104 protein-coding genes, 1 pseudogene and 2 riboswitches (2 of these 107 cut by a window edge) are annotated in these 112,926 nt (G+C 64.6%); of the genes and pseudogenes, 52 read left to right on the forward strand and 53 right to left on the reverse strand.

Annotated features, from left to right (window positions below):
- On the reverse strand, positions 1–82 hold the 5' portion of the coding sequence (locus BLV92_RS06650) for a glycine zipper 2TM domain-containing protein (protein ID WP_090543361.1). Its footprint begins 140 nt before the window's first position; only the first 82 of its 222 coding nucleotides appear in the window; the start codon lies at positions 80–82; its stop codon lies off the left edge, out of view.
- Between BLV92_RS06650 and BLV92_RS32000 the strand changes: the two genes are divergently transcribed.
- Entirely contained in the window at positions 81–221 is a 141-nt protein-coding gene (locus BLV92_RS32000; RefSeq protein ID WP_166676534.1) for a hypothetical protein, read from the forward strand. The genes BLV92_RS06650 and BLV92_RS32000 overlap by 2 nt on opposite strands.
- A 48-nt stretch (positions 222–269) precedes the next feature.
- Here BLV92_RS32000 and thiC read toward each other — a convergent pair whose 3' ends face one another.
- Both thiC and BLV92_RS06660 read right to left on the reverse strand, forming a co-directional pair.
- Positions 270–2,201 (reverse strand): phosphomethylpyrimidine synthase ThiC, encoded by a 1,932-nt coding sequence (gene thiC / locus BLV92_RS06655; protein ID WP_090543363.1) that lies wholly within the window; start codon positions 2,199–2,201, stop codon positions 270–272.
- Between the two features lie 141 nt (positions 2,202–2,342).
- A riboswitch (TPP riboswitch) is annotated at positions 2,343–2,461 on the reverse strand.
- A gap of 180 nt (positions 2,462–2,641) precedes the next feature.
- A complete protein-coding gene (locus tag BLV92_RS06660) occupies positions 2,642–3,049 on the reverse strand; it encodes a GreA/GreB family elongation factor (RefSeq protein WP_090543365.1) in 408 nt (135 codons plus the stop codon).
- A 561-nt stretch (positions 3,050–3,610) separates the two neighbouring features.
- Here BLV92_RS06660 and BLV92_RS06665 point away from each other — a divergent pair.
- A complete protein-coding gene (locus BLV92_RS06665; RefSeq protein WP_090543367.1) occupies positions 3,611–4,570 on the forward strand; it encodes an EamA family transporter in 960 nt (319 codons plus the stop codon).
- Between the two features lie 122 nt (positions 4,571–4,692).
- Here the strand turns inward: BLV92_RS06665 and BLV92_RS06670 are convergent, their stop codons facing one another.
- Positions 4,693–4,827 carry an entericidin A/B family lipoprotein gene (locus BLV92_RS06670; protein WP_090543369.1) on the reverse strand — a complete coding sequence of 45 codons (135 nt, stop codon included), beginning with the start codon at positions 4,825–4,827 and terminating at the stop codon, positions 4,693–4,695.
- 254 nt (positions 4,828–5,081) lie between these two features.
- Between BLV92_RS06670 and BLV92_RS06675 the strand changes: the two genes are divergently transcribed.
- The gene (locus BLV92_RS06675) at positions 5,082–5,243 is read left to right on the forward strand and encodes a DUF1328 domain-containing protein (protein WP_090543371.1); all 162 of its coding nucleotides are present in this window, start codon (positions 5,082–5,084) and stop codon (positions 5,241–5,243) included.
- A gap of 72 nt (positions 5,244–5,315) precedes the next feature.
- Positions 5,316–5,852, forward strand: coding sequence for a ferritin-like domain-containing protein (locus BLV92_RS06680; RefSeq protein WP_090543373.1), 537 nt, complete (start codon positions 5,316–5,318; stop codon positions 5,850–5,852).
- Positions 5,853–5,978: 126 nt separating this feature from the next.
- On the opposite strand, the gene BLV92_RS06685 is transcribed toward BLV92_RS06680, so the two are convergent.
- The 7 genes from BLV92_RS06685 to BLV92_RS06715 form a co-directional block, all read right to left on the reverse strand.
- The gene (locus tag BLV92_RS06685; RefSeq protein WP_090543375.1) at positions 5,979–7,187 is read right to left on the reverse strand and encodes an MFS transporter; all 1,209 of its coding nucleotides are present in this window, start codon (positions 7,185–7,187) and stop codon (positions 5,979–5,981) included.
- Between the two features lie 131 nt (positions 7,188–7,318).
- Positions 7,319–8,146 carry a phosphodiesterase gene (locus BLV92_RS06690; protein WP_090543377.1) on the reverse strand — a complete coding sequence of 276 codons (828 nt, stop codon included), beginning with the start codon at positions 8,144–8,146 and terminating at the stop codon, positions 7,319–7,321.
- Between the two features lie 49 nt (positions 8,147–8,195).
- Entirely contained in the window at positions 8,196–9,251 is a 1,056-nt protein-coding gene (locus BLV92_RS06695) for an ABC transporter ATP-binding protein (RefSeq protein WP_090543379.1), read from the reverse strand.
- Positions 9,248–10,195, reverse strand: a complete 948-nt coding sequence (locus BLV92_RS06700; RefSeq protein ID WP_090543381.1) for an ABC transporter permease — start codon at positions 10,193–10,195, stop codon at positions 9,248–9,250. The genes BLV92_RS06695 and BLV92_RS06700 overlap by 4 nt, the downstream gene beginning before the upstream one ends.
- A 124-nt stretch (positions 10,196–10,319) precedes the next feature.
- The gene (locus tag BLV92_RS06705) at positions 10,320–11,144 is read right to left on the reverse strand and encodes an ABC transporter permease (protein WP_090543382.1); all 825 of its coding nucleotides are present in this window, start codon (positions 11,142–11,144) and stop codon (positions 10,320–10,322) included.
- A 30-nt stretch (positions 11,145–11,174) separates the two neighbouring features.
- Positions 11,175–12,248, reverse strand: a complete 1,074-nt coding sequence (locus tag BLV92_RS06710) for an ABC transporter substrate-binding protein (RefSeq protein ID WP_090546881.1) — start codon at positions 12,246–12,248, stop codon at positions 11,175–11,177.
- 175 nt (positions 12,249–12,423) lie between these two features.
- Positions 12,424–13,536, reverse strand: a complete 1,113-nt coding sequence (locus BLV92_RS06715; protein ID WP_090543384.1) for a LacI family DNA-binding transcriptional regulator — start codon at positions 13,534–13,536, stop codon at positions 12,424–12,426.
- A gap of 785 nt (positions 13,537–14,321) precedes the next feature.
- On the opposite strand from BLV92_RS06715, the gene BLV92_RS06725 reads away from it, so the two are divergent.
- The 5 genes from BLV92_RS06725 to BLV92_RS31420 all read left to right on the forward strand — a co-directional run bounded on the left by BLV92_RS06725 (position 14,322) and on the right by BLV92_RS31420 (position 19,294).
- Positions 14,322–15,536 carry a tyrosine-type recombinase/integrase gene (locus BLV92_RS06725; protein WP_090543386.1) on the forward strand — a complete coding sequence of 405 codons (1,215 nt, stop codon included), beginning with the start codon at positions 14,322–14,324 and terminating at the stop codon, positions 15,534–15,536.
- Positions 15,537–15,962: 426 nt separating this feature from the next.
- Entirely contained in the window at positions 15,963–16,217 is a 255-nt protein-coding gene (locus BLV92_RS06730) for a helix-turn-helix transcriptional regulator (protein ID WP_090546882.1), read from the forward strand.
- Positions 16,210–16,551, forward strand: coding sequence for a hypothetical protein (locus tag BLV92_RS31415; protein WP_143040652.1), 342 nt, complete (start codon positions 16,210–16,212; stop codon positions 16,549–16,551). Before BLV92_RS06730 ends, BLV92_RS31415 begins: the two co-directional genes overlap by 8 nt.
- Positions 16,551–17,954 carry a DUF3987 domain-containing protein gene (locus BLV92_RS06735; RefSeq protein WP_090543388.1) on the forward strand — a complete coding sequence of 468 codons (1,404 nt, stop codon included), beginning with the start codon at positions 16,551–16,553 and terminating at the stop codon, positions 17,952–17,954. Before BLV92_RS31415 ends, BLV92_RS06735 begins: the two co-directional genes overlap by 1 nt.
- Before the next feature lie 260 nt (positions 17,955–18,214).
- Positions 18,215–19,294, forward strand: coding sequence for a hypothetical protein (locus tag BLV92_RS31420; RefSeq protein ID WP_143040653.1), 1,080 nt, complete (start codon positions 18,215–18,217; stop codon positions 19,292–19,294).
- Between the two features lie 308 nt (positions 19,295–19,602).
- Here the strand turns inward: BLV92_RS31420 and BLV92_RS06750 are convergent, their stop codons facing one another.
- The 5 genes from BLV92_RS06750 to BLV92_RS06765 all read right to left on the reverse strand — a co-directional run bounded on the left by BLV92_RS06750 (position 19,603) and on the right by BLV92_RS06765 (position 24,654).
- Positions 19,603–20,322, reverse strand: coding sequence for a MobA/MobL family protein (locus tag BLV92_RS06750; protein ID WP_090543394.1), 720 nt, complete (start codon positions 20,320–20,322; stop codon positions 19,603–19,605).
- Between the two features lie 335 nt (positions 20,323–20,657).
- The gene (locus tag BLV92_RS33065; RefSeq protein WP_110332477.1) at positions 20,658–20,876 is read right to left on the reverse strand and encodes a DUF4087 domain-containing protein; all 219 of its coding nucleotides are present in this window, start codon (positions 20,874–20,876) and stop codon (positions 20,658–20,660) included.
- A 113-nt stretch (positions 20,877–20,989) separates the two neighbouring features.
- Positions 20,990–22,093 carry a toxin-antitoxin system YwqK family antitoxin gene (locus tag BLV92_RS06755; RefSeq protein WP_090543396.1) on the reverse strand — a complete coding sequence of 368 codons (1,104 nt, stop codon included), beginning with the start codon at positions 22,091–22,093 and terminating at the stop codon, positions 20,990–20,992.
- 228 nt (positions 22,094–22,321) lie between these two features.
- Entirely contained in the window at positions 22,322–24,322 is a 2,001-nt protein-coding gene (locus BLV92_RS06760) for a hypothetical protein (protein ID WP_090543398.1), read from the reverse strand.
- A gap of 23 nt (positions 24,323–24,345) precedes the next feature.
- A complete protein-coding gene (locus BLV92_RS06765) occupies positions 24,346–24,654 on the reverse strand; it encodes a GntR family transcriptional regulator (protein WP_090543400.1) in 309 nt (102 codons plus the stop codon).
- Positions 24,655–24,788: 134 nt separating this feature from the next.
- Between BLV92_RS06765 and BLV92_RS06770 the strand changes: the two genes are divergently transcribed.
- Positions 24,789–25,169 carry a helix-turn-helix domain-containing protein gene (locus BLV92_RS06770; protein WP_373681833.1) on the forward strand — a complete coding sequence of 127 codons (381 nt, stop codon included), beginning with the start codon at positions 24,789–24,791 and terminating at the stop codon, positions 25,167–25,169.
- 428 nt (positions 25,170–25,597) lie between these two features.
- On the opposite strand, the gene BLV92_RS06775 is transcribed toward BLV92_RS06770, so the two are convergent.
- The 7 genes from BLV92_RS06775 to hisN all read right to left on the reverse strand — a co-directional run bounded on the left by BLV92_RS06775 (position 25,598) and on the right by hisN (position 32,616).
- On the reverse strand, positions 25,598–26,275 hold the full coding sequence (locus tag BLV92_RS06775; protein ID WP_090543403.1) for an MgtC/SapB family protein: 678 nt from the start codon (positions 26,273–26,275) through the stop codon (positions 25,598–25,600).
- 428 nt (positions 26,276–26,703) lie between these two features.
- Positions 26,704–26,973, reverse strand: coding sequence for a hypothetical protein (locus BLV92_RS31430; protein ID WP_143040654.1), 270 nt, complete (start codon positions 26,971–26,973; stop codon positions 26,704–26,706).
- 118 nt (positions 26,974–27,091) lie between these two features.
- Positions 27,092–28,597 (reverse strand): ABC transporter permease, encoded by a 1,506-nt coding sequence (locus BLV92_RS06780; RefSeq protein ID WP_208862115.1) that lies wholly within the window; start codon positions 28,595–28,597, stop codon positions 27,092–27,094.
- An 86-nt stretch (positions 28,598–28,683) separates the two neighbouring features.
- Positions 28,684–29,688: an iron ABC transporter substrate-binding protein gene (locus BLV92_RS06785; protein ID WP_090543405.1), complete on the reverse strand. Its 1,005-nt coding sequence runs from the start codon at positions 29,686–29,688 to the stop codon at positions 28,684–28,686.
- Between the two features lie 35 nt (positions 29,689–29,723).
- The gene (locus tag BLV92_RS06790) at positions 29,724–30,902 is read right to left on the reverse strand and encodes an ABC transporter ATP-binding protein (RefSeq protein ID WP_342029110.1); all 1,179 of its coding nucleotides are present in this window, start codon (positions 30,900–30,902) and stop codon (positions 29,724–29,726) included.
- Positions 30,903–31,012: 110 nt separating this feature from the next.
- The gene (locus BLV92_RS06795) at positions 31,013–31,783 is read right to left on the reverse strand and encodes a DeoR/GlpR family DNA-binding transcription regulator (RefSeq protein ID WP_090543407.1); all 771 of its coding nucleotides are present in this window, start codon (positions 31,781–31,783) and stop codon (positions 31,013–31,015) included.
- Positions 31,784–31,824: 41 nt separating this feature from the next.
- On the reverse strand, positions 31,825–32,616 hold the full coding sequence (gene hisN / locus BLV92_RS06800; protein WP_090543409.1) for a histidinol-phosphatase: 792 nt from the start codon (positions 32,614–32,616) through the stop codon (positions 31,825–31,827).
- 251 nt (positions 32,617–32,867) lie between these two features.
- Between hisN and BLV92_RS06805 the strand changes: the two genes are divergently transcribed.
- The 3 genes from BLV92_RS06805 (at position 32,868) to BLV92_RS06815 (ending at position 36,656) form a co-directional block, all read left to right on the forward strand.
- Positions 32,868–33,884 carry an ABC transporter substrate-binding protein gene (locus tag BLV92_RS06805; protein WP_090543411.1) on the forward strand — a complete coding sequence of 339 codons (1,017 nt, stop codon included), beginning with the start codon at positions 32,868–32,870 and terminating at the stop codon, positions 33,882–33,884.
- Between the two features lie 79 nt (positions 33,885–33,963).
- Positions 33,964–34,986 (forward strand): ABC transporter ATP-binding protein, encoded by a 1,023-nt coding sequence (locus tag BLV92_RS06810; protein ID WP_090546888.1) that lies wholly within the window; start codon positions 33,964–33,966, stop codon positions 34,984–34,986.
- Positions 34,983–36,656 carry an ABC transporter permease subunit gene (locus BLV92_RS06815; RefSeq protein WP_090543413.1) on the forward strand — a complete coding sequence of 558 codons (1,674 nt, stop codon included), beginning with the start codon at positions 34,983–34,985 and terminating at the stop codon, positions 36,654–36,656. The genes BLV92_RS06810 and BLV92_RS06815 overlap by 4 nt, the downstream gene beginning before the upstream one ends.
- Before the next feature lie 127 nt (positions 36,657–36,783).
- Here BLV92_RS06815 and BLV92_RS06820 read toward each other — a convergent pair whose 3' ends face one another.
- The 11 genes from BLV92_RS06820 to hxsA2 form a co-directional block, all read right to left on the reverse strand.
- Positions 36,784–37,074 (reverse strand): SH3 domain-containing protein, encoded by a 291-nt coding sequence (locus BLV92_RS06820; RefSeq protein ID WP_090543415.1) that lies wholly within the window; start codon positions 37,072–37,074, stop codon positions 36,784–36,786.
- Positions 37,071–37,454, reverse strand: coding sequence for a hypothetical protein (locus tag BLV92_RS06825; protein ID WP_090543417.1), 384 nt, complete (start codon positions 37,452–37,454; stop codon positions 37,071–37,073). Before BLV92_RS06825 ends, BLV92_RS06820 begins: the two co-directional genes overlap by 4 nt.
- Before the next feature lie 101 nt (positions 37,455–37,555).
- Positions 37,556–38,479 (reverse strand): hypothetical protein, encoded by a 924-nt coding sequence (locus tag BLV92_RS06830; RefSeq protein WP_090543419.1) that lies wholly within the window; start codon positions 38,477–38,479, stop codon positions 37,556–37,558.
- Entirely contained in the window at positions 38,476–39,384 is a 909-nt protein-coding gene (locus tag BLV92_RS06835; protein ID WP_090543422.1) for a recombination directionality factor, read from the reverse strand. Before BLV92_RS06835 ends, BLV92_RS06830 begins: the two co-directional genes overlap by 4 nt.
- A 35-nt stretch (positions 39,385–39,419) precedes the next feature.
- Positions 39,420–40,415 (reverse strand): YqaJ viral recombinase family nuclease, encoded by a 996-nt coding sequence (locus BLV92_RS06840; protein WP_090543424.1) that lies wholly within the window; start codon positions 40,413–40,415, stop codon positions 39,420–39,422.
- 69 nt (positions 40,416–40,484) lie between these two features.
- Positions 40,485–41,447, reverse strand: coding sequence for a DUF932 domain-containing protein (locus BLV92_RS06845; protein ID WP_090543426.1), 963 nt, complete (start codon positions 41,445–41,447; stop codon positions 40,485–40,487).
- Between the two features lie 104 nt (positions 41,448–41,551).
- Positions 41,552–41,968 carry a hypothetical protein gene (locus BLV92_RS06850; protein ID WP_244283754.1) on the reverse strand — a complete coding sequence of 139 codons (417 nt, stop codon included), beginning with the start codon at positions 41,966–41,968 and terminating at the stop codon, positions 41,552–41,554.
- A gap of 362 nt (positions 41,969–42,330) precedes the next feature.
- Positions 42,331–43,530: a His-Xaa-Ser system radical SAM maturase HxsC gene (gene hxsC, locus BLV92_RS06855; protein WP_090543428.1), complete on the reverse strand. Its 1,200-nt coding sequence runs from the start codon at positions 43,528–43,530 to the stop codon at positions 42,331–42,333.
- Entirely contained in the window at positions 43,524–44,981 is a 1,458-nt protein-coding gene (hxsB, locus tag BLV92_RS06860; RefSeq protein ID WP_090543429.1) for a His-Xaa-Ser system radical SAM maturase HxsB, read from the reverse strand. Before hxsB ends, hxsC begins: the two co-directional genes overlap by 7 nt.
- Positions 44,982–44,990: 9 nt before the next feature.
- On the reverse strand, positions 44,991–45,287 hold the full coding sequence (gene hxsD, locus BLV92_RS06865; protein ID WP_090543431.1) for a His-Xaa-Ser system protein HxsD: 297 nt from the start codon (positions 45,285–45,287) through the stop codon (positions 44,991–44,993).
- Complete coding sequence (gene hxsA2 / locus BLV92_RS06870) at positions 45,284–45,571, reverse strand: His-Xaa-Ser repeat protein HxsA2 (protein WP_090543433.1); 288 nt, start codon at positions 45,569–45,571, stop codon at positions 45,284–45,286. Before hxsA2 ends, hxsD begins: the two co-directional genes overlap by 4 nt.
- Before the next feature lie 535 nt (positions 45,572–46,106).
- Here hxsA2 and BLV92_RS06875 point away from each other — a divergent pair.
- The 4 genes from BLV92_RS06875 to BLV92_RS06890 all read left to right on the forward strand — a co-directional run bounded on the left by BLV92_RS06875 (position 46,107) and on the right by BLV92_RS06890 (position 51,507).
- A complete protein-coding gene (locus tag BLV92_RS06875) occupies positions 46,107–46,604 on the forward strand; it encodes a YciE/YciF ferroxidase family protein (RefSeq protein ID WP_090543434.1) in 498 nt (165 codons plus the stop codon).
- A 40-nt stretch (positions 46,605–46,644) separates the two neighbouring features.
- Positions 46,645–47,814 carry a zinc-dependent alcohol dehydrogenase gene (locus BLV92_RS06880; RefSeq protein ID WP_090543436.1) on the forward strand — a complete coding sequence of 390 codons (1,170 nt, stop codon included), beginning with the start codon at positions 46,645–46,647 and terminating at the stop codon, positions 47,812–47,814.
- Between the two features lie 184 nt (positions 47,815–47,998).
- A complete protein-coding gene (fdhF, locus tag BLV92_RS06885) occupies positions 47,999–51,007 on the forward strand; it encodes a formate dehydrogenase subunit alpha (RefSeq protein WP_090543438.1) in 3,009 nt (1,002 codons plus the stop codon).
- Positions 51,007–51,507: a helical membrane plugin domain-containing protein gene (locus BLV92_RS06890; protein WP_090546891.1), complete on the forward strand. Its 501-nt coding sequence runs from the start codon at positions 51,007–51,009 to the stop codon at positions 51,505–51,507. The genes fdhF and BLV92_RS06890 overlap by 1 nt, the downstream gene beginning before the upstream one ends.
- Before the next feature lie 18 nt (positions 51,508–51,525).
- Here the strand turns inward: BLV92_RS06890 and BLV92_RS06895 are convergent, their stop codons facing one another.
- From BLV92_RS06895 to BLV92_RS06915, 5 genes are read right to left on the reverse strand one after another with little or no spacing between them, the layout of a single operon-like run.
- Positions 51,526–52,821: a cytochrome c gene (locus BLV92_RS06895; RefSeq protein ID WP_090543442.1), complete on the reverse strand. Its 1,296-nt coding sequence runs from the start codon at positions 52,819–52,821 to the stop codon at positions 51,526–51,528.
- Positions 52,818–53,762, reverse strand: coding sequence for a cytochrome c oxidase assembly protein (locus BLV92_RS06900; protein ID WP_090543444.1), 945 nt, complete (start codon positions 53,760–53,762; stop codon positions 52,818–52,820). The genes BLV92_RS06895 and BLV92_RS06900 overlap by 4 nt, the downstream gene beginning before the upstream one ends.
- The gene (locus BLV92_RS06905) at positions 53,738–54,064 is read right to left on the reverse strand and encodes a hypothetical protein (RefSeq protein ID WP_090543446.1); all 327 of its coding nucleotides are present in this window, start codon (positions 54,062–54,064) and stop codon (positions 53,738–53,740) included. The genes BLV92_RS06900 and BLV92_RS06905 overlap by 25 nt, the downstream gene beginning before the upstream one ends.
- Before the next feature lie 18 nt (positions 54,065–54,082).
- Positions 54,083–56,677, reverse strand: coding sequence for a cytochrome c oxidase subunit I (gene ctaD, locus BLV92_RS06910; protein WP_090543448.1), 2,595 nt, complete (start codon positions 56,675–56,677; stop codon positions 54,083–54,085).
- Positions 56,656–57,639: a cytochrome c oxidase subunit II gene (locus tag BLV92_RS06915; RefSeq protein ID WP_090543450.1), complete on the reverse strand. Its 984-nt coding sequence runs from the start codon at positions 57,637–57,639 to the stop codon at positions 56,656–56,658. Before BLV92_RS06915 ends, ctaD begins: the two co-directional genes overlap by 22 nt.
- Before the next feature lie 405 nt (positions 57,640–58,044).
- On the opposite strand from BLV92_RS06915, the gene BLV92_RS06920 reads away from it, so the two are divergent.
- The gene (locus BLV92_RS06920; RefSeq protein ID WP_090543452.1) at positions 58,045–59,175 is read left to right on the forward strand and encodes a sensor histidine kinase; all 1,131 of its coding nucleotides are present in this window, start codon (positions 58,045–58,047) and stop codon (positions 59,173–59,175) included.
- A 910-nt stretch (positions 59,176–60,085) separates the two neighbouring features.
- Here the strand turns inward: BLV92_RS06920 and BLV92_RS06925 are convergent.
- Positions 60,086–60,598, reverse strand: coding sequence for a PRC-barrel domain-containing protein (locus BLV92_RS06925; RefSeq protein ID WP_090543454.1), 513 nt, complete (start codon positions 60,596–60,598; stop codon positions 60,086–60,088).
- Between the two features lie 974 nt (positions 60,599–61,572).
- On the opposite strand from BLV92_RS06925, the gene gad reads away from it, so the two are divergent.
- From gad to BLV92_RS06950, 5 genes are all read left to right on the forward strand, one after another.
- Positions 61,573–62,958, forward strand: a complete 1,386-nt coding sequence (gad, locus tag BLV92_RS06930; protein ID WP_090543457.1) for a glutamate decarboxylase — start codon at positions 61,573–61,575, stop codon at positions 62,956–62,958.
- Between the two features lie 25 nt (positions 62,959–62,983).
- Positions 62,984–64,507: an amino acid permease gene (locus tag BLV92_RS06935; RefSeq protein ID WP_090543458.1), complete on the forward strand. Its 1,524-nt coding sequence runs from the start codon at positions 62,984–62,986 to the stop codon at positions 64,505–64,507.
- A 242-nt stretch (positions 64,508–64,749) separates the two neighbouring features.
- Positions 64,750–65,619: a sensor histidine kinase gene (locus BLV92_RS06940; RefSeq protein WP_090543460.1), complete on the forward strand. Its 870-nt coding sequence runs from the start codon at positions 64,750–64,752 to the stop codon at positions 65,617–65,619.
- Between the two features lie 237 nt (positions 65,620–65,856).
- The gene (locus tag BLV92_RS06945; protein WP_090543463.1) at positions 65,857–66,576 is read left to right on the forward strand and encodes a Crp/Fnr family transcriptional regulator; all 720 of its coding nucleotides are present in this window, start codon (positions 65,857–65,859) and stop codon (positions 66,574–66,576) included.
- 1,468 nt (positions 66,577–68,044) lie between these two features.
- A complete protein-coding gene (locus BLV92_RS06950; RefSeq protein ID WP_090543465.1) occupies positions 68,045–68,764 on the forward strand; it encodes a Crp/Fnr family transcriptional regulator in 720 nt (239 codons plus the stop codon).
- 112 nt (positions 68,765–68,876) lie between these two features.
- Here BLV92_RS06950 and gnd read toward each other — a convergent pair whose 3' ends face one another.
- On the reverse strand, positions 68,877–69,905 hold the full coding sequence (gnd, locus tag BLV92_RS06955; protein WP_090543467.1) for a phosphogluconate dehydrogenase (NAD(+)-dependent, decarboxylating): 1,029 nt from the start codon (positions 69,903–69,905) through the stop codon (positions 68,877–68,879).
- Between the two features lie 1,186 nt (positions 69,906–71,091).
- Between gnd and BLV92_RS06960 the strand changes: the two genes are divergently transcribed.
- Positions 71,092–71,307 (forward strand): glycine zipper 2TM domain-containing protein, encoded by a 216-nt coding sequence (locus tag BLV92_RS06960; RefSeq protein WP_090543469.1) that lies wholly within the window; start codon positions 71,092–71,094, stop codon positions 71,305–71,307.
- A gap of 64 nt (positions 71,308–71,371) precedes the next feature.
- Here the strand turns inward: BLV92_RS06960 and BLV92_RS06965 are convergent, their stop codons facing one another.
- Entirely contained in the window at positions 71,372–71,530 is a 159-nt protein-coding gene (locus BLV92_RS06965) for a DUF3309 domain-containing protein (protein WP_090543471.1), read from the reverse strand.
- Positions 71,531–71,857: 327 nt separating this feature from the next.
- Between BLV92_RS06965 and BLV92_RS32005 the strand changes: the two genes are divergently transcribed.
- Positions 71,858–72,007: a hypothetical protein gene (locus BLV92_RS32005; RefSeq protein WP_167627002.1), complete on the forward strand. Its 150-nt coding sequence runs from the start codon at positions 71,858–71,860 to the stop codon at positions 72,005–72,007.
- A 150-nt stretch (positions 72,008–72,157) separates the two neighbouring features.
- On the forward strand, positions 72,158–73,813 hold the full coding sequence (pgm, locus tag BLV92_RS06970; protein WP_090543473.1) for a phosphoglucomutase (alpha-D-glucose-1,6-bisphosphate-dependent): 1,656 nt from the start codon (positions 72,158–72,160) through the stop codon (positions 73,811–73,813).
- 333 nt (positions 73,814–74,146) lie between these two features.
- Here the strand turns inward: pgm and BLV92_RS06975 are convergent, their stop codons facing one another.
- Positions 74,147–74,971 carry a PRC-barrel domain-containing protein gene (locus tag BLV92_RS06975; protein ID WP_090546893.1) on the reverse strand — a complete coding sequence of 275 codons (825 nt, stop codon included), beginning with the start codon at positions 74,969–74,971 and terminating at the stop codon, positions 74,147–74,149.
- Positions 74,972–75,033: 62 nt separating this feature from the next.
- A complete protein-coding gene (locus BLV92_RS06980) occupies positions 75,034–75,621 on the reverse strand; it encodes a BPSL1445 family SYLF domain-containing lipoprotein (RefSeq protein ID WP_090543475.1) in 588 nt (195 codons plus the stop codon).
- A 225-nt stretch (positions 75,622–75,846) separates the two neighbouring features.
- On the opposite strand from BLV92_RS06980, the gene BLV92_RS06985 reads away from it, so the two are divergent.
- Together BLV92_RS06985 and BLV92_RS32010 are read left to right on the forward strand one after the other, a co-directional pair.
- Entirely contained in the window at positions 75,847–76,287 is a 441-nt protein-coding gene (locus BLV92_RS06985; protein ID WP_090546895.1) for a type II toxin-antitoxin system HicB family antitoxin, read from the forward strand.
- 80 nt (positions 76,288–76,367) lie between these two features.
- Positions 76,368–76,505 carry a hypothetical protein gene (locus BLV92_RS32010; protein ID WP_167627003.1) on the forward strand — a complete coding sequence of 46 codons (138 nt, stop codon included), beginning with the start codon at positions 76,368–76,370 and terminating at the stop codon, positions 76,503–76,505.
- A gap of 66 nt (positions 76,506–76,571) precedes the next feature.
- On the opposite strand, the gene BLV92_RS06990 is transcribed toward BLV92_RS32010, so the two are convergent.
- From BLV92_RS06990 to BLV92_RS31435, 3 genes are all read right to left on the reverse strand, one after another.
- Positions 76,572–76,874: a hypothetical protein gene (locus tag BLV92_RS06990; protein ID WP_090543477.1), complete on the reverse strand. Its 303-nt coding sequence runs from the start codon at positions 76,872–76,874 to the stop codon at positions 76,572–76,574.
- 79 nt (positions 76,875–76,953) lie between these two features.
- The gene (locus BLV92_RS06995) at positions 76,954–77,394 is read right to left on the reverse strand and encodes a Spy/CpxP family protein refolding chaperone (protein WP_090543479.1); all 441 of its coding nucleotides are present in this window, start codon (positions 77,392–77,394) and stop codon (positions 76,954–76,956) included.
- A gap of 430 nt (positions 77,395–77,824) precedes the next feature.
- Positions 77,825–78,037: a hypothetical protein gene (locus tag BLV92_RS31435; RefSeq protein ID WP_111549420.1), complete on the reverse strand. Its 213-nt coding sequence runs from the start codon at positions 78,035–78,037 to the stop codon at positions 77,825–77,827.
- Between the two features lie 345 nt (positions 78,038–78,382).
- On the opposite strand from BLV92_RS31435, the gene BLV92_RS07000 reads away from it, so the two are divergent.
- The gene (locus tag BLV92_RS07000; protein WP_090543481.1) at positions 78,383–78,859 is read left to right on the forward strand and encodes an Lrp/AsnC family transcriptional regulator; all 477 of its coding nucleotides are present in this window, start codon (positions 78,383–78,385) and stop codon (positions 78,857–78,859) included.
- Positions 78,860–78,958: 99 nt separating this feature from the next.
- Here BLV92_RS07000 and BLV92_RS07005 read toward each other — a convergent pair whose 3' ends face one another.
- Positions 78,959–80,185, reverse strand: a complete 1,227-nt coding sequence (locus tag BLV92_RS07005; protein WP_090543483.1) for a diaminopropionate ammonia-lyase — start codon at positions 80,183–80,185, stop codon at positions 78,959–78,961.
- A 640-nt stretch (positions 80,186–80,825) separates the two neighbouring features.
- On the opposite strand from BLV92_RS07005, the gene BLV92_RS07010 reads away from it, so the two are divergent.
- The 3 genes and pseudogenes from BLV92_RS07010 to BLV92_RS07020 all read left to right on the forward strand — a co-directional run bounded on the left by BLV92_RS07010 (position 80,826) and on the right by BLV92_RS07020 (position 84,003).
- Positions 80,826–81,971: a branched-chain amino acid ABC transporter substrate-binding protein gene (locus tag BLV92_RS07010; RefSeq protein WP_090543485.1), complete on the forward strand. Its 1,146-nt coding sequence runs from the start codon at positions 80,826–80,828 to the stop codon at positions 81,969–81,971.
- A gap of 170 nt (positions 81,972–82,141) precedes the next feature.
- Positions 82,142–82,792 (forward strand): annotated as a pseudogene (locus BLV92_RS07015) (GNAT family N-acetyltransferase); the annotation flags it as partial.
- Between the two features lie 152 nt (positions 82,793–82,944).
- Positions 82,945–84,003: a DMT family transporter gene (locus BLV92_RS07020; RefSeq protein ID WP_090543489.1), complete on the forward strand. Its 1,059-nt coding sequence runs from the start codon at positions 82,945–82,947 to the stop codon at positions 84,001–84,003.
- A gap of 51 nt (positions 84,004–84,054) precedes the next feature.
- On the opposite strand, the gene BLV92_RS07025 is transcribed toward BLV92_RS07020, so the two are convergent.
- Positions 84,055–84,975 (reverse strand): LysR family transcriptional regulator, encoded by a 921-nt coding sequence (locus BLV92_RS07025; RefSeq protein ID WP_090543491.1) that lies wholly within the window; start codon positions 84,973–84,975, stop codon positions 84,055–84,057.
- A 123-nt stretch (positions 84,976–85,098) separates the two neighbouring features.
- Here BLV92_RS07025 and BLV92_RS07030 point away from each other — a divergent pair, with 123 nt between their 5' ends.
- The 8 genes from BLV92_RS07030 to BLV92_RS07065 all read left to right on the forward strand — a co-directional run bounded on the left by BLV92_RS07030 (position 85,099) and on the right by BLV92_RS07065 (position 94,947).
- A complete protein-coding gene (locus tag BLV92_RS07030; RefSeq protein ID WP_090546897.1) occupies positions 85,099–86,265 on the forward strand; it encodes a mandelate racemase/muconate lactonizing enzyme family protein in 1,167 nt (388 codons plus the stop codon).
- Between the two features lie 246 nt (positions 86,266–86,511).
- Entirely contained in the window at positions 86,512–87,360 is an 849-nt protein-coding gene (locus tag BLV92_RS07035) for a PTS sugar transporter subunit IIA (RefSeq protein ID WP_090543493.1), read from the forward strand.
- A 295-nt stretch (positions 87,361–87,655) separates the two neighbouring features.
- Complete coding sequence (locus BLV92_RS07040; RefSeq protein WP_090543495.1) at positions 87,656–89,047, forward strand: dihydrolipoyl dehydrogenase; 1,392 nt, start codon at positions 87,656–87,658, stop codon at positions 89,045–89,047.
- A gap of 206 nt (positions 89,048–89,253) precedes the next feature.
- Complete coding sequence (locus BLV92_RS07045) at positions 89,254–89,871, forward strand: glutathione S-transferase family protein (RefSeq protein ID WP_090543497.1); 618 nt, start codon at positions 89,254–89,256, stop codon at positions 89,869–89,871.
- Positions 89,872–89,934: 63 nt separating this feature from the next.
- Positions 89,935–92,013: a 2Fe-2S iron-sulfur cluster-binding protein gene (locus BLV92_RS07050; protein ID WP_090543498.1), complete on the forward strand. Its 2,079-nt coding sequence runs from the start codon at positions 89,935–89,937 to the stop codon at positions 92,011–92,013.
- 128 nt (positions 92,014–92,141) lie between these two features.
- The gene (locus tag BLV92_RS07055; protein ID WP_090543501.1) at positions 92,142–93,050 is read left to right on the forward strand and encodes a LysR family transcriptional regulator; all 909 of its coding nucleotides are present in this window, start codon (positions 92,142–92,144) and stop codon (positions 93,048–93,050) included.
- Between the two features lie 165 nt (positions 93,051–93,215).
- Positions 93,216–93,479 carry an AraC family transcriptional regulator gene (locus tag BLV92_RS07060; RefSeq protein WP_143040655.1) on the forward strand — a complete coding sequence of 88 codons (264 nt, stop codon included), beginning with the start codon at positions 93,216–93,218 and terminating at the stop codon, positions 93,477–93,479.
- A gap of 6 nt (positions 93,480–93,485) precedes the next feature.
- Positions 93,486–93,559, forward strand: a riboswitch (Fluoride riboswitch).
- A 77-nt stretch (positions 93,560–93,636) separates the two neighbouring features.
- Positions 93,637–94,947, forward strand: coding sequence for a voltage-gated chloride channel family protein (locus tag BLV92_RS07065; protein WP_090543505.1), 1,311 nt, complete (start codon positions 93,637–93,639; stop codon positions 94,945–94,947).
- A 171-nt stretch (positions 94,948–95,118) separates the two neighbouring features.
- Here BLV92_RS07065 and BLV92_RS07070 read toward each other — a convergent pair whose 3' ends face one another.
- The 3 genes from BLV92_RS07070 to BLV92_RS07080 all read right to left on the reverse strand — a co-directional run bounded on the left by BLV92_RS07070 (position 95,119) and on the right by BLV92_RS07080 (position 97,632).
- Positions 95,119–96,678 (reverse strand): sensor domain-containing diguanylate cyclase, encoded by a 1,560-nt coding sequence (locus BLV92_RS07070; RefSeq protein ID WP_090543507.1) that lies wholly within the window; start codon positions 96,676–96,678, stop codon positions 95,119–95,121.
- Between the two features lie 260 nt (positions 96,679–96,938).
- Positions 96,939–97,175 (reverse strand): hypothetical protein, encoded by a 237-nt coding sequence (locus tag BLV92_RS07075; RefSeq protein ID WP_373681837.1) that lies wholly within the window; start codon positions 97,173–97,175, stop codon positions 96,939–96,941.
- A gap of 157 nt (positions 97,176–97,332) precedes the next feature.
- The gene (locus BLV92_RS07080; RefSeq protein WP_090543509.1) at positions 97,333–97,632 is read right to left on the reverse strand and encodes a hypothetical protein; all 300 of its coding nucleotides are present in this window, start codon (positions 97,630–97,632) and stop codon (positions 97,333–97,335) included.
- A 513-nt stretch (positions 97,633–98,145) separates the two neighbouring features.
- Between BLV92_RS07080 and BLV92_RS07085 the strand changes: the two genes are divergently transcribed.
- From BLV92_RS07085 to BLV92_RS07095, 3 genes are all read left to right on the forward strand, one after another.
- Entirely contained in the window at positions 98,146–99,990 is a 1,845-nt protein-coding gene (locus BLV92_RS07085) for a phospholipase C (RefSeq protein WP_090543511.1), read from the forward strand.
- Between the two features lie 171 nt (positions 99,991–100,161).
- Positions 100,162–101,607, forward strand: coding sequence for a cytochrome-c peroxidase (locus tag BLV92_RS07090; protein ID WP_090543513.1), 1,446 nt, complete (start codon positions 100,162–100,164; stop codon positions 101,605–101,607).
- 431 nt (positions 101,608–102,038) lie between these two features.
- On the forward strand, positions 102,039–103,523 hold the full coding sequence (locus tag BLV92_RS07095) for a metal-dependent hydrolase family protein (protein WP_244283755.1): 1,485 nt from the start codon (positions 102,039–102,041) through the stop codon (positions 103,521–103,523).
- A gap of 82 nt (positions 103,524–103,605) precedes the next feature.
- Here the strand turns inward: BLV92_RS07095 and BLV92_RS07100 are convergent, their stop codons facing one another.
- The gene (locus tag BLV92_RS07100) at positions 103,606–104,796 is read right to left on the reverse strand and encodes a porin (RefSeq protein ID WP_090543515.1); all 1,191 of its coding nucleotides are present in this window, start codon (positions 104,794–104,796) and stop codon (positions 103,606–103,608) included.
- A gap of 510 nt (positions 104,797–105,306) precedes the next feature.
- On the opposite strand from BLV92_RS07100, the gene BLV92_RS07105 reads away from it, so the two are divergent.
- The 9 genes in view from BLV92_RS07105 to BLV92_RS07145 are tightly spaced (at most 20 nt apart) and all read left to right on the forward strand, a layout consistent with a single transcriptional unit that may run on beyond the window.
- Positions 105,307–106,101 carry a GntR family transcriptional regulator gene (locus tag BLV92_RS07105; protein ID WP_090543517.1) on the forward strand — a complete coding sequence of 265 codons (795 nt, stop codon included), beginning with the start codon at positions 105,307–105,309 and terminating at the stop codon, positions 106,099–106,101.
- A gap of 20 nt (positions 106,102–106,121) precedes the next feature.
- Positions 106,122–107,327 (forward strand): ABC transporter substrate-binding protein, encoded by a 1,206-nt coding sequence (locus tag BLV92_RS07110; RefSeq protein ID WP_090543520.1) that lies wholly within the window; start codon positions 106,122–106,124, stop codon positions 107,325–107,327.
- 10 nt (positions 107,328–107,337) lie between these two features.
- The gene (locus BLV92_RS07115; protein ID WP_090543522.1) at positions 107,338–108,210 is read left to right on the forward strand and encodes a branched-chain amino acid ABC transporter permease; all 873 of its coding nucleotides are present in this window, start codon (positions 107,338–107,340) and stop codon (positions 108,208–108,210) included.
- A gap of 3 nt (positions 108,211–108,213) precedes the next feature.
- Positions 108,214–109,206 (forward strand): branched-chain amino acid ABC transporter permease, encoded by a 993-nt coding sequence (locus tag BLV92_RS07120; protein WP_090543525.1) that lies wholly within the window; start codon positions 108,214–108,216, stop codon positions 109,204–109,206.
- Positions 109,199–109,954 carry an ABC transporter ATP-binding protein gene (locus tag BLV92_RS07125; RefSeq protein WP_090543527.1) on the forward strand — a complete coding sequence of 252 codons (756 nt, stop codon included), beginning with the start codon at positions 109,199–109,201 and terminating at the stop codon, positions 109,952–109,954. Before BLV92_RS07120 ends, BLV92_RS07125 begins: the two co-directional genes overlap by 8 nt.
- Positions 109,951–110,661 (forward strand): ABC transporter ATP-binding protein, encoded by a 711-nt coding sequence (locus BLV92_RS07130; protein ID WP_090543529.1) that lies wholly within the window; start codon positions 109,951–109,953, stop codon positions 110,659–110,661. Before BLV92_RS07125 ends, BLV92_RS07130 begins: the two co-directional genes overlap by 4 nt.
- A gap of 3 nt (positions 110,662–110,664) precedes the next feature.
- The gene (locus BLV92_RS07135) at positions 110,665–111,933 is read left to right on the forward strand and encodes a 3-isopropylmalate dehydratase large subunit (RefSeq protein WP_090543531.1); all 1,269 of its coding nucleotides are present in this window, start codon (positions 110,665–110,667) and stop codon (positions 111,931–111,933) included.
- Positions 111,930–112,463: a LeuD/DmdB family oxidoreductase small subunit gene (locus BLV92_RS07140; RefSeq protein ID WP_090543533.1), complete on the forward strand. Its 534-nt coding sequence runs from the start codon at positions 111,930–111,932 to the stop codon at positions 112,461–112,463. The genes BLV92_RS07135 and BLV92_RS07140 overlap by 4 nt, the downstream gene beginning before the upstream one ends.
- Positions 112,457–112,926 carry the 5' end (the start) of a hydantoinase B/oxoprolinase family protein gene (locus tag BLV92_RS07145; protein WP_244283756.1) on the forward strand. 1,258 nt of this gene lie beyond the right edge of the window, so 470 of the gene's 1,728 nt are visible here — the first part of the coding sequence; it begins with the start codon at positions 112,457–112,459; its stop codon lies off the right edge, out of view. The genes BLV92_RS07140 and BLV92_RS07145 overlap by 7 nt, the downstream gene beginning before the upstream one ends.

Genomic DNA, 112,926 nt, shown 5'->3' on the forward strand with positions numbered 1-112,926 from the left:
TGTCGCACGCGGAGAGGCTGGACACGGCGGTCACGAGCGCCGCGACGGTCAGCACGACCCTGGCTTGCCGGATGGTCTTCATGATGTTCGACTCCTCGTGGATGGCGGCGCGGTTCGCGCATCGCGATGAACGATGCGAACCGCGCGTCGATATCCACGATGGTATCGACGCAAACGGTATCCGGTTGTGTGCGCTTGTCAGCGGAGTGCAGGTTTCGTAAAGAAGTGTTTCTTCGCTGGTCTCGCGCACACGGTCCTGCATGGACGCGTTACTGGCGCTGATAGATCTCCGCGCCTTGCTTCACGAACTCGACCGCCTTCACTTCCATGCCTTTTTTCAGGGCCTCTTCGTCGCTGACGCCCTGTTTCGCGGCGAATTCACGCACGTCCTGCGTGATCTTCATCGAGCAGAAGTGCGGTCCGCACATCGAGCAGAAATGCGCGACCTTCGCGGAGTCCTTCGGCAGCGTCTCGTCGTGGAATTCGCGCGCCTTGTCCGGATCGAGGCCGAGGTTGAACTGGTCGTCCCAGCGGAACTCGAAGCGCGCCTTCGACAGCGCGTTGTCGCGCACCTGCGCGCCCGGATGCCCCTTCGCGAGATCGGCCGCGTGCGCCGCGAGCTTGTACGTGATGATGCCCGTCTTCACGTCGTCCTTGTCCGGCAGCCCGAGGTGTTCCTTCGGCGTCACGTAGCAGAGCATCGCGGTGCCGAACCAGCCGATCATCGCCGCGCCGATGCCCGACGTGATGTGGTCGTAGCCCGGCGCGATGTCGGTGGTGAGCGGCCCGAGCGTGTAGAACGGCGCTTCCTTGCACCATTCCAGCTGCAGGTCCATGTTTTCCTTGATGAGTTGCATCGGCACGTGGCCCGGGCCTTCGATCATCACCTGCACGTCGTGCTTCCACGCGATCTGCGTGAGTTCGCCGAGCGTCTTCAGTTCGCCCAGTTGCGCCTCGTCGTTCGCGTCGTAGATCGAGCCGGGGCGCAGGCCGTCGCCGAGCGAGAAGCTCACGTCGTACGCCTTCATGATCTCGCAGATGTCCTCGAAGTGCTCGTACAGGAAGCTCTCCTTGTGATGCGCGAGACACCACTTCGCCATGATCGAGCCGCCGCGCGACACGATGCCGGTCATCCGCTTCGCGGTCAGCGGCACGTATTGCAGGCGCACGCCCGCGTGGATCGTGAAGTAGTCGACGCCCTGTTCGGCCTGCTCGATCAACGTGTCGCGGAAGATTTCCCACGTCAGGTCCTCGGCCTTGCCGTTGACCTTTTCGAGCGCCTGATAAATCGGCACCGTGCCGATCGGCACCGGGCTGTTGCGGATGATCCACTCGCGCGTTTCGTGGATGTGCTTGCCGGTCGACAGGTCCATCACCGTGTCGCCGCCCCAGCGGATCGCCCACGTCATCTTGTCCACTTCCTCGCCGATCGACGACGTGACAGCCGAGTTGCCGATGTTCGCGTTGACCTTCACGAGGAAGTTGCGGCCGATGATCATCGGCTCGCTTTCCGGATGGTTGATGTTCGCCGGAATGATCGCGCGGCCGCGCGCGATTTCCTCGCGCACGAACTCCGGCGTGATCTCGTTCAGCGCGTTCGCGCCGAACGCCGCCGCGCCGAATGCCTGGCCCGCGTGCTGGCGCGCCATCATCTCCGCGAGTTTCGCGCCGGCCGGACCGCTCGTCTTCAGGCTTTCGACGTATTCGGCGCGGCGCTGGTTCTCGCGGATCGCGATGAACTCCATCTCCGGCGTCACGATGCCCTGCCGCGCGTAGTGCATCTGCGTGACGTTGCGGCCGCTCTGCGCGCGGCGCGGCGTGCGGTGCAGGCCCGGAAAACGCAGTTCGGCGGTCGCCGCATCGGCCGCGCGCTCGCGGCCGTATTCGCTCGTGAGACCTTGCAGCGCCTCGGTGTCGCCGCGCGCCTCGATCCAGTTCTGACGCAGCGCCGGCAGGCCCGCGCGGATGTCGATCGTGGCCGTCGGGTCGGTGTACGGACCCGACGTGTCGTACACGTAGATCGGCGGATTCTTCTCGCCGCCGAACGCGGTCGACGTGTCGGCCTGCGTGATCTCGCGCATCGGCACGCGGATGTCCGGCTGCGAGCCGGTCACGTAGATCTTGCGGGAGTTGGGCAGCGGCGCGATGGCGGCCGCGTCGACGTGCGCGTCGGCGGAAATGAATTTCGGATTCGCGTTCATGCATTCTCTCCTGTGTCGGCCGGAACGGGGCGGCAGCGCCTTTCCGGTCCCGTGCAAAGCAATGTGGGGGCGGCAGCTTCGCAGGAGACGAAATGAACGTGGACGAACTTCGCGCGAGAAGGGTGAGGCTACAGGGCAAGACGGCGAAGTCCGGACGCTTCCCTGCGCTGGCATTATCCAGATCAGGTTCAAAGGGTATTTCTCACCCGCCCCGAGACACCGCCGCTGCGGCGCTCGACGCAGGACCCCCGCGTAAGCAGCGCCAACGATACACCGCGAGCGCCGCGCGTGGCAACCCCCTGCGGCGACAAAAGGGATTGCGCGCGGCCGTCGTTCGTGCTGCGACGGCGGCTGGGGCGGCGTTTGCGGCGGTTTGCTGCCTTCGCATCGCGCAGCGCGGCCGCGTCGTAACGCGAGAACGCAAGCGTCCCGTCGTAACGCTACAGCGCGAGATCGCCGGCCGCTTCCGGCTGGAACAGCACCTTCTCGATCTTCAGCGTCTGCGTGCTGCCGCCCGGCGGCGTGAAGCGCACGGTGTCGCCGCGCTTCGCGCCGAGCAGCGCGAGGCCGGCCGGCGAGAACACGTTCAGGCGGCCCGCGCCGATATCCGCGTGCTGCGGGTAAACGACAGTCCACGTGAGCGAGCCGCCGGAGCCCTCGTCGACGAGCGTGACCCGCGAGTTCATCGTGACGACGTTCGCGGCGATCTGGGCGCCTTCGACGATCTCGGCGCTGTCGAGCAGTTCGTCGAGCAGCGCCTCGCGTGACGGCGGCGCGCCGGGCTCGGACGCGCTCTTTTCGAGGCGTGCGACGTCGAGTTCGGTCAGATAGCGGATTTTCTTGCGCATGAGTTCTCCTTTTCGATCCGGATGCAACGCGTGGAAGCCGGTGCGGCGGTGGGCGGAAGCGGACGGGATCGGCCCGGAGCCCGGTCGAACGGCTCCGGGATCAGGAGAGGAGTTCAGGCCGGACGCCGGGCGGCGAGGAGCGGAACGGCAGTGACGCGCGACGCGTTTCGCCGCCGCGCGCGCACCCGTGCGCGCGCGACACGCATGGCGTGCAGCGGCGGCAGCGAAGCGGAACGGCGAAACAGCGACGAACGCATGGTGGCGGATGAGTCGGCGAGGAGAACTGATGACGTTCATCCTCGCATGGTATGCGGGGCATTTCAAGCGCGCATCGCGACCGTTACCGGTTGTTGCATAATGCCGGGCGCCGCGATGCACCGCGCCTTTCCGGCGCGGCATTGCGCGTCACGTCCCCGCGCTTTTTTCGTTTCGCTTTACCTTCGTTGCCCGCGTCCATCATGCATTCGTGTTTCACCCGCGCCGGTTCCGGCTCCATTGGACGCTCCCGCTGTTCGCCCCTCGCATCCGTCCCGGATCGCCGCTGACGCAAGGTTGCCGACGATGTCGTTCCGTTCGTTTCGTTTGTTCGTTCGCGCCGCCGCGCGCGTCGTGGCGGCGCTCGCGCGCGTTTGCGCATCCGTGCGGCTGCCGCAGACGCGCGGCGGCCGGATCGCGCTGTCGCTCGCGGTCGTCTATTTCGCCTGGGGCTCCACGTATCTCGGCGTGCACGTCGCGCTCGAATCGTTCCCGCCGCTGCTGCTGTCGGGCCTGCGCAACCTGTTCGCGGGCATCGGCCTGTTCGGGTTCGCGATGCGTCGTCGTCCGCCGTTGCCGAACCTGATCGAAGTGCGCAACGCGGGCATCGTCGGCACGATGCTCGTCGGCGTGTCGAGCGGGATGCTCGCTTATGGGATGCGCACGGTCGGCACCGGTCCCGCCGCCGTGCTGATCGCGACCGTGCCGCTGTTCGCGACGCTGATCGCCGCGACGACCGGCAGCCGCATCGCCAGGGGCGAGTGGGCGGCGATCGCGCTCGGGCTCGCGGGCATCGCGGTGTTGAGCCACGGCGGCGGCGCGTCCGGCAGTCCCGGCGGCAGCCTCGCGATCCTGTGCGGCGCGCTCGCGTGGGCCGGCGGCGCGCATCTCGCGTCGCGCCTCACGCTGCCGTCGGACCTGTTCGTCGCGACCGCGTTGCAGATCGGCCTCGGCGGCGCGATCTCGACGACGGCCGCATGGATCGCCGGCGAACGGATGGGGACGCTGCATTTCCTGCCCGCGCTCGCATTCGTGTACCTGATGCTGATCGGCACGATGGCCGCTTATGTCGCGTACGGCTATCTGATCCGCAACACGAGCCCGGTCATCGCGAGCAGCTGCATGTACGTGAATCCGGTCGTCGCGGTCGCGCTCGGCGCGCTGCTGCTCGGCGAGCCGGTCACGTCGTCGACGGTCGTCGCGACCATGCTGATTCTCGCGAGCGTCGGACTGTCGTTCGTGTTCGATCGCCGGCGCGCGCGTTGACACGCGGGTCGGCCCACGCGCCGATTCTTCAATCGCGCTGTGCAATGTCCGGCCGTCGTTGCGGCGTGGGCCGCCGCGCTCGCGCGCGACGGCCATCGTCCTCACGACTTTCCTCCGTGCGGTTATTTCGACTTCTCGGCGCTGTTCGTCACGGCGTGGCCGCCCGCGGACAGATCTTCTCCCGCGCCGGCGACCGTGTTGCACGCGGCGAGCGCGGCCGATGCGACGACCAGAAGCAATGCGATGTAGCGTTTCATGAACGTGTCCTCCGGGTGTAAGGCAAGTAAGGAAGCCAACGCACAGCACGCGGCGTGCCTGGCCCCCCGCGTGCACGCGCGAGACACCTCCTGCGCCTCGCGCGCGCCAGGTCCGCGGCTTGCTCGAATCCGGCAGCGGCCTTCGAAGCGCATCGCGCATCGGGCCGGATAACGTAGACGAGAGCGACGACGAACGACGCCGGCCCGCGGCTAACGCGGTCCGCGCCGCTCGCGCCCCACAGGAGGACAACGCCATGCTTCATTACGCCATCGTGTTTTTCGTGATCGCACTGATCGCCGCGGTGTTCGGCTTCACCGGCATCGCGGCCGGCGCGGCCGAGATCGCGAAGATCCTTTTCTACATTTTCCTGGTGGTGTTCGTGGTCACGCTGCTGCTCGGCGTGCTGCGCTCATGAGTGCATGACGTTCGCCGGCGCGCCGCGCCATGCGAAGCGCCGTCGTTTCCATTCCGTCCCAAGGAGAAGCAGATGTCGAAGTCCCCATCCTCATTCGAGATCGACGTGAAACGCCTGCGCGACGATGCGCGGCACAACATGGAACAGGGTCCCGTCACGGCCAGCTACGGTGCGGATCGCGACACCGTGCTGAAGCTGCTGAACGACTCGCTCGCGACCGAACTGGTCTGCGTGCTGCGCTACAAGCGCCATTACTTCATGGCGAAGGGAATCGAGTCCGAATCGGTCGCGGCCGAGTTCGCCCAGCACGCGACGGAGGAGCAGGAGCACGCGGATAAACTCGCCGCGCGCATCGTGCAGCTCGGCGGCGAGCCGGATTTCGCGCCGCAGACGCTCGCGCAGCGCGCGCATTCCGAGTATCGCGAGGGCACCGACCTGACCGACATGATTCGCGAGAACCTCGTCGCGGAGCGGATCGCGATCGAGACGTATCGCGCGATCATCCGTTTCCTCGGCGACAGCGATACGACGACGCGACGGATCTTCGAGGAGATCCTCGCGGTCGAGGAGGAGCATGCGGACGATATGACGGATCTGCTGGACAAATAAGCGCTGGCGGATTCGGCCCGGCAAGCTGCGCGCCGCGTGAGTCGGGAGACTCGCCCGGCGCGGTGCCGCGCGTGGCCGGCGGCCTGCAGCGCGCAGGCGTTCGAAGGAAACCAGCGTGTCCGACGCTCAAGACGCCGGGGCGCTCTCTCGCGGCCGCGTACGCCAATGCACCCACCCGGCGATAGCGGTAAACCCCAGCCCGCCGACGCAGACGCCGGTCCACCCGAGCGCATGCCACGCGGCGACGCCGACCGCCGACCCGAGCGCGCCGCCGATGAAATAACAGACCATGTACACGGTGTTCACGCGGCTGCGCGCTTCGGGCCGCAGCGCATAGATGCGCGACTGGTTCGAAATCTGCGCGGCCTGCACGCCGACGTCGAGCACGATCACGCCGATCACGAGCCCGGCGATGCTCGCTGACGACAGCGCGAAGATCACGAACGCAATCGCGATCAGCGCGATCGACATCGTGACGATCGCGCGCGGTCCGCTCCGGTCCGCGAACCGGCCCGCATACGGCGCGGCGAGCGCGCCGGCCGCGCCGACGATCCCGAACAGACCGGCGGCCTTCGGCCCGAGGTGGAACGGTGCGCCCGCAAGCAGCAGCGTGAGCGCCGGCCAGAACAGGCTGAACGCGGCGAACAGCGCGGCGCCGGTCGCGGCCGCCTCGCGCAGCCCGCGCAGTTCGACCGTCAAATGCCACAGCGACGCGAGCAACTGGCCGTAGCCGAGCGTCGAGGTCGGCCGGCTGCGCGGCAGCCGCAGCACGATCACGACGCCGAGCGCGATCAGCAGCGCGATCGACGCGCCGAACACCGCGCGCCAGCCGAAGTACTGGCCGATGAAACCCGCCGCGGTCCGCGCGAGCAGGATGCCGATCAGCAGGCCGCTCATCACGATGCCGACCGCCTGGCCGCGCCGCTCGGGCGGCGCAAGCTCGGCGGAGAAGGGCACCGCCTGCTGCGCAATGGTGGACAGCACGCCGATCGCGAGGCTCGCGCCGATCAGCACCGGCAGCGTCGGCGCGGTCGCGGCGACGAACAGCGCGATGCAGAGCCCGACCGTCTGCAACAGGATCAGCCGGCGGCGATCGACGCGGTCGCCGAGCGGCGCGAGCAGCAGCATGCCGGCCGCGTAGCCCAGCTGCGTGCCGGCCGGCACCGCGCCGATCCACGCGGCGGCGGCGTCCGGAAACGAACGGCGGAAGTCGTCCAGCAGCGGCTGGTTGTAGTAGATGTTCGCGACCGTCACGCCCGCGATCGTCGCGAGCAGAAGCAGCAGACCGTGCAGCGGGCGGGGCGCGCCGGCGGCGGATGCGTCGGAAGTGGACATGGTCGCGAGGCGGGCGTCGCCCGGTTTCGGTCGGCAGGCTCAGAGGCTGCCGATGTTACCGGAGCGCGCCCGAACGCGTGCGCAGCCCGTCCGCCGTTTCGAGGCGGCGGCGCGGCGAGCCGGTGCAAACGTCAGGCGATCAGGTCGCCGCCCGGGTCGTGGAACGGATACGGGCCGTCCGCGTCGTCGACGTACGCATGGTGCGTGACGATGCCGGTGCGCGGATCGTAGCGGTGCAGCGCGAACGCGGGCGGTTCGAGCGAGAACGCGGACGGGCCGTCGGCGCGCAGATCGAGCGTCACCTGATGCGCGGGCGCCGGCACCGCCGACGCGATCGTGCCGCCGAAGCGCACGAACATCGGCCGGTGCACGTGGCCGCAGATCACGCGTTCGATGTTCGGGTATCGCGCGACCAGGGCTTCGAGCCGCGTCGATGCTTCGGGCGCGAGCCGGATCGCGTCCATGTGGGCGATCCCGCAGTCGAACGGCGGATGATGCAGCGCGACGATCGTCGGCCGTCCGCGCGCGTCTTCGAGTTGCGCGGCGAGCCAGTCGAGCCGCGCGTCGCACAGCGCGCCCGCGCTTTGTCCCGGCTGCATCGAGTCCAGCGCGATCACGCGCAGCGGGCCGACGTCCGCCGCGTACTGCACGAACTCGCCGCCCGCGCGCAGCTCGGGCCGCTCGGCAAACGCGGCGCGCAGCGGCTCGCGCGCGTCGTGGTTGCCGACCAGCAGGTAATACGGCAGTTCGAGCGCCGCGAGCAGCGACTTCAGGTGCGCATACTCTTCGGGCGTGCCGCGATCGACGAGGTCGCCAGTCATGATGACCGCGTCGGGGCGCGGCGTCAGCGCGTTCAGCTTCGCGATGCAGCGCGCGAGGCTTGCGGCGGTATCGACGCGGCGGTACGCGAGCGCGCCGGGCGGCTTCACGTGCAGGTCGCTGATCTGGGCGAGCAGCATGGTATCGAAACCTCTCAGGTGATGAATGACGTAAAGACGTCGAACGGGTTCACGCCAGCGCGATCAGCGCGTCCGGCGCGACCGACAGACCGACCGGCGTGCCGCGCGCCAGCTCCATGCGGCCCGCGACGTCGACGATCAGCGCATCGGGCGCCGCGCCGCCGATCGTGAGCCGCGTGCGCTCGCCGAGAAACGCCGCGTGTTCGACGACGCCGCGCAGCTGCGCGTTGGCCGGATCCGCGAGCCATGCGTCCTCGGGGCGGAAGAACAGTTCGGCCGCGTCCGCGTCCGCGTGCGCCGCATGGACCCGATGCGGCGCGGGCACTGCGCCGCCGGTCGTCGCGAGCGCGCCGTCGCGCCATTGTCCCGCGAGCCGGTTCAGCGTGCCGACGAACTGCGCGACCGCGCGGTTCGCCGGCCGATAGTAGATGTCGCGCGGCGTGCCGGCCTGCTCGATGCGGCCCGCGCCCATCACGACGATGCGGTCGCCGAGTTCCATCGCTTCGGCCTGGTCGTGCGTCACGTACACGGTTGTCACGCCGAGTTCGCGCAGCAGCGTGTTCATCTCGCCGCGCAGCGCATCGCGCAGCCGCGCGTCGAGCGCGGTCAGCGGCTCGTCGAGCAGCAGCACGCGCGGTCGCGGCGCGAGCGCGCGCGCCAGCGCGACGCGCTGGCGCTGGCCGCCGGACAGTTGCGCGATCGGTTTGTCGGCGTGCGCTTCGAGACGCATCATCGCGAGCAGTTCGTCGACGCGCGCACGCGCGACGGCGGCCGGCGCGCGCTGGATCTTCAGCCCGTAGCCGATGTTGCCGCGCACCGTCAGGTTCGGAAACAGCGCGTAGTTCTGGAACACCATGCCGACCTTGCGGCGCTCGATCGGCAGTCCGGTTACGTCGTCGTCGCCGAACGCGACGCGGCCGCCGGCGTCCGGCGTTTCGAGGCCCGCGATCAGCCGCAGCGTCGTCGTCTTGCCGCAGCCGGACGGGCCGAGCAGCACCAGCGTTTCGCCGGCCGCGATGTCGAGGTCGAGCGGTTCGAGCACGCGCGTGCCGCGAAACGTCTTCGCGCAGTTCGACAGCGTGATCGGAACGGAGTCGAGTTTCATCGGGATTCCTTGTTGCGTGCCGGGTGGCGCGCGGCGCGCTTCGACGTCGCCGCGCCGGCCGCATCGACGCCGAGCCATTGCATCGCGACCAGCAGCGGCATCGTCATGATGAAGAACAGGATCGTGTAGGCGCTGCCGATCTCGATGCGCAGCGACGCGTAGGTGTCCGCGAGGCCGACCGGCAGCGTCTTGGTGTCCGGCGTGTGCAGCATCCACGTGAGGTTGAATTCGCCGATCGACAGCGTGAGCACCGACAGCGCGCCCGCGACGATGCCGGGCCGCGCGTTCGGCAGCACGATCGTCGTGAACCGCTGCACGAAGCTCGCGCCGAGGCTCGCCGCGCCTTCTTCGAGCGTGCGCAGGTCGTTCGACGCGCAGACGGCCGTGACCGGCCGCACCATGAACGGCAGCGTGAACACGACGTGGCCGACGACGATGAACCAGACGCTCATGCGGAACGCGCTGAAGCCGCCGTACACGACCAGCAGCGCGAGCGCGGACGCGAGGCCCGGCAGCGCGACCGGCATCACGAGCAGTTCCTCGATCGCGCGCGACACGCGCGTGCGGCTGCGCGCGAGCGCGTAGCCGGCCGGCACGCCGGTGATGAGCGTGACCGCGAGCGTCGCGAACGCGACTTCGAGCGACAGGAACACCGACGCGTGATACTGCGTCCACACCTCGTCGAGCCAGCGCAGCGTGAGCCCGCTCGCGACGCCGCGAAAGTAGTTGACGGTGAGACCCGCGACGATCGACATCACGACCGGCACGATCAGGAACGCGCAGGTCGCGAGCGTGACTAGCCACTGGCCGAACGCGAGCCAGTGGCGCGCGGTGGGCAGCGCGAGGCCGCGCCGCTGCGACGAAGGCGGCAGGCCGGGCTGCGTCGGCGTGCCGGTCGCGGATGCGGTGCGCACCGAAGACGACGGATCGGCGAGCGAATTCATGCGGACGTCTCCGGAAACGGGGCGAAACGCGCGGCGATCGTAACGTTGACGAGCGCCGCGTTTGCGGCGACAGCCGCGCAGGCCGTCGCCGTCGCGCAAGCCGCGAAGGGCAGGGCGGCGGCGCTCATGCGGTCGCGGCGACCGTCGCGCCGGTCAGCGTGCGTGCGACCGTCAGCACCGCCCACGTGACGAAGCCGAGCACGATCGACAGCCCGGCGGCCGTCACCATGTTCGCGTTCAGCGTGAACTCGGTGTAGATCGTCATCGGCAGCACGTCGATGTCGGTCGCGAGCGTGAACGCGGTGCCGAACGCGCCCATCGCGGTCGCGAAGCACACCGCGCCCGCCGCGATCAGGCCCGGCGCGAGCGCGGGCAGGATCACGTCGCGCATGATCCGCCACGGCGACGCGCCGAGCGAACGCGCGGCCTCTTCGAGCGACGCGTCGAGTTGCGACACGCACGCCATCACCGTGACGACGACGCGCGGAATCGAGAAATACAGGTAGCCGGCGAACAGCCCGGCCATCGAATAGGCGAACACCCAGCGTTCGCCGGTGAAGCGCAGCGCGAGCGCGCCGATCAGCCCCTGGCGGCCGGCCAGCATGATGACCATGAAGCCGACGACGACGCCCGGAAACGCGAGCGGAAACGTCAGCAGCGCGACGAGCGTGCGGCGGCCCGGGAATGCGCGGCGCGCGAGCAGCAGTCCGCAGATCACCGACAGCACCAGCGTCGTCGCGGTGACGGCCGCCGACAGCAGCACCGTCGCCGCGAGGCTGCGCATGTAGCGGCCGTTCGTCAGCAGCGCGCGGTAGGTGTCGAGCAGATGGCCGTCCGCGCTCACCTGCACCAGCGCGACCATCGGCAGCAGCCAGAACGCGCAGAACACCGCGAGCGCCGGCGCGACGAGCGCGACGCGCCAGCGCAGCGGAAACGTGAGGTCGTGCATGGTCGCGACTCGCTTCGTGGCCTGGGCCGGTCAGTGCATGACCTGCAGATAACGCTCGCCGAACGACTGCTGCTGCGCGGCCATCTTCGAGAAGTCGACCGCCTTCGCGCGCGCATAGTCGCTCGCGGGCAGGAACTTCGCGGCCGCTTCCGGCGACAGCGCGCTCGCGCGCACCGGACGCAGATACGCGTTCGCCCACAGCCGCTGGCCTTCGTCGGACAGCACGAAGTCGAGCACCTTCTTGCCGTTCGCCTCGTGCGGCGCGTGGTTCACCAGACTCATCACGTACGGCACCGAGATCGTGCCTTCCTGCGGGATCACGAATTCGACGTTCGCATGGTCCTTGTACTTCGCGCGATACGCGTCGAAGTCGTAGTCGAGCAGGATCGGAATCTCGCCGGACAACACGCGTGCATACGCGGTCTGCTTCGGCACGATCGGCTGATTCGCCTTCAGCTTGCCGAACCAGTCGAGCGCCGGCTGGAAGTTGTCGAGCGTGCCGCCCAACGCCTGGTTCACCGCGACCGCGCCCGCATAACCGACGAACGCGCTGGACGGATCGAGGTAGCCGATCATCCCCTTGTACTCCGGCTTCAGCAGGTCGGCCCACGAGCGCGGCACCGGCTTGCCTTCGAGCGCGTCCTTGTTCACGAAGAAGCCGAGCGTGCCCGAGTGGATCGCGAACCAGTAGCCCTGCGGGTCCTTCAGGTTCGCCGGGATGTCGTCCCAGTGCGCGGGGCGGTACGGCTCGATCACGCCCTTGTCCTTCGCCTGGAACGCCGACGACACGCCGAGGTACACCACGTCCGCGACCGGGCTCTTCTGCTCGGCCATCATCTGCGCGATCGCCTGGCCCGAGTTCTTGTTGTCGAACGGCACGCGGATGCCGGTCTTCTGCTGGATCGCCTGGATCTGGCTCGCCCAGTCGGCCCATTCGGGCGGGCAGTTGTAGCAGATCGCGGTTTCTTCCGCGTGCGCCGCGAGCGGCAACGCGAAGCCGGACGCGAGCGCGAGCGCGGCCGCAAGCGACGCGACGTGCGATGCCGCATGCGATACGACGCGCGATGCGGCGCGCGCCGCGAGATGCGAGGCCGCGCCGCACAGGCGCGGCAGCGGACGGGACAGCGGGCGCGCGAGTGCGCCAGCAAGGGCCGGTTGGCGGGTCACAGCGGGTCTCCAGGTCGGTGAGAAAAGCGGGATGTCCGGCAGTCGCGCATCGGTGTCGGCGTGCCGTCGTTCTTGGGTCCGGGGTTCGTCGTGCGCTTGTCTGGTTCGGCGTTCAGCGCGCGCGCAGCGCGTCGATGGCGTGGATCGCCGCATCGTCGGCGCTGTCGTGGCGGCTGCCGGCATCGTTCACGATCGCCGGTTCGTGCGCAATCGCCGCGATTGTCGCGCCGGTGCGCAGCGTATGCGGCAACGTCAGCGACAGCGACTGGTTCTGCACCGGAGCCGCGTTCGCGCGCGCGCTGTCGATGCGCGTCATCAGACGCTCCCACGCCGCGCAGCCGATGTCGCGGTTCGGCGAGCCGATGCTCGCGAGCGCCGGCGCGAGCAGTTCGCCCATCGCGAGGCCGTCGAAACCGAGGATCGACATGTCGCGCGGCACCTGGAAGCGCGCGCGGCGCAGCCCGCGGATCACGACCATCGCGAGCAGGTCGTTGCTGCAGAAGAGGGCGGTCGGCCGTGCCGCGCCGTTCGTCAGATGCGCGAGCACCGACGGCGCCAGTTCTTCCGCGTTGAAATCGACTTCGAGCGCCGGCGCGGGCGTCAGGCCCGCCTGCTGCATCGCCTGCACGTAACCCGCGTGGCGCAGCCGCGCGCGGTCGGACGCGGCGAGCGTGCCGGCCAGCATCAGGATGCGCCGATGGCCGTGCGCGATCAGCATCCGCACGCCGTCATACGCGGCCTGGCGGTTGTCGACCGACACCGACGGACGGCGCACCGTGTCGTTGTGCATCAGCACGTACAGCGGGCCGTCGCGGTCGAGTTCGTCGAGCAGCGGGTGCGTGTCCGCGTCGGCGACCGTCAGGATCAGCCCTTCGACGCGCTGCTCGCGCAGCGTCTCGATCGCGTGGCGTTCGCGGTCCGCGTCGTACTGCGTGGTCATCAGCATCAGCCGGTAGCCCTGCGCGGCTGCGAGTTCGTCGATGCCCTGCAGGCATTCGGCGAACACCGGGTTCGACAGTGTCGGCAGGATCACGCCGATCAGCCGCGTGCGCTCTGAGCGCAACTGGCGGCCGAGCGGGCTCGGGCGGAAGTTCAGCGCCGCGATCGCCTCGCGGACCTTTGCGAGCGTGAGCGGATTGACCGTGTGCGGCGCGTTGATCGCGCGCGATACCGTCGCGATCGAAAATCCGGCGTAGGCGGCGACATCCTTGATCGTTGGCGTCATGCGAGGCAGTCCGAAGCTGAAAACGTTTTCGACGCCAGCGATTATCGGGAGGCCCTATGACCGTCATGTGACGTCATAACGGAACGAGCGTGCGGGGAACGGCGAAATCGCGCGGCGGGACGACGATGCGGGCGGCGGATGACAGCGGCGTGCAGGCGCGCGAAGGACCGGCCGGAATCGCGCTGCGCCTTGCCGGGTAAGGCGGTGTGGTAGTATCTCGTCCGCTTCACCGCGCTGTCGGGGTGATGAAATTGGTAAACATAGCGGACTTGAGAGATTGAGTGCCCGGCTGGAAACGGCTGGTGCAGAACCCCTCAAATTCGGCGAATCCCCTGGGTCGCGCGGCGCATGCCGGCGGCGCCGAGGCAACGCCGAGCCAAGCCGGCTGTCGCGCGAGCGACGGCGCGGAAGGTGTAGAGACTAGACGGGGGGCGCCTAAGGCCGCGCGGCGCATTGATCGCGCGCGCGGCGACGGCGAAGGCATAGTCCAGCGCACGAACGGGCTCGCGGCGACGCGGCGGGCGCGGCGTCGAAAGACGTAGTGTGACGAAAATCCGCCGCCTAACGGCTTGCCGGTTCGAGTCCGGTCCCCGACACCAGAAACCCATCCAAGCACATCCGATAAAATCCTGAAACCCGTGATAGCATAAGGCTTCGCGGGTTTTTTTGTGCCGGTAACGTCCGACAATGTCCGCGTGAATCCGGGGGCATCAGGGGGCACCTTCGGGGGAATTTGGTGAAATTTGCGATGCCCCCGGGAAAAATGCCCCCTTGAAGGTGTTGCCGTGCCTCTGACCGATGTCGCAATCCGCAAAGCCGCTCCTCGTGACAAAACATACCGTCTGGCTGATGGCGGAGGGATGTACCTGGAGGTTTCTCCCGCAGGTGGGAAGTACTGGCGTTTGAAGTACCGTTTTGCGGGGAAGGAAAAACGCCTGGCACTGGGCGTCTATCCAGACGTTCCGCTTGCCGCGGCACGGGCGAGGCGCGACGAGGCACGTAGGAAGCTGGCAGCCGGGATCGATCCAGGCGAAGCGAAAAAAGCTGAGAAACGGGCAGTCCGTCTTGCTGCGACTAATTCATTTGAGATGGTGGCTCTCGGCTGGATGGCGGAGCGCAAGACGTACGTTGAAATCGGCCAGTATGAAAAGACGCTGGCGCGCTTCAAGAAGGATGTGTTTCCGTGGATCGGCAAGCGGTCGATTGCCGAGATTGATGCGCCGGAAATCCTCGCTGTACTGAAACGGATCGATAGCCGTGGGGCGCGTTTTACGGCTCACCGCGTGCGCAGCGAAGTCAGTCGGGTGTTTCGGTACGCCATTAAAGAAGGGTACTGCAAGACTGATCCTGCTCGCGATCTGGTGGACGCGATCCCGCCGGCGCAGACCACGCATTTCGCCTCGATCACCGAACCGGAGAAGGTTGGAGCAATGCTACGCGCGTTCGATGGCTTTTCCGGCACATTTCCGGTTCTTTGTGCACTCAAGCTGGCTCCCATGTTGTTCACCCGTCCCGGAGAGTTGCGCAAAGCTGAATGGTCCCAGTTCGATCTGGGCAAGGGGGAATGGCGGTACCTTGTCACGAAGACCAGGACTGAGCATCTGGTCCCTCTCGCGACCCAGGCTGTTCAGATCCTGCGAGAACTTTACGCGCTGACCGGCAACGGTCGTTATGTTTTCCCAGGGGCTCGTTCAGCTCAGCGCCCGATGAGCGACGCCGCGATCAATGCAGCGTTACGCCGCCTGGGCTACGACACTCGCACGGAAATCACCGGCCATGGTTTTCGCGCGATGGCGCGCACAATTCTTCACGAAGAGCTGGAGCAGAAACCCGAAGTGATCGAGCACCAGCTCGCCCATGCAGTTCCTGATAACTTAGGCAAGGCGTATAACCGTACGAAATTTCTCAAGGAGCGCCGGTTGATGATGCAGAAATGGGCAGACTATCTAGAGGTTTTGAAAACTACGGTTCCGGTTACTTCTATTGCATCGGTAACGTGAAAGCGATGCTCGGATTCCTTGAGTGTTGCCAGTTGCAAAAATACTACCGGTGGCTGGTATCAGCTTGATCTCGGCGTTTAATTCGGGTAGATTTCGCGCTTACACCCATGCATTGCTCGGGCTTTACGAGGCCTGAGAGCCGTTAGGCTATAGCCTAACGGCGAGATTAAGACACCCAAGACCGACCTAAGTCCTCTCTCGACGAGAGGCGAGCATGTTCTCGTCCGCCTTGCGCAATGCTGGGCGGTGGATGCGCTCGTGGTCTCTCCCCCCATTCCTTTGAAACTGGCCGTTATGGCCCGGCGCGCCGCTGCCTCGTTGTGGCGTTTTCGCGCCCGTGACTGCTTATGGGGAGCAAGTCATGTCGACCGGCGTATTCCGTTCATTGCTGACGGGATGCGCGGGACATTGCTTGAGGTGTTGAAAATGACAGATGGTAGCAAGGGGGTTCTCCGTCTCCCGGGTGTCAAAGCGTTGACGGGCTTGGGCCGCAGTTCGATCTATGCGAAGGGCGATCCGCGTAGCCCGCAGTATGACAGTCAATTTCCGCGCCCGATTGCCTTGGGCGGCCGCGCACGTGGGTGGCTCGTCGAGGAGCTGGAAACGTGGCTTGCAAACCGCCCGCGCGGTAGCAACGCTGCAAGGACGACAACGCAGCGTAAAGGGGGGGAACGTGGCTAAAAACACTGCTCCCGGTGCGGCGAAAGCCGATGTTGCTGGCGCACTTCATGAAATCCGCTCGAAAAAGTCGCGTGCGCAACTCAAGGCCGAACGCTTTCATCCCTTCATCCCGGTAATCGCCGAGGCTTTGGCTGCGAACTGGTCGTGGTCTGCAATCGCGAAACTCGTCCGCCAGCACAACGGACCCTCGCTCACTAGAAAGGAGGCCGAAGCTCTGTACAAGGAGCTAGATATGGACCATGCCGGCGACGATGACACCCCCGGCGACGGTTTTCTCGCCGATGAGTCTGCGGGGACGCTGCACGTGAGCGCGAACGACGGGGAGGGCGTGTAATGGTTGCCCCTACCGATCCAAACGGTGGGGGCGTTACGCCCTCGCTGTATTTCAGTTCGTCGCCCCAGTCGATGGTTTATCTGCCGGCAGGCTATTGTCCGTCCTCCTTGGAGCAATCTATCGATGCGCTGACGTCAGATTTGTACCGGACAGCTTGCGAGTGCCGCGCTATTCACGGGCCGGGTTATGGCGCTGTCCTTGCGAACCTGCTCGGCAACGTGTCGTTCGCGGTTGCGAGCAATTTTCGTATCCACGGCGACAACGGCCGATCGATGCCGCTCAGCCTGCATCTTCGGTTTGCGGGAGCGCGATTGAGCGGAAAGTCGGCGGCACATGTCCGCTTCAACGCGCCGATCGTGGAGGCCATGAAGGACTGGAAAAAAAGATGGCTGTTCGATAATACGACGCGCGCGGCTTATCTGCGTAGAATCCGCGCGGGATCAGTCTGGACGATGTTCAGCATGTCGGAGGGGCGTGGCCACCTGGCGGACAGGTTTAGTCGTTCGTTTCAGGATTTCAGCGACCTTTACGACACCACTGTCCCGCAGTTTGATCGTGCAGATGATGACGATGACATGCTTGCCGAGCGTGCGCCCGATAGCGCGCTTCTCGTCACGTGCGTCAACGTGCAGGATGACGCACATCGCTCGTGGCTCGACAGGTATGGTGAGGAAGCCATGGCGTCAGGCTACCTGTTTCGCCTGCTCATGATGGAGACCGACGAGCTTGCGATTGAGGGGGCAGCAGGATTGCAGCAGGAATACGCGCTTCTCGATTACGACCACCGGATTGGTGAACTGATCGCGAGTGGATTGCTCAAGCTCAAGAAAATGTCGGTGGACAAGCTGCCGGTCATCGAAGTGTCGCCCGATGCAGAGCAGGTTCTGCGGCAGGCGAGGGTGTGCTTCCAGAGTATGCCCGGCCCAGTCTTGTCATCGCGCGATGCCATTGTATTTGCTGTGCGTTTGGCAGCGAATGCCCGGCGAATTGCCGGCTGCATGCACGTTTACGAAGGCTACGAAGGTGCGGTGACGGCCGACACAATGGCCCGAGCGGTGACGATCGCGAAATATTTCGGCGCATGCTGGCTGTCGACGGTTTTTCCGCCGAAGCCGGTGCCCGATGCAGTGCTGCGCGGGCAGTACCTGCTCGATTATCTGCACCGTCAGGCGATTCAGTTCGGGATGCAGTTTCCGAGCTGGCGTGAATCGGATATCGTGGCTCTGGCGCCTAACTTCGGATGGAACAAGGCGCAGATCCGGGAGGCAATCCGCCTGATCTGTGGGCGAGGTTTGGCACGGGTCATGCCGCGCACCGAAAACGGTCGCCGGATTATCAAACTCGAACTGATCTCGGCACGATCGAGCTATTTTTCCGGTGGTGACCCAGCGTCCCTGGTGTGAACTTGCTGAACGCCTCGTCCGGCGAAAGCCGGCGAGGCTTTTTGTCCTGCACGCGGCATCGCCGCGTCGCCAGATATCCGAATCCTCTTCGACCCACCAGGACTATGAATTCTCCTAGACCAAGCGCCGCGCTGAGTCAGCAACTGGGCAGCAAATTTGTGCACCACATCAATCGCAGCCTGAATTACCGTGCTGCCCCTGAGAGCGTAACGTCCGCAGAGCTAGGGGCACTCACTGAGCTTGATTGTCTCGCTCGGGCGATGCTCGAGACCGTGGACGATCCGTTTCTGGTGTATACCAGGCCCAGGGTAGATGCTGATGTTTTCCGGCCGCCCCGGATAGTTCCTGCCGTGGGGTTTATCAGAACCGCTGAGCCTAATCGGGCGAGTGAATCTACGTTAAAACTGGCCCAGTTAATGATGCAGTCTGCACATCGCAACCGGGATTTCCTTCCCACTCACCTGGCCGTTAGCCAACTGGTCGTTGCGCCGCATATCCGGCTGATGCTGAAGGTGTTCCACGATCATCCGATCAGTGACTATGCGCTGCGAAATCCGCGCCTCGATGGGCCGGTCGCGCATGGGCTGATTCGAGCGGAAATCTATAACGACTTCAGTCGCCGCTTCCGACTGGCTGCACGGATACAAGATGGACTTCATCATGAACTGAACAACTGGTATTTGGGCAGCGCCGAAAATCTCACAAACCTCGATCAATATCTCGGCCAGCGGTTCGAGCAGCACGACAGCCTGACAGTGATACACCTGCGATTAATGCACTCGCGCACGCGTGCCAACTTGGTCACCACCCAGCTCCGCAGCCAGCACAACGACCTTCAGGTACTGCGTGCCTACCGTACCAAATTCTTCGATCGCATGAGGCGAAAGCCGAGCCTGTTCACGCATGATCCGGGGTACGTGTGGAGCATCCTGCCGGGGATGCAGTACGGCTACACGCTGCACCTGACATTGCTATTGCCCACAGCCGGATACAACAAAATGATCGAAGACCTGCGAGTTCAGGCGAGCGGGCTTGGCAGTTGTTTGGAGCACCAGGATCTGGTTGGGCGGTACTGGGTGGAAGGGGTGACGGATGGGCACGGATGCTATTTGCGGAGTGACAAAAGCCCGGGGCTTTACGGATCGGATTGGGTGCATGGCGAGGTGCGTGCCGGTGATGCTGTACTGCGTAAAAAACTCAAAGAAGCGCTGGGCTATCTGGCAATGAGGCGTGCGCTGGTACGCCTGAAAAATGAGCCGAAGGGGCAGTATTTCGATATGAAGAATCGGAAGCCACGAAGCACGCCCCGGGCTCCCAAAGGTGGGGTATGGGCCGAATAGATCGGGTCGGGCGTGTGCCTGATTCCGCCCGAAATCGGTATCCAAAAGAGCTAACTTGCTGATTTTTATAGGGAGATGATTTCATCGATTCCGCCTTGGGAGGGGGCTCTCCTAAGGCGGGTGACGTCAGTCTCGCGTTGCTGTTGCACCTGGTTTCTGAAAAATTCAGACCAAAACATCCACGATAAATTTTTCGAGAAAACTTACGTGGGTATATGTGCCGGCGACGTAAAATCTGCGCATTTTTTGCTGGAAAATTCTTTGCTCACTACCCGCACCGCTTTACTTAACATGGTGCGAAAACGGCGCTACCCTTGCACCTGCTTCCGGCGCTGTGCGCCGTATTGCTCCCGATCATCAGGCGACATGCTGCGAATTCTCGCCTGGCCTAGATGACGCTCGGGCTGTCGATCAATCCCTTGTGCCTTCAACGTTCGGTGATCGACGCGAGCTGTGTGGCCATATTTTTCGAGTACGGAATTTTGGATGTCTGCACATTTCTTGCGCGTGGCGATCATCTGATCACGGAGCTCCATGCCGGTTTTTCCCCCGCTGTCTTTCCTGCGCCCACCGCGTTCAGGATGCTTTGCGTTGTAGCGCCGGAATGTTTGCTCGGGGGAGCGTTCTATACCGTCATTTTCCCGATCGGAAAACATCAGGTGCAGATGCGTATTCGTGCAGCTTCCCAGCGCAGCATCGGGTGCGTGAATTGCGTACTGAAATGGCTTGTTTCCGACCAGCGCGGGAACGAGCTGAGAAACAAGTTCCTGCTGCTGTTCGAGCGTGAGTTCTTCTGGCAGGGCGATTTCGTGTTCACGATAGACTGCACCGTTGGCGCGCTCATATCTGTCGCTGGATCGCCAGAACGACGCCGCATCGTTTTGTGCCCAGCCCGGCATGTTGCCGAAGCCTGTGGCGACGAGATCTTCTTCACGTTTGCGGTGCGTGCCCTGTCTGGTGATGTAAGTGCTGTGATCCGTTGCTGAACCTTTCTTGCCGCTCTTGATTCGATGATGGAAGCTTGCCATGATCAGCTACCCTTTCTCCTGGAGCAAAAGAAAACGGCCAGCGCTGGTGGCTGGCCGCGTTTGGAGACGAGCGATTGATTGGCGTGAGCTGGTACTGATGCCTGGATTTTGGAGAAACGGTAAGTGCGCGTACCGAATTCCCCTTATTCATTCCAGTACAGTATCCCTTCTATACAATCAGATGTGGCTGCAACTATCACGAGGAAAATCACCCATCTCATATTCATAGAGATGCGTGTAAAAAATCCACAGAACATCCAGGAGGTATCGATAGGATCGAGAATTGGGTCAGAAAAGATGCCGTCATCCGAGGACACTACGATGTACGGACTTGATTATCGATGATGCAGGCTCTTGTCGTTCTGGCATGCTGAAACCGGCTTGAGTGATCCGCTGACTACGTTGACGATCTGCATCGTCTGTTTGCTGGTCTGCACAGTCAGCCAGTCGCACGAATTGCCCTTGTTCGTTAGAGGCATGTTCTTGTCGAATCCAGACGGCTCGGCGCGGGTTTGACCGCTGATGATATGCCATTCTCCATCGCGATCCTGCAATGAGAGCTGGACGGCATGTCATCATCGATCCCGCTACCTCGTCGAATAGCAAAGCCGTGGCTGACGATTGCAGAATCCCGCGGCGCAGGAGCCAGAGTAGGTGCTTCTGCCGGTTATTTGCCGTTGTTGTACTGTGTCGTCGGGACCGTTTTGATCTGACTGATCGATCTGTCAACGGCCGGATGCGAATCCGGGTTGGCCCGACACTCGTCTCTCCATGCCAGAATTTTCCTGTCTTCCTCAATCGCTTCGTCATCACTCGGAGTAACGGCCTTGCTCCAGGGATACGAATTGACACACGCCTTTACTTCAGGGTCCGGATCGTTGATCGCAACATCAACCTCCTTGCCGAGTCTTTCCTTTTCTTCCTCCTTCTGCTTCTGGACGGCATCCTCGCCGTTCGTGAATGTCTTTTCCCCGATGAGCTTGCCGCTGGCGTCCCAAGCCTGTGAAATGCCGTCGAGCTTGCTGTCGGTATAGTGATCGACAGACCGAATGCCGCTCTTGATATCAAACTTGTCGACTTCACCGTTTAACAGGCCGTGCTGAAAGGTACCCTTGAAGGTAAGGGTTTTTCCGTCGGCTGCGTACTGGGTCATTTCCCCTTCGAGAACCCCGTTCAGATATGTGGTGTGAAGAATCCGGTTTCCCGTCTGTGGATCAAATCCATCTTCCCCGCCGTTCAGTGCACCGGCTTTCCACTCGACGGTGTGGGTCAGCTTGTCGGTTGCGGAACTGTAGAGTTTCATGATTCCGTCCGGCTGCCCATCCTTGAAGGCGAGCTCGAGAAGCGTATGCGCCCCCGTCTCGTCATGAAGTGTGAGGTTGCCATCCAGTACACCGTTCGAGAACGCGGCTTCTAGCTGTACCGTATCCGTTCTCGGAAGCTTGCAGGAAACTGGCCCGTCCAGCACGCCTTTGTTTGTACTTACATCGCAGATTGAAATGACCCCGGTACCTCCGATAGTGTCCATCGGGTCAACGTTTTTCAGCGTTTTGATTAAAGTGCTGAAGCCCGCCTGCGCTTCAAATACCGTGGCAGCGAGAACGTTCGTTACCTTCCCTGAGAACGGTTCGTTGGCACCACGGGCGTAGAGTGCGCCGTTGACGACCTCGGCATTGCGATAGTCGAGCACCTTTTCCCCGCAGGCGGACAGGAGAAGGGATGCTATGACGCTTGACAGGAGTACTGCTGTGCGGGTTGTACGATATTTCATGGGTAGGATTCGCAGTCGTTCGGTTCAGAAGCCAGCGTTCGCTATCGCAGCTTCACGTTGAAAAGTAGCGGCGTAATCAGGTGAGCTGACGGTGTGAGTGAGTCACGCCGAACCGGGAAGGGAGGAACGGGCGAGGCCACCGTCGAAGATGGCACCCGCGCAGCGGCGGACGCCATACGGCGAGGTGGCCTTAACCATTGCAACGCTTGTCAGGTAACCGATGCGTGATTAACGGTCAAATTGCCATGTATTCAGGTAATAGTTTCCGCCGGCAAGCCAGCCCAACTCTATCTGCCCGGCTTCGGTTCCGGCCGCATTTGGTAGCAACGGGGGGAACGATCCATCCATGCTTATCCCATTCGGGAACTCTAGAGGAACGATCTGGGTATAGTTCACACCCTCGATGGTCGGTTTAAAAAAGTCGTCGTGATAAAGCCGTCCCGTCGAGGTTTGACCGGCCTCGGTAGTCGGCGGAGTCACGCCCTTTATCGTCGACCAGAAGTTCGGGTACAGTGCATCCGCTGACGGTACGGTCCAGTTAAACGAGACGCTGGAAGCATCAGGCGGGATACCGGGACCATTGGCCGTGAGCAGGTTGGCGATGGTGTCAGTGCTCAACGTTTGCCATGGGACGACCGATCCCGCGGCGGCTGACAGATTCGGGGCCGTATTCAGTACCTTTTCCGTATCGGTGACGACGCCGGTGTTCAGGTCGTACAACGTCACCGTATAGACGCCAAACTGGCTGATCCCCGATACGTCCTCAGGCGATTGTGCATATTCCGGAAGGCCACCGGGCGTGAACGGCGTGGTATCGCCGGAAAGCGGCGCCCATGACCACTTGTATGTGGTGTTCATCCCAGCTTCCAGCGGCGGCAGAACACCGCTGTTCTCGAACCATGGTCCGGACATCGGAGATCTCGGGATGGTCAGACCGCTGTCGCTGTCGGCCTCAAGCCAGGCACCGCTATCGGGCAGGCCTGGCCCCTGTACTCGCGCAGAATAAATCTGGGGCTGCGTTCCGTCTTGCGTGTCGAACTGGTAGATCCGGATATCGAGCCCTGATTCGTAATGGCCGTCATTGGCGCGCGCCGTATCGGTGTACTGGATCCGGCCGAGGAACGAGGCGATACGAATGTCGTATTTCTGCTGGTTGCCGATGATGTCCCATGTGCCGTCAGGCTTTTGCTGAACGATGTCGGGTGCAAAGCTCGGTGTTCCGTCGGGGTTGGTCACCAGAAAATACACAAGCGCGGCCGGATTGGTGATAGCGGGCAATGTACCTGGGGGCAGGAACGCGATCGTCTTGATACCGGTCAGCGTGACTCCTTTCTCGAAGAAGAGGGCTTCGGCCTTGCCGAAGCTCGTTACACCGTAGCGCCTGTAGTTTGCGTCAACGGCCGTACCGCATGCCGCGCTGCTCGTTGCTCCGCCCTGCATGTCGGTCATGCATTGGGACAACTGACTCTGAAGCGCCGCGAGATAGTTCGCCGGTTGGGCAGGTGCATCGAGCGTCGTCGATGCCGTCGTGCTCGCGTTGAGCTGGAGCGCCTTGTTGGGATCGGCAAGGCTCGCGATCTGCAAGCCGGAGCCGCTAGCGGAGGGCGTTACTGAAACCGAATCGATGACCGCGTCCGCTCCTGTCTGGTTCGTCGTGAACGTACCGCCGACTGGATCGAAAGACGACGAAAGCTTGTTCTTTGCGAGGATCGGTGCGAGGACCGTGTCCAGCGTCGTGACCGCGGTTCGGACGGTGTCCTCGGTTGCCACCGAGAGTCCACCGGATGCCGCAAGATCCTGAGGGCTGCCGCTTTTCGTGAGCAATGCGGCAATAGCTGTCGTGAGCGGCGTAACGTTGGCAGTCGTTGGTGCGCCGTCGGTGGTCTGGGTGCTTGCAACAACGGAATACAGCGTGGTGGACGACGCGCCCGATTTGTCGACCGCTGATACGAGCAGCGGTGCGGTGAGGTTCGAGATCGCAACGGTATAGATGCCGTTCGCACCGGACGTTGCCGTCGCGGTCTTGCCCGTCGAATCCGTCACCGTAACCGGAGCGCCGACGAGCGCGTGTCCAATGGCGACGGTCCCGGTGAGAGATGCAGCAGCTGACCGCGGGTTACCGGCGGTGGAGGGGGCGCTACTGCCCCCTCCACCGCATGCCGCGAGCATAGCGCTGGCAGCAGCGCAAAGGGCGAACCGTGTGATCCCCGTGTTGAATCTGGTCTTCATTCTTATCCTTCTGGTTGGGTTGGTTATAGATGTTGATTGGAGAGACGACTGCTATTTGACGGATTGCCGTGGAAGCGGGAGGCCGGTGTTCTTCCGATCACCGTGGTTCCGTACCCTGCACGACCGGTGGTTAAGCCGAGTCGAGCTGCTTCGCGCATTGCACGGTTGACGGTATTCACGTGCACTCCCATGAAATCAGCCATCAAACGCTGGGACGGTAGGACGTCGCCGGGGCGAACCTGTCCTGTGTGGATGGCTGCCTCAAGTGCGGCAATGATGCTTCGGCATATCTGTCCGTGCCGACGGTCGATCCGGTAAATCCATGAATTCATAGGCTTCACAGCCGATCAAGGTGGCGTAGTCCCGCATGGACCCTGCCCGAAGTGCTGGGTGGCAGAAAAGATAACGGCAATTCATCGTACAAAGTTTAGTATCAACCTGTAAAGTCCTTAAATTGAATAGGGCGATGCTCAACCATTCAGGTCGAATGGGAGGGCGCATCGTGGAAACGGACCTGGAGCAGTTGGCGGCCGTGATTGGCCGGGCGATTGCCAAGCACCGCGTAGACAGCGGTTTTACGCAGGAGCAGGTGGCGGAGCAGCTTGGAATCGGGAATGAGGCAGTCTCGCGCATGGAGCGCGGACTGGTGATGCCTACGGTGGCGCGGCTGGTGGAACTGGCGGAAATCTTTGGTTGCGACGCGGCGGACTTACTGACTGAGGCGAGCAGCCGTACGAGCGATCAGGGAAGGTATGTCGGTCAGCTTCTGGCGAAGCTCAATGGCAATGACCGGACGATGGTGATCGAGATTGTGGAGCGGCTGGCAATGCGGTTGGCTCGGCGATGACTCGGCCACCGCATTGGTGTGCGGGGAGATTCAGCAGCGGGCAACTATAGGTGGCTGGTGTTCGATGTGGCAGAAGTGGGAAATTCCTATGGATGCAACATAGAAATTCGGCCATGGGGCGTTCGGGGCCGCTCTTTGATCTGGGTGCTTGGTTAGAATCCCGGCTCACCCGGTTCCCGATGATCTTACTCGCCTAGCCGCTCATCGACGGGTCAATTTCGGGTACAAACGGTTTCCCGACGATGTCTCCAAGAGGTAAAAGAAAAAGGGGCATCACGATCGTCCCCGTTTTCGTGACTCCCACGAATGCAACGTAGCTTGCTGATGACGGGGGCGGCTCGATTACCCGAACCAAGAAGTCTGCTTCAGTGCGACACTCAACGGTCTAGCCGTGATAGTCGTAGCTGCGCTGCATTTTCCCCTTGCGTTCACTTTGCCTGCCGGCATTCACGAACGCCTTGCATTTTTTCAAGTCGTCCGAAAATCGCCGCAAATTCATTGCTGGCGGCGCGTGACAGTTCAATCTGAACCTCGTCAACTTCGGGATCATCTTCCGATTGATGGACAATGAACGTCTTCACCCGCACGCTGCCAGTGCCCAGAGTCCGATTCACGCCGTCGATTGTGACGCTGCCATGCTCGGCGAGTAGCTGGATGCCGCGTTGCTGCTTAACTGAAATGAAGCGCCGCTCGAGTGGTTTGACACCTGCGAGAATGACAAGGATGATAACCGTTGCACCAATCGACGCAGTGTACATACCGCCGCCGACTGCGAGCCCGATTCCCGCCACAGACCATAGGCTGGCGGCCGTTGTCAGGCCGCGCACAATTTCACCTCGGAGAAGGATCGAACCCGCCCCGAGAAACCCAATACCCGAGACCACCTGTGCAGCAACGCGAGAGGGGTCAAGGACGACATTTTTCTGGTTTAACACATCGGTAAAGCCAAAGGCTGATACGAGCATGATGAGGCATGAGCCGACGCAGACCAGCATATGTGTGCGTAGCCCCGCAGCCCATGAGAGTCGTTCCCGTTCAAAACCGATTACGCTCCCGAGGAGCGCGGCAATCACGAGACGCGCAAGCAGTTCGATATTGCTTATCACCAGGCCTCCTTTATCTCATCTGTCAGAGTCGCTTGTTCAGATGTCTATATGAATTGCTCGAAGTCAATACGAGTGCGGACGATACTAAAACGTCTGCACTGAGTCGTGGACTACAACAGAAGAGGATGTAGCCCGCGTTCTGATGATCGTAGAGTGCACGATGGCGGACGTCGCTCGGGAGTTGGAAGGGCAATGGATGTTCGGTTTTCTTGCCACCATAGGGGGCAGAAATTCCACGCGGAACGTGTTGCTGAGGCTATGCGTTTGTACCAGTATCATCAGTATCGCCTCCGCGTAGGCGCTAATCGCCGACGACAGGTCAATCTGCTACGGCGCCATTGGATATAGAACTTGCAATCAGTCGTACCCTGACATTTCATCGCCCTGAAAGGGGATCTGTGGCCGGCTCGCAATGCCGGTATCTTTTTTCAACTAGCATCAGGCAACATCAGATCCTCGATAATTCGTTGGCCAGCGATAAAACCTCCGTCAAAGGCGTCATCTGCAGATGTAAAGGGATAACCACGTTGTGCCCCGATCCGCAATGGCGAAAAGAAGGCCAGCGGAGAACCAGTCCGTAGAACGCGGACGACGGCGACGAATCCGATGTGCTGCACGTGGCGTTGCGGCCCTCGTCCTGAATCAATCTCTACCGTTACCTCGATTGTGTGGCCACGGTAGTCGTAGCTGCGCTTCATGTTTTTCCCACCAGAACCTGCATCCAGGTAAGGCACCGCCGGTTACATACAACAAACTCCCCGCTTCGCCAGGCGCTATTTGCGACCGGAATGACCTGCACCTGATTGATCGGACCCTTTACTGAATCCACTCAGATGAGATGGTTCTGTCTCGACCGTACAGATCTCGCATCAACAGATACACCGGTACGCCTGAAAGCACGATCAGCAACAACGCATAAGGGGCCGCCGCGGCGTACTCCATATCCCGCGCGTGTTGCCAGATCTCGATCGAAAGCGTGTCCAGCCCGGTAGGCAGCAGGATCAACGTCGCGGTCAGTTCTTTCATCACCTGTAAAAATACGAGCGCAGCGCCCGCGCCGATTCCTGCCGAGATATTCGGCAGCGTTATGCCCACGAAGACCGACAGCGGCCCGTGTCCAAGGCTACGCGCGACTTCCTCGATCCGCTCCGGCAATTGCGCCAGCGGTGTATGCACCGCCGTCTGGACGAGCGGCACATACAGCGTCACGTAGCCAACCACCAGCAGCGCTGTTGTCTGGTACAGGAAATCCGCGTAGCGCAATGCAACAAACACCAGTGCGAGCGCAATCACGAGGCCAGGCAACGCATGAATGAAGAATGGCAACCGGGACGCGATACGGGCAAGCCATGCGCCGCGATAGCGCCGCACGCTGAGTGCAAGCGCCGTACCAAGAGCTGTCGCCGCGAGCGCACCCAGCGCACCGAGCCAGACCGTCGTGCCAGTCGCGCTCACCATCTCGCCTACCGTTGCTCGTGAATGACCTGATGTCACCCAGTACAATAGCGTTGCGACCGGCACGCCAACGCCGGTTGCAACCGGCGTCAGCAGCACCGCCATAGCCGGCCAGCGCCACGCGCGAAGCCTGATCTGATGTGCCGCGCGACGCGTGCCAGTGCCAACGCGCGCATAGCGGCGCAGGCTGTCCTTCATACGGGCCTCAAATGCGAGCAGCAGCAGGCACAGTACCAACAGAACGGCGGCCAGCGAGACTCCCGTCGCGCTGTTGAACTCCAAGTCGAATTCCTCGTAGATCGCAGTAGTGAATGTCTGGACGCGCAGGAACGCGAATGCCCCGAATTCCACCAGCATATGCGAGATGACCAGCAAAGCGCCGTTCGCGATTACGGGTCGCAGTTGCGGGACAGTGCTGCGCCAGAAGATCTCCCAGCGCGACAGCCCAAGCGACTGGGCAATCTCGTCGAGCGCGGGGTCCATCCCACGCAATGCAGCGGCTGCGGGCAGATAGATCAACGGGTACTCCGCCAGCGCGAGAATGAAAACTGCACCACCGATGCCCTCGAACACAGGTCCGATCGACACCCACGCGAAACTGCTTACGAATGCCGGTACCGCAAGTGGCAACGGCAACAGCGTACGCCACATTGAGCGCATCGGCAGGTCAGATCGCTCGACCAGCCACGCGGCACCAATGCCCAGCACGATACTTCCCGCAGTAACCGAAACAGCCAGTTGCGCCGTATGCATCAGGAGCATGCCGATGTATGGCCGGAACAGTAGCGCTCTCAGCCGGGCAACGCCGGCGTCCATGCTTCCGAGGAGCACATACAGCAGCGGAATCGCGGCAAGTACAATGGTCAACGCAACCGGAATCCACGATACACCTCCACCAATCGTGGTGGCGACCCACGCAAAATGCCTGCGTGGCACCTGCGCCGAAGCCGCCGTCAATTCAGGCCGGCCTCGCGCTCCAGCACAAGCGCATCGTGTGCGCTACCGAGATCGGCCGGCGTCACCTTCGGCGGATCGATCTGATCGAACGGCTTTAACGCAAACGGCGACCGGATGTGGGGGCGCAGTGGATATTCAGCTACAGCGGCCACGGCAGCCTTCTGCCCGGCTTCGCTGACCATGAACGCCACAAACTTCTGTGCGAGCGCCTGATGCGGACTCGACTTGAGCACGCCGACGCCGGATACGGTGATGAGCGCGCCAGGGTCGCCGTGACCGAAGTAATGCAGCTTCGCCTTGATGTTATTCTCGCCGTCTTCCTTCGCAAGACCGTACCAATAATAGTTGTTGATGAGCGCGATGGCCACTTCACCCCGGTCGACTGCGTTCAGGGCAGCCACATTGTTGTTGTAGATCTTTGCGTTGCGCTTCAGGCCGGTGAGCCACGCCTGCGCTGTATCGCGGCCGCTGGTGTGTTCGATCGCAACAATCTGCTCCTGGAATGCACCACTCGTCGGCACGATTGCGATCTTGCCCTGCCACTCCGGCTTCTGGAAATCGAGCACCGACTGCGGCAGATCTTTTTCCTCAATCAGCGCCGGATTGAATGCGACCACACGCGTGCGCGCAGTGACGCCCACCCAGTCGCCGGCCTTGTTCGTGTATTCCTTCGGGATCTGGTTGAGCGTCGACGCATCAAGCGGGGCGAGCAGGCCATGCTCGGAGAGTGCTGCAAGTGGCGTTGACTCTTCCGCATAGAACACGTCTGCGGGCGAACGACTGCCTTCCGCGATGATCTGGTTCGCGAGCTGGTTGCTCGACCCCTGGCGAATTTCAACCTTGATGCCGGTGGCTTTTTCGAAGGCATCCACCAGCGCGAGCCCTGTCTGCTTATGCTGGCCGTTGTAGAGCGTAAGTTCGGCGGGCGCGGCCAGCGCAGTGCTACCGGCAAGTGCCACCACGGCAACTGCGAGTAACCGGGCAAAAAGCGGTGTTGTCATTTTCATCTCGGCAGAAAACGGTTGTCACGTAAATGTCACAATCCGCATGGTAACGCCATTCCTGCAGGAGTGAAAATCATTCGCAGTATCGACTGACCTGATCGATTGGATGAAAGGTTATTGAGTGAAATTTGAAATAACGGGGAATGGAAAATCGAGGCTTGATGAAAGCAGTCAGTGACGCGGATAGGCGACGACCGGGCCCTCAACAGACAGCAAAAGCGGTTCGCCGATATGTGGAATATGCCCCCCGACAAGCGTAGCCGCACCCGCCGTCCTGTCGCATGCAGACGCACGTCGACGTTTGCGTCGTGGCCAAAGAAGGCAATCTGTTCCGCAATGGCGGGCACCGCTCCGTTCGTTCCAGGTCGTGCAACACGTATCCGCTCTGGGCGGATCATCGCCTGTACCTGACCGGCCGGCACATCAACGCCTGCCAGCGGTAGCCGGCCCAGTTCGCAGTCGACCACGCCGTCAGCCGCGACGCCGGGCAGAAAGACGGCCTCACCGACAAATGAAGCCAGCTCGGCATCCGCGGGATTGGCATACAGCGCCCGGGGCGTGTCCACCTGCGCGATCTTCCCATGTATCAGCACAGCGACACGATCGCCAAGTGAAAGTGCTTCCGGCTGGTCATGCGTAACCAGGATCGCGGTAGCGCGCTCTGCTTCGAGCGCCGTGGCCACGGTCTGGCGCATCTCGGCGCGCAGTGCGGTGTCGAGCGCGGAGAAAGGTTCGTCGAGCATTATGAGTGCCGGACGCGGCGCTAGTGCCCTCGCAAGCGCGACGCGTTGTTGCTGGCCGCCGGAGAGTTCCTGCGGGCTACGCTGTGCATAGGCGGCGGGCAGACCGACGACCCCCAGCAACTCGTCCACACGCTTGCGCGAGCGTCGCGCCGCCCTGTCGAGCCCGTAGGCGATATTTTCAGCGACGGTCAGATGCGGAAACAGCGCACTCTCCTGCGGTACATAACCGATGTGTCGCCGCTCGGGGGGCACATATGTAATGCCTTCGACGGAAACCCCTTCGATCGAGACCGAGCCGCGATCCGGCCGCTCGAACCCGCAGATAATCCGTAGCAGGGTGGATTTGCCGCCGCCTGACGGACCGAGCAGTGCAAACAGCTCGCCTTTGCTAATGGAAAGGCTCACGTCGCATAGAACAGGCAGTGTGCCAAACGATTTGGTCAGGTTTTCAATCTCGAGATAGTTCATCGGCAAGCCAGGATATCCATGTCGCGCGAATGATAGCGGGTCACGCGAAAGTTCGCGCCGTTCGTCGCGCTCTCGTAAGCGGGAACGGCGCTTCCCGGCAGCATTGCCAATTACACGTAGTCGACCGCACCGAATGCGCTGCACAGTTCACCGGCCCCTGGAATTTTCGAGGCACGGGCATTGGTGACCAGCACCGAAATCCGCTGCGGCGGGCACGACACCACGCGACTGAGCACGCCGATCTTCGAGTAGTCGGCAAGGATCACCGTCTGCTTTGCGTTCCGGCTCATCGCGTCTGCCATTTCTGCTTCTTCCGGGAAGAAGCTCGTCGCGCCATGTGCTGCGTCCACGCCGACCGGCGAGAGCAGTGCGAGATCGGCATGGAAACGATAGACCTCGCTGATCGCCGCTCCGCCGTAGGTCGCCCCTACCGATGCGTTGAACGTGCCGCCCACCAGATGGACGTCGTGAGTACCGGCGCGCGCCGCGCGTATATCGGCCAGCTTCGACGCAACGGCAACTGAATTGGTAATCACGTGCAGGCCGTCCAGCGTCGTGAGTGCGTCCGCCAGGATCGCTGTGGTCGTGCCAGCGTCGATGAACAGCGTTTGTCCGCTTCGCACGTGCGTCAGTGCGCCACGGGCAACCGCACGTTTCTCCTTGACCCGGATACCCGCGCGTACGTTGATCGGTGGCTCGCTTTCGGCCAGCATTGCACCGCCATGCACACGGCGGATTTCGCCGAGCGTATCGAGTTCGACCAGATCGCGGCGGATCGTTTCTCGCGATACGCCGAGTTTTTCGGTCATGTGCTCGACCGATACCGTTCCGTGATCCCTGAGCAACGCCCTGATGCGCCGATAACGCTCTTCAGCCAGCATGTCTTTTTTCGCTTGTCGTAAGAGAAACGATCAGCGCGCGGCTACAGGCGGCGCGTAATCGCGAGCAGCTCGGCGTGCAGTTCCGGGGTCGCGGCGGCGATGATCCGGCCGTCGCTGCCGAGGCCCACCGTATCTCCCCGCCAGTCGGTCACCCGTCCGCCCGCTGCTTCCACGACCGGCACGATAGCCAGATAGTCGTATGGCTGCAAGCCGGCCTCGACCACCGCGTCGACGTGCCCGGCCGCCACCATCGCGTAGGCGTAGCAATCCCCACCAAACCGCCGGCTGCCCGCCGTGCGGCTGACTTCCTCGAAGATCCTGCGTTCCGCGTCGTCGAAGATGTCTGGGGACGTCGCATAGATGTTCGCCGTCGCGAGACGACGGCAGTCGCTGGTTTGCAGTCTGCCGCTGGTCTGGTCGTACGCGCCGGACGGGCCACCGGTCCAGCGCTCGCCGGTCACCGGCGCGTCGATCAGGCCGAACACCGGGCGCCCCTTGTGCAGCACCGCGAACAGCGTGCCCCAGATCGGCCAGCCCGTCACGAAGCTGCGCGTGCCGTCGATCGGGTCTATGACCCACACGTATTCCGCGTCCATGCGTTCGCGCCCGTGCTCTTCACCCAGGATGCCATGCGCCGGGTAGTGCGCCGAGATGCGGGCGCGCAGGCGTGCCTCGATTTCGCGATCGGCGACCGTCACCGGGCTTTCGTCGGACTTGGTTTCGACCTCGAGCTTCCTGCGGAAATACGCGAGCGAAATCTGCCGTGCCTCGTCGGCGAGTTGCGCCGCAAACGCCGCGAATTCGTTCAACCCGTCCTGCTGTTCGTCGTTCATCGTCAATGCCTCAGCCAGGGGCGGCACCTTTGCCGCCGTGATGGGAACAGACGTCGCGGCCACACGGAGTCGAGCTTCGCCGTCCATGGTCGAGATGATCGCACCGGACATTTTTGATTTCTAGACTCGGTGCCAATATTTTGCAAATATCCCCAAAAACACACATCGCTCGTCGGCTGGTTTGCCAGGTTTTATGCAGCGCCGTGTGCTCCCGGTTCCGGTGTTGGTCTCTTTCTTTTAGGAAAATCGCCATGCGCTTCGGCAACACATTCACCTCGGTTCTCTCAACTACGCTGCTCGTCTGTTCGGCCATCGGCACGGCGCACGCCGGCCAGATCACGGTCTACTCCGCGCTCGAAAGCGACGAGATTGCGACCTATATCGCGGCCGCCAAAAAGGCTCTGCCCGATCTGCAGGTCAACGTGCTGCGTCTGTCTACCGGCGACCTTGCCGCGCGCATGATCGCGGAGGCCAGTGCCCCGCACGCCGACGCTGTCTGGGGCGAGGCGCTCACCAATCTGCTGGACCCGCGCATCGCTGACCAGCTTGCGCCGGTCCAGGGCGGCAACATTTCCGGCTTGCCGAAGCAGTTCAAGGATCCGGGCGGCAAATGGTTCGCCGCGACGGGCTACATGGCGGCGTTGTGCGTCAACACCGACGCCCTCGCGGCAAAGAAACTGCCGATGCCGACTTCATGGGAGGATCTGGCCAAGCCTGTTTACAAGGGCAATGTCGTCATGCCGGACCCGGCGTCGTCAGGTACGGGTTATCTGCAGATAGCCGCAATCCTGCAGGGCGCGGGCGAAGATCAGGGCTGGAAAATTCTCAAGGGACTTGGTGCGAACGTCGCGCAGTTTACGTCGTCGGGCTCGCAGCCGTGCAAGCTCGCGCGCACTGGCGAATATGCGGTCGGCGCATCGTTTGCGTTCGTCGCGATGCAGTCGATCAAGGCCGGCTTCCCTGTGAAGATGGTGATCCCGTCGAAGTATGTCGGCTATGAACTCGAAGGTTCCGGCATGCTCAAGACGTCGAAGAATCAGGCCGACACGAAGCGTTTCCTTGAATGGGTTGCGTCGCCCGAGGCGGCAAAAGTCTATCAGCAATACAAGGAAATCGTCACGACACCAGGCGTGAAACCGACCCAGGAGCAGATCGCCGAAGGACTGCCAGTGGACGTATCGAAGGTGCTCTATCCAATGGATTTCACCGCCTCTGCGAAGATGCACGACGCTGTGCTCAGGCGCTTCAAGACGGAAGTCATGCACTGAAGCGCGAGACGCTCCAGCCTCTCGCTTCATGGCCCGGGCCTGCTCCCAGGCCGACCGCCAACGCCGGGAAAGTTCCACCATGCATCTGTCCGTCACCGACCTCCTCAAGACGTTTTCGGGGCATGTCGCGCTCGAAAGAATCGACTTCGACGTGAACCAAGACGAGTTCGTCTGCCTGCTTGGCCCGAGTGGCTGCGGCAAGACCACGTTGCTGCGCATCATTGCCGGCCTGCTCGACGCCGATGGGGGACGTATCACCATGGGCTCGCAGTCGCTTCTGGACGTACCGGCCCGCGAACGGGGATTTGGCATCGTGTTTCAGTCGTATTCGCTGTTCCCGAATATGACCGTGACACAGAACATCGGTTACGGAATGAAAATCCGTGGGCTATCCAAAGCGCACATCGACGCCCGCTGCAACGAACTGCTCGAACTGATCAGGCTGCCGCAGCTGGCGAAACGCTATCCTGGTCAATTGTCGGGCGGCCAGCAGCAGCGGGTCGCCATTGCCCGGGCACTCGCCGTCGATCCGTCGCTGCTGCTGCTCGACGAGCCGCTTTCCGCACTCGATGCACAGGTGCGTGTGGAGATGCGCCGCGAGATTCACGACGTACAGCGTCGGCTGCGCATTCCAACCATCATGGTTACGCACGATCAGGAGGAGGCGCTTACACTCGCCGACAAGATCATCTGCATGAACCACGGCCGGATCGAGCAGATCGGCGCACCGCGGGACCTTTACGAAAGTCCGCGCACACGCTTCGTTGCGCGCTTCATCGGCACCTCGAACCTCTTGCCCGCCGGCTGGGTCTGCGACGCGTTTCCAGCGCTGATGGCAACTTATCCCGGTGATCCGGATACAACATTCGAAGCCTGCGTGCGGCCTGAAGATCTGGTCGTCACGCGCCGTGCCGCAGCAGACCGTCGCGAAGACGATGCCCGGGTCGTCGATGCGATGTTCCTCGGCAGCACGACCCGCCTGCGGCTCGACTGGCGGGGGCAGGAACTTGTCGCCGAGCAACATCGGGGCGACGTGCTTGCGCCGGGCACGGCCGTGTCGCTTTCTGTCGCCAGCGACCGCTGCGCCTGGGTGAGCGCATGAACGTGTCGCTTACGTCCTCACGTACCGCATTGGGTGTACGTGGCAGCCGCCTGATGTCGCGGTGCGTGCGCGGGGCGATGGTTGCCATCCCGCTTGCAGCCCTCACAGTCTTCTTCCTGTATCCGCTCGTGGTCGCTGCGTTCCACAGCCTCGCGGACCGGGATGGCCATATCGGACTCGCGAATTACGTCGCGCTTTGGCAGACGCCTGGCATGATCCAGTCGGCATGGCACAGCATCGTGCTGAGTGTCGCGACCACGATCGTCAGCATTGTGCTCGGGTTCATGATCGCGTTCGCGCTGTACCGCTCGCAGCTACCCTCGCCAAATGCGATCCGCGCAACACTTTTGCTGCCCATGCTCGCGCCGTCGCTGATGCAGGGTCTCGGCATTCTGTTCCTGCTCGGACGCAACGGTCTCGTACATAAATGGACCGGCTGGGACGTCGAGATCTATGGTTTCTGGGGCCTGCTGATCGCAGACGTCATCTATGCGCTGCCGCAGGCGGTGCTGATCATCGGTGCGGCGCTCGCGCAGTCGGACGCGCGCTATTACGATGCAGCCGACGTGCTGGGCGCGACGCGCCGTCAGCAGTTCTTCGGACTGACGCTGCCGAACGCGAAATTCGGGTTGTTGTCCGCTGCGTTTGTTGTGTTTACCGTCACGATCACGGACTTCGGCAATGCGGTGGTGATCGGCGGCGACTATCACGTGCTTGCCACCGAAATCTATAACCAGGTATCGGGTCAGATGAATTTCGGTGTTGGAGCTGCGGTCGGCATCGTGCTGCTGCTGCCATCGCTCGCGTCCGTCTATATCGAGCGCGTTGCATCACAACGGCAATTCGGCGCAGCATCGGAAAGCCGCGTGCAGGTAATCCCAAGGGTGAACCGCATGCGCGACGTCCTGCTTGGACTCGGCTGCTTCGCGGCGCTGTTTCCCGTTGTGGCTTCGGTGGCCACGGTCGTCTTCGCGAGCTTCGTGCGCTTGTGGCCTTACCGGCTGGAACTCACGCTGGCCAACTATAGCGGTGAATTATCCGGCGGATACGGTGCGATTCTGACGTCGCTCGAAATTTCAGTGGCCGCGGCAGCACTCGGTGTTTGCCTGCTGTTCTCGCTCAGTTACGGCGCGCGTCGCGTGCCCGCTGCGGTATCGAGGCTGATTTATACCGCCTCCGTGCTGCCAGCGGCCGTGCCCGGCATGGTCGTGGGACTTGCGTATATTCTCGCGTTCAATAGCGGCCCGCTCGGCGCATGGCTTTACGGTAGCGCGACAATCATCGTGCTGTGCAACTTCTACCACTACCATACCCAGGGCTTTCTGACGATGAGCACCGGGATGCGTGCCGTGCCTGTCGCACTCGAAGAGGTAGTGGACTGCCTCGGCGGCGGCCTGGGACAGGTGCTAAAGGATGCCGTTCTGCCGTTCGTCGCCGCGACGGCCATCAGCGTGTTTTTCTTTCTTTTTATGCGCTCGATGGTCACGCTCTCGGCGGTGGTCTTTCTGGTTACGCCATCGCTGAACCTTGCGTCGGTCGCGGTGATGCAGCTCGACGAGAACGGGTTCGTCTCGCAGGCTGCGGCCTACTCGACCTGCATCATGGCGGTCACGTCAATCGCACTGGGCTTGATGCGGCTTTGTGCAAAGCACGTTACCCGTTCGCGTTAGTGATCTGTCTGCGCCGGAGAACAGGCAAAAAAAGAGCACCACGAATTGTGTCAGGTGCACCGTACGGTACACCTGACCTTACAGGGGTTATGGTTTTAAGTTGCGGTGCGGGAGCCACCAGGTTTCGTCAATACTCGCTGGGCAACAGGATTGTCGTGGTCGACCGGTCCGCCTCGGTGATGAGCCATATTTTCTTTCCATCGGGCAAAGCGTAGCTCGACAGTAGGCGTTTGCCGGTCAGCAGCGCCAGTTCATTCGCTGCCAGATCCTCGGGTGACAGGTCGCCCCAGTCGCCGTGAATGTGTCTCGCGAGCAGCACAACGGCTGACAGCCCCACAGCATCAAGAGCCGCCTGTGCTCCTGGCGTGATGACCGGCCGACCCATCGGAAATCTCGGACCATTCGTGTAGCGGCTCATGCGCTAGCTCCCTGTCTATAGCAGGGATTCGGCCAGCGGGGGTAACGCCGGTTCGACGATCGCGGCTGCCGGGGCTCATCTTCATGCGGAACCTCGTTGAGTCTTTCGATGGTGGTAGCGGAGCGATCCCATTCGGTGACCACGAGAATGCGTGTATGGTCCGGCAGCCGGTAGATGGATAGCACGCGCAGACCGGCTACGACTGACAGGTCGTTCTGGCGTTTGTCGTCGTCGGACACGATGCCCCAGTCACCCGCGACATGCCGGAGCAGGACGCTGATGACAGGAACGCCGTTCGAGCGCAGCGCGGCAAGCGCGGCAGGCGTGACGAGTAGCCGGCCTGGGTGAAAGAGCGGTTTGAGCCGTGTGGGCTGATTCATTGATATTTCTCCAGAAAAAGGGCGAGCTGGGGCCTCCGGAAGAACCGGACAGGCGATCGCTGGAATGAAGGAAGAGAGAACGGGCGCAGGATGCGCCCGGTTTATGCCGTCGATCCGGCCGTGGGAGTGACGATCTGCCGGCGCAGGGCAGCGGCCTTCGCCTGGGAACAGTGCAGGTGCTGCCGGATACCGGAAACGGTTGGCCGCACGAGACCGGCCGCGATGTCGCGGGTCAGCTGCGTCAGTTCAGTTTCCGTTTCCGCGACTATGGGAGGCGATCCAACCGTTTCGGATGGGACTATCGTGACGACTGGATTACCTGCTGCGGCGGCACCCCGGTCCGGTGACGGTAGCAGCGCGATCCACCACAGAAGGCAGGCGATGCCTTCGAGTACGGCCGCGAAGGTCAGCCCGGCGAACAGGTCGAGCTTCGATACCGCCATCCCGATGAGAGCCCCGAGCCGCGCTGTGACCGGATCGTCACGGGCGGAGTCGCGACGCGCAGCGTTCGTGTCCTCGATTCCCTGTAGCCGCCGGACTTCGCCTGCTTCCGCATCAAGCGCGTCGAGTCTCGCCGCCAGTGATACGCGACGCGCCCGCAGCGACGGGCAGTCACGCACACATCGCCGGGCATTCGCTACCGCCAGTTCGGCCGTGACCGACGCCCGTTCCGACATGACCGCCGGGAGACTGCGGTGAGCTGGGAGGCTGTTCGCCGGTAGCGATGTCGCCCGAAGCGTTCCTGCGTGTGATTGCGACAGCAGGAAGAACGTCGCATGCCCGTACGATGCCGCCACCATGCAGCCGAGCCACAGCACGATACCGACACCACGAACCGCAAGCGGTGCCGGACGGCACAGTGCGGGGAGCAGATGCGCGCCGCCGACCAGTACGACGCCCACCGCCACCCACACCAGCCGCTCCGACGGCCACCCGCCGCGCTGCCAGCCGGCCAGCACCGACATGCAGATGGCCGTTCCCGTTGCCGCGACGGCCAGAAGCCGGGCAGGGCGCAGCCAGATCATGCCGCCGCCCCGCCCAGGAGGGCTGCCCGCTGCTCCAGCCGGTCCTTCAGGCTCGGCCGCTCCGTCATGGTGTCAGTTACGGCCGTACTGCTGCCGCCTTCCGGCTGGGCTGGATAGAACTCGTCGACGACGGCCGCCCCATCCTCGATACTGTCCTCGAACGCACCGTTACCGAACCCGGCACGTGCGGCAGTGTCGAGTGCTGCCTGATCGAACCCGGCCGTCCTGCGCCGCGCATCCAGTTCACGCGCCTCGGCAATCGCCGCTTCGAGCGTGCTACCTGAGCGAACACCGATATCCACGTAGTAGATCGCCGAACGGTAGCTCTGCGTGGTCGACTTGCCGCGCAGCCTCAGTTCCAGTGGCAGGCAGGCGAGCAGGTTGCCTGATACCGCGCTGAAGTAATGCAGCCGCGCGGCGAGCGTGCGGATCGAGTTGTACGAGGTCGTTCGGAAGATGAACGAACCCAGTTCATCCTCATCGCCGATCGTGACGTTGAGCCGCCCGTACGGCTTGCAGTTACCGGTGCGACCGAACGCACAGCCGTCCGGCGACGGGCAGGGCAGTTCCTCGATACCGGCGTCTCCGGCGCGACGGCACATTTCGCCGTTGCCGACGCAGACGGGCCGTCCGGACTCGCGGTCGAACAGCGAATACTCGGCACGCAGGTTCAGGTCGGGATCGTTGAACAGGAACCGAACGGGAATCGCGCGCAGCTTGCCGGTACTGGCCCTGCGCAGCGATTCGTTGAGCGGATGCAGCATCCAGCCTTCACGGTTCTGGACCTGGGTGGTGATTGTGAACTGGTCGTCTTTCTCGGGAAGCCGCCTGCCGTTCTTCTCGACGACGCGGCCAATGGAAATCCGCCCGATGACGGGCGGCGTGATGGCGAAACCCTTCAGCATGGGAATGCTCCTGTAGGCAGGGGAGAAAATGGTAGTCAGACCGACACGAGAAACCGGCGCGAACCCGGCTTCTTGATTGCGTATTGCGCGGCAAACTCCGGGTGATCGGCGAGCAGGCGTTTGAGGTCGACGCCGGAGCCGTCCCTGCTGCGCCTGAACGACACCGAGCCCGTCTCGAACTGCGCCCGGTCGGCTTCGCCCATCGCCTGCTGGATCGTCTGCTTCAGCGTCGCTTCGACCTGCTGGCGTGCCTCGATGTCGGCCCGCACGGCAACCAGATCAGCGAATACCGACGACAGTTGCCGGTCGCCAGAGAAATCGACCGTGCCGCCGGCACCCGGGTACAGGCAGCGCAGCGCACGGTCGGCCGATTCCGAGCCGTCCGCTGGCGGCGGCGTATCGGTTTCGACATACCGCCAGAACGCGGCTTCGAGTTCGATCAGCCGCGCGATCAGTGCGTCGTCGCGCTCGATGCGGTGCACGTCGAGTTTCTGGCCGCACAGCAGCACGGCGACGTCTGCCGCGGATTTGCCGGTAACGGCGAGCTGGTGCTGCACCTGGACCTGCACGTACTCGGGGACGCCTTCGCGCCAGTGCCGCGCGCCGAATTCGCCTGCCGTCTTGCATTCAAGGATCTGGACGCCAGGCACCCCGACGACCTCGCGGTCGATGTTGGCGAGCATGAAGGGGATCGTGGGATGCCGGAGCACCGCATTGATGCGCCGGACCCGGTTGTCGGTCTGCTTCGTATACGAGGCGGCGACAATCGGCTCCAGCAGCGTGCCCCAGTACACCGGCTCGGTCGTATCGTCGGCATCGGGCTTCGGCAGGCTGGCATCGCGGCCGGTCTTGATGAGCCACAGTTCGAGCGGACTCATGTACGGATTCAGCCCCACGGCAGCGGCGGCGTCGGAACCGCCGATCCCGGACTTTCGTACTTCCAGCCAGTCCTCGCGCGGCATATCCTTCGTTTCCACGAGCCGCAGTGCCGGACGGTTCCGGCTGGAGCCTCTCTTTTCGGGTTGAGACATAGAAACCTCCAGATGTGAAAACGCCCGGCGGGGAAGATCCCGGCCGGGCGTGCAGGTCATTGGAAACGGTCATGCGACGAGCTTCATCGCCTCGTCCCACGCTTTCTGCTTGAGCGTGGCACCTGCACCGAACCATGCGGCGTCGCGCCGGTGGTCGTCGCTGCGCGCGCGGCGCTGATGATCGACGAATTCGGTAACCGAATTCAGGAGACCCCACGCCGTACCGGCCGCAGAGGGCAGTGTTGCGCCCTTGCCGCGGCCGGCGTAGAGCATCTGCACAGCCTTGACCGCGCTGTCGTTGGTGGCGGGTGCCGGCGAGCCGGTCGTCGCCGGATACGTCAGCACGCGGCGGAAGAACGCTTCGGCCGCCGCGTCATTCACCTTGCGTTCGGCCAGCGCCTTCATGCGGACCATGAAGCCATCCCACGACGAGATTGCGATGCCGAGCTGGCGCTTGACCGCCTGCGCGTCGAACTGGCTGCGGTGCGGCACCTTGACGGCGCCCGCGCTGTCTCCGAGCGCAATCGCCAGCGTGTTGTTGCACACGACCCTCACGGACGTGAACTGCGCGGTGGTCGCGAGTGTGCCGTCGCACGCAGTGGCGAGCAGCAGGTAGCCGTTCACCTGGTCCTTGCCTTTGAGCGAAGCCGACTGACCCGTACGGGCGAGCGCCCAGAGCTTCCTGCCTTCCTTGAGCACACCGGCGGTTTCGAGCTGGAAGCCGCCGACCTCGGTGAGATCCCGGTAGAACTCCAGGATTTCCGCCGGCTGCACGACCTGGTAGCGCGATGAGACGACCGACAGCGGGGCTTTCGTGTCCGACCGGTAGAGCACGCGTTGCTCGGGAAAGGCATGGATGGCACCGAGTCCACCGGCCGGACCGGCGACGAACCGGACTTCGGAGGATTCGATGCGCCAGTCCATGCCGGCCTGCTTTGCCCAGACTTCGATGGGCTGATTAGGGGAGAGTTGGTTGCCGAGGCTGTGCCACGGCGTCTGGCCCACATAGGCCATGCTTTGTACGAGATGCATGAATACCTCCAGTAAAGGAAAGGGCATAAGGCCCGGCGTGAAGCCGGGCGCCGAGAAAGGAGACAGGGGAGAAAACAGACCGGTCAGGGTGACCGGTTGACGGTTCAGGGCTGGGTAGTGCTGAAGGTGCGCTGGCAGTCGAGGCAGCGGGCGTTGTCGAGCACGCGGGCGTCGACCATTTCACCGAGCGCGATGCCGGTTGCGCAGCCGGCCGCCCCGCCGGCGAGCCCGGCGAGAATGGCGCCGGCGATGCCGCCGCAGGCAGCGCCGACCGGACCGGCGATGAGGCCGAAGGTGGCACCGGCCTCCGCGCCAGAAAGTGCGATGGTTATGCTGCTGACGGCGCCTGCCACGGTGCCGGCGGTACCGCCGACTTTTCTTGCGCGGTTGAGTGGCTCGACACGGGAGGACTGGCAATACGGACAGATAAGGTGGGCTCCGGAACTGTACGGAGGATAGGTTGTGCCGTGATTTTCGCCGTCACGGTTCCAGTCGGGTTCGTTGTCGAAGGGGTCATGCATGGTGACCGATCTTGCGGAATTGGCAGCCGAGACCCGACGACCAGATGACGCCGGCAATGAACACGACAGCGAATGCAAGCAGGTATTCGAGGGGGGAACTGCTGGACATATCACGTTCCTCGTGATGTGCGCCCGCGCGGAGTTGCGCCGGCGGAGCGGGCGATGTGCCCGGCTCAGGTTCGTGATATATGACTGAAAATTTCTGGGATCTGAAATCGGTCGCTGAATCGAGGGAGCGTGGTCTGAGTGCACCGATCAGCCACTTTCTGTCATTCGACATTGCTGGCGGGACCTTCGGGCAGGGGCATATTTATTGATTACGACTATTTCAGCGGTAGTGACGGCAATATTGTCCGGCTACCTTAAAAAGGGCGGATGTAAGCGCTGTATTTGTGCTGAACCGCAGATGAAAAGAATCCACCGCATTCGTGTCTGCGGGCACATGGTCTGCAAGTCTCAACGTATTCGTTCTTCCAGTCCGAGATAGACCGTCTGTACGCGCTTTTGATGTCGTCGTTCACAAGACAGAGTTGATGGTTGTACACCGAAACATGCAGCCCATAATCCTCCAGCATCCGAACGGCGTGGCTTAGACTATCCTTGTAGTCGAATGGGTCAACCCATAACTCATCAAGGTTTGCGCGAGTGAATCCCGTAATTTCCAACCCCATGAGCGCGACATGGTCGACGAATAGGAGATTCCGTACGATGTACATCGCGAGCTGCTCGAGTCTTGGGACGCTCAACGCATGCAAGACCACACGAATCTCGACCTTCTGCTGAAATTCCTTAAGGTTCAGGACGCCGCGCACCGTCTCGTCGAACGCTCCTTTGGCTTGCACGATGTGGTCGTGAATCGACGCATCATCTGAATAGAGCGGGATTCCGATGGTTACGTCTGGATGCGCAATGGCCGCATACCGCCTTGCAAACACACGGTCGGCGAAGCTCCGGCCGTTGGAGAGAATATGAATCTTCGTGTGCGGCAATAACGTCTTCGTAAGGCGTAGCGTTTCGAGGAACCGGTCGCCGAAGAGCGTCGGTTCTCCTCCTGTAAAACCCAACACCTCCGTAGAACGCGGCATGAGCCGAATCAGTTCTTTCGCCTCGTCGTCGAGCCAACTATCGTCAACATTCTTCGGAGGCTGCGAGCACATAAGGCAATAGTGCTGGCACTGCTCTGTTACCAGGATTGTATTGTGAGGGCTACTACGTCGATACAAAACGCGGATGTTGCCTCCCTCCGTATTGAGTCGCACAATGTCGCCATCGTCGAGATAGTGGAATTCATCAGGAAGCACGGTTAGTGCCGAATCGAATTCGGCCGGCGACACACTGCCCGAGTCCCGCTTCAGGACCAAATAGTGAGCATACCCAGTCGGTGCCGAGCCATCGCGCAGCAGGTAGGCGCTCTTCCGGCGCACAGCGTCTGTCACAAACCGGGAACCGGTAACAACAGGAAGAAGAACGTTACTTCGGACGGTGCGAGGCGCTTGCCTTTCGCTCTTCGCTAGGCCTTGGATAGGGGTGATCGAAATGACCTTCCCGCCGAGCTTCAGCATTGCGCCACCCAGCTTTGAAAAATATCCTTTGTACTGGAGTCGGATTCCATCATCGCAATGAGCCGTCGAAAAATTGTCATATTGCGCCGGCAGAAATCAGATGATGGCTTACGCCCCACGACGTCACCATGTACAGCATGGGCATAGATGGGGTCCGCTCCGCAGAACGGTTCGAATGCGCACTCCGAGCACATCGGGACTGACAGCGTGAAGGAGTCTTCGAGCGCCCCAAGCAGTTGCTCTGAAAGGAAGATGTCCTCGTAGCTGTTCTCCAGGACATTTCCGAGCTTGAAAGTCGTATCGCCCATTTCTGCCAGCATTCGGGCTTCGTCAGAGGCGAAAACGCCACCGTCATAGTTGAAAACCACCGCAGCGGTGCCAATGCCGGCTGGATTCATGAGGTCGACATAGCCCGGGTCATTCGATGTCAGCATTTTCTGGAGTACGAGTGCCGCGTAGTGTTCTCGAAAGGGGACGCCACTCCGGTTCAGTTCCAGGACGTATTCAAGACCCTCGAAATAGAAATCTAGCCAGCGGGGCAGGTCATACCCGTCAATGGTTTTGGTCTTAACTGCGAATCCATAGGGGGACAGGGGGCGCAAGAAGATTCCATCGAAGCCATGCGTCACATATTCGTCGATGATTTCCCTAACGCGTGACAGGCTGTGCTGCGTTGTAGTCATCAACGCCGACACGCGGTCGAAACCTACAATCTCGCGCGCTTTCTGTAGACCTTGCAGGTAGCGTTCATAGCTATCGCGTCCCGGCCGGGGACGATTGCGGTTATGAAGGTTCGCCGGGCCGTCGAGCGATGTCGACAGCAGGATATGATGGTCGCGGCAGTATTCGAGGATTTTCTGGGTCGCGAGCGACAGCGTCGTCGCGATAACGACTTCCAGTTCGCGCGATGCAATCCTCGCACGCTGCTCGGCTTTCTCAACAATGTAGCGAACCAGGTCGAAATTCAATAATGGCTCGCCACCCTGAAACTCGAGTTTCAGCGCCGGCGATGGTGACCGGAACATCAGGTCGAGCGCATGGTCCGCAATTTCGTACGACATGTCGAAAGCCGCCCTGTCCTCAGACTGTCTGGATACCTGGCAGTATGGGCAGCTATGGTCGCAACGGAGGGTGGCTACGAAGATGTGCAGGTTCGTAAAATTCGGTAGCCGCTGGTAACGGGTTCGTGTCTTGAGTGCGAGCAGTTCCCGGGGCGAGCGATCGCCCTGCACTTCGATGAAGTGCTTCGCTCGTAGTTCGCGGAACAATGTTTCAGCAGGATGCAACTCGTGACCAACGAGCCGTTCGAGGTTACCCCGGTCAAGAGTCACGTATTCGCCAACCATGTTGGTGGCGACGTAACGCTCGCTGTCCAGCCTTGTGAAGTTAAACGGCAATAGCGAATACACGCCGTCAGTTGCGAAAGCGGACGGCGGAAGAAACTTGCTCACAGCCAGCTCCTACGTCAGCCCTGTCCTTGAGAACGCGTGCGCAAGGATGAGATGCCTGATTGATTCGGTCTCTGATGCGATTTTTGCCCGAAGCTGCTGGTCCAGCACCTCCTTGTGGAAATCGCGCGCCACTTCGTCAACGGCATTCCCTGTGTCGACAAGCAGCACACACCTGACGTGTGTTGGCGTCAGATCGAAGCTCACGGCGGCGCGGTCCACGAGACGATACGCGGCCTTCTGGACGATTTCCAGGGCGTAGACTTGCCGGTCGAAAAGGACTTCAAGCCCTTCGGCAGCGACATTCACGATGAGGATGAGCGGTGCGAGTAGTGAGAGCTATGAGACGAATGGGAGCTGTGGTAGGCCATCACTTGACCACTTTGGGTGCGCTTGAGCACGAAATCGTACGCATCGTCACCGGCCCGAACAGTCAAATTCTGCGGTTCAAGCGCGTGGGCCACGTCGTTCGCCGTTCTGCCCATCTCACGTGGTTCGTGTATCGCGTCCGCAGGAGCGACCGCAGCGGTCGCATATTCTGTCGCGATCGCGGCGGCAATCGTTCCTACTGGAACTAAGAATTTTCTTTTCATGGTCCCCTCTTTCGGTTCGTTTGGTCTGAACGCTACATGTGTTTCGTCACACGGTTTCCCCACAATTTACGAAAGGGTAGCCGATGCGCAGGCAGTTTGAAAGTAAATTTTGTACTGCGCCGCAGGGTGTTCATATTCATGCATTTCGCATTGAGTGGCCGTCGGGAGCAAATCACGGAGAGGGAGGCGCACCAATGGTCGACCACGGAAGCTCGCTAGTCAACAGAGCCGCAGCGATTACCGGCGCTCGGCGAACTTCCGTGTCCGGCCATTTTCTGCCACTCGCCTGAGCCCTGCAGCGGTCACTCGAACGGCCGGTCCGCTCCGAAATCTGCCCGACGCTCAGCGCGCACTTGTCGAGCAAAAGTGGTCATTCCCCGTGACGCCGTAGTAGCTGGGACATCTCGCTAACATAAGCCGCGCAGGTCCGCTGCCTAGGCGTCGCCTACTCGCGCACTGCAGAGGCCGACCTCCGCGTTCGCGGAACGAGGGTTGCGCACTGGCCATCGCGGCACTTCAACCCACGGAGGAAACCATGGCATCGCGCAAATCGCTACAAGACCTTTTTGTCCATTCGCTGTCGGATGTCTACAGCGCTGAAAAACAGTTGACGCGGGCGCTCGCGAAGCTCTCGCGCTCGGCGCAGAACGAGCAGCTATCCGAAGCATTCGAAACCCATCTTCAGGAAACGCACGGCCAGATCGAACGAATCGATCAGGTCGCCGAGGCCACCGGGTTCAAGCTCAAGCGCATCAAATGCGTCGCGATGGAAGGACTGATCGAGGAGGCGCAGGAACTGATCGAGGAGATCGAAAAAGGGCCAGTGCTCGATACAGGCCTCATCGGCGCGGCGCAGAAGGTCGAGCATTACGAGATCGCCGCCTACGGCACGCTCTGCGCGCTCGCGAAGCAACTCGGCCAGACGGAGGCGGCGAAGCTCCTGAAGCAGACGCTCGACGAAGAAAAGGCCACCGACCAGAAGCTGAGCGGCTTCGCCGAGCAGGTCGGCAACCCGCAGGCAAAGGCGGCGTGACTGGTGCACCCGCGCACCGACCAGTCAAAGGAGAATCCCAATGCGAGCCCTACGTTGGCATGGAAAACACGACATCCGCTGCGACACCGTTCCCGATCCGGCGATCGAGCATGGCCGCGACGCGATCGTCAAGGTGACGAGTTGCGCGATCTGCGGATCGGATCTGCACTTATACGACGGCCTGATGCCGACAATGGAGCGCGGCGACATCCTCGGTCACGAGTTCATGGGCGAAGTCGTCGAGGTCGGCGGCGAGAACCGCGCGCTGAAGGTGGGCGATCGCGTGGTGGTGCCGTTCACGATCATTTGCGGCGAGTGCGACCAGTGCCGACGCGGCAACTTCTCCGTCTGCGAGCGCACTAATCGCAACAAGGACAAGGCCGACAAGGTGTTCGGCCATGCCACGGCGGGCTTGTTTGGCTACTCGCATTTGACCGGCGGCTACGCGGGCGGTCAGGCCGAGTATGTGCGCGTGCCGTTCGCCGACGCTACGCACGTGAGGATTCCGGACGGCCTGACCGATGAGCAGGTACTGTTTCTTGGCGATATCTTCCCGACCGGCTGGCAGGCGGCCGCGCAGTGCGAGATCGAGCCGACCGACACCGTCGCGATCTGGGGCGCGGGGCCGGTCGGACAGATGAGCGCGCGCAGTGCCATGCTGCTCGGCGCGAAGCAGGTGATCGTGATCGACCATGTGCCAGAGCGTCTTGCGATGGCGCGCGAGAGCGGTGCGATCACCATCGATTTCGACAACGAGAGCGTGCTCGATCGCCTGAAGGAACTGACGGGCGGCAAGGGGCCGGAGAAGTGCATCGACGCAGTCGGAATGGAGGCCCACGTCACGCGTTCGTTCGATTCGGTTTATGACCGCGTGAAGCAGGCGGTGATGCTCGAAACCGACCGGCCGCACGTGCTGCGCGAAATGATTTACGTGTGCAGGCCGGCGGGGACGCTATCGATTCCGGGCGTGTACGGCGGGCTGCTCGACAAGATTCCGTTCGGCGCGGCCATGAACAAGGGGCTGACGTTTCGCATGGGGCAGACGCACGTGAACCGCTGGACCGACGATCTGCTGAGGCGGATTCAGGAAGGGCAGATCGATCCGTCGTTCGTCATCACGCACACCGTCGCGCTCGAGGACGGCCCCGGCATGTACAAGACGTTCCGCGACAAGCAGGACGGGTGCATCAAGGTCGTGTTGAAGCCATAGTGTGGCCGGCTTGCCCGCTTACTTGCCTCCCCGCCCGGATTCGCCGGGTTCCTCACGGGGGCCAGCCGGGTTCTGGCGCCAGTTGCGCAACGGTGTTCGGGCCACCCGCCGTGCCGGTCGTGCGGGCGGGAACGCTCGATGCTAGAGGCCTTTGGTACGGTCATGTTTTCCCACGCCATCAGCCATGAACGAATACCAGCTTCCTGCGCTGCCGGCCGCCAAGGCGGTGGCTGAATGCACGGTCGTGCTCGACGGCCATCCGTATCGCGGGCCGGTCGGCATGCCGCTGATCGATTTCCTCGCGCGCCACGGCGTGAACCTGCCGCACGTCTGCTATCACCCGTCGCTCGGACCTTTGCAGACCTGCGACGTCTGCTGGGTCGAAAGCGGCGGCGAACTCGTGCGTTCGTGCTCGCTGCGCGCGGCCGACGGCCTCGTGCTGACCACCGCAACCGACGTGAGCCGGGCGGCGCGCGAAGAGGGCATGGACCGCCTGCTCGCGAAGCACGAGCTGTACTGCACGGTCTGCGAGCACAACTCGGGCGACTGCACGCTGCACAACACGATGGTCGACATGCGCCTTCCCGTGCAGCGTTATCCCTACCAGCGCAAGCCCTACGATAAGGACGAGACGAACCCGTTCTATACCTACGATCCCGACCAGTGCATTCTGTGCGGGCGCTGTGTCGAGGCATGCCAGAACGTCGAGGTCAACGAGACCTTGTCGATCGATTTCACAGAGGAGCATCCGCGCGTGCGCTGGGACGGCGGCAAGCCGATCCACGAATCGAGTTGCGTGAGCTGCGGGCATTGCGTGACCGTGTGTCCGTGCAACGCGCTGCTCGAACGCACGATGCAGCCCGACGCCGGCCCGTTCACCGCGCTGCCGCAGCCGCTCAAACGGAAGGCCATCGATCTCGTGAAGTCGTGGGAAAGCACGATCGGCGCGCGGCCGATCGCGGCGCTGTCGGTGATCGACATGCACTGGCGGCAGCCCGAGATTCGCCGCACGAAAACGGTGTGTACCTACTGCGGCGTCGGCTGTTCGTTCGAGATGTGGACGCGCGATCGCCAGTTGCTAAAGGTACAGCCGGTGGCCGACGCGCCCGCGAACGGCATTTCCACCTGTGTGAAGGGCAAGTTCGGCTGGGACTTCATCAACGATCCGCAGCGGCTCACGACGCCGCTGATCCGCGAGGACGGCCGCTTTCGCGAAGCAAGCTGGGACGAAGCGCTCGACCTCGTGGCGCGGCGCCTGATCGAGATTCGCGACCGCCACGGCCCGGACAGCATCGGCTTCATCGGATCGAGCAAGGCGAGCAACGAGGAAGCGTATTTGACGCAGAAAATCGCGCGCCTCGTGATCGGCACGAACAACGTCGACAACTCGTCGCGCTACTGCCAGAACCCGGCCACGATGGGCCTGTTTCGCACGGTCGGCTACGGCGGCGACGCGGGCACCATCGACGATCTGCAAAAGGCCGATCTCGTCGTGATCGTCGGCAGCAACACGGCGGAGAATCATCCGGTCATCGCCTCGCGGCTCAAGGCCGCGCGCAAGCATCGCGGCCAGCAGTCGATCGTGTTCGATACGCGCCGTCATGAAATGGCCGAGCGCGCCGATCTTTATCTCGAACCGCGCGCGAGCACCGATCTCGTCTGGGCGAGCGCATTCGCGCGCTATATGTTCGATCACGGCTACGCGGACCGCGAGTTCCTCGCGCAGCGCGTGAGCAACGTCGAGGCGTACCGGCGCTCGCTCGAACCGTTCACGATGGCGTTCGCCGCGCGCGTGACGGGTATCGACGAGGCGCGGCTGACCGAGGCGGCCGAGCGCATCGGCCGGGCGCGCAGCGTCTGCATCGTCTGGGCGATGGGCATCACGCAGCACACGCATGGGGCGGACACCAGCACCGCGTTGTCGAACCTGCTGCTCGTGACGGGCAACTATGGGCGGCCCGGCACCGGCGGATTTCCGATGCGCGGCCACAACAACGTGCAGGGCGCGAGCGATTTCGGCTGCCTGAAAGACGTCTATCCGGGCTACGAGAAAGTGACCGACGCGGCGATGCGCGAGAAGTGGGCGCGCGCCTGGGGCGTGGCGCCCGAGGCGCTGTCGAACCGGCCCGGCGCGGACAATTTCCTGATGGTCGAGGAAGCGGCGCAAAAGCGCGTGCGGGCGATGTTCGTGATCGGCGAGGAAACCGCGTTTTCCGACTCGGACACCGAGAACGTGCATCGCGCGTTCGAATCGCTCGACTTCATGGTCGTGCAGGACCTGTTCTTCAGCCGCACCGCGGAGTTCGCGGACGTCGTGCTGCCCGGCTGCCCGAGCACCGAGAAGGACGGCACGTTCGTGAACACCGAACGGCGCATCCAGCGCTTTTACGAGGTGATGCCGCCGCTCGGCGAGAGCCGCCCGGACTGGCGCATCTTGACCGATCTCGCCGCGCGGATGGGGCACGCGTGGGGCTACACGCATCCGTCGCAGATCATGGCCGAATGCGCGTCGATTGCGAAGATCTTCAAGGGCGTGAGCTACGAACGGCTCGAAGGGTGGAAATCGCTATGCTGGCCCGTCGACGAAAACGGGCACGACACGCCGCTGCTCTACACCGACCGCTTCCACACCGACGACGGCCGCGCGACGCTGTATCCGCTCGAATGGAAAGCGCCGGCCGAAAAAGCGGACACCGAATACGACCTCACGCTCGACAACGGCCGCATGCTCGAACAGTTCCAGGGCAATAACCAGACCGGGCGCGGCACCCGGTTGTGGTCGAGCGCGCCGGAGTGGTTCGTCGAGGTGAGTCCCGAACTGGCGCGCGAACGAGGTATCGAGGACGGCGCGTGGGTGCGTGTGAGTTCGCGGCGCGGCTCGGTCGAACTGCGCGCGCTCGTGACCGGGCGGGTGAGCGGCCGCACGCTGTTCGTGCCGATCCATCAGGGCAAGCCCGGCGTGAACGAGTTGACCGGCGAGCATCACGACCCGGACGTCAACACGCCCGCGTACAAGGAAACGGCGGTGCGCCTCGACGTGCTGCCGCGCCGCCATGGCGCGCCGCCGCTACCGCGCAACAACTTCCGCAATGGGCAGCGTACGCCGAACGCCGGCGTCGATGCGCACGTGAAGTGGGCGCGCGAGGACTACGCGCCGCCGCCCGAGCACAGCCCTCATCCGGAGCGATGCTGATGGCCGAGCCGATCGAATGGAAGGTGAAGCAGGCCGCGCCGGTGGAACCGGACGCGCACGAAGCGCTGGAGCGTTTGCTGCAGAGCCTGCACGAGCATGGCGTGCTGCGCTTCGCGAACGATGTCGTCTGCTCGCAGACGAAGATCGCCGAAGTGCTGGTGGACGGATTAAGCCGCGAGGGCGCGCTGAACGCGGTGCAGAACATCGCCGCGCTGCTGATAGCGTTGTCGCGGATTCCGCCGGATCGGTTTTACAAGCTCGCGAGCGCGTTCGCGGCGGCGGTGGACGCGATGTCGGGGCCGCACGGGCGCGAGCAGCCAGGCGAACAACACGACGCGGCCGCGCCCGGCGTGCGCGGCGTCTATCGAATGCTGCACGACGACGACCTGTGGCGCGCGCTCGGTCCGCTCGCCGAGGCGGTCAAGACCTTCGCGGAACGGCTCGATCGCGACATTCCCAATCCGATTTCGGATTTCAGCGGGAAGCAAGGCGGGACCTGATGGGAGCCTCGTGCGTGCCTATTTGTGCAGCGTGCCGCGCATCGTGCTTACGTCGTTCGCGGTGACCGGTTGCGCGTCATTGCCCCACGCGCCGCGTATGTAGGTGAGCGACTGGGCCATCTGCACGTCGGTCAGCACGCCGGCAAACGCGGGCATTTGCGTGCGCGGCGGCCCGGTGAGTGTCGACGGGCTATTGCCGCCTTCCACGAGCAGACGGATCAGCGACGTCGTGTCCCCGGTCAGCACCGACGGGTTGCCGGCGAGCGCGGGAAACGCCGGCAATGCGCCCTTGCCGTCGTGGCCGTGGCAACGCGCACAGAAGCCGCGATAGACCCGATAGCCGAGCGATTGCGCATCGGAAACACGGTTGCCGTTTTGCGCGGAGCGGTTCGTGTCCCTCTCGGGTGTGTACCCGCCATAAGGCTGCCGCGCCGGCAGCGACTTCAGGTAATACGCGATGGCGGACGCATCGACGTCGGTCAGATACTGGGTGCTGTCCTCGATCTGCTCGACCATGCTGCCGTAGGCGAGCGCGCCGCTGCCGTGGCCCGTTTTCAGGAACGCGGCGATGTCCGCTTCGCTCATGCGTCCGAGGCCCGAACCGGGGTCACCGGTGAGGTTCGGCGCGAACCAGTGGTCGTTGATGCCGCCGGCGAGAAACGACGCCGAGGTCTCGTCGTGGCCCTTTTCCTGGTAGGCGGGGCCGCGCGGCGTATGGCACGCGCCGCAATGTCCTGCGCCTTGCACTAGATATGCGCCACGGTTCCATTGCGCGTCGCGTCCGGGTTTCGGCGCATACGGATGGCCGGGCACGAAAATCCATTGCCAGAAACGCAGCGCCCAGCGCTGGTTGAACGGAAACGCGACGTCCGATGGCGGCGTTGGCTTCGCGACCGGCGGTACGTCATGCATGATGTACGCGTAAAGCGCGGCGACGTCGTCATCCGAAAGTTTCGAGAAGGAAACATACGGCATGGCCGGGTAAAGCCGCTTGCCGCCGCGCGCGACGCCGTGTCGGATCGCGCGTTCGAAATCGGACAGCTTATAGGCACCGATGCCGTAGCGTGGATCGGGCGTGATGTTGCTCGTGACGATCGTGCCGAACGGCGAGCCCATACCGAGGCCGCCGGCCCAAGGCACGCCGTGCTCGGGTGCGGTGTGGCAGCCTGCGCAGTCGGCGGCCTTCGCGACATAGGCGCCGCGCGCGAGCAATGCGGCCGATGGAGGCGATGGAGGCGAGGCGTGCGCCGATGCTGCGGCCGTGGCGGTTATGAGGGCGGCCACCGCGCCCACGACGACGAGATAGTGCTTCATTGCACGCTGCTCCCGCGTGCCGCCGCATCGCGGTCGGCCAGCCACGGGGCGGGCGTACCCATCAGCCATCGCGCGCAAACGGCAAGCGCACCGATCAGGTACGCCAGCGCACCCGGCACCCACATGATGAGCCCGCCGAGCTGCTGGTCGCGCAGCGGATTGAGCCCGAGCGAACTGGTCGGCTCCACATACGACGGATACCAGAGCGCCGGCGCGAGCGTGATCAGCGCGCCGAGCGCGCTCGTGTGCACCATCGTCGTGAACAGCAACAGCATCGCGCGGCCGCCGTCGCGCCGCTGGCCGCCTTCGCCGAATATTGCCCACCAGAACAGCAGCGCGGTGATCAGAAAGCTCGCATGTTGCAGCGTATGGACGGCCGGGTTCGCGAGCGCCGCGTCGAACAGCATCGGCGCGTGCCATGCCCACAGCGCCGCCGCGTGCAGCACCCATGCGGCGACGGGCGCGCTAATCGAGCCCCAAGCCGCGCCGAACGCGCGCGCGCGCACGATCGCGCCGACCGCCTTGCGCGCGCCGCGCGGCAGCGCCCACAACCAGACGCTGGCCGGTCTGCCGAGTACGCACAGCGGGGCGGCGATGAGCATCATCGTTTCGTGCTGAACCATGTGCGCGGAAAACAGCAGCGCGCCGAGCGTGTCGAGCGGCGAGACGAGCGCGGCCGCGAGCGCGAGCCAGCCACCGAGAAACAGGGCGAGCCGCGTTCGTCGCCCGGCGCGGTCGTGCTCGCCGCGTCGCTGCAGGCGCGCGTAGCCGATCAGATACGCTACGAGGCTCGCGGCAAGCAGCGCGACGACCCAGGGCGTGAACGTCCATTCGAGGCGCGGCGCGGCGAGTTCGTCGGGTGTGAGCACATGCGCGTCGGCGTTCGGTGTGAGCAGCAGCCACGCGGCGAGCGCGTTCAGTAGCAGGGTGACAGGAGCCATTGCGGAAACCACATCGTCAACTGGATGAGCAGGGAGAGCGCGCCGACCCACGTCGCCGCGCACGCGAGCATCGCGGCGCGCGCGCGGCGCGCCGGGTCGTCGGCGTGAGGCGGAATCAGCGAGCGCCACCGCCGCCAGGCGAGCCACGCGATGGCCGCCGAGAACAGCACGCCGAACGCGCTCAACGCCGCGAGCGGCCACGCGGCTTGACGCGCGCAGGCGACATGCACCAGCGCGTAGTTCGCGGCCTGAACGGCCAGGACGAGCGCTGGCGCGGCGAGAAGCGCGAGCCATGTATTCATCCGCGCGATCCTCCCTGTTCAGATTTGCAGTCGCGGCGCGAGATACACGACCGCATAAATCGGCAACCAGCTCAACACGACGAAGTACCAGTAAACCGCGTTCTCGCTCGTATCGACGAAGCGTCGGCCTTCGAACGGCCCGGTGAACAGCAGTACGGCGAGTACCGCGGTATCGACGGTGTCGGTGATCAGGTGCGTGGTGTGCAGGCCGAGCAGCAGCCATACGATCGAGCCATAGGCGTTGGTGTACCAGCTCACGTTGAGTGCCGTGAATTCCACTGCGCGCACAATCAGAAACACCAGTGCGAAGCCGAGACAGACGCTCAGCCAGAAACGCGAACCCGCGCGGTCGCCGCGGTTCGCCGCGCGCCGCGCGGCCTCGTTCGGCAACAGGCTGGCGAGCAGCACGAACGTGTTCAGCGTGCCCCAGCGCCAGTCGGGCGGCGGCGCATTCAGCGGCCATGTCGCGTTCGCGCTACGCAGATAGAAGTACATGACGACGGCGATTGCGAACACGGTGCCTTCGATCAGCATCAGCCCGAGGGTCGCCCACCACATGGGGCTGCGTGCGCCGAAGCCGAAGCTCGGCAGCGCGCGCACGTCGATCGTCGCGCGCGAGGCGCAGGTTCTTCGCACCTCGCCGCCTTCGCAAACGCGCGCGTCCCAAGGCGGCAGTTCGAGCGAAACGGCAGTCGCGTGATCGTCGCGTCGCGGCCAGAACCAGGCGATCAGCGCGATTGCGACCGGCACCGAGCCCCAGATCACGGCCGACGGCGTGAAGATCGAGTCGATGAACAGCAGCGTCGTGGCGAGCGCCGCGATCAGGGGCCATAGTGATGGCGATGGAAACAACATGCGCAGATCGGGACGCGCGTCGAGCGCGGTCGTCAGCAGCACTTCGCGCGCGTCGGCGGCGAGGCCCGACACGCTGTCGATCCTCGCATCGGGGCCCGTTGTTTCCCATCGTGGATCGCGGCCGCGCACGACTGGCAGCACGTCGAAATTGTGCGCGGGTGGCGGCGCGCCCACGCTCCATTCGAGTGTGCCGCCGCCCCACGGATCAGCGGTGGCCGGCGCGCCGCGCCGCCACGCACGCCACACGTTGACGATGAACAGCAGCACGCTGGCGCCGATCGTCCATGCGCCGATCGTGGCCGCGAGGTTCATCCCGCTCCAGCCCATGCCGGCCGGATAGGTCCACACGCGCCTCGGCATGCCTTCGAGACCGAGCAGATGCATCGGGAAAAACGTCACGTTGAAGCCGACGAAAAACAGCCAGAACTGCCAACGGCCGAGCGTTTCGTCGAGGAGCCGGCCGGTCATCTTCGGAAACCAGTAAAAGAACGCGCCGAACAATGGAAACACCGCGCCGCCGAGCAGCACGTAGTGCAGATGCGCGACCACGAAGTAGGTGTCGTGCAACTGCAGGTCGAGCGACGCCGAGCCGAGCATCACGCCGGTCAGCCCGCCGAGCACGAGAATCACGAAGAACGCGAGCACGAACAACAGCGGCGTCTTGAGGTTGAGTCGGCCGGTGGCCAGCGTCGCGACCCAGCAGAATATCTGGATGCCGGACGGAATCGCGATCATCACGCTGGCTGCCGTGAAGAAACTCTTGCCGAGCGCCGGCACGCTCGTCGCGAACATATGGTGGACCCAGAGCCCGAACGCGAGAAACGCCGTCGCGACGAGCGCGAGCACCATCGCCGGATAACCGACGATCGAGCGGCGCGCAAAGGTCGGAATGATGGCCGACAGAAAGCCGAGCGCGGGAATGAAGATCAGATAGACCTCCGGGTGACCGAAGAACCAGAACAGGTGCTGCCAGAGCAGCACGTCGCCGCCGAGCGCCGGGTTGTAGAACTGCGTGCCAACGAGGCGGTCGAGAATCAGCGCGGTGCTCGCGAGCATGATGGCCGGCATCGCGAACAGCACCATGAACTGCGTGACGAGCGTGGCCCACACGAACAGCGGCAGCCGGTTCAGCGACATGCCGGGCGCGCGCATTTTGAGGATCGTCGTGATCAGCACGATCGCTTCGAGCAGCGCGGAGAGTTCGGTGAACGTGATCATCTGCGCCCAGATGTCCGAGCCCTTGCCGGTCGCATAGTCGGGGCCGGCGAGCGGCACGTAGCTGAACCAGCCCGAGGCCGGCGCGGCGCCGCACGCGAAGCCGATATAGAGCGTGAGGCCGCCGAACAGGAACACCCAGTAGGCGTAGGCGTTCATACGCGGAAACGCGACGCTGCGCGCGCCGATCATCAGCGGGACCAGGTAACCCGCCACCGCCTGCATCACCGGGACGGCGAACAGGAACATCATCGTCGTGCCGTGCATCGTGAAGAGGCGGTTGTAGAAGTCCGCGCCGACGAACCGGTTGCCTGGCACCGCGAGCTGCGTGCGCATGGCGAGCGCGAGCAGCCCGGCCGCAAGGAAGAACGCGAAGGTCGTTGCGATGAAGCGCCGTGCGATGGTCTTGTGATTGATCGCCGAAAGCGCGCCCACGAAGCCGGGCGGATCGCGCCAGGTGCGTTCGAGCGCGGCGCGGGCTTCGTCGCCCACATCGGGGCCGTCGAACACACGCGACGGCTTCAGTTCAGCGTGGTCAGCCATGTGACGACCGCATCGAGATCGGTGGAAGAGAAGTGCGCGGCCGGCATCGAGGTGCCGGGCTTGAAGTGCTGCGGGTCCCGCAGCCACGCTTCGAGATTCGTGCGCTCGTTGACGAGCGTGCCGGCCGCGATCGTGCGGCGGCTCATCAGGTGCGTGAGGTCGGGGCCGATCTGCCCGCCCGCCGAGGTGCCGCGCACCGCATGGCACTGCGCGCAGTCAGCCGCCTCGAACAAATGCTGGCCGCGCAGCGCGAGCGGGCTGGCTGGCGGCGCCGCGTTCGCGCGCTGATGGGCGGCCCAGCGTGCGTATTGCGCGGGGGCGTCGGCGGTCACGTACATCGCCATCAACGCGTGTTCCGTGCCGCAGAATTCCGCGCATTGGCCCCGATAGATGCCAGGCTCGTCTGCGCGGAACTCGATCGTCGAATCGATGCCGGGCAGCATGTCCTTCTTGCCGTGCAGGTTCGGCACCCAGAAGGTGTGAATCACATCGGCGGCCTTCAGCGAGACGATCACCGGCCGTCCGACCGGCACATGCAGTTCGTTCGCGACGACGAAGCCAGCTTGTCCACCGTCGGCCGCATAGCTTGCCTGCCACCACCATTGCGCTCCGGTCATCTCGATACGCAGCGGATTCGCGGCCGGCAGTCTCGACAACGCACGGTCGGTCAGCACGTCGGCGGTCGTCAGGCCGACCAGCAGCAACACCGAAACAACCGTCGCGCCGACGACGAAGCGCCGGGCGCGCGCGTCGCGCGGCATTGCGGCGCGGCCGGCTTCGGCGGGCGTGTCGCGGTTGCCGCGCGGTGCGCGCGCGAGTGCGACCAGCACTGCGACGAGCACCGCCGCGAAGACCAGCGCGCAGACGATCAGCGTGAGGTTCCATAACGCGCCGATGCGCGCGGCCTGAATGCCGGTGGACCGCAGCGCGTCGTGCGCGGCTGCGGGAGGGGAAAGGGGCATGCGAAAACGGTGAGGTGGCTGGGTGTTCGAGGGAGAGCATCAATTGTTCCCGGTCTTTTGCCTTTTTCAGTAGCAAAAGCGCGAGCTTGGTTCACATACCTGCGGCGAACACGAGCTCGGGCACTCTGAATGCGAGGCGAAATGCGTGCGCCCATTTGACGAATTGCAACTGTCCCGAGAAACGCTGCGGGGAAAGAACGATGCGGGGCAATATATAGTCCCAGCGTCGTCAAGGACTGCCTGTCTAGATGGGAAGTAAGCCGTGCGATGATGTCGGCAATTCGGACCCGCGTGTCAGAACTCGCATCACTCGATATTCTCGTAAGATGAAAGGAGGCTAAAGACACGTGCGCTCAGGACCGTGGCAGGCGATACCGGCCTTGCCCTCTCGATCTGGAGGAACGAATGACTCTCTCGGACTTTATCGAGGCAGACCTTGACGAGCTAATCGACGACTGGACCCGATACGCCCGCACGCTCAGCCAAACGAACACCCATCTTTCCGAACAGCAACTGCGTAACTCGGCCCGCGAACTGCTGATGGAAATCGCGGCAGACATGCGAGGCGAACAAACCGACGCTCAGCAGCAGGAGAAGTCGCACGGCAACAAGCTGGCGAAGGATGCAGCCTTTAACAAGGTTGGCCGCGGACACGCGGACGACCGGCAAGCGCAGGGCTTCGAGATCAATGCCCTGGTGGCGGAATATCGTGCACTGCGGGCGAGCGTCCTGCGCAGATGGCAGCAGCGGTGCGAGCTCGATTCGAGCGCATTTCAGGAAATGATCCGCTTCAACGAAGCCCTTGATCAGATGGTCACCGAGTCCGTCAGCCAGTTCGCGCAACGCACCGAGCGCATCCGCGATCTTTTCGCCGGGGTGCTCGCACACGACCTGCGCTCGCCCGTCGGGGCGATCCTGAATTCAGCGTACGTTTTGTTGCATGACCAAAATCTATCGCCCACCAGTATCCGGGCGGGCGCGAGCCTGCAACGAAGCGCCGAGCGTCTCAAATCATTAATCGACGACCTGTTCGTTTTTGCGCGGGCGCGCCTCGGCGACACGCTTCCCGTTGAGTTCACCCGACAGGACTTCGGACGTATTTGCGAAGGGGCCGCGGAGGAGGTGCGTGCTGCCAGACCGGATGCGGACATCGGCGTGCAATCGACGGGCGACGTTGCCGGCATCTGTGATGGCGCCCGCATCAACCAGATGTTCGTCAATCTACTGACGAATGCTGTTCAACACGGCCGCGGACGCGTCCGCGTGGACGTGGCGGGCGACGGCAACCGGATTATCGTTGCCGTCGCTAATGGCGGTCCGAAGATACCGGCAGATGCACTTCCTACGCTATTCGATCCCTTGACGCGCGCCGCTCCGGCATCAGAGCAGAACCGGGCTTCCTCCGGCGTCGGACTTGGTCTCTACATCTGCCGTTGCATCGCGAGCGCCCATCGCGGAACGATTGCTGTCGAATCTGACGATACAAGGACGGTCTTTAGCGTGCAGATTCCGCGCGCCCCCGCATCAACGAACTGAGAAGCGTACGATATCTGCGCCGTCAATCTGTACGCCGCGAGAAGCGACCAGCCCGCTCAGCGCTTCGCTTCGTCGCTGTATTCCGCCGAGCGTGCCAGATAGCCGCAAGTGGGGAGAAAACAGTATTTTTTATTCTGCAAATTGTCGAGCGGCTGCTTTGCCTTTGAAAGCAGCCGTCAAAGTCGCTGGTAGCCGGATGACTGGGATGGGTCGAACTCGGCCGGTCACCGGGCTACAATTTACGCTCCGTTTCCGTTCGCTTAGGTACAGTCCAGGAAGGTCCAGATTTGCAGAGCAGCGGATTTGGGGGCATTTTTGGGGGCATATGAGAAATTGATATTTAAAATTATTTATGTTTTTCAGGTGCATGGGTGAATAATTCCAGTCCGGTCCCCACACCAAGTAGTTGCCCAAGGATTACCAAGGTCTACAAGAAAACCCCGCTAGACAGCATCTCGCGGGGTTTTTTGTTGCCAGGGTTTGCCAGGTTTGCCTGGTGACAGCAGGGGGTATGCGGGGGTATGGGTGTCGAGTTGGAGCTATCCGCCATATGGCTGCGGGTGATGGAAGCGAGGCGCAAGGTTGCTCGTGCCACGGCGGCGTTGCTGTCCGGTGTTCGTGGGGCCAAAAAAACCACGTGTTAAAGGAATTCGGCGACGCGAACAACCGTTGATAGCGGCGGGAACAGAGACCGACCCGGAAATTTTCAATTCAGAGCGGCTCTGATTCGGGGCAGCCTCGGTTCCGACCATCGCCCGCTATGCAGGACGCCAGCCACGCCGTTCGGGTAGCGGGCGAACAGTCCGATCCCGGACCTCGGGGAAATCGGCTTCGCCTGATCGCCGCCCCATTCTCTCGCGAGTCGGAGCCGCTACCAGAACCGGCGCAGTCTAGCCGCATCCGACAAGCATCACGGTTTGTTCCGATCCTTTTCGTGATCGACGAATGCGCCTTGAGGCTCGGGCGGGAGAGTCCCGGCAACGTCGCGCGAGCCCAACCAGTAAGGCTGCCGGTTGTAGTACTTATGCAGCGACGAACCCCACTGCTCGTCCGCCATCGCGGGCCAGTGCTCCTTGTCGAAGGCGGGGGCATTCTTCACGCGATCCGACGTGACGTCGAGCCGGAAGCACTTTTCGTCCGTGTCCAGGATCAACGCGTTCCACGGAATGGCGTGAAGCTTGCCGCCCATGCCGAAAAAACTCCCGCTCGACAACACCGCGTAAGCGATCCGGCCGTCACGTACGTCCAGCATGATTTCGGAGATCTTCCCGATTTCCTGGTGGTCGGACGTGAACAGCTTGTTGCCCGTTAGCGTATCGGCCGCCATCACGTTCGGGCCTGGCCCATCGCCGGTTCCGCTGCCCACGATCGCGGCACCGGTGTTGCTGTTCAAAGGACGATTGGTCGAGTCGAATGTGTTCATGATTACCTCCTGGGTTGACTTCGCGGCACGCCGGCCCGGTTCGCCTGCATCCCGTAATGAATGGTGCACATCGGTCGCGCGACAGGCTGCACGTGACAGTCGTTCGCGTTGCCCGCCAATGCTCGCCGACATCGACGCAAACTGAATGCTCGATTCGGACGGTCTTGTCGCGCGAGCACGAATTCCGGTTCCAGGCCGCCGTTTGAAGAGGGCAGCCCGGATCTCGGGTTGTTCTGTCCACGATGGCGTCGAATAAAAGCAACGCAGGCTGCCGTTGTTTCCTGCGGACGCCGCCGCGTGCGGCGGCATTCACTACGCACTGGCTACCCGATCCGCGGACCCGCGGCATCGAGAACGAAAGCAGGAAGCGCCCACACCCAACGATGCGCGAAACCGGGACAAGAAGTCGGTACGGTGCCGTACCGGGATTCGGGCGGCTGGTGCATCCCCCTGGCAATACCGGACCGGTTGTTTTCACGGAAGCGCGTGTTTGCTGGAAAAACTGCACGCAGGTAGCGTGAACCGAGGTCTCGTGGCGCCGTGCTCCATCTGAATCGTTAAGGCCGCGCCCTGGCTTGCCCGTCGTTGACGAGCGCATCGACATGGGGCGACGCGGATACGCCGATGCCTGAAGCCGGTTCAGCGGCGGGCGGGCCGGCGCGATGGTCGGCGGGCACTCAACTTTCACGCCGGTACGCCACCGTACCGACTCCCCACAGCCGTCGCGCGCACTGTAGCGCCGGACGCTTCGACTCTCCTCTATCCCGTCGACCGGAAGCGTCCGTCTGGCGCCCTCGTTCCCGACGACGGGCGTCGGTTGCCGATGGCCTGTCACCGATCAGCCCATTGCTCACCTGCATGTACCTGTTTTTCGCGAACGACGCCGAACGCGCAACGGACCCGCTTTCTGTCCTTTCATGCGATCGATACGGCACCTGTCGCATTCCCCCTTTGCCAGTCAGGAGCATTACGACATGACCTTTCTCAAGTCACCGCCCGCCGGCCCCGAAGCCGTTGCCGACGAATACGCCGCGACGATTTCCGGCGCATCGCTGCCGAAGTACCGGATTCCCGACGCCTCTTCCGATCGACGCGCCGTGTTCGATCTGGTGCGCGACGAGTTGTTCATGGACGGCAACTCGCGGCAGAACGTCGCGACGTTCTGCACCACCTACATCGACGACGAGGTACGCCGCCTGATGGATCTGTCGATCGACAAGAACATGATCGACAAGGACGAGTATCCGCAAACCGCCGAGATCGAAATGCGCTGCGTGCATATGCTCGCCGACCTGTGGCACGCGTCGCGGTCGTGGAAGACCACCGGCTGTTCGACGACCGGTTCGAGCGAGGCATGCATGCTGGGCGGCCTGGCGCTCAAATGGCAATGGAAGAAGCGCAGGGAGGCGCAAGGCAAGCCGACGGACAAGCCCAACTTCGTTTGCGGACCGGTGCAGGTGTGCTGGGAGAAATTCGCGCGCTACTTCGACGTCGAGATGCGCGAGGTGCCGCTGAGCGGCGATTCGCTGGGACTCCGCCCGGAAGACCTGGCCGCGTATTGCGATGAGAACACCATCGGCGTGGTCGCGACGCTCGGCATCACGTTCACCTGCGTCTACGAGCCGGTCAAGGCGCTCGCGGCCGCGCTCGACACGCTGCAACGCGACGTGGGGATCGACATTCCGATTCACGTCGATGCGGCCAGCGGCGGATTCGTCGCGCCGTTCATTCAGCCGGACCTCGAATGGGACTTCAGTGTGCCGCGCGTCAAGTCCATCAACGCATCCGGTCACAAATACGGACTCGCGCCGCTCGGGGTCGGCTGGGTGGTGTGGCGCAGCGTGCAGGACCTGCCCGACGACCTGATTTTCCGCGTCGATTATCTGGGCGGCGACATGCCGACCTTCGCGCTGAACTTCTCGCGCCCGGCCGGGCAGATCATCGCGCAGTACTACATGCTGCTGCGTCTCGGGCGCGAGGGCTATCGGCACATCCAGCAGGAGTGCGCCGATACGGCTCAGGCGCTCGCCGACGGCCTGTCGAAGATCGAGGCCATCGAGATGATTTACGACGGTCGCGGCGCACTGCCGGCGGTCTGCTACAAGCTCAGGCATCCGGAGACGGCGGGTTTCACGCTGTTCGATCTGTCCGACCACGTGCGCATGCGCGGCTGGCAGATCGCCTCATACAAGCTGCCGCCGGGGCGCGAGGAGACCATCGTGCAGCGTGTGCTGATCCGGCGCGGCGTGACCCGCGACATGGCGGCGATGTTGCTTGAAGACATCCGGCACGCGATCGCTCATCTGGCGAAAAATCCGGTGCCGCATTCGACGGCCCGTCCTACCTTCCATCACGATTGACGTCATCTGCTCACAGGAGCACGAAATGGACAATGCAACCCCTGCTGCGAATGCCCCGGCAGCCGATGCCGCGACACGCGGCAAATATCTGGGCGTCACGTCGATCGGGTTGATGACGGCGGCGGCCGTCGTCACGAGCCTGCGCGGACTGCCGTTGCTCGCGAAGGAGGAAATGACGATGTTCGTCTATCTGGCCTTCACGGTCGTTTTTTACCTGATTCCGGCTTCGCTGGTGTCGGCCGAGCTGGGCGGCGCGTTTGCCGACCGGCGCGGCGGCATCTACGCGTGGGTGGCGGAAGCCTTCGGCACGCGCTGGGGTTTCCTCGCGATCTGGCTGCAATGGATACAGAACGTGGTCTGGTATCCGGTTGCGTTGACGTTCGGCGCGGCGGCGCTCGCCTATACCATCGGCCGGCCGGAACTGGCGACGAACGGCATTTACGTCGGCCTTTTCTGCATCGTCGCGTACTGGCTTTCGACGTGGGTGGTGCTGCAAGGCGTCGAGGTGTTTGCACGAATCGCGAACTGGACCTTCGTGATCGGCACCATCGTGCCGGGCATCGTGCTGCTGGTGCTGCTCGGCTACTGGATCAGGAGCGGCCATCCGATCGGGTGGCAACACCTGAACGATAGCGCGCTGTCGCAGGACGGTCATGCGCGATTCTGGCCCGCGATTCACGGCTTCGGCACGATCTCGTTTCTGGCCGGCATCGTGTTGCTGTTCGCCGGCGTGGAAGTGCAGGCCGTTCACGTGATGGACATGCGCAGCCCGAGCCGCGGTTATCCGGCGGCAATCGGTCTGGGCGCGCTGATCTCGGTCCTGATCTTTGCGCTAGGCGCGTTGCCGATCGCCGCGATCCTGCCGTACGACAAAATCTCGCTGCAGTCGGGCGTATTCGATGCGTTCGGCGCGGTGATCGGCGATCTGTGGCATATGAGCTGGCTGGTCGCTGCGTTGTCGCTGCTGGTCGGCATCGGCGCGATCAGCGGTGTGCTCGCATGGCTCGGCAGCCCGTCGCGGGGACTGCTCGCGACCGCGCAGGAGGGCGAATTGCCGCCGATCCTTCAGGCCAAAAACCGCAAGGGCATGCCGACGCATATCCTGCTGGTGCAGGGGCTGGTCGTGACCGTGATTTCATGTTTCTACTTTGTGATCCGCGACGTGTCGGTAGCCTTCTTTCTGATCTCCGCGATGACGATCGCGCTGTACCTGATCGCCTATATGCTGATGTATGCGGCGGCGATCCAGTTGCGCTATTCCGCGCCCGCACTGCCGCGACCGTTCAGGCTGCCGGGCGGCCTGGCCGGCATGTGGCTGATTGCCGGCATCGGTTTTGCCGGGGTGCTGTTCAGCTTCGTCGTGTCGTTCTTTCCGCCCGACCAGTTGCCGGTCGGCTCGCCGTTGCTTTATACCGGACTGGTCGTACTCGGCATCGTGGTCTTCGCGGGCATCCCGTTGATCATCCACCATGTGCGGCGAAGTGACTGGGCTTCGGTTCGTGAAGCGCCGCTCGTGCAAAAGCGGCCTGCCGCGGCGCCGTTGAATTGAACGGCTGCGAAAGCCCTCATCGCGGATGATGCCGCGTAGCGAGGCGCGTTGACCGTCACCGTACAGACTGCGCGTTGTCTTATGTGAGAACGTGAGTTCTGGTCCTGTACGCACCAGCGGCTTTCGGGCCGCTCTCGCTCGGCAGGTGTCGCGAACAGGTGTCTCCGAAACTGCCGGTCAGCCGTACGATCAATCCGCGGCGCTGCGTTCGGCGCCGCCGGTTGCGATCGATGCATTGATGAATGGAGATCACCATGTCAGCGCATGCACACTCCTTCCCACCACCGGCCGACGGGGTCGGCCAGCCGGATCAGGACATACCGGACGGGGTGGTGGACGGCCCTTTCACGCGGGTGGTGGCGCGCTTCGCGGACGGCTCTGCGCCAGTCGGCGCTTCGCCCGGCACGACTGCGCCGAGTGACGAGATTCTGGCCATCGTTGCGCACGAGCTATGCAACCCGCTGACTCCTTTGCAGTTTGCCGCCCGCGCCCTCCGCCTCGCGTCAGTGAAACGGCCCGAAGTGTCAAATATGATTGACGTCATCGACCGGCAGATTGCGCAGATCGCGCGGCTTGCGGAGGATTTGACCGATGCCACGCGAGTCAGCCGGGGCGAGTTGCGTCTGAGAAAGGCACGGGTTGTACTGGCTGACGTGCTGTCGGATTTCCTTGATGCGGCCGCAGTCGCGGCCGCCTCGCGCGGCCAGACATTCACCGTTCAGATTCCTGACAGGATGCTGCGTCTGGAGGGCGACCCGATGCGCCTCGGGCAGGCTGTCAACAACATGGTGCGCAACGCCGTGAAGTACACGCCTGCGGGTGGCGCGATCGAGGTGAGCGCGATCGCCGAGGGACGGGACCTAGTCGTGTCCGTCAAGGACAGCGGTCTGGGCATTTCCGCGGCATTGTTGCCTCACATTTTCGATCTGTTTGCTCAATCCAGCCGGACGCTCGCAGCGAGTGCCGGTGGCTTGGGGATCGGTCTCGCGGTGGTGAAGGCCGTCGCGGAAGCGCATGGCGGCACGGTGACAGCCGCCAGCGGCGGCCCGGGCAAGGGCAGCGAATTCACGCTGCGGCTGCCTGTCGTGGTCGTCGAACAGTGCGTCTGCTGAATGCCGGATGGCGGGGTTCCATGGGTGACGCCGCGGGCCACGAGGCGGGGGTTGCCGGGCCTTGCGACGACGGACGCGCTGCACCGTACTGCGGGCGTTCGTCATCCGTGAATACGGTGGATGTGAGGCAGTGGGACACAGCAGGGCGTCGCCATCCCGTTTCGCCGGACATCTCATATTGGCAATCGCCGTGCTACCAGGACGGTATTTTTCCGCGCGCGCGGTCGGGAGTGGCATATGGCGGATGAGCAGCATCTCAGCGGGAATCATCTGCTCGCCGTTCTGCCGCTGGCCGAGTGGTCGCGCCTTTCGCCGCACCTGGTGCTGGTCGATATGCCACTGGGGCAGGTTGTCTACGAATCGGGCGACCGTCTGAATTCCGTTTATTTTCCAACGACGTCAATCGTTTCGTTGCTGTATGTGATGGCCGATGGCGCATCGGCGGAAATCGCAATCGTCGGCAACGAAGGCGTCGTCGGCGTGGCGCTTTTCATGGGCGGCGAAACCACGCCGAGTCGCGCGGTCGTGCAGAGTGCGGGTAAGGCGTATCGGCTGGAAGCCCGCATCCTGAAGGAAGAGTTTCATCGGGCCGGGCCGGTGCAGCGCCTGCTGTTGCGTTATACCCAGGCACTCATCACACAGATGGCGCAAACCGCGGTTTGCAACCGGCACCATTCGATCGATCAGCAATTGTGCCGATGGCTGCTGCTGAGTGTCGACCGCCTGCCGTCGAACAAGCTGACGATGACTCAGGAACTGATCGCCAACATGCTCGGCGTCCGCAGACCAGGGGTCACCGAAGCGGCAATGAAACTGCAGGAAGCCGGGCTGATCCGGTACAACTACGGGCATATCGAGATTCTGGATCGCCCCGGACTGGAGAAGCGCGTTTGCGAGTGTTATGACGTGGTGAAGCGCGAGTTCGACCGCCTGCTGCCCGATCTGAAAGCGCTTTGACGGGCGGGTGTGGGCCGACGCTCTTTCTTCTCGATGCCAGGGGCTGCGAATTCACGTCGCCGCGCGAAAATGACCATACGCGGAAGTGCTTCTACGGGAACAGCCTGCGCGATGCCCGACACTTCTTTTCAGTGGCTCACGTAGCGTCTGGGCCATACGAAATCCTGCCTTTTATTCAACGCGAGACTCGGTCTGTACGCTGACGTACCGCATCCGGATTGGATTCGGCATAACGTTTGTATGACGTGAATGCCATGTATGAAATCACCCGGCATTCGACGGCGTTTCCATCGCGCACACGGCCGGCGGCTCCAGCAGATATACGACGACCGGCACCTACGACGTCGCCGGCAGACAGATGCGCCGTGCAGGCCATCGACGCAAGCTTCTCTCCGCGACACCGGCAACGCCCGTATGAACCCGTTCACGACGCGCGCCACGGTTTCATGGGCCGTCAATGCAGGTTTCGGTCGTGGTTGCCGGCGCCGTTCAGGGTTGAACATCGGCGTCAGGCTGGACCCGGAGCGTAGTCGCCATTGGCTATGCGGGATTCGTCGGGTGCAGAGGGCCGGTGTACCTGTCGAATCTTCCGGTTCGAGAAAGTACGCCGGACGTTACCGGCCGACCCTGTTCCATCTGAACCGGCTCATCCGGAAACTCGACCTCGACGCTACCTGGGTCATCGGGCGACGACACCATGCACCGGCTACGGGATCGCGACGAGGCCGAGGCCGGCGTGCTGTGGTTTTCACCCGTTTCCCTTTCCGCCGCGATCGGCTCTGCGCAGGGGGCGGCGTTCGACGATCAGGCGAAGCAACGCAGGTGCTTCGTGAAACGAAGCGACGAGCAGCGGACCTCGCGGAGCGAAAATTCTGCAATTGCGGGGCGATCCGCAGGCGGCTCATCGTCGCGGGGCAGCTTCGATAGGCCGACGGGAGCCGTCGGCCGTCAGCCGATCGATAACGACGCAGGCAAACAGAAAGCGCGGCTGTCTATCACATGAATGGGGCACTCGCGCGAGCGCGCAGCGCGCAGTTGGCGCATCTCGCGCGCGTAAGCCGATGGTCCGCTCCAGCCACACTGAGGTACGATACAAAGCCGGTATTCGTTATCGCTTTCCGGACGTATTCCGACGCACGCTGAGCCGCCAGGCGGGAAACGCCGGGAGCGATCCCGAGACGGGACGCGACCCGGAACCAGGCCGGGGAATGCGCGTTACGCACGTAGTCCGGAGGCGGCCGCGCGTCGCTGGGAGAAAACGGTTCGCGGTTATCTCGCGCGGCGGCGTGACGGTTTCCCCTGCATCGGCGCAACGGCATCCGGAAGGAATGATCGAGCGCACGGTGAACCGGCATGCGCGGCGGGAACGCCATTCCGGAATACCGGTTTGCCGCAGTCAGCATCGGTCTTGTCAGACACAACTGCGCAAAGACGACACCGTTGTTTTGTGCGTATCGAGGAGTGTCCCATGTCGAAAGTGAATCCGCCTCGTGGCAACCACCTGATCGACGTTTTGCCGGCGGCCGAGTGGGAACGCCTCGGGCCGCATCTGGTGCTGCTCGATATGCCGTTGGGGCAGGTCGTCTACGAGCCCGGGGGGCGGCTTGACCATGTCTATTTCCCGACCACGGCCATCATCTCGCTGCTCTATGTGATGGAGGATGGCGCGTCCGCCGAGATCGCGATCGTCGGCAACGAGGGCATGGTCGGCATCGCGCTCTTCATGGGCGGCGAAACCACGCCGAGTCGCGCGGTCGTGCAGAGCGCCGGACAGGCGTACCGGCTGAATGCGCGCATTCTGAAAGAGGAGTTTCACCGCGCCGGCGCGATGCAGCGGCTGCTGCTGCGCTATACCCAGGCGCTCATTACCCAGATGGCGCAGACCGCCGTGTGCAACCGGCATCACTCGATCGATCAACAGTTGTGCCGCTGGCTGCTGCTGAGCATCGACCGTCTGCCGTCCAACGAACTGAAGATGACCCAGGAACTGATTGCCAACATGCTCGGCGTGCGCAGGCCCGGTGTGACCGAAGCGGCAATGAAGCTGCAGGACGCGGGCCTGATCCGCTACAACTACGGCCACATCGAGGTGCTGGATCGACCCGGGCTCGAAAAGCGCGTGTGCGAGTGCTACGGCGTGGTGAAGCGCGAGTTCGACCGCCTGCTGCCCGATCTGCAGGCGTTGTAGTTCGCCCGGCAAGCGTGACGACGGTGCCGGTCAGGGCGCCGTGGCGGCCTTCGTCTCCGGAGCACCGGTCGCGCCGAAAACACGCGGGCATCCGACCCGGACGTGACCCTGCTCAGACGTCCGCTCTTGCCGCCAGCTTTTCCGGATGGCCGCCGAACGCATGGCGCATGGCGGACAATACCTGGTCGGCGAAGTCCGCATCGCCGCGCGAGCTGAAGCGTTCGTAGAGCGCCGCACTCAGCACCGGCGCGGGCACGGCTTCGTCGATGGCCGCGACGATCGTCCAGCGTCCTTCGCCGGAGTCCGATACGCGGCCGGCATACTGCGTCAGCAACGGATCGTTTTCGAGCGCGGCGGCGGTGAGGTCCAGCAGCCACGAGCCGATCACACTGCCGCGACGCCAGACTTCCACGATCTCCGGCAGTTCGAATGCGTACTGGTAGTGCTGCGGGTCGCGAAGCGGCGTGGTTTCCGCATCGGCCTCGCTCTGCCGCTTGCCGATGTCGGCGTTGCGCAGGATGTTCAGGCCTTCGGCATAAGCCGCCATGAGTCCGTATTCGATGCCGTTGTGGACCATCTTGACGAAATGTCCCGCGCCAGGCGGACCGCAGTGCAGGTAGCCTTGCTCGGCGGTGCGGCCGTGGCGGGTTCGGCCCGGTGTCACCGGCACCCGGTCGGCACCCGGCGCGAGCGCGGAAAAAATCGGATCGAGCGACTGCACGGTGCGGTTGTCTCCGCCGATCATCAGGCAGTAGCCTCTTTCGAGCCCGAAGATTCCGCCGCTCGTCCCCACGTCGACGTAGTGAATGCCGTGCGCCTGCAATTGCGCGCTGCGGCGGATGTCGTCGTGATAGTGGGAGTTGCCGCCGTCGATCACGACGTCGCCGGCATCGAGCAACGGCAGCAGCGCGGCCAACTCGCGATCCACCGCCGCGGCGGGCAGCATCATCCAGAGGATGCGCGGTCTGGTCAGGCGCGAAACGCAATCCTCCAGCGAAGCGGCGCCGGTCGCACCCGCTTGACGAAGCGCTGTGACCGCCTCGCCATCGGAATCGTAGACGACGCATTCATGACCCTTCCTCATCAAGCGTTGGACCATGCCGTTGCCCATCCGTCCCAATCCTGTCATGCCGACTTGCATGGCGCCTCCGTGGCGAGCGTGGGGGAAATCTTCACCGTTACGCAGGTTCGCCGCGGCGCAGCTTGCCGTGGAAAATGCGCGGCCGGCATTCTGTCCGTTGCGCGGAATCGTCCGCTGACTGGTCGCGCATCCGCTGCCGTCCGGAACGCGATAGCGCCAGTGCCAACCGGGACGGGTGGGAGCGTGCCGGCCGGTTCCGTTGATCGGGTCGCAGATCGGTACGAGGGCAATCCAGACGATGATCGGTGTCGGGCATCGGGTCGGGCGCAAGGATCGGTGCTACTGCACGGTGGCATCGAACCGGAAGGACGGCGGCCGAAGGACCGGGTGACGCATGGCGAGTGCGTCCTTCTGTGTCGTGTCCGAAATTGCGGCGCCTCGTGGACTGTTGATACGAGCGGTTACGCCATCGACGGTGATCGTGCCGCCGGCTTCGGTCCGATTGCGACGAGATTTTGTGCGTTGACCCGGACGCAATGCCGCGAACTGCGGCCGGGTGCGCGAAGGAATGTCTTAGCCATTTCGCGGCGGAAAAGCCGATCCAGGCGGACAGGAGAAAGAGAAGCAGTGTAGTGAGAGTCATGGTGGTCGCCGTTCCTGGCGGAAGGTCTCCCAACGGTACGGGAATTCGGAGGGGCGTTGCCGCTGTCGCTTCGGGCGCATTGCGGTGCGAGGCTGGTACGGTACGGAATCAAGGTGCGCGCGAGCGGCAACGAAGTCGGTACGGTGCCGTACTTCGTTCGCGGCTCAAAGGAGCGTTCCCGTGATTTGCTCCTGCGGGCATCGGGCATCTTCGACGCGGCCAGGGACGGCATCGGCCGTCTGCTGTTGTGCGGTTCTCGTCGTAACTGGCCGATGCGTGCCGGTCGGACGGGCAGCCGCTTTCCCTCGTGCCGGCGAATGGAATCGGCGTGTGCGTAACATCGTCGCGGGGTAACGCAACCTCGTGACGAAAAAGCGCCGTGCGTTCGTGTCCTTCCGTTCGACGCAGATCCATTGGGACATCTGCCCGTTTCCACAAGAACGGCACCGGTACGCTGGCGGACCGACTGCCCTGCCGCCTTCAGCCACAATGCGCGTAGCTCGGACCTGGCGGACTCGCGGCGGGATGGGGCCCGCCCGGTCCCACCCGGTCCGGCCCGGTTGGCCGTGGCGGCTCGCCGTATCAGTTCCAGGGAGTATCGAAATGAAACAGGTTCATACCGTCGTCGCTGGGGTCGTTCTGGCCTCCGTGGCGATTCTCATGTTTGGATGCAGTGACATGTCGCATAGGGATGCGGACACCGCGGTCGGCGCAGGGGCAGGTGGCGTTGCCGGAGCGGTGCTGACGGGCGGCAGCGTACTGGGTACGGTCGGCGGCGCGGCCGTCGGCGGTGTCGTCGGCAATCAGGTCGGCAAGTAGCGGCGTTTTCCGTGCGGGCGGTTTCCTGCCGATGGCCCATCGCGATGCCGGCAGGACCCGCTTTTTACAGGTGTCCCATCAGGAGGAGGACCAGCACAGCCACGGCGGCAACGCCGAGGATGCTGCTCGGAAAGTAGCCCCAGTTGCGGCTGTGCGGCCAGCTGGGAAATGCGCCGATCAGCAGCAAAACCACAACGATCAAAACGATCATGCCCATGTTCATTCTCCGTGGAAATTGATAGCGTCATTAAACTGGAATCCGGATCGAATGACCCGGATCCTGCCTTGACTGGAGCCGCATGCAGCAGGTGGCGGCTTATCCGGCCTGCGTTTCCTGTTCGTCGAATTCGCAGTTCAGTGTAGACGGCGCTGGACGCGCAGTCGGTACGCTATCGGTCAAGGAGCAGGGATGGCGCTGGCCGCCGTTCTGGATTCGGCGCATGTGAGAAGGGCGTTTGCCGGAACGCAGGCGATTGGTACGCTGACGTACCGCGTCCGGGCCGAATCCGACGTACTGTCTTGAGCAGCGCCTGGCGAAGCGCGGACCGCGATGCAGAAGTTCGACGGCATCGAGCCGGTGGACTGTGTGATGCGGCGTGCACGCGTTGCTGAAATGCCGCCACCGGCAGAGGGGTATGCAATCCGTTATCCCATAGGCGGCATGGTCCTGCTGGCGATGGCGGAGTCCCGTGGCGCCTGAACCGACGATGTGTACCTGTTCGATTGCGACAAACGGAGAGCACCGAAGAGACAGCGCTGTCTGTCGACAGCCCGACCCATATTTGCCGGTCCGTGTTGTCGCCGCCTGCGGGCAGCGCCATCATGAGGCCGGACTACGGAGGGTATCGCAATGAGCATCAATCCTCTCGCGGGCAAGCTGGCGTCCCGCGCGTTGCTGGTCAACGTTCCCCGGCTCGTCACGTCGTACTACAGCGACAGGCCGGACCCGGCAGTTGCGTCGCAACGGGTCGCGTTCGGCACCTCGGGCCATCGGGGTTCGGCGCTCACGTGCAGTTTCAACGAGTGGCATGTGCTCGCCATCACGCAGGCCATTTGCCGCTACAGAACACAGCAGGGGATCGACGGTCCGCTGTTTCTCGGCATCGACACGCATGCGCTTTCGGAACCGGCGTACGCGAGTGCGCTGGAGGTGCTGGCCGCCAACGGCGTCGAGGTCATGATCGCGCAGAATGGCGAATACACGCCCACGCCGGCGGTGTCGCACGCAATCCTCGCCTATAACCACCACCGCACAGCGGGATACGCGGATGGCATCGTGGTGACGCCATCGCACAATCCGCCCGAAAGCGGCGGCTTCAAGTACAACCCGCCGAACGGCGGCCCGGCCGACGAGACCGTGACCGGCTGGATCGAAGCCGTGGCGAACGGCCTGCTCGAAGACCGGCTTCATGGCGTGCGGCGCATGCCGCTCTCCAGGGCGTTGCGCGCGACGACGACCCATCGGCACGACTTCCTCAATGCCTACGTCGGCGATCTCGTCAACGTCGTCGACATGGACGTGTTGCGCGGCGCGCCGATCCGCCTCGGCGTCGATCCGCTCGGCGGCGCCGGCGTGCACTACTGGGGGCCGATAGCACAGCGCTACGGCCTGAATCTCGACGTGGTCAGCGACGAGGTCGATCCGACCTTCCGCTTCATGAGCGTCGACTGGGACGGCCGGATTCGCATGGACCCGTCGTCGCCGTATGCGATGCAAACGCTGATCGGCCAGAAGGATCGCTTCGACGTGGCCTTTGCATGCGACACCGATCACGACCGCCACGGCATCGTCACCCATGACGCGGGGCTGCTGCCGCCGAATCACTATCTCGCCGTCCTGATCGATTATCTGTATCGGCATCGTCCGCAATGGCGGCCCGACGCGGCGGTCGGCAAGACGATCGTCAGCAGCGGGATGATCGATCGCGTAACGGCCAGGCTCGCGCGGCCGCTTTACGAAGTGCCGGTGGGCTTCAAATGGTTTGTCGCCGGCCTGCTCGACGGCTCGCTGGGGTTCGGGGGCGAAGAGAGCGCGGGCGCGAGCTGCCTTCGGCTCGACGGCACGGCATGGACCACCGACAAGGACGGCATCGTGGCCGCATTGCTGTCGGCGGAAATCACGACCCGTACCGGCCGCGACCCGGCGGAAATCTACCGTGATCTGACGCAGCGGCTGGGTGACCCGGTCGAGCGCCGCGTTCAGGCGGTGGCGACGGCGGCGCAGCGCGCGCTGCTCGCGCGGCTGTCGCCAGCGCAGTTTCCTCATGCCGAACTGGCGGGCGAGAAGATCGGGCAGGTGCTCGACCGCGCGCCGGGCAACGGCGCGGCCCTCGGCGGGATCAAGGTGGTCACGAAGAATGGATGGTTTGCCGCGCGACCGTCGGGAACGGAAGACCTCTACAAGATTTATGCTGAAAGTTTTCTCGGCGAGGATCACCTGACGCGTATCGTCGACGAGGCCGAGGCGCTGATCGACAGCACGCTCGCGGCACAGACGGCGATGTGACGGCCGTCTGGATGTGCGGGGCGCCTGGGTTCGCGTGCGTTGGCGAGACCCGCCTGCTGTCCGGCTATGACCGGGGCAGCAGCGCCAGCGTGCACGCGCGGAGGTCGTCGGTCGTGGTGGCTCTGTTCGCGCAGCAGGACTTCGGAAGCGCCGAAATGCCCGATGCCTCGTTCGCCGACGTGGCAATGTCAGCCTCGCGGCACACCGGCTTCGATTTACCCGCCGCGAGCCGGCCGACAGCAGTAGCGCCGCATAGGCGGCGCGTGCGTCGGAGCGGCCATGTCGGCCCGGGCGTCTCGGGCGTGCATGGTGTCGTATTGCGCGGCGTCGCGCCTACCGTTCGGCGTTGTGCGGGGCGTCAGCCTGCGACGCCGGCTCGCGGCGCGACCAGTATCCGTCCAGGCCGTAGTACTGATGGAGCGCGACTTCGTAGCTGCGATGGACGGGCGTCGTGCCGTCGTATGCCGGGCTGTGCCGGATGGCGTCGCGGGTCAGCGTCGTGGACACGGTGGACGTGAACCAGTCGACCAGCACGATCCAGCGGATGGCCACCAGCACCTCCTTGCCGCCGGGCCACCAGTTGCGCGTATCGACGCGCAGGTAGCGGATGGCCCAGGCTTCGTCGTCGTAGATGAAACCGCAGACGTGGCCGATATCGCCGTCGACGGTCTCGATGTGATAACCCTTCACCTCGTCCGTGCTGCGCAGATGAACGTCGGCGGGCGGCTCGGCGGCCGGCCGGTCGATCCGCGACGGCGGCTCCGGTGCGGAATCCGTTGTCGGATCCGTCGCGTCGAACGCCGGCCACGCGCCCATGCCCCAGAGGTTCGGGCCACCCCAGTAAGTCGGATAGTTGTAGTGGCGCAGATAGTCGATCTCGTACTGACGCGATACCGGCTTGTGCGTATCGACATTCGGGCTGTCGCGCACCTGTTGCTGCGTCAGGTTCACGTAGATGACGTTCGCCGCCGCATCCGAGCGCCTGACCGACCGGGGCGAAACGAGCACCTGGCGGTTGCTGAGCCAGGTGCCCGTTTCGACCACCAGATAGCGCAGGCCCCACGCGTCGTCGTCGAAATAGGCCTGATCGACCGTGCCGATGTCGCCGTCGAGCGCGCTGACGGTGCAGCCGTGCAGATCCTCGATGCTGCGTAGCATGATGGTTTCCCCCCACTCGAAGACGGACATGGATGCACGCCATGTCCCATCCAGCGGACTGGCTACAGCGACTTGAGCCGGCTGACCTTGGTGCCGTCGAGCGACGCACCGGCCATCAATCCGCTGTTGGTCAGCACGAATGCATCCACCTGCCCGGTTGCCGTGCTGGTGTCGACAGCGCCGTTCGCGCCGATCTTCAGCACCGCGACGGATGCGTCTCCGCCCGCCGACCATCCGTCCGAACTGCGGAAGCGGTTGAGCGAGTCGTCGGTCATGAACAGAAAGATGATCGCCCGTGATTGCGCGCCGATCTGCCATCCGACGGAGCCGGTTGCGGTGCTGTAGTAGCCGACGGTGCGCCCGCGCACCCGCAGCGAACCCTCGCCATACTCGCCGCCGACGATGAAGCCGGCGTCGATGACCGACGGGAAAATCAGCACGCCGCGCGCTTTGCCGACGAGTTCGCGCGAACCGTCCGCCGCGCCGTACAGGCGCGAGAGGGTGGAGTCGACGCCCGAGTCGATGGTGTGGCGCTTGTCCGATTGCTCGCTGCTGGCGTCGGACGGGCCGGTGGTGGTGCAGCCGGAGAATGCCAGGCCGAGGGCGAGCATCGACCCCGACGTACTCCATATGAAAGTTCGTCTTAGCACGATCTTCTCCTGGTTGGCTGACGATGCCTTCGACGTTACGCCAGTGCGAGCGCGGAGGCGGTACGACAGCGTACAAACTGCGAATTCTCAATCCGGTCCGGCGATGCGACGGTCTTTCGGCGCAGGCCAGGACGAAGGTCCTGCGCCGTACAGACATGCGGTCCATTGGGTCCGAAGATCCAGGATGGATCACGATATTCTTTAATGCACGCGTGGAGGTTTCTCATGCAATACCCGCTATATGTTCGTCAAACTGACGATATGCGCTATCGCGGTCGTTTTCCCGACTTCCCTCGCGCTGACGCGAGCGGAAAGTCGTTTGATGAACTGGAGCACAATGCGCGGGACAGGGTAGAGCGGCTCTACGACCGCAGCGAGTTCCTCATTCCGGAGCCGACCGACGATCTGACCGCGTTGCAGGCGCTGGATATGGACGACGGAAAGGGCATCTGGATGTTCGTCGACATCGATCTCGCGCAGGTCACGTCGCGCGCGGTCCATCTGCAATTCAGCCTGAATGAAGACGTGCTGCGTGACATCGACGACGCAGCCCACGCGAGCCGGATGACACGCCCTGCATTCATTGCGCTGGCCTGTCTGCACGAACTCGATCGCGCGCGGGTGATGGCACACGATCGGCGTTCGGCACGCCGGTTTGGGGGGTGATATCGCAGCGGGATTGCGTGTTTCGTTCTGGTTGCCCGGCGTGTCCGAACTCGCGCCGTGCAGGCCGGCTTTCCGGCAACATGGGCAGCCGGAAAGCCGGCACGTACAACCACAACGTGCCGGTCAGCGCGGCTTCGGCCAATGCGCCGCGCAGGCTCGACATGCCGATGAACGAGGGGACGGGTTTGGGCCTCGACGACAACGGGGTGTGTCCGTGATTGCCCGGCTCGCCAGCGAGTATCGGGCCGGACGACGTGTCGGCACGGCGTACCCTTGCGGCTACGCTAGAGCGGCAGGAACAGGTTGATGCCAGGCGCCGCTTCCGGTCCATAAGCAATGGGCGGGGCGCCGTAGAGATAACCTTCGTTGCCGCCATACTCGTTGCCGCGACGACGATCGTCGTGCCGGTAGCCCTGCTGCCGGACGTCATGCCCACGACTGTGTTGCTGCCCTCCGCGATGGCCGTATTCCGCCCGCAGCGGCGATGCGACGAAGAGACCGGCCAGCGCCAACGCGAGGCCGGCCGTGGTTAGCCACTTTGTTCGTGCCGGGCGCTTCAGCGGCGCGTGCGTGATCGAGGTTTCCATGATGTTCTCCGGTGAGCGGACCGGGCCTGCGCCGAATGGCGTCGCGCCGGTTCGCGGACGATTGCGGGGCGGCCCCGACTCAACCCTTCTTTGTCGTGGCGTGCCTGTCGTTGCGGAAAATCAGATCGGCGTTGTGCTTCTGCGCATCCGACATGCTGTTGTACAGCGCCTCGAACGGAGGCGTGAGTTTCTTGATTCCGTCCGCATGGGTATCGATGAACTGGCCGTATGACCGGAGATCGTCGACGGCGCTCATGCTGTGCGCGTTGGCGGTGCGGGACTGCCTGAGCGAATCCATGGCGGCGGCGTTGTCGCGCATGACCTGCGCGACCGGCTGCCACAACGATTCCTGCGTCGCCGTGATCTGGAGGCGCGAGTGCAGATTGTCGATTCGCGTATCGACAGCGGTATGGGCCGCGATGGTTGTGACGTGCGCGTCCGTCCGAGGTTGCGCGGGCGTCGCGGCGCTGGCCGGGTTGGTCAGCACGGCGATGCCGACAAGCAGTGCCGACGCGAGCATGGTTGCGGTTCGGGGTGGGAGAGGATGGCTGATGTGTTGCACGACGGGACCTCCACAGGGAGTCGATAAGCGATCGAACTTCGCCTCCGGCGAGAACGCTGCGGGCGAGTTCGATCGAACAGATCACTTATGCTGGCGTTCGCGATGGGAGTCTGTCCGATGTCGGACGTTCGGGGAGCGCGTTCGAACTTCACGCGACCGATGTGGCTGCCGTCGCAGCGCGTCATGGGGGTTGCGCCCCGGAGCAAGGCGCACGGAGTCCGGGCGGCAGCGTGAAGGTGGTCATGATCGCTTGCCTGGCGCGTCGGCAGATGCATCATGACCCGAACCGTCACCATGCCGGTGCCGATGACGGCCGCCCGAAGCTGCCGGCAACCGTGCGCGGCGATCTCGACCGGTGTCCGGACGTCGGTGTGGACGACGGCGCACGTCATCGGACGAGATGACGCTGGGTGAACCTGTAGTCATCGAGCCGGTTGCGCTGGCCGCCTTGTTCCCATAACTCGCGTGCGCGGACCAGGATGCTCGCTTCCCTGACGGAAGTCGGTTCGCGTTCTTCGACCGGGTCGCCACCCGCGTCGATACGCACGGTCGTGGCATCGTATCCGTCGGCGAGTCGATGCCATGCTTTTACGTGGTTCATGTCCTCGAACTGACGGATGCGGATGACGATGGCTTCGCCTTCGTACCCTGGGCTACAGTCACACGCATCAGTTCCGTGCGATGCGGATGCCCGAGGGGATCAGTGAACGTCTTGTGGATTCCCGGTTTGCCGAAGCCGAAACCGCCGCGAAGTTCGTCGACGCTGCCCGGGACGTTGTCCAGGTCTCGACCCGGCGACGAGGGACGAGGAAAGACCGTGGTTGTCCGGTCCCTGGGTGGCCGGGATACAATATCGTCTCGCCTCGAACACGCATTTCAGGATGTTCGTTGCCCGGCAGCGCAAAGTGATTGCGCGGCGGGCTCGCCGCAATGGACAGTTGCCACAATGACCGCGCATCTCGACGACTACGACCGGAAATTGCTCGCTGAAGTGCAGAAGGATGCGCGAATTCCGCAGAATGAATTAGGGGCGCGCGTCAACCTGTCCACTGCCGCCGTCAACCGGCGCCTGAAGCGGCTGTCCGATGACCACGTGATAGAACGATACACTGCGGTCGTTGAACCCGGGGCCGTGGGCTATCCTTTGATGATTGTCGTCACGGTCGAGATCGAGAGGGAGCAGATGGACCTGCTCGATTCAATGAAGCGAACGTTCGAGGCCTGTCCGCAGATCCAGCAGTGCTATTACGTTGCTGGCGAATGGGATTTCGTGCTGGTACTGGTCGTGCGTCACATGGATCAGTACAACGATCTGACTCGACAACTTTTTTTCGGTAACAACAACGTCAAGCGGTTCAAGACGCTCGTGGTCATGGATCGTGTGAAGGCCGGCCAGAATGTGCCTGTCCATATCGAACCCTGAGGCTCGCAAGCGAACGAATGGGCCATTCCCCTGCGGCGAAGGTGCCGGATGCCCGCTGCCGTCTCGACCAGAAAGGACGCGACGGCATGGGGCCGTGGATCAGGCCGCGCGTTTCAGCCACGCAGCTTGCCTCGCGAGCACCGACTCCGCTGTTTCTCCGACGCATTCCGCGTAGACGGATGGCGCCGTAGCCCCTTCGGTGCTGATGAGCAGCACGCGTGATTCGGCGTCGAGTCCGGCTTCCATCTTCCATGCGGATTGTTGAAGCAGCGTCATGAGACCGGCGAGGCCAGCCGCACCCGACTCTCCGACGAGGAGGGGGGCGTCGCGGTGGTTGCCTGTCGCGGCTACGCGCATTGCTTCGGTCGCGTCGGTGTCGCGGACAGTCATGAAATGATCCGCACCTGCCTGCAGGATTTTCCAGGCGAGGGGCGACGCTTCTCCGCATGCGAGACCCGCCATGAGCGAGTCGACCGAGCCCGTGGCCTTGGTTACCTGGCCGGCCACTGCGCTTTGGTAAAGACAGTCCGCCTGCTTCGGCTCGACCACCACAAAGCGTGGGCGTTTGAGCTGATGAAATTCCCAGAGATAACCGACGACGCCGGCTGCGAGGCCGCCCACACCGCCTTGTACGAACACATGCGTAAACGCGCATCGATCGGCCGTGCTGCCGGACTGCTCCACGACCTCCGCGGCGATAGTACTGTAGCCCTGCATGACGTCGCGCGGAATGTCCTCGTATCCGTCATATGACGTGTCGGACACGACGTTCCAGTTGTTCTTCGTGGCCAGCCGTGCGGCCTCTTCGACTGATTCATCGTAATTGCCGGCGCTGCGCACGATCTGCGCGCCATATGCGGCAATCGCCCGCTCGCGCTCTTCGTTCACGTTCGCGTGGATCACGATCACGCACTGGCATCCGACCGCCTGTGCCGCTGCGGCCAACGCCTTGCCGTGGTTGCCGTCGGTCGCGCTGATTACGGTGAATTGTCCGAGGAGGCCGCGATGACGCCCTTCGAACAGGTCTTTCGCGGTCAACTGATGGTCGGGCCAGCGACGCATGATCAGCCGCAGCAGCGCAATGGGTGCGCCAAGCGCCTTGAAGCTGCCGAGCGGCGACCGGGCGGACTCATCCTTGAGGCTGATCTGCGCGACGCCGAGCTGCTGGGCGAGCCCGGGCAAATTCCACAACGGGGTCCCGGTCATGTCGATTTGCGACCAGTGCGAAAGCCAGTCGCGGCTTTGCGTCGCCGACGCGATGTTCAGGATGGCCTTCAACTGATCGGGGTAAGGCGAACGCAGAACATGCCTGTTGGAAGTGAACATCAGGAAGAACTCCCCATAAGGTTGAAAGCGGAATGGTGGCCGAGGCTGGGCATCTGCGTATGACCAGTCGAACCGGATGCGTAAATGGTATTACGGTCAATTTCTGCTTTTTACGCAAAATAGACGGGTTCGATGCAAAGTCGTTGCGGATCGTCCTGCGGATTCGATAAGTTTTTTATCCGGCGTCCGGAAGCGGCGACGTGGCCGGTCGGCGCTCGCCGGATCGGCGTGCCGCGCGGCTTGGCCCGCTCCGCGAAGGTTGGGCGTCAAGTGAAAATTATTGCGACCGCAACGCCAATTCTGCAAAAAACGCGCAGGACGAAGGCCGTTGCCCATTTTGGCTATCGACGACTCTCAATATACTTTCTTCGTGCGTTGCAGAAACGGATCGACCATGCGGCGGCCTTGTTCGATGCAGTCGAGCGCGATCGAATCCGGCGAATCACGTTCTCTGCGCACCGAATGTCACCCCCGAGTCAGGATCCATGTGAAAACATGAGGAATGCAAAAAGATGGCCAATCTAACCATTTCCTTAAAGTAAAACGGGCGGGCGTCTGCAACCTTCGAAGCGTATGTGGACGTGCCGCCGGGCGGCGCCAGGAAATGAAGTAGTTCGATGAACCTAAACTGGAGATTTGTATGAACGCAGTGCTTCACAAGCTGAGCCCGATCGGCGCCGCAACCGTCCTTTTTGTAGCGATGACGACGACAGCGTTTGCCGATCAGATCGTCAGGATCGGACACTTCGCGCCGTTGACGGGTATGAGCGCGCACGTGGGTAAGGACGACCAGAACGGCGCCCGGCTGGCGATAGAGGAAATCAACGCGAAACAGCTTGTCATTGGCGGCCAGAAGGTCACGTTGGAGCTCGATGGCCAGGACGATGCGGCGGACCCGAAGACGGGTACCGTAGTGGCGCAGAAGATGGTTGATGACGGTGTAGTCGCTGTGATCGGTAGCGATATGTCGAGCACGACCATTCCTGCGGCCCGGATCTTCAGCGATGCAGGCATCGTGCAGATTTCGCCCGGCGCAACCAATCCGGACTACACGCTGCTCGGTTACAAGACAGCGTTCCGTGTGGTTGGAACGGACGCGCAGCAGGGTCCCGCACTCGCGGACTATGGCATCAAGGTCCTGAAGGCGAAGACCGTGGCAATCGTGGACGACTCGACTTCCTATGGTCAGGGCCTCGCCAGCCAGTTCGAGAAGGGTGTGAAAGCACAGGGCGCCACGGTGCTTTCGCACGATGCGACGAACGACAAGGCAGTCGATTTCCGTTCCATCCTCACCCGGATCAAGGGCGAGAATCCCGACGTGATCATGTATGGCGGCGAAGACGCGACGGGCGGTCCCTTTGCAAAACAGGCGGCGCAACTTGGCATTCGTGCGCGGATTCTCGCGGGTGACGGCGTCTGTACGGAGTCGCTGGCAGAGTTGGCCGGTACGGCCACCGATAACATCGTCTGCTCGGAAGCCGGCATGGCGCTCTCGAAGATGCCGGGTGGCGCGGTATTTGTCGAGAAGTACAAGAAGCGTTTCCAGCAACCGATCCAGATTTACGCGCCATACTCATACGATGCCGTTTATATCATCGTCGATGCAATGAAACGGGCAAACTCGACCAATCCGGCGAAGATCCTGGCTGAGATGCCGTCAACCAACTACAAGGGTGTCATTGGCGACACCACCTTCGATTCGAAGGGGGATTTGCAGCACGGCGTGATCTCGGTTTTCTACTACAAGAAAGGCGAGAAGACGCTGATCGACGTTATGAAGATGTAAGTCGCCGTCCCCTGGCCGCTATTCGGCTCGGCGGCCGGCATGGCTTGGGACGGGGATCACGCATGGGTTGCGCCGGCGGCGCTCTTTTTCCGCCAGGCGAGGATGCCGCTGGCATGTCCCGAGGGACGCCCCCTCGTTCGGGTGCTTTGCATCTGGGTCGACCAGGCTGTCTCACGGGCAGGCAGCATCATCTCGCCGTCGGGAACGACCGCGTGCTGCGGTTTCCCGCCGCGGTTGCCCCGTTCGGTGCGATGACCGACGCCAGTCCCGCTTCGTTCGACGCGTTGCGCCGGCTGATCGCGGAGCACGGGCCGGTCGCGTTGACCACCGCGGACGAACTCGCGGCGCCCGCTGGATGCTCCGTCGTCACGCATGCCACGTTGTTTCAGATGGTGTGGCAGCGCGAACCCGATACGGCACACGCGTGGGAACACCACGTGCAGCTGAACGAGCGCGACGTGCCGGACATGCTCGCGCTGGCCGCCGCCACGCAACCCGGTCCGTTCGGGCCGCGCACCATCGAATTCGGCGCCTACGTCGGCGTGCGCCGGCAACGCTCGCTGGCCGCGATGGCGGGCGAACGCATGAAGGTCGACGGTTATACGGAGATCAGCGCCGTCTGCGTCGATCCCGCTTTTCGCGGACAAGGTCACGCGACCGGCCTGATGAAGCTGCTGATCGCGGTCCTCTGCGCGCGCGGCGAGATGCCATTTCTGCACGTGCTCACGTCGAATCACGGCGCGGTCGCGCGGTATCGGGCGATGGGTTTCGTCGAGCGGCGCGAGATGCATCTGACCGTGCTCGGTGAGAAAGGCGGCTGAACGGTGCGTATTGATTTCGCGTAGCAACGCGGCAGGCATTTCGCGCGAGGCGGCCCGGTAGCCGATTTCGTGCGTCCGGCGAATCAACGCGGCTCGCTTGCAGCCGGTACACTTGCCGGCACGAACACCCGCTGCCCGGAACCTGCCACGCCATGAATCCGCGATTCACCGCCATCTCCGCCGCTCTTGCCGCCGCCGCGCTGTTCGGCGCGGCGACGCCGCTGGCCAAGCTGCTGCTCGGCTCGCTGTCGCCGTTCATGGTCGCCGGGCTGTTCTACGTCGGCAGCGGCATCGGGCTGGGTATCGGCATCGGGATTCGCCGGTTGCGCGCGCCCGGCGCGGAAAGCGGCAACCAGCGGATCAGCCGCGCCGACTGGCCGTGGCTGCTCGGCGCAATCGCGGCGGGCGGCGTCGCCGGTCCCGCGCTGCTGATGCTCGGCCTGTCGGGCACGCCGGCCGCGACCAGTTCGCTGCTGCTGAACCTCGAAGGCGTGTTGACGGCCGCGATCGCGTGGGTCGTGTTTCGCGAGAACGTCGATATCCAGGTGTTCGCCGGCATGGCGGCGATCGTCGCCGGCGGCGCGATGCTGTCATGGCATCCCGGCGAAACCGCGCTGCCGGTCGGTGCGCTGCTGATCGTCGGCGCGTGCCTGTGCTGGGCCATCGACAACAACCTGACGCGCAAGGTGTCGGCCAACGATGCGATGGTGGTGGCGTGTCTGAAAGGGCTGATCGCCGGGCCGGTGAATCTGGCGATTGCGTTCTCGACCGGCGGATCGCTGCCGGGCGCGGGAACGGTCGCCGCGGCGATGGTCACGGGGCTGGCCGGTTACGGCGTGAGCCTCGTGCTGTTCGTGATCGCGCTGCGCCACCTCGGGACGGCGCGCACCGGCGCGTATTTCTCCATCGCGCCGCTGTTCGGCGTCGCGCTTTCGCTGCTCATCTGGCCGGAACTGCCGCACGCCGCGTTCTGGATCGCCGCCGCGTTGATGGCCGTCGGCATCTGGCTGCACGTGCGCGAACGGCACGAACACGAACACACGCACGAACCGGTCGAGCATACGCATCGGCATCGGCACGACGAACACCATCGGCACGAACACGACTTCCCGTATGCAGGCGACGAACCGCATACGCACCCGCACCGGCATCAGCCGGTCACGCATGCCCATGCGCATTTTCCGGATGTTCATCATCGGCATTCGCATTAGGGCGGCGTTACCGCCGATGCCGCCGATGCCGCCGATGCACCGGAACCCGTTTTAAACGTCGTCGGGCGCGGCCGACGCATGCCGCTCGAAGTGCTGCACGAGAAAGTCGATGAAGGCCCGCGCGCGGGCGGACTGATTGCGCCGGTTCGCGTAGTACACGAACAGGTCCGCCGACGGCTGCGCGTACTCGGGCAGCACGACGCGCAGCCGGCCGCTTTCCAGATATTTCGCGAGGTCCCATTCCGAGCGCACCAGAATGCCGTGGCCGTCCAGCGCCCAGCCGAGCACGATGTCGCCGTCGTTGCTCGACAACGCGCCGCGCACCTTCACGGTCTCGCTGCGCTCGCCGTGCGTGAAGCGCCAGATTCCATACGCGTCGTCGTTCTGGCGATGGATGATGCAGCTGTGGTTCGCGACGTCGTCCAGACTCTGGGGCATCCCATGTTTTTCCAGGTAGCGCGGCGACGCGCACATGAAGCGCCGGTTCGCCATCACGCGGCGCGCGTTGAGCCGCTTGTCCGGCAGCGCGCCGAAGCGGATCGCCAGATCGACGCCCGTTTCGACCAGGTCGATCGGCCGGTCGGTGACGTCGAGCTGCACCTCGACGTGCGGGTAGCGTTTCGCGAACGCGGAGACGAGCGGGGCGATCGTCGTGCGGCCGAAGCCGAGCGTCGCGTTCACGCGCAGCAGGCCGCGCGGCACGGAGCGGCTCGACGACACCGCGTCCTCCATCTCCTTGAGCGCGGCGAGAATGCGCGTCGCGTGTTGCAGATAGGTCTCGCCTTCGGCGGTGAGGCTGATGCGGCGCGTCGTCCGGTTCACGAGCCGCACGCCGAGCCGCGCTTCCATCTGCGAAAGCCGCTTGGTCGCAGCGGGCGGCGTGAGGTCCAGCGCGCGTGCGACGGCCGCGAGACTGCCGTGCCGCGCGAGCAGCACGATGAATTCAAGCTGGGAGCTGACGTCGGTTTTCATCGGATGGCATTTACCGAAAGTTAATAATGAAGTCACTTTCGGGCAATCATAGCCGCAGTCGCGACGCGTACGCTGTGCGTCCCGTCAGTTCGCCGGCGCATGCGCGGCACGAAGGAGATCTCCATGAGAATCGTCGCAATCCGCGAAAAAACCGTTCCGATCAGTTCGCCGATCCGCAACGCCTATATCGACTTCAGCAAGATGACGCTGAGCCTCGTCGCCGTGGTCACCGACGTGATCCGCGACGGCAGGCCGGTGGTCGGTTACGGCTTCAATTCCAACGGCCGTTACGGGCAGGGCACGCTGATGCGCGAGCGTTTCATTCCGCGCGTGCTCGAAGCCGATCCCGCGTCGCTCGTGGACGATGCCGGCGACAATCTCGATCCGCACCGGATCTGGGCGGCGATGTTCCAGAACGAAAAACCGGGCGGCCACGGCGAGCGTTCCGTCGCGATCGGCACGATCGACATGGCGGTGTGGGATGCGGTCGCGAAGATCGCGGGCAAGCCGCTGTTCCAGTTGCTCGCGGACCGCTACGGCGACGGCGAGGCGAACCGCCGGATTTTCGTCTACGCAGCGGGCGGCTACTACTATCCGGGCCAGGACCACGGGAAGCTGAAGGACGAGATGCGCGGTTATCTCGACCGCGGTTATACGGTGGTGAAGAAGAAGATCGGCGGCGCGTCGCTGGACGAGGACCTGCGCCGCATCGATTCGATCCTCAGCGTGCTCGGCGACGGTCAGAAACTCGCGGTGGACGCGAACGGCCGTTTCGATCTCGACACGGCGATCCGGTATGCAAAGGCGCTGTCGCAATACGACCTGTTCTGGTACGAAGAGGCGGGCGATCCGCTCGACTTCGAATTGCAGGCGACGCTGCGCAACTACTACGACAAGCCGATGGCGACCGGCGAGAATCTGTTCTCGATGCAGGACGCGCGCAACCTGATCCGCTACGGCGGCATGCGCGCGGATCGCGACTGGCTCCAGTTCGACTGCGCGCTCAGTTACGGCCTCGTCGAATATCTGCGCACGCTCGCGATGCTGCGCCAGCACGGCTGGTCGCCGAGCCGCTGCATTCCGCACGGCGGCCACCAGATGTCGCTGAACATCGCGGCGGGCCTCGGGCTGGGCGGCAACGAATCGTATCCGGACCTGTTCCAGCCGTACGGCGGTTTCCCCGATGGCGTGAAGGTCGACAACGGCTACATCACGATGCCGGACCTGCCGGGCATCGGCTTCGAGGGCAAGGCGGACCTGTATGCGGAGATGCGCAAGCTCGTCGCGTAGGCGATGAGGTTTCCGTGAGCGGTGTTGGAGCGCGACGCGTATCCGGGGCCGCGCCGTCCTTTTTTACGCAGGCTTTATTTCTGGTTCGATATCATCGGCTCGTGTGGACGCATCCGCGAGGCAAAGTGCGCGATCGGTCATCGGAGGCGATCGCAGCGGGTTTTCTTCGCGAGTCGCGCCGTGCGTGTTCCGTTCGCTGACGAAGCGTAGCATCGCACGGATCACGCGCATTCAACGAGCCAGGACATGACGATTCTGACGTCGCTTTCGACTTGGGCGCACCGCCGCCGCGCCGTTGCCCGCGATGCCGCGCCCGAGCGCGGCGTGGTCATGCACGTGACGCTGGAGGCGCGTTACGCGGCGTCGCTGCGGCACGCGCTTTCGTGCGACTGCGCGCATGACGCGTGGACCATGCGGATCGCGCCGCTGCCCGGCACGCAGCAGGTGCGTCTGTCGCTTTATCTGCCGAAGCAGCAGGTCGATACCGCGATGTCGCGCATCGAGGCGTGCGCGCCGTCGGCGGACGTCCAGCAGATCGTCGAACTGCCGTATGCGCCGACCGATGCGTGGCGCGATCTCGCGAGGGTCCGCGCGAGCGAACTGTCTTTACGCGAGCGTCCGCGGACGCCATGGTCGCCGGCGGAACCGGCCGCGTCCCTGCGCGAGTTGTTGACCCGCGAGCGGATCGAGACGGCGCTCGACGTCGCCGGCCGGGACGCGCTGTTCTCGTGGGCCGCGTCGCGCTTCGCTCGCGATACCGGGCTGCACGCGGCGGATATCGAAGCGGGGCTGCGCGAGCGCGAGCGGTCCGGCTCGACGGCGCTCGGCCATGGTTTCGCGATTCCTCACTGCCGGCTGGCGCGGCTGCACGAACCGGTCGCGGCCTACGTGCGTTTCGCGCGGCCCGTGGATCTCGATGCGCCCGATGCGCAGCCGGTGATCGACGCGGTGATCCTGCTGGTTCCGGCGTGGGCCGGCTCGCTGCATCTGTCGCTGCTCGCGGAAATCGCGCAGCGGTTCTGCGATGCGGAGTTTCGCGAGCGGTTGCGCGGCTGCGCGACCGGTGGCGCGATCTTCGATTGCCTTCGCGCCTGACGGCTTGATCGGTTGACCATTTGACCGGTTGACCATTTGACCGGCTGGCGCCGACGGCCGGCATCCCGGCCGCCAGCCGCTCGTCGTTATCCGCGACGGCGTTCAAGGCCCGACATGCGACATGAGACGTCTGAGCATGTTCCTGAGCCGATCGCGAATGTCCTTCCGGCCGCGCGCGGCTTAAAGTGCAGCCATCGAACCAGCCGGTTCCCAATCGGGCCTGCGGTGCGAGTCCTCTTCGCGACCTGGCGTATCGGCCGCGCGACTCGCACCGAGACCCCATGGAAGACAGATCATGAAAACCCTGAACGTCGATGTTGCCGTGATCGGTGCGGGCAGCGCGGGCCTGCCCGCATACCGGGCCGCGAAGGCCGAAGGCGCGCGCGCCGTGCTGATCGAGGGCGGCCCGTACGGGACCACCTGCGCGCGCGTCGGCTGCATGCCGTCGAAGCTGCTGATCGCAGCCGCCGACGCCGCGCATCACGCGTCGAGCACCGCGCCGTTCGGCGTGTACGTCGACGGCAACGTGCGCATCGACGGCCGCGACGTGATGCGCCGCGTGCGCAGCGAGCGCGACCGGTTCGTGGGGTTCGTCGTCGAAGGCGTCGAGCAGATGCCCGCCGAAGACCGGCTGCGCGGTGATGCGCAATTCGTCGACGACGGTCTGCTTCAGGTCGGGGACGACACGCGCGTTCGCGCGCGCAGCATCGTGATCGCGACGGGCTCGACGCCGGTCGTGCCCGCGATGTACCGGACGCTCGGCGACCGCGTCGTCGTGAACGACGACGTGTTCGAATGGCAGGATCTGCCGCGCAAGGTCGCCGTGATCGGCGCGGGCGTGATCGGGCTGGAACTCGGGCAGGCGCTGTCGCGGCTCGGCGTAGCGGTGACGCTGCTCGGCGGCGCGCGCGGCCACGTGGGGCCGTTGAGCGACCCGGACATCGCCGCGTATGCGCGCGGCGTGTTCGAACAGGCATTCCGCTTCGAGTCGCGCGCGCACGTCGAGGCGGCGACGCGCGTCGGCGACACGGTTCAACTGCGGTATCGCCGGGCCGACGGCGACGTGGTCGACGATACGTTCGACTATCTGCTGATCGCGGCGGGCCGCCGCCCGAACGTCGGCCGGCTCGCGCTGCACAACACGTCGCTCGCGCTCGATGGCGACGGCGTGCCGGTCTACGACCCGCTCACGCTGCAGGCGGGCGGGCAGCCGGTGTTCATCGCCGGCGACGCGAACGGCGTACTGCCGCTGCTGCACGAAGCGGCGGACGAAGGGCGGATGGCCGGCCTCAACGCGGCGCGGTTCCCCGCCGTGCAGCCGCTCGTGCGCCGCGCGCCGATCTCGGTGGTGTTCACCGATCCGGGCATCGCGATGGTCGGCGCGCGCCACGCGGATCTCGCGCCGGACGCGTATGTCGTCGGCGAGGTCAGCTTCGAGGACCAGGGCCGCAGCCGCGTGATGCTGAGGAATCGCGGCCTGATGCACGTGTACGCGGACCGCGCGACCCGCCGGTTCGTCGGCGCGGAATGGATCGGGCCGGATGCGGAGCACATCGCGCATCTGCTCGCGTGGGCGCTGCAAATGAAGCTGACGGTCGACGCCATGCTGGCGATGCCGTTTTATCACCCGGTCGTCGAGGAGGGCGTGCGCACGGCGCTGCGCAGCGCGGCCGCCAGGCTGGCGTGAGCCGTTCGCGGCTGCGATCGGGCGCCCGGCCTCGCCGGCCGGTTCGATCCGCGGCCGGGTGCTTCTCCTCGTTTTTCTCACCGTTCTCGTAACGAGAACAATGAATTCGCGCCGCGGCCGATTCCGCGGCGCGCGCGGCGTTCCTAGACTTGGGTCCCAGATGACGTGGATTCCCCACCGACCCTTCGACCCAAGGAAAAATCGCCATGAAGCTCTACCATCACCCGCTGTCCGGCCACTCGCATCGCGCGCACCTGTTCCTGTCGCTGCTCGGCATCGAGCACGAGCTGATCGAAGTCGATCTGGCCGCGGCCGCGCACAAGGCGCCCGAGTTCCTGAAGCTGAACCGCTTCGGCCAGGTGCCGGTGCTGATCGACGGCGACGTCGCGATTCCGGATTCGAACGCGATCCTCGTCTACGTGGCGCGCAAGTTCGGCAAGACCGACTGGCTGCCGCAGACGCCGGCGCTCGAAGCGGCCGTGCAGCGCTGGCTGTCGGTCGCCGCCGGGGAGATCGCATACGGCCCGGCGGCCGCGCGGCTCATCACCGTGTTCGGCGCGAAGTTCAACGCCGAGGAAACGATCGCCCGCGCGCACCGGATCATCAAGCTGATCGACGACGAACTGGCCGGCCGCGAGTTCCTCGTGCTGTCCCACCCGACCATCGCGGACGTCGCGCTGTACAGCTACATCGCGCGCGCGCCGGAAGGCAACGTCGATCTGTCGTTCTATCCGAACGTCGACGCGTGGCTGCGCCGCATCGAGGCGCTGCCGGGTTTCGTCGCGTTCCGCAAGACGCCGGCCGGCCTCACGGCCGGACACTGAGCGCAGCGGCCGTCCGCAACTGGTTTGCGCGGCTTGCCGTTTGGTCCGCGCGGGAGGCGAATCATGACAGCATCGACAGACCTGACCGATCCGGGATCGCCGTGGCATCCGGGCGAACAGGCGTTGCAGCAGAAGGCCGGCGTGACGGAGAAGATGCTCGGCGTCGGGCAGCGCTTCATCCGCGACTACCTGCCCGACCAGCACCGGACGTTTTATGCGCAGTTGCCGTTCATCGCGGTCGGCGCGGTCGCGGACGACGGCGACGTGTGGGCGACGTTCGCCTGTGGCCACCCAGGCTTCATGCGCACGCCGACCGACAAGGTGCTGCACGTCGACGTGACGGCCGATCCGCGCGACCCCGCGTCGGCGGGGCTGCGTGACGGCGCGGCGCTCGGCCTGCTCGGGATCGAGCTGCATACGCGCCGCCGCAATCGCCTGAACGGCTCGGTGCACGCGATGACGGCGGCCGGTTTCGACGTCCACGTCGCGCAGGCGTTCGGCAATTGCCCGCAGTACATCCAGGCCCGCGACTTCGCGTTCGTTCGCGAGCCGGGCGAGTTTTCCCGCCGCGACGCGATCGAGTTCGACGCACTGACCGGCCGCGCGCGGGCGATGGTCGAGTCGGCCGATACGTTTTTCGTCGCGTCGTATGTCGGCGACGGCGCGCGCCGCCAGGTGGACGTGTCGCATCGCGGCGGCAGGGCGGGTTTCGTGCGCATCGGCGACGACGGCACGCTGACGATCCCCGAATTCGCGGGCAATCTGTTCTTCGCGACGCTCGGCAACTTTGTCGTGAATCCGCGCGCGGGTCTCACGTTCGTCGACTTCGAGACGGGCGACCTGCTGCAGATGACCGGCGACGCGGCCGTCGATCTGGACTCGGCCGAAATCGCCGCGTTCCAGGGCGCTGAGCGGCTGTGGCGCTTCACGCCGCGGCGCATCGTCTATCGCGCGGACGCATTGCCTTTGCGGTGGACCTTCGAGGCCGGCGGCTGGTCGCCGAACACGCTGATGACCGGCAACTGGGACGAAGCGGCGCGGCGGCTGGAGGCTGCCGCGCTCGCCGATGCGTGGCGGCCGTTCAAGGTGACGAAGATCGTCGACGAAAGCGCGGTGATCCGCTCGTTCCACCTCGAACCGCTCGACGGGGCGGGTCTGATTCCGCACGCGGCCGGCCAGCATCTGCCGATCCGCGTGACGCCGCCGGGCGGCGACCGGCCGGTGATCCGCACCTACACGCTGTCGACCGCGCCGTCCGATGGCCGTTATCGGATCAGCGTGAAGCGCGACGGACTCGTGTCGTCGTATCTGCACGACGCGATGCGGGTCGGCAGCGTGATCGAGACGCGCGCGCCGGCCGGCCAGTTCACGATCGACGCCGCCGGGCGCCGGCCGGCGGTGCTGCTCGCGGTCGGCGTCGGCGTGACGCCGATGCTCGCGATGCTGCGGCACGTCGTTTATGAAGGGCTGCGCACGCGCCGCGTGCGGCCGACGTGGTTCTTTCACTCGGCGCGTTCGCTGAAGGAGCGCGCGTTCAGCGACGAAATCGCGCGGCTCGAAAGCGCCGCGAACGGCGCGGTGAGGGTCGTGCGCGCGCTGACGGACACGCAGGGCGCGCACGACGGCGACGACTACGACGTGGCCGGCCGGATCGACGTCGAGCTGTTGAGCGCGACGCTGCCGTTCAACGACTACGACTTCTACCTGTGCGGGCCGTCCGCGTTCATGCAGTCGATGTACGACGGTCTGCGCGATCTGAACGTCGCGGACGACCGCATCCACGCGGAGGCGTTCGGGCCTTCGGGGCTGAAGCGCAGAAAGGATGCGGCGGCACAGGAAGGTCCGGTCAGGGCCGCGGCGAACCAGCCGACGCCCGTCGCGTTCGTGAAGTCGGGCAAGGAGGCGCGCTGGAGCCCGGACAGCGGATCGCTGCTCGACCTCGCGGAAGCGCGCGGACTGACGCCCGCCTACGGCTGCCGCAGCGGTAGTTGCGGCACCTGCAGGACGCGCATCGTCGAAGGGGCGGTCGCTTATCCGGCCGCGCCGGAATTCGCCGTGGCGGACGGCGACGCGTTGATCTGCTGCGCGGTTCCGGCGAGCCCCGAGTCGGGCGGCGGCGAACGGCTGCTGCTCGACCTGTGAACGCATCGCCTGCCGCTGCGGCCGACGTCTGCTGCTATGCTGGCTCGCTGCGCGCCTGCCGGGCCTGCGATGCGGCCGGCTCGCGCGCGGCCTTCATTTTCACCTCGTACTCGTGGCGCTTCTGACTCATGGACAGGCTTCAGGCAATGCTCACTTTCGTGACGGTGGTCGAAACGGAGGGTTTCGCGTCGGCGGCGCGCAAGCTCAACGTGTCGCCGTCGGTCATCAGCCGGGTCGTGACGGAACTCGAAGAGCACCTCGGCGTGCGCCTGTTGACGCGCACGACGCGCGTGGTCCGCGTGACCGACGCGGGCTCGACGTTCTTCGACGACTGCCGCCGGATCCTCGCGGAAATCGACGTGGCCGAACTGTCCGCGTCGGGCGCGAACGCGACGCCGCGCGGCCAGTTGACGATCAGCGCGCCGGTGATGTTCGGCAGGATCTACGTGGTGCCGATCGTTCACGAGTACCTGACGCGTTATCCGGCCGTGAACCTGAACTGCTGGTTCCTCGACCGCATCGTGAATCTCGTGGACGAGGGCGCCGACGTCGCGATCCGCATCGGCAAGCTGCCGGATTCGTCGTTGCAGGCGGTCGCGGTCGGCAACGTGCGGCGCGTGCTGTGCGCGTCGCCGGCCTACCTCGAAGCGCATGGCGTGCCGCAGCGCCCCGACGACCTCGCGGGTCACGCGACGCTGCAGGGGACCGGCCTCACGCCCGCGCCCGAATGGCGCTTTCGCGCGGACGGGCGGCCGCTCGCGGTGCCGATCCAGCCGCGCCTCGTGACCACCACCAACGACTCGGCGATCGAGGCCGCGCTGGCGGGGCTCGGCATCGTGCAACTGCTGTCGTACCAGGTCACGCGCGAACTCGCGGACGGGTCGCTGCGCATCGTGCTGGCCGACTACGAAGTCGAACCGTGGCCGGTCCACGTCGTTCACCGCGAAGGGCGATACGTGAACCAGAAGGTCCGCGCGTTCCTCGATCTCGCGATCGAAACGCTCCGGATGAAAGCGTCGTTGTGGAACGCCGTGTGACCGGTTTGCTTCGCTGTCTTATCGCCGTTCGCGCGGCTCGCCACGCCTCGGGACCGGACTCGCCGAAGAACTGCCCGGTCGGGCCGTCGTCGTCGGGCGTCGCGAGCCGCACGGCCGGAACGCGTTCGCGAGCGCGACCGTCACGCTTCGCGGATGCGTGGGTGCGTGGGTGCGTGGGTGCGGATGCGGCGGCTCATCGAGCGTCCCGACGACATCGCGGTGCTTGCGCCGCTGATCGGGCGGAAGATCCTGTCGCGGCCGGCGCGGCGCAAAGGCGGTACCCGCCACGGCCGCTACCGGGCGATGAGCGGCGCGGCCCGATCGGCGCGCGCGGGGGATGCGTACGCGTCGTCGTCGGTCGAGGGGGTTGCGGCAGGCGGGCGGGGCTCCGATGCGCTTCCTGTTGCAGCGCGGCTGCCCGTCGCTTAAAATCGCACGTCTTCCGGAGATGGCATTCCTCCCGTAACCGCCGCACGCTCGCCGTCGCGGCTGATGATGCCTACGAGTTCCTGGGTTGCAGGAGGTCGTAGGCCGTCCAGACGACGCCCTGTCGCCCAGGTTTGACGCTGCTTCAAACCTGGAAATCATGAAACATCTGAAGTCTGTCGAGCAGTTCGCCATGGTCCCGTACCTGGTGCGCTGGCTGCTCTTCTCGTGCGTGCTCGGCGCGCTCGCCGGCACCGCGTCCGCGGTTTTTCTCTACGCACTCGATCGCGCCACCGACACCCGCATCGCTCATGCATGGCTGCTGTGGCTGCTGCCCGTCGCCGGGTTCGCGACCGGCTGGGTCTATCTGCGCGTCGGCCAGTCGGTCGAAGGCGGCAACAACCTGTTGATCGACGAAGTCCACGATCCGAAGAAGATCGTGCCGAAGCGGATGGCGCCGCTGGTGCTGGTCGCGACCGTCGTCACGCATCTGTTCGGCGGCTCGGCCGGGCGCGAGGGCACCGCCGTGCAGATGGGCGGCGCGCTGGCCGACCAGGTCACGCGCCTGTTCGGGCTCGACCGCGACGAGCGCCGCATCCTGCTGATGGGCGGCATCGCGGCGGGGTTCTCGTCGGTGTTCGGCACGCCGCTCGCCGGCGCGATCTTCGGACTCGAAGTGCTCGCGATCGGCCGGCTGCGCTACGATGCGCTGCTCGCGTGCGTCGCGTCGGCGCTGGCCGCCGACCTGGCGTGCCGCGCGTGGGGCATCCATCACACCGTCTACACGATTCCGTTCGTCCCGCCGATGACGGCGGCCGGGCTCGGCTCGGTGATCGTCGCCGGCATCGCGTTCGGCATCGTCGGCATGCTGTTCGCGGACTCCACGCACGCACTGTCCGCGTTCATCAAGCGGAAGATCGCGTATGCGCCCGCGCGTGCGCTGATCGGCGGCGCGGCCGTGGCGGTCGCGGCCACCGTGCTGCACGTGCCGCAGTTTCTGGGCCTCGGCATTCCGACGATCGTGCAGGCGTTCGGCGGGCCGCTGCCGGTCTACGACTTCGCGGGCAAGTTCGGCTTCACCGTCGCGACGCTCGCGTCCGGCTTCAAGGGCGGCGAGGTGACGCCGCTGTTCTACATCGGCGCGACGCTCGGCAACGCGCTCGGCCACGTGCTCGCGCTGCCGATTCCGGTGCTCGCCGGGCTCGGGTTCGTCGCGGTGTTCGCCGGCGCCGCGAACACGCCCATCGCGTCGACCATCATGGCGATCGAACTGTTCGGCTCGGACATCGCCGTTTATGCGGCGCTCAGTTGCGTCGTCGCGTATCTGTTCTCGGGGCATACGGGCATCTATCGCGCGCAGCGCGTCGGACACGCGAAGCATCCGCTGCTGCCCGCCGGCATGCGCCTGTCCGAGATTCCCGCGTTGCGCCGCGCGCGCCGCGCCGAAACGAACGTCGCCCCGCCACCGTAACCGCAGCCGGACCGGCTCGTCGTTGTAATGCCGGGCGGTGAGCGGCGCCGGGGCATGACGTCGCCGCGTGGGGTTCCGTTTGTCGCGGGACGGGAAGGGGATTGCGGCGCGTCGATACAGTCTGCAACCCGAATGATCGGGAGCGACGGCGGCGCCGCAACAAACACACGCCTATTCCAGCACGATCGCCTGCACCTGATTGCGGCCGGACGACTTCGCGACATAGAGCTGCTCGTCGGCCGTCGATACCAGCGTCTCCGGCTCGCGGCCGGCCGTCGGCCGGCAGGTCGCGCAGCCGACGCTGACCGTCACGAGCCCGGTATCGCTGCCGGGGTTCTCGATGCGCAGCGCCTCGACGCTGGCGCGGATCGTTTCCGCGACCTGCATCGCGCCGTCGTGGCCGGTGTCCGGCAGCACGACCGTGAATTCCTCGCCGCCGTAGCGCGCGACCACGTCGACCGAGCGCCGCGCGGCCGCCGCGATGCGCGTCGCGACCGTCGCGAGGATCCGGTCGCCGGCCGCGTGGCCGAACGTGTCGTTGTAGAGCTTGAAGCGGTCGATGTCGATGAACAGCACCGACAGGCTGCCGCGCTCGCGCAGCGCGCGGTTCCATTCCGCATGCAGCCGCTCGTCCAGCGTGCGGCGGTTGCTCAGTTTCGTCAGCGGATCGGTCGTCGCCTGGCGCGCGAGTTCCGCCTGCGCGCGCAGCTTGTCGCGCAGCGTGTACGCGAGCATCCACGCGCCGAGCGCGAGCGCCGCGCCGAACAGCACCGCGATGCTGCCGACGATGCGCCGCTGATGTCGCCAGCTCTTGAGCACGTCGTCGGTCGCCGGCGCGACCACCGCGACGAACGGCAGGCCGGACACGTGCCGCCACGTATAGATCCGCTCGACGTTGCCGCTGCCGACCAGCACCGCCGAGCCGCCGTCGCGCGCCGCGATTTGCCTGAACGCCGCCGTGTCCGCGACGCTGACGCCGGACGTCTCGTCCGCATACGGCTTCACGCCGAGCAGCGTGCCGTCGTCCAGCGTGATCGCGACAATGCCGGGTTCGGCTACGTTGATCCGCTCGAACAGCCGCTGGAAGAACTCCAGCCGCACCTCGAACATCGCAACGCCGGCAAACGCGCCGTCGGGCGCGTTCAGCCGCCGCGTCAGCGCGATCGACAGCTTGCCGTTGTGCAGCCGCGAGCGGAACGGATGCGACACGACAAGGCCGGCCGACGGGTCCTGCTTCTGCTTGAGGAAGTAGTCGCGGTCGTCGAGCCGCAGCACCGGGCTCACTTCGCTGCCGTCCTGCGACGCGACGATCTGGCCGGCCGCGCCGACGACGAATTCGCCGTCCACGTACGCGTCGTCGGGCAGGTCGCGAAACAGCAGACGGTTCTGGAGGTCCGGCGGCGCGACCCACGTGCGAGGGTCCTCGGCGCTGCGGACGATCTCCTGCAACTGGACGTCGTGGAAGCGGAAGTTGCGTTCGAGGTCGAGCGCGATGATCCAGCTGAGGTTTTCAGACGTCTCGCGCGCGTGCTCCATCGCGTCGCGGCGGCCGGCCTCCATCTCGATCAGCGGCACCGCGGCGACGATCGCCGCGATGACCGTGCCGGCGATCCCGACCGCATACGGGCGGTTGCCGATCAGCCGCGTGGCGGCGGCGATGGCGGCCGCGCCCGCGCGGCGCAAGCGCGACGCAGCCGGGCGCTCGGGCACAGCGTTCGCAGGTTCGTCCATGGGCAACCACCGCGAGGAGAGTCGGGCGACGTACGTTGGACAGCCGTTGTGTTGCAGTGCGATCGCGCGCGGGCGGGTTGCCGTTGGCGTGGCCGTCCGTCATCGGAACCGACGCGGCCTGCACGCGGTTCGCCCGGCGCGAACGGTAATCATCGCCGTATCGGCCGATCCTGTCACGCGTCGATCCGGTTGGCATCGATTCTTCGCGGCGTCCCGCGTGCCGAAGCGCGTGTCGTCAACCGTCCGCTATATGGCTGCTCTTACGCTCGTCGCTTCTTCCACGCGTAATCGGCGGGCGGATCGGCAACGCCGGCGCGTCCGACCGCGTTCGGATGCTCCGAGCATAGCGTAACGAACGACACCGCTTCGCCGCGATGCTGACGCGCGCGCAGCGCCTCCGCGAAGCGGAGCGCGTCCGACATCGCATCGGCGGGGAAACCTTGCGCATGCGGGACGGGCGCGGCGTCGCCCGGCTCGCACCAATAGACCATGTACACCGGATTCATCGGCAATGTCGTCGAAGCGGACGGAAGAGGGGAGTGCCGATCATAAGCGAAGCTGGCGCGATGGATCGACACGGCGAGGCGGGAGCGGCGGCGACGTCGTTGTCTCGTTGCGTTCGCCGCCGTTCGCCGTCGATCGCGGATGCCGACGTCACTTGTTCTGCGCGTCGAACTTCGGCGCCGACGACGCGCCCGTGTTCTGCGTCGAGCCTCCCACGCCGCCGGTGTCCGCCGCGGTGCCGGGCTGCGGATAGCCGGACTGCCGGCGGTCCTCCTGCGTGCCGCGCGGCATCCGTTCGGTATCCGATCCGTTCGCGCCGTTCGCATCACCGAACTGATAGACGCCGTTTTCGCGCGGCGTCTCGGTGCTTTGCGCAACCGCCGTGGACGCCAGTACGGCGGCGAGCGCCGCGATCACGATCGCGGCTGTGTGTTTCGTTCGCTGTTTCATCGCAGATCCTCTTTGTGCGGCAGCCCACAGTCGCGGGATGCGGAGGCGGGCCGTCCGCTTACAGATTCGCAAGCTCCATGCCGCGAACGTTCGTTTTGATTCGTCGCTTTATGCCGCTGTGGAGGCGCGTTTATGCGCGGTTGCTTTCGGGGCGAGTCGCGCTGTGAGGAGGGCCAAACGTTAAATCTGGCGGGCCTTTGCGGCTGACCGCATCGTGGCAGGCCCCTGCCGGCCGCCATTGCCGGCCGCGCGCACCGGATGCGCCAGGTTGACAGATCGGCCGCGCGCGCATCGAACTCGACGCTGCATTTACCTTACCGCCGCTGTCGTTTATGTAACTCAAAACGAATGATCGGAAAGGAATTGGAAATTTAAGTAACTCCGGAATGTAACGCAGAAATGGTCCAATTCGCGGCAGTTTCAATGCGGTAAGTCTTTCCGGCTGTATTTCTAACAACATCCCCAGCACCTCACGATGCATGGGACGCTGACCCGCGAATCTGGAGCCACTGAATGTTCCGCAAATCCCTCTTGCCTATCCCGTTTGCCGCGGCGTTGCTTGCGCTGAGCGCGTGCGGCAGCAGCCACGACGACACGCCGGCCGCTCCGGCGCAGTCCGCGCAGGATTCCCTGAAAACCGCTACGCCGATCAAGCACGTCGTCGTGATCTACGGCGAGAACGTGTCGTTCGACCACTACTTCGCGACGTATCCGACCGCGAGCAACCTGGCGGGCGAGCCGCAGTTCTCGGCGGCCGCGAACACGCAGACCGACATCAACACGCTGGTCGCGAAGAGCCTGACGGGCGCGAACAACCCGAACGCAGCGGCCGGGTCGCCGAACCTCGTCAACGCAACGATCAACACCATCACGACGGAGCCGCCGAAGGCGCCGAACGGCGGTGTGGCGCTGTCCGCGACGGTCACGCCGCAGCCGTTCCGTCTGGATCGCGCTCAGGCCAACACGGAAAGCCAGAACCACAGCTACACGCCGGAACAGCTCGGCGACGACAACGGCAAGATGGACGCGACGCCGCTCTTCACGTCGGCGGCCAACGCGATCCCGGGCAGCACGGGTGAATTCGCGTCGCCGGCGCAGGTGCTCGGCTACTTCGACGGCAACACCGTCACCGCGTACTGGAACTACGCGCAGAACTTCGCGATGAGCGACAACGCGTGGACCGACACGTTCGGCCCGTCGACGCCGGGTGCGGTCGAAGTGGTGTCGGCGCAGAACAATGGCGCGCAGGTCAGCCCGAACGTCGTGACGAACTCGACGACGACGACCAACGCGATCGTCGACGGCCAGGGCGGCATGTCGCTGATCGGCGACCTGGACCCGACCACCGACACGTGCTCGATCGCCGCCGAAAAGGCGACGTCGTCGCCGCAGTCCGGTCCGACGGCGATGATGTCGAGCAAGAACATCGGCGATCTGCTGAACGCGGCGAAGATCACGTGGGGCGGCTTCATGGGCGGCTTCAACCTGCAGACCGTGAACGACAACGGCACGACCGGCTGCGCACGTTCGACGTGGTCGGACGTGCTCGGCAAGGCGGTGCCGGACTACGTGCAGCACCATGCGTGGTTCCAGTACTACACGTCGACGGCCAACCCGACGCACCAGCGCCCGAGCTCGGCGTCGGTCATCGGCTCGGACGATCCGCAGTTCGACAGCACGGCGACGCCGGTTCACCACCAGTACGACACGGACGACTTCTTCACGGCGGTTGCGGCGGGCAACTTCCCGTCGGTGAGCTTCCTGAAGGCGCCGGCAGTGGGCGACGGTCACCCGGGCAACTCGGATCCGCTCGACGAGCAGGCGTTCGTCGTGAAGGTCGTCAACTTCCTGCAGCAGCAGCCTGACTGGAAGAACACGGCCGTCATCATCGCGTACGACGACTCGGACGGCTGGTACGACCATCAGAAACCGACGATCCAGCACTCGTCGTTCGACACGACGCTGAAGGTCACGGCGGGCAACTCGGGCAACGGTGCAACGTTCCAGGGCGCCGACCAGTTCACGGCCGCCGGCCAGTGTACCGACAGCGGCGCGCAGCAACCGGCCGGCGTGAACGGCGGCGCGGTGAACGGCCGTTGCGGTCCGGGCACGCGTACGCCGTTCCTGCTGATCTCGCCGTGGGCGAAGAAGAACTTCGTCGACCACACGACGATCACGCAGGCGTCGGTCGTGCGCTTCATCGAGGACAACTGGCTCGGCGGCACGCGTCTCGGCCAGGGCGCGTTCGATGCGACCGCGGGCGACATCCGCGCGATGCTGAACACGACGGGCGACACGCCGACGGTGTTCCTCGACCAGAACCTCGGCACCAAGCTGGCGAGCGCCCCGTCGAACTAAACGGCGACCGCCCGGATGGACCGCGCCGCAACCGTGGGGCGGCGCGCGTCGGTGAAAGCCGGCGTGCGCCGCTTGAGCGGACGGCCGGACAACCTGTAGCCAGGGTCGAGCCAGTGCGTTTTGCGCACTGGCTCGACGTTTTTATTGCGTCATCCCTGTTGATCTATCGCCATGAGTCTTCGTCCTGATACTGCATTGCCTCCGTCGCTGCCCTCGGGCGGCAATTCGAGCCCCGACGCCACCCGCAAAACGCTGCGGCGCGTGCTCGGCTGGGCCGTGGCCGTCGTGGCGGCCGGATGCGTCGCGTTTGCCGCGTACGCGGCGATCTATCCCGAACGGATGCCGCCCGCGATCGGCGACATCGTCGAAGACATCACTGGCGCGAATCCGCAGCCGGTCAAGCTGCACCTGCCGCCGCAGCAGCCGCTGAGCGCGATGGCGCAGCTCGGCCGGCAGATCTTTTTCGACCCGTCGCTGTCGGCGTCGGGCAAACAGTCGTGCGCGTCGTGCCACAGCCCCGACCACGCGTATGGCCCGCCGAACGACCTGTCGGTGCAGATGGGCGGCCCGCACCTCGACCAGGCGGGCTACCGGCCGCCGCCGTCGCTCGGTTACCTGTACCGCCAGGTGCCGTTCAGCATCGGCCCGGATCTGGCCGACGACGACACCGCGCCGGCGTCGATCGCGCAGCAGGCCGCCGCCGCGAGCGGCGTGCAGCGCGCGGTGAAGACCGCCGGCGTCGCGCCTGCCGCGCCCGCGATGGTGCCGCAGGGCGGCCTGTTCTGGGACGGCCGCGCGAGCACGCTGGAAAAGCAGGCCATCTCGCCGATGCTGAACCCGGTCGAGATGGCGAACGCGACCGAGGACGACGTGATGCACAAGCTGCTGGCGACGAAATACGTCGACCAGTTCAAGAAGCTGTTCGGCGACGAGATCGTGCAGAAGCCGCACATGATGCTGGCCGAGGCGATGTTCGCGGTCGGCCGCTTCCAGTTCGAGGACCCGTCGTTCCATCCGTTCACGAGCAAGTACGACTACTGGCTGCAAGGCAAGGCCCGCCTCACGCATGCCGAGTTGCGCGGCCTGAAGCTCTTCAACGATCCGGACAAGGCGAACTGCGCCGGCTGCCACCTGAGCAAGCCGACCGCCGACCATCTGCCGCCGCTCTTCACGGACACGCAATACGAATCGCTCGGCGTGCCGCGCAACCGCGACCTGCCGGTCAACAAAAACCCGGCGTTTTACGACATGGGCGTGTGCGGGCCGTTCCGCACCGACGTGAGCGACCTGACGCAGTACTGCGGCATGTTCCTCACGCCGACGCTGCGCAACGTCGCGACGCGCCACGCGTTCTTCCACAACGGCGTTTATCACGACCTGCAGCACGTGATGGACTTCTACAACCTGCGCGCGACGAATCCGGAAAAGATCTATCCGCGCGACGCGGCGGGCAAGGTCGCGCAGTACGACGATCTGCCGGCGAAGTATCACGCCAACGTGGACGTCGCCGACGCGCCGTTCGACCGCAAGGCCGGCGACACGCCCGCGATGACCGACCAGGACATCAAGGACATCATCGCGTTCATCGGCACGCTGAACGACGGCTACAAGCCTTGATTCGACCGTATGCCGGGGCGGCTGCGCGACGGGTTCGTCGCGTTGCGCCGCCCCGGCGTCCAACGGCGCTTTGCTGCGGCGCGCTCGGGCAATTCCTCGGGCAATTCACATGCCCGGGCGTGCCGGTTTTGTCCTCCTTCCTCGCGTCCTCCCGGACGTTCCACAGGCCCGCCGCCTGACTCCTGCCGATACGCTTCAGCACGCGCTTAATGCTGTTTCGCCGTAGCGCGGACGGCAGCGAAGTCGCGCCATCCGCCGGCGAAACGCCAAAACGCTCGGACTCCTGCGCGTACCGGGCAGCTACAAAGCACCCGCGCGGGACTGCGACTATGCTTCACGGGCAGGCTCCGCAGCCTATCGTTCGGTATTCCAGGGATTTACCGCGACTTCAGCTTTCTCCTGATGCTGTTACCTACGTTCAGAGGTGGACCATGGTTTCCAGAAAGGACCGTGAAAGCAGTGGAGGCAGGATGGGCGGTTATGCGTCGTGGTGCTTCTGCGACAAGGACCGCGCACTGTACGTGAATCGCCGCATCAGCGCGGACCTGTCGCGACGCGGTTTCGTCGCCGGGATGGCCGCGTCGATGCTGAGCCTCGTGCTGCCGAAAATAGCGGGCGCGCAGAGCGCGAGCCCGCCGCCGCCGCCGGCCGCGCCGATCGTGTTCACGAATTTCCGGCTGTTCGACGGCCAGTCCGCCGCGCTGCGCGATGGATTGACGCTGACCGTCGAAGGCGATCGCGTCGGCCGGATCGAGCGCGGCCAGGCCGCCGCGGCCCCGGCCTCGACCGATGGCCGGCAGGTCGTCGATTGCGGCGGCCGCGTGATGATGCCAGGCCTGATCGACATGCACTGGCACGCGCTGCTCGCCGCGCTGCCGATCGAAGCGGTGCTGCAAGGCGACTTCGGCTACGTGTACATCGCGGCGAGCGCCGAGGCGGAGCGCACGCTGCTGCGCGGCTTCACGACGATTCGCGACGCGGGCGGCCCCGCGTTCGCGTTGAAGCAGGCGATCGACAGCGACGTGATCTCCGGCCCGCGGGTCTACCCGTCCGGCGCGATGATCACGACCACCGGCGGCCACGGCGATTTCCGGCCGCTGTCCGACATTCCAAAGGCCGGCGGCCAGATCAGCACGATCGAGAAAGAGGGCGGCGCGGTGATCGCGGACACCGCCGACGAGGTGCGTCTGCGCGCGCGCGAGCAGTTGATGCAGGGCGCGTCGCAGGTCAAGATCATCGGCGGCGGCGGCGTGTCGACGCCGCGCGCGCCGCTCGACATGGTCACGTTCTCCGAGCCGCAACTGCGCGCGGCGGTGGAGACGGCCGGCGACTGGGGCACCTACGTGCTCGTGCATGCGTACACGCCGGAGTCGATCCAGCGTTCGGTGTCGGCCGGCGTGCAGTGCATCGAGCACGGCCATCTGATGGACGACCGGACCGCCGCGCTGCTCGCGAAGAGCGGCACGTGGCTCAGCATCCAGCCGTTCTACGAAGGCGCGATCGTGCCGCGCCCGAGCCCGGTGCGCGAGAAGCAGCTCGAAATCATCGACGCGACGGACGGTGCATATCGGCTTGCGAAGAAACACGGGGTCAAGACCGCGTTCGGCTCGGACCTGCTGTTCTCGCAGGTGCTCGCGACGCGCCAGGGCGCGATGCTCGCGCAACTGAAGCGCTGGTATTCGGCGGGCGAGGCGCTGACGATGGCGACCGGCGGGAACGGCCGGCTGCTTGCGCTGTCGGACCGGCGCAATCCGTATCCGGGCAAGCTCGGCGTGCTCGAAGAGGGCGCGTATGCGGACCTGCTGCTCGTCAACGGCAACCCGCTGGAGAACCTCGAACTGATCGCCGATCCCGCGAAGAGCCTGAGCGTCGTGATGAAGGGCGGCAGGTTCTACAAGAACACGCTGGCGGCGTAGCCTGGTTTGCCCGCACACCGTCGAATGAACCGCGCCGGATCGACGACGTCGGTCCGGCGCGGCATCGACGGCGCTGGGCCGTTTAGAACTTGTGGCGCATGCCGACGCGCAGCACCAGTTGGTGGTTGTTGTCGGACGGCGTCACGCCGTTGATCGCCGCGACCGCCGCCGCGCCGGTCGAGTTCGTGCCCGACGCCTTCTGGTAGATCCCGACGAAATACAGGTCGGTCCGCTTCGACAGGAAGTAGTCGGTGCCGAGCGCGGCCTGGTGATACGTCGATCCTTCGCGGCCCTGCACCGAGCTGCCGCGCGTGTAGTCGTACGCGGCGCCGACGAGCCAGGCGGTCGTCAACTGATACTTGAAGTTCGCCTCGACGTTGTTGAACATCGCGTTGCCGCTGTTGCCGGCCGGGTTCGGGCCGGAGCCGCCGCCGTCCAGGTTGTCGAAGCGCGTGTACGAGTAGGTGCCGCCAAAGGTCGCCGCGCCGTACGTGTACGCGCCGCCCGCCGCATACACCTCCTGGGTGCGGGCGTTCGCGAAGCCCGAGAACACCGGCGACGCGATGTTGTTCAGCGTCGCGAGCGGCGCGGAGCCGGTCGTGTTCGCGAGCGCGCTCGTGCCGTAGAACGACGTGTTCGGGTTGCGGATGTTCAGGTAGCCGACGCCGAGGCCGAGCGGGCCGTTGTAGTACGAGCCGCCGAGCGACCAGATCTGGTTCTGGCTGAAATGCCCGGCGACGCCGCCGGGGCTGTACACGCCGCCGAACGTGAAGCCGCCGTAGTTGTTGCTCGTGTACTTGATCGCGTTGTTCACGCGGTTCGAGTTGTTGATGTTGTCGAGGTCGCCCGGGTGCGCGGTGTAGAAGCCGCCCCACTGGTCGCCGATTTCGAACAGGCCGACGTAGTCGACGACCGAGTCGTACTGGCGGCCGAGCGTGACCATCCCGTACGGCGTGCTGAGACCGACGAACGCCTGGCGGCCGAACATCAGGCCGCCCTGGCCGAGCTTGCCGCTGCTGAGGTCCATCCCGTTTTCGAGCACGAAGATCGCCTTCATGCCGCCGCCGAGATCCTCGGTGCCTTTCAGACCCCACCGGCTCGCCTGGATCTCGCCGCTCACGAGGCTGTACTGGCGCGCGCCGTGCGAGTTCGTGTTGAAGGTCAGGCCTTCGTCCACCACGCCGTACAGCGTCACGTTGCTCTGCGCGTGCGCGACGCCCGCGCAGGCGCCGAGCGCACCCACCATGCCCGCTAACCGAAGTGTTTTTTTCATCGTTGTTCCATCCAGTCGTTGATTTCAATCCCCGTGCGAGAAAGCCGGGAACCAAGCCGCGGTCATCGTTCGCCGACCGCGAGGCGCACTTCATAAAAAACGTCGTCCTAACAAAATTCAATTCCGTCCCGTCGGCCAGGGCGGGGGACAGCCCGGCGACGAACCGGCGCCGCATCGCGCGTCGAAGCACACGCCGAAGTGCGCATCGATTCGCGATGGAGCCTTGAATTGCGATGCAAATTAAGCATCCGAATTTGTTGTGTCAATGGAACATTTGAACGTCGAAATGTCTCATGGACGCGATCTTGAGGATGCGAAAGCAGCGGCGAAAAAGCGCCGGACGGGCGCCGGGCGAGCACCGGCGCGGCCTTGCGGGGAAAGGGCTGGAGCGAAGGGAGGGGAGAGGCAGAAAGCGCCGCGGATGGCGATGCGGACTTACCATAGAGGACAATGTTTGTTTCTCACTTTGTCCTATTGACCCGACATTACGACACTTTTAGAGTGGCCGCCATGGGAACGACACTACCTCTGCCGAAATACCACCAGATCTACCTGGTGCTTCGCGAGCAATTGCAGGAAGGCCAGTTCGACGAGGAGGGCGTTCCCGGCGAGCATCAGCTGGCCGAACAGTTCTCGGTCGCGCGCATCACGATCAGGAAGGCGATGGAAATGCTGGTCGCCGACGGGCTCGTGATCCGGCGTCCCGGCATCGGCACCTGGCCGCTGCGCGCGGAGCCGGGCCGGAAGCGCAAGCTCGCGCCGCCGCCGGAAAAAGCGCATCTGACCGGGCTGCTCGAAAACATCGTCAACGCGGGGCTGCGCACGAACGTCGAGGTGATCGACAGCAACGTCGTGCTCGCGTCGCCGGTGATCGCCGAGGCGCTGAACGTCGCGGCCGGCGACCCGGTGTACAAGACGATCCGCGTGCGCAGCACGCGCTCCGGCCCGGTGTCGTACATCACCACGCACGTGCCGCAGGCGCTCGTCGACCTGAAGCCGCGCGACCTGAAGCGCAAGCCGCTCCTGATGCTGCTCGAAGAAGCGGGCGTCGAACTGGGGGCGGCCACGCAGACCATTTCGGCGCGCCTCGCCGATGCGGTGGTCGCGCGTCATCTCGACGTGTCGGTCGGCTCGGCGCTGCTCGACGTGACGCGCGTGGTGCGCGACACGAACGAGCGGCCGGTGCAACTGCTGCAGGGGCTGTATCGGCCCGACCGCTACCAGTATCAACTGGAGCTTTCGTGCGTCGGCGACATCGACGCGCGGGTCTGGGTCAGCGAAGCGTTATCGACCACATTCAACTGAAATATCCGCCTGGAGATCTCATGAGTTCGCGTCGTACCTTTCTGCGTCAGTCGACGGCCGCGGCCGCGATGCTGGCCGCGCCCTGGGCCGCCCGCGCGGCCGCCGGCAACACCATCAAGATCGGCGTGCTGCATCCGGTCACCGGCGCGGTCGCCTATTCGGGGCAGCAGTGCCGTCTCGGCGCGCTGCTCGCGATCGAGGACATCAACAAGGCCGGCGGCATCAAGTCGCTCGGCGGCGCGACGATCGAGGCCGTGCTCGGCGACGCGCAGTCGCGCCCCGAGGCCGGCGCGGCCGAAGTCGAGCGGATGAACGAGGCAGGCGTGTCGGCGATCGTCGGTGCATATGCCTCGGCCATCTGTCTCGCGACCACGCAGACCGCCGCGAAATACGGCCTGCCGCACGTCGTCGACGTCGGCGTCGCGGACCAGATCGTGCAGCGCGGCCTCACCAACACGTTCCGCTTCGGCCCCGGCTACGACATGTGCAGCGCGCGCGCGGTCGAATACCTGAACACGCTGAACAGCGCGGCCGGCAAGCCGGCGAAGACGGTGATGATCGTGCACGAGGAGTCGCTGTTCGGCACCGGCACCGCGAAGCTGCTCAGCACCGAACTGCCGAAGTACGGGTTCGAGATCAAGGAAGTGGTCAAGCACCCGAACCCGACGCGCGACTTCAACAACATCGTGCTGCGCATGCGCGCGGTGAATCCGGACATCGTGATCCCGGCGAACTACTACGACGAATACGCGCTGCTGCTGCGCGCGATGAAGCAGCAGCGCGTGCGGCCGAAGGCGGTGTTCTCGGTGCTCGGCGGCGCGGCGTCGAGCTACAAGTTCCTGAAGGAGTATCCGGACGTCGCGGACGGCATCATCGACTGCAACCACTGGTTCAACCCGAAGGACCCGCGCGTCGCGCCGCTGCGCCAGCGCGTCGAGGCGAAGGGCGCGTACTTCTCGTACGAGGTGTTCATGACGTACACCGCGACGACGCTGCTTGCCGACGCGCTGGAGCGCGCGAAGTCGGCGGACCGCGCGGCGCTCACCGCGGCGCTCGCGTCGAGCACGTTCAAGGACCACCTGATGCCGTACGGCCCCACGCATTTCGTGAACGGCCAGAACACCGGCGCGCAGCCGCTGCTCACGCAGGTGCAGGGCGGCGACATCCGGGTGATCCTGCCGCCGGACTTCCGCGAGGTCGCGCCGGTGTTTCCGCTGAAGGGCTAAGGTTCCGCGCATGTTCGATCCCATCATCCTCGTGCCGGCGCTGCTGAACGGGCTCACGACGGGCGCCGTGTACGCGCTCGTCGCGCTCGGCCTCACGCTGATCTACGGCGTGCTGCACATCATCAACTTCGCGCACGGCGCGGCGCTGATGGTCGCGCTGTACGCGGTGTATCTGCTGAAGGACCGGCTCGGCATCGACCCGTATCTCGCGCTGCCGTTCGTGATGGCCGGGATGTTCGTGTTCGGCTACCTGTTGCAGCGCGTGGTCATCAACCGCGCGAGCCACGGCTCCGACGAGAACATCCTGCTCGTCACGCTCGGCCTGTCGATCGTGCTGGAAAACCTCGCGCTCGTGCTGTTCCATTCGGACACGCGCAACATCGACACGTCGTATGCGATGTCCACCGTCGAGATCGGCCCGGCGATGATCGCGCTGCCGAAGGTGATCGCGTTTTTCGGCGCGCTGGCGGTCGCGGCGGCGCTGTACGTCATCATCCGCGCGACCGATCTGGGCCGCGCGATCCGCGCGGTGTCGCGCGAGAAACACGGCGCGAAGCTGATGGGGATCGACGTCGACAAGGTCTATGCGCTGTCGTTCGGCATCGGCATGGCGTGCGTCGGCGCGGCCGCCTGTTTCCTGCTGCCGAGCTACTACGTGAGCCCGCAGGTCGGCGGCGGTTTCGTGCTGATCGCGTTCACGATCGTCGTGCTCGGCGGGATGGGCAGCTTCGCGGGCGCGCTGCTCGGCGGGCTGCTGATCGGCGTGGTCGAGTCGCTGGGCGGGCTGTGGTTCGGCGATTCGATGGGGCAGATGGGCATCTTCGCGATCTTCATCATCGTGCTGCTGGTGCGCCCGCAGGGTCTGTTCGGCAAGAGGGCATAACCGATGCGCGACGTTCGTTCCATCCTGATCTTCGGCGTGCTGGTCGCCGGCGCCGCGACGGCGCTGCACTCCGGCGTGCTGCTCAACTTCCTGATGATGGCGCTGTACGCGGTGCTGCTGTCGCAGGCCTGGAACATTCTCGGCGGCTACGGCGGCCAACTGTCGTTCGGCCACGCGCTGTTCTTCGGCGTCGGCGCGTACACCCAGGCGATCGCGCAACTGAGCTGGGGCTGGAACCCCTGGCTCGCGCTGCCGGTCGCGATCGCGTTCGGTCTCGTGGCCGGCGTGGTGGTCGGCCTGCTCGCGTTTCGCGGCGGGCTGCGCGGTTCGTATTTCGCGCTGGTCACGCTCGCGTTCGCGGAGGTCGCGCGGATCGTCGCCGTGTCGGTGCCGTTCACCGGCGGCGGCGTCGGCCTGATGGTGCCGCTGCACGCGAGTATCGCGAACCTCCAGTTCGGTTCGCGGCGCGGCTACATCTATCTGCTGCTCGTGGCGGTCTGCTGCGCGCTCGCGCTGACCGCATGGCTGCGCCACTCGCGCTTCGGCGCATATCTGCAGGCGGTGCGCGACAACGAGAATGCGGCGCGCGCGGTCGGCGTCGATCCGGTGCGCGTGAAGCTCGGTGCGATCGCCTGGTCGGCCGCGTTCATGAGCGTGGCCGGCGCGTGTTACGTGCAGATGTTCCAGTACATCGACGCGGGCATCGCGTTCGGCCCGTCGATCTCGGTGCAGGCGCTGGTCGGCGTGATCGTCGGCGGGGTCGGCACGCTGTGGGGGCCGGTGCTCGGCGCGGCGCTGCTGTATGCGCTCGGCGAGGTCACGCGCAACCTGTTCGGCGAACTGCCGGGCCTCAGCATGGTGATCTACGGCGCGGTGCTGGTCGTGATCGTGATGTTCATGCCGCGCGGGCTGTCCGGCGCGGGCGTGTCGGCGCGGCGGCTGTGGTCGCGCCCGGCCGCGAACGCGGAACAGCGCAAGGAGCAGGCCCGTGTCTGACGTACTGTTGCAGGCCCGCGGCCTGTCCATCACCTTCGGCGGTTTGCGCGCCGTGCAGGACGTGTCGCTCGACGTGCCGCCGAACCGCCTCACCGCGCTCGTCGGCCCGAACGGCGCGGGCAAGACCACGCTGTTCGCGCTGCTGTCCGGCTTCCTGAAGCCGGGCGCGGGCAGCGTGCAGTTCATGGGACGCGACATCACCGGCTTGCCGCCGCATCAGTCGGCGCGGCTCGGCCTCACGCGCACGTTCCAGATCGTGCAGCCGTTCGGCGCGCAGACGGTGCGCGAGAACATCGCGGTCGGCGCGCATCTGCATCTGCGCGACCGGCGCGCGGCGCTTGCCGCCGCCGACGAGGTGGCCGAGCGCGTGAACCTGAAGGACAACCTCGACAAGCCGGCCGCCGACCTGACCGTCGCGGGCCGCAAGCGCCTCGAACTCGCGCGCGCGCTCGCGACCCGGCCGCGCCTGCTGCTGCTCGACGAAGTGCTCGCGGGGCTGAACCCGAGCGAGATCGACGAGATGATCCCGGTGATCCGCGGACTCGCGGACAGCGGCGTCACGGTGCTGATGATCGAGCACGTGATGCGCGCGGTGATGAGCCTCGCGGAGCACGTATGGGTGCTCGCGCAGGGCCGGCTGATCGCGGGCGGCACGCCGCGCGAGGTCACCTCGAACCCGGCGGTGATCGAGGCGTATCTCGGCCACGGCACCGCCGAACGGCTCGCGCGCGAAGGAGAACAACCGTGAGCGCACTGCTCGAAATCGAAGGGCTGCACTCGGGTTACGGCCGCACCGAAGTGCTGCGCGGCGTGGACATGCGCGTGGACGACGGCGAGATCGTCGTGCTGCTCGGCAGCAACGGCGTCGGCAAGACCACGCTGAACAACACGATCTGCGGGATCAACCGCGCGTGGCAGGGCAGCGTGCGGTTCGACGGGCAGGTGCTGACCGGCCGCCACTACCGCGACGTCGTGTCGGCCGGGCTGATCCAGGTGCCGGAAGGGCGGCGCATCTTCCCGAACCTGAGCGTGCGCGAGAACCTCGAACTCGGCGCGTTCCGGCGCGGCAAGCGCAATCGCGCGACGAACCTCGCGCGGGTGCTCGACATGTTCCCGCGCCTGCACGAACGCAGCGGCCAGGCGGCCGGCACGATGTCCGGCGGCGAGCAGCAGATGCTCGCGATCGGCCGCGGGCTGATGGCCGAGCCGCGCCTGCTGATCCTGGACGAGCCGTCGCTCGGCCTGTCGCCGCTGATGGTCGAGGAGATGTTCGCGCTGATCCAGCGGCTGCGCAGCGAAGGGCTCGCGATCCTGCTGGTCGAGCAGAACGTGCGCCAGTCGCTCGAAACGGGACAGCGCGGCTACGTGCTCGAAAACGGCGCGATCCGTCATTCGGGCACCTGCGCGGAATTGATGGCGAGCGACGCGCTGCGTCGCGCCTATCTGGGGATGTAGTCGATGGCAGTAGCACAAACGCTTGCGCAAAAACTGATTGCGGCGGCCTGCGGAAAACCGGCCGTCGAGGTGGGGGAGATCGTCACCTGCAACGTCGATCTCGCGATGTTTCATGATTCGAGCGGCCCGCGCCGCCTGAAGCCGATGCTGGAGGCGCTCGGCGCGCCGCTGTGGGACAAGTCGAAGATCGTGCTCGTGATGGACCATTACGTGCCGGAAGCCGACGACGAATCGCGCCGCATCGTGCGGATCGCGCGCGACTGGGCGAGCGCGCAGCAGTTGCCGAACGTGTACGACAGCGTCGGCATCTGCCACGTCGTGCTGCCCGAGCGCGGGCATCTGCGGCCCGGCATGCTGTGCGTCGGCGGCGATTCGCATTCGCCGACCGGCGGCGCGTTCGGCGCGTACATGTTCGGCGTCGGCAGCACCGAGATGCTCGGCGTCGTCGTGTCCGGGCAGATCTGGGTGAAGGTGCCGCAGACGCTGCGGATGGTCTGGCATGGGCGGCTCGCGCGCGGCGTGACCGCGAAGGACATGATGCTGCACATGATCGGCCGGTTCGGCATGAACGGCGGCCGCTACCAGGCGGTGGAATTCTGCGGCGACGCGGTGACCGCGCTGTCGATGCAGGAGCGCATGACGCTGTCGAACATGAGCGCGGAACTCGGCGCGCAGGCCGGCCTGATCGCGCCGGACGACACGACCGTCGCGTATCTGCGCGGCGTCGGCGTGAGCGCCGACATCGACGTGGGCCGCTGGCAGGGCGATCCCGGCGCACGGGCGGAAACGCACGAGTTCGACGCGGCGACGCTCGCGCCGCAAGTGGCCGCGCCGCACAGCCCCGCGAACACGCGCGACGTCGCGCAGTTCGACGGCGTGCGGGTGCAGGTCGCGTACATCGGCGCCTGCACCGGCGCGAAGCTCGACGACCTGCGCGCGGCCGCGAGCGTGCTGCGCGGCCGGCGCGTCGCGGACGGCGTGCAGCTGGTGGTCGCGCCGGCGAGCCTGCGCGACGCGGAACAGGCCGAACGCGAAGGCGTGATGGCTGCGCTGCGCGACGCGGGTGCGCAGATGCTCGCGACCAGTTGCGGCGCGTGCGCCGGTTATGGCGGTTCGATTCCCGAGGGCAGCACGGTGATTTCCAGCACCGCACGCAATTTCAAAGGCCGGATGGGCGCGGCGTCCGCCGACGTGTATCTCGGCTCGCCGTACACGGTCGCCGCGTCCGCGTTGACCGGGCGCATCGCCGACGCGCGCGAGGTGCTCGCATGAGCGGCCGTCTCGACATTCGACAGGCGGGCGACACGCACCGCGTCTGGCGCGTCGGCGCCGACATCGACACCGACGCGCTCGCGCCCGGCGCGTACATGAAGTTCGGCATCGACGAGATCGCGCGGCATTGCCTCGAAGGCACGCGCGCGGACTTCGCAGCCGGCGTCGCGCGCGGCGACGTGCTGGTCGCCGGGCCGAACTTCGGCATCGGCTCGTCGCGCGAACAGGCCGCCGCCGCGCTCGTGCATCTCGGCGTGCGCGCGGTCGTCGCGCCGGCCTTCAGCGGGCTGTACTTCCGCAACGCGTTCAACGTCGGCCTGCTGCTGCTGACCTGCGCGGAAGCGGAAAGCATCGGCGAAGGCGAGCGCATCGCGATCGACGCGCGCGCCGGCCGCATCCGCCGCGCGGACGGCGTCGAACTCGCGTGCGAGCCGGTGCCGACGTTCCTGCTCGACATGGTCGACGCAGGCGGCCTGCTCAATCTGCTCAGACAGCGTTACCCCAAACCGAACGGAGCCGTTTCATGCTAGATCCCGTCACGCTGGCCGTCCTGAAGGGACGGCTGGAACAGATCGCCGACGAAATGGACGCGACCCTGTACCGCAGCGCGTTCAATCCGATCATCGCGGAAGCCCACGATGCGTGCCACGGCATCTACGATGCGCAGACCGGCGCGACGCTCGTGCAGGGCAAGTCCGGGTTGCCGGTGTTCGTCGGCGCGATGGCGTTCGCGGTGCAGGCCGCGATGCGCGCGGCCGCCACGCGCGGCGGCATGGTCGACGGCGACGTGTGGCTGTTCAACGACCCGTACGAAGGCGGCACGCACGCGAACGACTTCAAGCTGGTGCGGCCGGTGTTTCGCGACGGCAGGCTGTTCTGCTTTCTCGCATCGGCCGCGCACTGGCACGACGTCGGCGGCGCGGTGCCGGGCAACTACAACCCGGCCGCGACCGAATGCTGGCAGGAGGCGGTGCAGATTCCGCCGGTGCGGAT

The organism is Paraburkholderia caballeronis (assembly GCF_900104845.1).
Taxonomy (GTDB): Bacteria; Pseudomonadota; Gammaproteobacteria; order Burkholderiales; family Burkholderiaceae; genus Paraburkholderia; species Paraburkholderia caballeronis.

What these genes read in the sequence shown, in the direction of transcription:
- BLV92_RS06680 (WP_090543373.1), top strand. Translation starts at nt 5,316, where the DNA reads ATGTCGAAGTCCCCATCCTCATTCGAGATCGACGTGAAACGCCTGCGC.
- BLV92_RS06760 (WP_090543398.1), bottom strand. Translation starts at nt 24,322, where the DNA reads ATGAAGACCAGATTCAACACGGGGATCACACGGTTCGCCCTTTGCGCT.
- BLV92_RS07090 (WP_090543513.1), top strand. Translation starts at nt 100,162, where the DNA reads ATGAGTCTTCGTCCTGATACTGCATTGCCTCCGTCGCTGCCCTCGGGC.
- BLV92_RS31435 (WP_111549420.1), bottom strand. Translation starts at nt 78,037, where the DNA reads ATGAACCACGTAAAAGCATGGCATCGACTCGCCGACGGATACGATGCC.
- BLV92_RS07040 (WP_090543495.1), top strand. Translation starts at nt 87,656, where the DNA reads ATGAAAACCCTGAACGTCGATGTTGCCGTGATCGGTGCGGGCAGCGCG.
- BLV92_RS06730 (WP_090546882.1), top strand. Translation starts at nt 15,963, where the DNA reads ATGACAGATGGTAGCAAGGGGGTTCTCCGTCTCCCGGGTGTCAAAGCG.
- thiC (WP_090543363.1), bottom strand. Translation starts at nt 2,201, where the DNA reads ATGAACGCGAATCCGAAATTCATTTCCGCCGACGCGCACGTCGACGCG.
- fdhF (WP_090543438.1), top strand. Translation starts at nt 47,999, where the DNA reads ATGAACGAATACCAGCTTCCTGCGCTGCCGGCCGCCAAGGCGGTGGCT.
- BLV92_RS06790 (WP_342029110.1), bottom strand. Translation starts at nt 30,902, where the DNA reads ATGAACTATCTCGAGATTGAAAACCTGACCAAATCGTTTGGCACACTG.
- BLV92_RS06805 (WP_090543411.1), top strand. Translation starts at nt 32,868, where the DNA reads ATGCGCTTCGGCAACACATTCACCTCGGTTCTCTCAACTACGCTGCTC.
- BLV92_RS06755 (WP_090543396.1), bottom strand. Translation starts at nt 22,093, where the DNA reads ATGAAATATCGTACAACCCGCACAGCAGTACTCCTGTCAAGCGTCATA.
- BLV92_RS07095 (WP_244283755.1), top strand. Translation starts at nt 102,039, where the DNA reads ATGGTTTCCAGAAAGGACCGTGAAAGCAGTGGAGGCAGGATGGGCGGT.
- BLV92_RS06670 (WP_090543369.1), bottom strand. Translation starts at nt 4,827, where the DNA reads ATGAAACGCTACATCGCATTGCTTCTGGTCGTCGCATCGGCCGCGCTC.
- BLV92_RS06685 (WP_090543375.1), bottom strand. Translation starts at nt 7,187, where the DNA reads ATGTCCACTTCCGACGCATCCGCCGCCGGCGCGCCCCGCCCGCTGCAC.
- hxsC (WP_090543428.1), bottom strand. Translation starts at nt 43,530, where the DNA reads ATGCTGAAGCTCGGCGGGAAGGTCATTTCGATCACCCCTATCCAAGGC.
- BLV92_RS07115 (WP_090543522.1), top strand. Translation starts at nt 107,338, where the DNA reads ATGTTCGATCCCATCATCCTCGTGCCGGCGCTGCTGAACGGGCTCACG.
- BLV92_RS31430 (WP_143040654.1), bottom strand. Translation starts at nt 26,973, where the DNA reads ATGAAGCGCAGCTACGACTACCGTGGCCACACAATCGAGGTAACGGTA.
- BLV92_RS06905 (WP_090543446.1), bottom strand. Translation starts at nt 54,064, where the DNA reads ATGAATACATGGCTCGCGCTTCTCGCCGCGCCAGCGCTCGTCCTGGCC.
- BLV92_RS06875 (WP_090543434.1), top strand. Translation starts at nt 46,107, where the DNA reads ATGGCATCGCGCAAATCGCTACAAGACCTTTTTGTCCATTCGCTGTCG.
- BLV92_RS07030 (WP_090546897.1), top strand. Translation starts at nt 85,099, where the DNA reads ATGAGAATCGTCGCAATCCGCGAAAAAACCGTTCCGATCAGTTCGCCG.
- BLV92_RS06700 (WP_090543381.1), bottom strand. Translation starts at nt 10,195, where the DNA reads ATGAATTCGCTCGCCGATCCGTCGTCTTCGGTGCGCACCGCATCCGCG.
- BLV92_RS06690 (WP_090543377.1), bottom strand. Translation starts at nt 8,146, where the DNA reads ATGCTGCTCGCCCAGATCAGCGACCTGCACGTGAAGCCGCCCGGCGCG.
- BLV92_RS06985 (WP_090546895.1), top strand. Translation starts at nt 75,847, where the DNA reads ATGCAATACCCGCTATATGTTCGTCAAACTGACGATATGCGCTATCGC.
- BLV92_RS07005 (WP_090543483.1), bottom strand. Translation starts at nt 80,185, where the DNA reads ATGTTCACTTCCAACAGGCATGTTCTGCGTTCGCCTTACCCCGATCAG.
- BLV92_RS32000 (WP_166676534.1), top strand. Translation starts at nt 81, where the DNA reads ATGATGTTCGACTCCTCGTGGATGGCGGCGCGGTTCGCGCATCGCGAT.
- ctaD (WP_090543448.1), bottom strand. Translation starts at nt 56,677, where the DNA reads ATGGCTGACCACGCTGAACTGAAGCCGTCGCGTGTGTTCGACGGCCCC.
- BLV92_RS06820 (WP_090543415.1), bottom strand. Translation starts at nt 37,074, where the DNA reads ATGAGCCGCTACACGAATGGTCCGAGATTTCCGATGGGTCGGCCGGTC.
- BLV92_RS06975 (WP_090546893.1), bottom strand. Translation starts at nt 74,971, where the DNA reads ATGCTACGCAGCATCGAGGATCTGCACGGCTGCACCGTCAGCGCGCTC.
- BLV92_RS06960 (WP_090543469.1), top strand. Translation starts at nt 71,092, where the DNA reads ATGAAACAGGTTCATACCGTCGTCGCTGGGGTCGTTCTGGCCTCCGTG.
- BLV92_RS06940 (WP_090543460.1), top strand. Translation starts at nt 64,750, where the DNA reads ATGGAGATCACCATGTCAGCGCATGCACACTCCTTCCCACCACCGGCC.
- BLV92_RS07105 (WP_090543517.1), top strand. Translation starts at nt 105,307, where the DNA reads ATGGGAACGACACTACCTCTGCCGAAATACCACCAGATCTACCTGGTG.
- hxsA2 (WP_090543433.1), bottom strand. Translation starts at nt 45,571, where the DNA reads ATGAAAAGAAAATTCTTAGTTCCAGTAGGAACGATTGCCGCCGCGATC.
- BLV92_RS06900 (WP_090543444.1), bottom strand. Translation starts at nt 53,762, where the DNA reads ATGGCTCCTGTCACCCTGCTACTGAACGCGCTCGCCGCGTGGCTGCTG.
- BLV92_RS06715 (WP_090543384.1), bottom strand. Translation starts at nt 13,536, where the DNA reads ATGACGCCAACGATCAAGGATGTCGCCGCCTACGCCGGATTTTCGATC.
- BLV92_RS31420 (WP_143040653.1), top strand. Translation starts at nt 18,215, where the DNA reads ATGCTCGAGACCGTGGACGATCCGTTTCTGGTGTATACCAGGCCCAGG.
- BLV92_RS06735 (WP_090543388.1), top strand. Translation starts at nt 16,551, where the DNA reads ATGGTTGCCCCTACCGATCCAAACGGTGGGGGCGTTACGCCCTCGCTG.
- BLV92_RS32010 (WP_167627003.1), top strand. Translation starts at nt 76,368, where the DNA reads ATGGGCAGCCGGAAAGCCGGCACGTACAACCACAACGTGCCGGTCAGC.
- BLV92_RS07070 (WP_090543507.1), bottom strand. Translation starts at nt 96,678, where the DNA reads ATGGACGAACCTGCGAACGCTGTGCCCGAGCGCCCGGCTGCGTCGCGC.
- BLV92_RS06925 (WP_090543454.1), bottom strand. Translation starts at nt 60,598, where the DNA reads ATGAACACATTCGACTCGACCAATCGTCCTTTGAACAGCAACACCGGT.
- pgm (WP_090543473.1), top strand. Translation starts at nt 72,158, where the DNA reads ATGAGCATCAATCCTCTCGCGGGCAAGCTGGCGTCCCGCGCGTTGCTG.
- BLV92_RS06935 (WP_090543458.1), top strand. Translation starts at nt 62,984, where the DNA reads ATGGACAATGCAACCCCTGCTGCGAATGCCCCGGCAGCCGATGCCGCG.
- gad (WP_090543457.1), top strand. Translation starts at nt 61,573, where the DNA reads ATGACCTTTCTCAAGTCACCGCCCGCCGGCCCCGAAGCCGTTGCCGAC.
- BLV92_RS06825 (WP_090543417.1), bottom strand. Translation starts at nt 37,454, where the DNA reads ATGAATCAGCCCACACGGCTCAAACCGCTCTTTCACCCAGGCCGGCTA.
- BLV92_RS06990 (WP_090543477.1), bottom strand. Translation starts at nt 76,874, where the DNA reads ATGGAAACCTCGATCACGCACGCGCCGCTGAAGCGCCCGGCACGAACA.
- BLV92_RS06880 (WP_090543436.1), top strand. Translation starts at nt 46,645, where the DNA reads ATGCGAGCCCTACGTTGGCATGGAAAACACGACATCCGCTGCGACACC.
- BLV92_RS06845 (WP_090543426.1), bottom strand. Translation starts at nt 41,447, where the DNA reads ATGCATCTCGTACAAAGCATGGCCTATGTGGGCCAGACGCCGTGGCAC.
- BLV92_RS06795 (WP_090543407.1), bottom strand. Translation starts at nt 31,783, where the DNA reads ATGCTGGCTGAAGAGCGTTATCGGCGCATCAGGGCGTTGCTCAGGGAT.
- BLV92_RS07000 (WP_090543481.1), top strand. Translation starts at nt 78,383, where the DNA reads ATGACCGCGCATCTCGACGACTACGACCGGAAATTGCTCGCTGAAGTG.
- BLV92_RS06770 (WP_373681833.1), top strand. Translation starts at nt 24,789, where the DNA reads ATGCTCAACCATTCAGGTCGAATGGGAGGGCGCATCGTGGAAACGGAC.
- BLV92_RS06695 (WP_090543379.1), bottom strand. Translation starts at nt 9,251, where the DNA reads ATGAAACTCGACTCCGTTCCGATCACGCTGTCGAACTGCGCGAAGACG.
- BLV92_RS07055 (WP_090543501.1), top strand. Translation starts at nt 92,142, where the DNA reads ATGGACAGGCTTCAGGCAATGCTCACTTTCGTGACGGTGGTCGAAACG.
- BLV92_RS06840 (WP_090543424.1), bottom strand. Translation starts at nt 40,415, where the DNA reads ATGTCTCAACCCGAAAAGAGAGGCTCCAGCCGGAACCGTCCGGCACTG.
- BLV92_RS07110 (WP_090543520.1), top strand. Translation starts at nt 106,122, where the DNA reads ATGAGTTCGCGTCGTACCTTTCTGCGTCAGTCGACGGCCGCGGCCGCG.
- BLV92_RS06965 (WP_090543471.1), bottom strand. Translation starts at nt 71,530, where the DNA reads ATGAACATGGGCATGATCGTTTTGATCGTTGTGGTTTTGCTGCTGATC.
- BLV92_RS06660 (WP_090543365.1), bottom strand. Translation starts at nt 3,049, where the DNA reads ATGCGCAAGAAAATCCGCTATCTGACCGAACTCGACGTCGCACGCCTC.
- gnd (WP_090543467.1), bottom strand. Translation starts at nt 69,905, where the DNA reads ATGCAAGTCGGCATGACAGGATTGGGACGGATGGGCAACGGCATGGTC.
- BLV92_RS06810 (WP_090546888.1), top strand. Translation starts at nt 33,964, where the DNA reads ATGCATCTGTCCGTCACCGACCTCCTCAAGACGTTTTCGGGGCATGTC.
- BLV92_RS32005 (WP_167627002.1), top strand. Translation starts at nt 71,858, where the DNA reads ATGCAGAAGTTCGACGGCATCGAGCCGGTGGACTGTGTGATGCGGCGT.
- BLV92_RS07065 (WP_090543505.1), top strand. Translation starts at nt 93,637, where the DNA reads ATGAAACATCTGAAGTCTGTCGAGCAGTTCGCCATGGTCCCGTACCTG.
- BLV92_RS07035 (WP_090543493.1), top strand. Translation starts at nt 86,512, where the DNA reads ATGACGATTCTGACGTCGCTTTCGACTTGGGCGCACCGCCGCCGCGCC.
- BLV92_RS06995 (WP_090543479.1), bottom strand. Translation starts at nt 77,394, where the DNA reads ATGCTCGCGTCGGCACTGCTTGTCGGCATCGCCGTGCTGACCAACCCG.
- BLV92_RS06835 (WP_090543422.1), bottom strand. Translation starts at nt 39,384, where the DNA reads ATGCTGAAGGGTTTCGCCATCACGCCGCCCGTCATCGGGCGGATTTCC.
- BLV92_RS06765 (WP_090543400.1), bottom strand. Translation starts at nt 24,654, where the DNA reads ATGAATTCATGGATTTACCGGATCGACCGTCGGCACGGACAGATATGC.
- BLV92_RS06945 (WP_090543463.1), top strand. Translation starts at nt 65,857, where the DNA reads ATGGCGGATGAGCAGCATCTCAGCGGGAATCATCTGCTCGCCGTTCTG.
- BLV92_RS07120 (WP_090543525.1), top strand. Translation starts at nt 108,214, where the DNA reads ATGCGCGACGTTCGTTCCATCCTGATCTTCGGCGTGCTGGTCGCCGGC.
- BLV92_RS06785 (WP_090543405.1), bottom strand. Translation starts at nt 29,688, where the DNA reads ATGACAACACCGCTTTTTGCCCGGTTACTCGCAGTTGCCGTGGTGGCA.
- BLV92_RS06850 (WP_244283754.1), bottom strand. Translation starts at nt 41,968, where the DNA reads ATGCATGACCCCTTCGACAACGAACCCGACTGGAACCGTGACGGCGAA.
- BLV92_RS06705 (WP_090543382.1), bottom strand. Translation starts at nt 11,144, where the DNA reads ATGCACGACCTCACGTTTCCGCTGCGCTGGCGCGTCGCGCTCGTCGCG.
- BLV92_RS06915 (WP_090543450.1), bottom strand. Translation starts at nt 57,639, where the DNA reads ATGCCCCTTTCCCCTCCCGCAGCCGCGCACGACGCGCTGCGGTCCACC.
- BLV92_RS07140 (WP_090543533.1), top strand. Translation starts at nt 111,930, where the DNA reads ATGAGCGGCCGTCTCGACATTCGACAGGCGGGCGACACGCACCGCGTC.
- BLV92_RS07100 (WP_090543515.1), bottom strand. Translation starts at nt 104,796, where the DNA reads ATGAAAAAAACACTTCGGTTAGCGGGCATGGTGGGTGCGCTCGGCGCC.
- BLV92_RS06895 (WP_090543442.1), bottom strand. Translation starts at nt 52,821, where the DNA reads ATGAAGCACTATCTCGTCGTCGTGGGCGCGGTGGCCGCCCTCATAACC.
- BLV92_RS07135 (WP_090543531.1), top strand. Translation starts at nt 110,665, where the DNA reads ATGGCAGTAGCACAAACGCTTGCGCAAAAACTGATTGCGGCGGCCTGC.
- hisN (WP_090543409.1), bottom strand. Translation starts at nt 32,616, where the DNA reads ATGAACGACGAACAGCAGGACGGGTTGAACGAATTCGCGGCGTTTGCG.
- BLV92_RS06815 (WP_090543413.1), top strand. Translation starts at nt 34,983, where the DNA reads ATGAACGTGTCGCTTACGTCCTCACGTACCGCATTGGGTGTACGTGGC.
- BLV92_RS07050 (WP_090543498.1), top strand. Translation starts at nt 89,935, where the DNA reads ATGACAGCATCGACAGACCTGACCGATCCGGGATCGCCGTGGCATCCG.
- BLV92_RS06750 (WP_090543394.1), bottom strand. Translation starts at nt 20,322, where the DNA reads ATGGCAAGCTTCCATCATCGAATCAAGAGCGGCAAGAAAGGTTCAGCA.
- BLV92_RS07010 (WP_090543485.1), top strand. Translation starts at nt 80,826, where the DNA reads ATGAACGCAGTGCTTCACAAGCTGAGCCCGATCGGCGCCGCAACCGTC.
- BLV92_RS06950 (WP_090543465.1), top strand. Translation starts at nt 68,045, where the DNA reads ATGTCGAAAGTGAATCCGCCTCGTGGCAACCACCTGATCGACGTTTTG.
- BLV92_RS07080 (WP_090543509.1), bottom strand. Translation starts at nt 97,632, where the DNA reads ATGAAACAGCGAACGAAACACACAGCCGCGATCGTGATCGCGGCGCTC.
- BLV92_RS06665 (WP_090543367.1), top strand. Translation starts at nt 3,611, where the DNA reads ATGTCGTTCCGTTCGTTTCGTTTGTTCGTTCGCGCCGCCGCGCGCGTC.
- BLV92_RS06675 (WP_090543371.1), top strand. Translation starts at nt 5,082, where the DNA reads ATGCTTCATTACGCCATCGTGTTTTTCGTGATCGCACTGATCGCCGCG.
- BLV92_RS06830 (WP_090543419.1), bottom strand. Translation starts at nt 38,479, where the DNA reads ATGATCTGGCTGCGCCCTGCCCGGCTTCTGGCCGTCGCGGCAACGGGA.
- BLV92_RS07045 (WP_090543497.1), top strand. Translation starts at nt 89,254, where the DNA reads ATGAAGCTCTACCATCACCCGCTGTCCGGCCACTCGCATCGCGCGCAC.
- BLV92_RS07025 (WP_090543491.1), bottom strand. Translation starts at nt 84,975, where the DNA reads ATGAAAACCGACGTCAGCTCCCAGCTTGAATTCATCGTGCTGCTCGCG.
- BLV92_RS07085 (WP_090543511.1), top strand. Translation starts at nt 98,146, where the DNA reads ATGTTCCGCAAATCCCTCTTGCCTATCCCGTTTGCCGCGGCGTTGCTT.
- BLV92_RS07020 (WP_090543489.1), top strand. Translation starts at nt 82,945, where the DNA reads ATGAATCCGCGATTCACCGCCATCTCCGCCGCTCTTGCCGCCGCCGCG.
- BLV92_RS06920 (WP_090543452.1), top strand. Translation starts at nt 58,045, where the DNA reads ATGACTCTCTCGGACTTTATCGAGGCAGACCTTGACGAGCTAATCGAC.
- BLV92_RS06890 (WP_090546891.1), top strand. Translation starts at nt 51,007, where the DNA reads ATGGCCGAGCCGATCGAATGGAAGGTGAAGCAGGCCGCGCCGGTGGAA.